The following is a 115343-nucleotide window of genomic DNA, read 5'->3' as shown; positions in this document are numbered from 1 at the left end:
AATTTGCCATACTTCGATTTGGCGGTAGTTGCCTTCTTCAGCAGCACGGTCCATAATGTGGACGATAGGAACAGCGATTGTACGAACAATCATTGTTAAGAACAAACCAGCAACAGCTAAAGGAATAGCAATTGCAATCGCAGTACCGATACCATGTGTACCTTGGCCACCTTGAACTAAAATAATTGCAGATGCGACAGATGCTAAAGCAGCATCAGGAGCAACGGCAGCCCCGATATTTGCCCAACCTAAGGCGAGCATTTGTAATGAACCGCCTAACATAACACCAAGTGTGAGATTACCGGTTACTAAACCGATTAATGTACATGCCACTAGAGGTTGGTGGAATTCAAATTCATCAAGAATCCCTTCCATACCTGCTAGGAAGGCAACGATAACTACTAAAACCATTGATATAGCAGACATATCTTAATCCTCCTATTCTTAATATGAATGAAATTACATTTGCAACTCTTTACGAGCTTTGTCAACGATTTCATCCATGTTGTCTTTGGAATCTGATGGAACTTTACGTACATCAAATTTGATGCCTTTAGCTTTAAGCTTGTCGAAAGTTTCAACATCTTCTTTACCCAAGGAAAGCACCTTGTTAACCGCAACTTTGCCGACTGAGTGAGCCATAGAACCAATGTTAAGTTCCTTGATGTCAACGCCGCCTTCAATTGCCTTCAAAGCATCTTCTGGGGTTTCAAAAAGCAATAATGCTTTGGTAGCACCGAAACGAGGATCCTTTGCTACTTCAATCATCTTTTGAATTGGAATAACATTGGCCTTTACTCCAGGAGGAGCAGCTTCAGTGATTAAGTTCTTACGTAATTTGTCATGAGCAACGCCGTCTGAAACAACGATGATACGGTCTGGGCTTGTTGTCTTAGTCCAAGCTGTTGCAACTTGACCGTGAAGCAAACGTGAGTCAATGCGTGCTAAAACATACTTGATGTGGCCATCGCCAAGAACTGTACCCGGTGCAATTGCGCCGCCTGCTTGTTGTTTAGCAGCTGCTTTTTTAACAGACTTCTTAGGAGCCAAAGATTCTGGTTTGACACGAACACCGTCTTTACCAGCTTCAACAAGGTGACTGGCAATTTCGTGAGCTGTGTTCATGCTCAAACGTGATGCATAGGCTTCGATAACCATTGGCAAATTCATACCGGCAACGATTGCCCATTTATCTTTATGTTGTTCAACCAAATTGTTGGCTTGGTTGAACGGTGTACCACCCCAGAGGTCAACCAAGAATAACACTTCATCTTGGTTTTCAAAGCCGGCGATGGCTTGTTCCATCTTAGCTCTGATATCATCTGGGCCTTCACTTGGCATCAAAGTAACATGTGCGACGTTTTCTTGGTCACCAAAAATCATTTGACCTGATTGAAAGATACCGTCTGCAAAGCTACCATGACTTGCTAGGATAATACCTACCATTATTAATGCCTCCCATATATAGTATTTAAACTCCTCTTACACTCAATCTGTCTCTTGGACCAGCTTTTTTTCACATAGACACTTCCAAAAGTCGCGGTAAGGATCACTAGCAACTTTGCGGTAATCTATCGTAATATTGCGGTGATGCATCCATGTGATTACTGAAATATCTTCTTTACTCAAAGCAATTGTATCAGTAACCATCTGTCGGGAATTATCAAAACTGATTGAACCGATATTCACTGACGAAACTTTTAATCCGCCGGAAATCAACCGCATCGCATCCACTGGGTTCTCAACTAAAATCATAGCTTTAATAAAATCGAACCGTGAATCATAATAAATGCGCAGCATCTTTGAGATGGTTAAAACATGCGCCTTAACCCCCGGTGGTGCAGCCTGCATAATCAGCGTCTTCCTGAGATTGTCATGGGCAACGCGGTCCGAGACAACAAGAATGCGGTCAGCTTTCGTTATCTTAGCCCAACTCGTCGCCACTTGGCCATGAAGCAAACGACTATCAATTCTTAGAAGCCTCACATCAAAAGGCATCATAATCACCTGATTCATAATGATTGACACCATAACGACTGACTTCTTCTAAATAAGTGATAATCTCAGCCATTGTCTTATCTGATTTCCTTAACATATAAGCTTCTAAAAGCATTGCCAAATTGACGCCGCCGATTAGGCCAAAACGTTTAGGATTATCATCGACAAAGGTCTTCGCCGCATTAAAAGGTGAACCTCCAAACAAATCACACAAGAAAACAATTAGATCATCTTGTGGCATCCGTGCAAGAATTGTTTGATATCTCTCTTTGATTGAGGTTGGATTTTCGTTTAAACCAAAAGTTGCAACCTCAATGCCTTCTTGGCGGCCAAAAATCATAAATGATGATTCCACCAATTCTTGGGCCATCCTTCCATGGCTTGCAACAATTAACCTAAGCATAAAATCTATGCCTCCTACAAAGAATTATCCTTACACTATACATATAGCAACTTGCGTGCCAACTTTTGTGTATCATTAAGCACAGCCTCCCAAAAATTCATTAAAATATTTCATATATCAGCTAAACAGGTAGCTTAAAACGTTCTTATAACAATGTTTTTGAAAACGCTTCATAAAATTTTAAATTTTATTTTATAACAGCGTTTTTTCTTAAAAAAATTTCAAAAAATACACTAATACACTACATTTAGTGTATCACTACACTAGTGTATCATTTTTCTACCTTTTCTGTATCAACCATTTTGACAATGTAGTACACTTCAGCCGGGGCAAATTCAATATTAAGCCGCTCTTTAAGCATCATATCAGCTTTTTTTACCGCAGCAAAGTTTTCTTCGTGCTCCAGTTCGGCCATTTCTTCCGGCGTAGCTGTAATCGGTGTTTTAAGTAGATAACGCTCAATAGCCCCCGCCAAATGTGTCACCAAGCCCATGCGCCCGGCTTGGCTGAACTTAACGGTGCCAAAACGCTCAATCAGGTCACAATACTGCCATAAAATACCAATAATCTTTTTAGGATTGATAAAAGTATAATATTTTTCCAAATATTGGCACACCGTCTCTTGGCTCATACTGAGCGAATCATCATCCCGGTTGAAACTTTCCTGTTCATAATACGTATCCGAATCATCCAGCAGCGTAATAAAATCGGCGCCGCCGCCTTTGAAGAGGTTGTCTAAAGAGATAAAAGGCACGCCAATATTAGGGTTGGTAATACCTGTAGCTGCAATAATCCGGTAATTTTGTTCAATTTCTTCAATCCGGCCTTTCATCCCCACGACCGATAAAGGAATAACCACCACATCATCAATCAGCTGATTGATTAAAATTTCATCCAGCATTGCTTTAATTTTCTTGGCTGTGCCTTCACCGGTTGAACAAATCGCAATGATTGCGCGGGGTTTGCCGTTTTCCTGTCTGCTAAGCAGCGGCTGGCTATCATTTTTGCGCGAATAGTAGCCGTTAAAATCACGTAATTCACTATAAACCGTATTCAAGTCACTCTCAATCAGCGCGGTTTTACGAGCCGCTTCCAGCACCATCGCTGTCGTTACCATGTCGATTGTTTTAACCTCAATTCCGGTTTCGTTAGTTATCTGTTCGCCAAAACTGCCCAGCGATCCCATGTCAACCAGCAGTAAAACGCCATTGCCGTTATTAACTTGCTTGACTTTTTCAATAATTTTTTCTCTAGCAGCTTTAGGGCTCATTTCCAGCGACATATCAAACGAAGCCAAATTTTGGGCACCTAACAGCTTTTCAACGACTTGTACCATGGACGTCGCCGTACTATTGCCATGAGCCGCCACAACAATCCCAACGCTGCCGTTTTTAGGTGCTTGCTTTAAGGAAATCAGCAAAACAGCTAAATAATAAATCTCTGATTCCGGCACCATCATTTGATAATGATGCTCCAACACCGTCTTGATATATTCAGCCTGCTCTAAGGCTAAAGGATAGCTTTTTACCATCGTTACCAAATCACCAGAAACAGCTCTGATGGGCTTATGTTCATGAATTCTTTTAATGAAAGAACTGATATGCAAGCTCATGGCATAGATGAAGTTATCGCCCAGGTCATATTGATATTTTTCAGTTAAAGCTTGTTTGAGCTCTTCTGTAAGTTGAATTAACTCTTGATCGACAATCTCATGCAGACTATTTTCTTGGCGGGTCACCTTAGCTTCTTTATAGAAGGATTTCAAGTGAACATTGATATCTGTCAAAATAAAGTTATTGATTTTTTCCTGGTCTAAACCTTCATCTTTGAGCATAGCAGCTTTAGAATCAATGATTTCATAAAGGTTATAAGGCAGCTCATACCCATCGTTTTGAGAAATTATCTTGTTATTGTCAGCGGGATGTATCGTCAACAGCGGTTCCAGGATGCGGGACAATTGGTTTAATTTCTGCCGGTTACCAGCTAACTGCTGCAGGCCTAATTTGATGTTTTCCGGCAATTTATCAAATTCAATCGTCATCGTCGCATCATTTTGCATGCTATTTAAGAATGATTGTGCACATACTAATTGCACATTTGATTTCAATTGACCAACATTTCCAAAAGTGACACTGCCGATTAATGCTTTAACGACGTCTTCACTCAAATTGATGTCTTTGTTCGTCCGTCCCGCTTCAATTGCCAGTAGCTGTTTTAAGAGCTGGACTTGCTCGCGCGCACTTCTTTGGTTGAAAGCCGGCATTTTAATCGCAATCGGAATCCGGCGGACAAAAGTCTTCAAAAGACTGCTTTCAGGGTCTTCTGTTGTCGCACAAATCAAGCGCACATCACAATGGTGCGTTTTAGCCGTTTCGCCCAATTTGCTGTAAGTGCCATGGTCCATAAAATAAAAAATCATTTCTTGACCTTCCGGCGGCAGGCGGTGCACTTCATCCAAAAAGAGCATCCCGCCGTCAGCCTCTTGGATTAATCCATCATGATCTTCGTTGGCACCCGTAAAAGCGCCTTTAACATAACCAAATAAGTGCGACATCAATAATTGCGGGTTATGGGCGTAATCAGCGCAGTTAAACGTGGTAAAGCTCGGCTTTTTTAAAACACCCTGGTTGACTGCATAACGGTACATCGCATTGGCAAAATACGTTTTACCTGAACCAGTTGGGCCTGTGATCAGCACATTAAGCCCATGCGGTGGATACAAAATTGCCGCTTTAGCCTGTCCAACTTGGTTTTTTAAGCTGTCATTTCTGCCAATCATATTTTCAAAAACATCTTGCTTAATATCCTGCGTATATTGATCAACTGCTTGTGCCTGAAAAATGCCGGTAATCTGCTGCTTTCTTTTAGCATATTCAGCATTGACTGCAGGCTTTTTTACCGGCAGCGTGGAAGGATGCCCTAACACATAACGAACAGGTCTTCCATTACTTTTACTTAATTTACCCTCACGCACGAGCACATTTAATTCTTTGCTGACATTTGTTCTGACAATATCTAAAGCCTCGGAAATTTCTTTAGTGGTATACCCGGCTTTGTTTTGGCTTTGGTTTTGTTCAATGTAGGCTAAAATCGTCTCTTTACGCGTCAAATTTCCCACCCCTTTGACTTTTTTTCTACTATATTAGTGTATCACATTCGTTTAAAAAAACATTTAGATAAAAAACAAAACCGCAGCCCTGAACTGCGGTTTTGTCTAACTGTGTATAAAAGGCATTTCAAAAGCATCATTAAAGAGGCTTATGAACAAATGTAAATTGAAAACGTTGAGGAATAACCCTTACTTAGACAGGTAAGCTTCTTTCCAGTTATAGGAAACACCAGCAGTGTTGTGGATAACACCCTTGACGTTTGTTCTTAACAAGGATGGTGTATTAAGCTGGAACAAAGGTACAACACCTTGTTCATTGCTTAAAATCTTAGATGCTTTAACCATATCATTCCAACGAGCAGAACGATTGCCGGCATCAGTAGTCTTCGATGCTGTGACTAACTTGTCATATTGAGCATTGCTCCACTTACCGTTGTTGTAAGAATTATCAGAAGTAAACAAATCAAGGAAGCTGATTGGATCAGAGAAGTCAGCTGACCAAGCAGAGGCAACGACGTCAAATTGGCCGTTTTCGGACCGGCTTAAACGGGTCTTGAATGGCACATTTGAAACATTGACTGTCAAGCCGGGCAAATTAGATTCAAGCTGACTTTGCAAGTATGCGGTAATCTTCTTAGCAGTATCGGTATCGTCACCTAACAAGGTGAAGGATAAGCTGCTTTGGCCCAATTCCTTTAAGCCTTCCTTAAAAAGCTGAGCTGCTTTGGCTTTATCATAGCTAACGCCGGCTGTGGTCTTAGCTGCATCGGCAAAGTCGACGCCATTTCTCTTAGCTAAGCCGGAAGAAACAATGCCTTTGGATGGCAAAGTACCAGCACCCATAATCTTGGTTGCCAATTCCTTGCGGTTGATAGCATAAGAAATAGCTTGTCTAATCTTCTTGTTTTGGAATTCTTTTTTCATTTGGTTGAATTCCAAGTAATTAGTCCGGGCTTCTTTAATGACTGTATAAGCTGAATCATTAGAAAGCTGCTTAGCTTGTTCAGTACTCAAGATTGTCTGGTCAAGCTTCTTGGATTGATACAAGTTGTAAGAAGTTGTGGTACTCTTGTTAACCATGAAGTTGATTTTATCGAGCTTAACATGTTTTTTATCCCAATAGTTGGTATTTTTAACCAAAGACCACTTCAAGTTTGAACCCGTCCAGCCGGTCATCTTAAAGGGACCGTCATAAACCATATATTTAGCCGCTGTCCCGTACTTCTTGCCGTATTTTTCAACTGCTTTTTGATTTTGTGGGAAGAAACTTGGGAATCCCATCAAGAGTTTGAAATATGGCAGTTTCTTGGATAAAGTAACTGTCAATTTGTACTTGCCGTCGGCTTTAATACCTAAAGCTGATGTAGGCTTCTTGCCAGCTAAAACATCATCCACGTTTTTAATTCCGTCAAAAAGATAAGCATATTGTGAACCTGTCTTAGGATCAACAGTCCGGCGCCAAGAATAAACGAAATCTTGAGCTGTAACAGCATCACCGTTAGACCATTTAGCATTCTTGCGCAAATTAAAGGTATACTTTAAGCCGTCTTTCGATACTTTGTAAGATTTGGCAATCCCCGGTTCAACTTTAGAATCCTTCCCCACACGGAGCAAACCTTCCATTGAGTTGTTCAACATATCAAATGAAATCGTATCTGTAGCGGTTGATAAATCCATCGTAGGAAGTTCTGAAGCTTCGTTCCAATTCAAAACTTGCTTAACAGAGCTTGAAGATGATTTTGAACCACAACCTGTTAGTGCTAGCCCTGCAATGGCTAAAGTTGCACTAGCAGCCATTAACTTGTTAAGATTCTTCATACTCATAATCTCCTATCTATATACTTACCTTTCTCTAATGTACAATTAAATTATATTTCCTTTAGTCATCTTTTGCAAGTCTTTTCTTAATTTTTATCTAATTTTATGCTAATTTGATTTTAAATACCTTATCTAACCAGCTTGGCTATTTGCTAGACTGTGCTACAATAAATGTGAAAATAACTTAGGCAGGTGACTTTTATGAGCAATGAACACAACTCCCGTATCAATGAAATTACCGCAAAAGACCGGCGTTCGCGCTTGCTAGAAATTGTCCGCATCATGCGCAGCCATGATTTTATCCATAATTTTTCCAAGCAAACCAACCCCAAAGAAGTCAGACTAGCCTTAGAAGAACTCGGCCCAACTTTCATTAAAGGAGGACAAATTCTTTCAACCAGACCTGATTTAATTTCACCTTCCTTTATCGCCGAATTTAGCAAACTCCAAGATGACGTTGAAATTGATTCATTTGCCAGCATGCAGCAAACCTTTAAAGAACAAACCGGCGAAGATTTAAGCGAGGCCTTCGCTTCTTTTGAAGAGCATCCCTTTGCTTCTGCTTCGATTGGTCAAACCCACCGTGCCGTTTTAAAAGATGGTACCCAAGTCGTGGTTAAAATCCAGCACCCTAAAGTCCAAGAACTGGTCGAAACCGATTTAGCTTTATTCCGGCAGGCACTGCGCTTTTTGAAATTCATACCTGATATTAGTGTCATCGACCCTAAGGAAATTTTAAATGAGCTGCAAACATCTTTGCTCAATGAAATTGATACTTCAGTTGAAATTAAAAACAGTCAAGCCTTTTACCGCTTAAACAATGACCACGATATCATTAAAGTACCTAAGGTTTACACCAAATATTCCACCCAAAAAATTCTCGTTACGTCGCAAATGAAGGGTCAAAGTATCAAAAAATTGGCTGACACCCCTTTAGATAAGGATGAAGCAACGCGCCAAGAACAGCTTAAAGTCCGCAAATATGTCGCCAAAATTTTGGTGCAAAACTTCATTAAACAGGTTTTTGTGGATAATTTCTTCCACGCTGACCCTCATCCGGGTAATATTTTATTTTATAACTTACCTAAAGACGACCACCACGTCCAATATGGCACATCAAAAGTTGTCAAAAAAACCTTGGGCAAAGTCGAAGTCAAAGCCACTAAGCAGCATGTCCTACCGCCATACCGGATTGTCTACTTGGATTTTGGCATGATGGGCCACTTGACGCCTATGCTGGCTGATGGCATTGCTAAAATTGTCATTGCTATTGTTGGGCGGGACATCCGCGCAATTGGCCAAGCCATTTTAGCCGTTTGCAACCGGACAGGAAAAGTGGATCCCGAAGATTTTTATGCCGAATTAGGCATCTTTTTAGAGCCTTATTTAAAAGAGGGCTTAGGCCAAATCGATTTTCCATCTATGCTTTATCAAATAATCGAGTTGTGTCGCAAAAACCACCTTCAGGTTAAACCTGAAGTCACGCTTTTGGTCAAAGCTTTCGGTTCATTGGAAGGGTTAGTAGCCCAATTAGATCCTGATATGTCTTTGATGGATGTAGCGCGTCCCTTTACTAAAGACTACTTGAAACGCAAGCTAAACTTGAAAACCGAAGCTGAAAACACCCTTTTAACTTTGGCTCAAATTGCTAAAGCTACCCCGCAGCTGCCGATTAAACTAAATCAAATGCTGGATATCTTAACCCAGGGTCAAGGGCGGCTCACCTTAAAATTAAAGGGGCAAGACCGCCTCTTAGACCGCATAGAAGTCATTGTCAACCGGATTATCATTACCATTATTTTAGCAGCAATCATTATGAGTTCTTCGCTTTTAGTCCAGGGAAGTGCCGGGCATCCTGCAATTTATAACATTGGGGTGGGCGGATATCTGATCTCATTTATGCTGATTTTATTTTTAGCCATCACATCCTTCCATGACCATTTCAAAAAAAGATAAAAATAAAGAAGCCTTAAGTTTAAGGCTTTTTTTCTTACATTTTTCTTTAAAGCATATTCAGTAATTCTTAGGCTTCGACCAAGCTTTTCTTGATTTTTAATTGCTAAAATGAAGCACAATTAAATTTTAAGAAAGGAAGTGTCCCCTCATGAATCTCAAGGACAGCTTCAAAAAAATAAATCCTAAGCTGGCTTTAATCATGCTTTTAGCCTTATTCCTTTACGGATGGAATATCTGGAACGCAAGCAGCGCTAATAACTACTACACTGCTGCTATCGTCAGCATGACCAAAAGCTGGCATAATTTTTGGTATGCCAGCTTCGATCCGGCCGGTTTTATTACCGTTGACAAACCGCCGGTCGCTCTTTGGTTCATGGCTATTTCGGCTAAAATCTTTGGGGTTCACGGCTGGAGTATCGTTTTACCCTCAGTAATTTTTGGCGTCTTATCCGTTTACCTCATTTATGCCATGGTCAAACCTTATTTTGGCAAAACAGTCGCCGAAATCAGTGCTTTAGTCATGGCATTGACACCAATCGCTGCTGCCAATGCCCGCACAAATAACATGGATACCACTTTGGTCTTCTTCTTGTTATTGGCTGGTTTGCTCTTGCAAAAAGCCGTCAAAAAACAGAAGCTTTCACTATTGTTAATCTCATTTGCTTTGGTTGGCATTTCATTTAACATTAAGATGCTGCAGGCCTTTATGATTTTACCAGCGATGTATCTTTTTTACCTCATCGCTTCCAAGGTATCCTTTAAAAAGCGTTTAGCCCATATGGGGTTAGCAACCGTTGTTTTAGCTATTTTTACGTTAATTTGGCCCTTATCGGTTGACCTTACCTCTGCTTCGAAAAGACCTTACGTCGGCAGCTCTTCTCATAATTCCGTCTTAGAATTAGCCTTTTCTTACAATGGCGCCCAACGTTTATTAGGACAGTCAACTGGGATTGGCGGCCGCTTCTCAGGGATGGGCAATAAAAAGTCGACTACAAAGAAACCATCATCTAATTCAAATGCTCCAGCAATGCCTAACCAAGGCAAGTCGACCACTAAAGCAAAAGCTCCAACCGGCCAAATGGGTGGCCAAGGCGGCCCAGGCCAAGTGGGCGGGAAAGGTGGCAGCACCGGCACGCAAAACAATCCATTTAACATTGGTACTATTGGACCTTTCCGTCTCTTCGGACGTGCTTTAGGCGGACAAATCGGCTGGCTTTTGGCCTTCGGTATCGCCGGCTTAATTGCCAGCTTCTATGCTCTGATGGATCGTAAAAAGAAATTCTGGCAGTTAAATGTCCGTCAAAAGCAATTAGTCTTTTGGGCCGCTTGGCTGATTCCGGTAGCTGGTTTCTTCTCCGTCGCCAGCTTCTTCCACCCATACTACACCGTCATGTTGGCGCCGCCGATTGCCGTCTTAGCAGGGATTGGTTTTAGCCAGCTCTTCAAAGAAAAAAATCGCAAATTGCGTTACTTCTTAGCGGGTGCTTTAGCTATCACCGGTTTACTGCAAGCTTGGTACGTGGCCGAATACAGTATGCTTTTTGCGGGACTGCTGGCGGGCTTATCCTTAGTTGCCGTCGCCTGCTACCTGTATTTCAGTCAAAAAAACAACAAAAAACAGGCTCTTTTCGCTAAAGTATCAATATTTATCTTACTGTTAGCACCCGGCTTTTGGGCTTTGACTCCGGCTTTGGCTTCTGAATCAGCAGCCGTTCCAAGTGCCGGTCCAAGTCTTTTGACCTCCGGAAATAATTCCGGCGGCCTAGGCTCTGAAAATGTCGACCAAAAGATGCTCAAATATCTCAATAAACATGCTAAAAATACCAAATATCTCTTTGCTACCATGGATTCTAATACAGCTGCCCCTTACATCATCAAAACCGGCAAAGCCGTGATGACCATCGGTGGCTACAATGGTACCGATAATGCCATCTCACTCAAAGAATTCAAAAAATTAGTTAAGCAAGGCAAGGTTAAATACTTCTACTTGTCAGGCAAAACCACCAATTCAGCAATTGTGAAGTGGGTCAAAAAGCACGGCACTGTCGTCTATGGCAAGAGCTCAAGTTCAATTTCAAAAGTTAAAACCTTATCATTCAAAAAGCCAAGCGCTAAATCAGGCATGACTCCAGGTCAAGGCGGCCCTGGCGGTCAAATGGGCGGTACCCAAGGTCAAGGCGGTCCTGGCCAAATGGGCGGAGCTCCTAGCAAGAAAGCTAAATCAAACCAAAAGACAAAAGCCTCAAGCAAAGCGGGCGCACAAGGCGGCCCTGGCGGTCAAAGTCAAGGTGTCTTGTACAAACTAAATTAATTGACAGAAAGGATGACAGATATGCAAAATACGCTGACCATCGTTGTGCCATGCTACAACGAAGAAGAAATGTTGCCCGAATCAGCAAAAGTCTTTGCTAAAATTACGCGCCAATTGATTTTGAATCAAAAAATTTCACCCAAAAGCAAAATTTTATTTGTAGACGATGGTTCTACCGACCAAACATGGCACATTATTAAAGAGCTCGAACAACAAGATGCGCTTTTTTCAGGCTTGAAATTTTCCCGCAACTTCGGGCACCAAAACGCTCTCTTAGCCGGCATGCAAACAGCCGTAAAATTCTCTGATTGGATTGTTACCATTGATTGCGACCTGCAAGATGATCCCCAAAAGATTTTCAACATGGTCAATGAAACGCTCAAAGGCAATCAAATTGTCTATGGCGTCCGTAAAGCACGCACCAAAGACAGCTGGTTCAAACTTAATTCGGCTGAACTATTCTACACCTTAATGCAGAAAATGGGAGTTAACCTCATTAAAGATCACGCTGATTTCCGCTTGATGTCCAAAAAAGCCGTCACCAGTCTCTTAACCTACACCGAAGAAGACCTATTCTTACGTGGTATTGTCCCTAAGCTCGGTTACCAAAGCAGCATTGTCTACTACGACCGAGCTCCACGGATGTTGGGCGAAAGCAAATATCCGCTCAAAAAAATGCTGCAGCTGGCTTTTAGCGGTCTAACTTCTTTGACGGATTTCCCATTAAAATTCATCACCGGTACCGGCTTGGTAATTTTCAGCATCGGCATGTTAAGCCTCATCATTACGGCCTTTGCCAATGTCTCAGCTTTAACCTTGTTAAATCTTTCTTTATGGACGGTTGGCGGAATGGTGCTCTTTGCCATCGGCTTAGTGGGCATTTACACCTACAAGGCGCTCTTAGAAAGTAAAAGACGCCCGCATTTCCTCGTTGAAGTTGATGATTACACACCTATGTTTCAATCACACCTTAATTTAAAAAAAAATATCGTTAAACAAGCATAAAAAAAGCCGCCTTTAAAGGCGGCTTTTTTATGTGAAATTTTAGTTATTTAGCAATGTAGACATTCTTCCAGTTATTAACTGAACCAGCAGTATTTTGGATTAAGCCTTTAACACTGGTACGAACAAGTTGTGGTTGGTTCAATTGGAACAATGGTGCGATACCTTGTTCTTCGTTAATCAACTTAGCAGCTTTAACCATATCATCCCAACGTGCAGAAGCATTGCCGGCATCAGTGGTCTTAGACTTAGCAATCAACTTGTCGTATTCGGTATTCTTCCACTTACCCATATTGTAAGAGTTATCGGAAGTGTACAAATCAAGGAAGCTGATTGGGTCGGAGAAGTCAGCGCCCCAGCTGGAAACAACGACATCAAAGCTGCCTTCTTCGGACTTAGCAATTCTGTTCTTAAATGGAACATTTTGCACTTCAACCTTTGTACCTGGCAGGTTAGCTTCGATTTGACTTTGCAAGAAGGCGGTAATCTTCTTGGAGTTATCAGTATCATCGCCCAAAATTGAGAAGCTTAAGCTCGATTGGCCGATTTCTTTCAAGCCTTCCTTCAAAAGCTGTTGAGCCTTCTTCTTGTTGTATTGAACCCCGGTTGAAGTCTTAGCGGCATCCGCAAAGTCTACGCCGTTACGCGAAACAAGTCCCTTAGAAACAGGGCCTAAGCATGGCAATGTACCAGAGCCTAAGATTTTGTTGGCCAATTGCTTACGATCGATAGCATAAGAAATTGCTTGACGAATCTTCTTATTTTGGAAGGCTTTTTGGGTTTGGTTGTATTCCAAGTAAGTTGTCCGTGCTTGCTTCAAAACGCTGTAATCAGAGTTTGAACTAAGTTGTTTTGCTTGTTCAGTACTCAAGATGGTTTCATCCAATTTCTTTGATTGGTACAAGTTGTAAGAAGTAGTCGTACTCTTGTTGACACTGAAGTTGATAGCTGTCAGCTTAACATTCTTCTTATCCCAGTAATTCTTGTTCTTCTTCAAAGACCACTTGAGGTTCGTACCTGTCCAGCCTGTCATTGTAAATGGTCCGTCATAAACCATGTACTTAGAAGCTGTACCATACTTAGAACCATATTTTTCAACTGCCTTTTGGTTTTGTGGAGCAAAGACCACAAAGCCCATTAAAAGCTTGAAGTATGGCAACTTTTTATCCAAAGTAACAACCAACTTGTACTTGCCGACTGCTTTAACCCCTAAAGTGCTGGCGTCTTTCTTGCCGGCGATAATATCATCAGCGTTCTTAATGCCTGAGAACAAGTAAGCATAGGAAGCTGCGGTCTTAGGGTTAACGGTTCTGCGCCAGCCATAAACGAAGTCTTTAGCTGTCACTTGGTCGCCGTTAGACCACTTGGCATTTTTACGCAAGGTGAATGTATAAGTCATCTTGTCTGAAGATACTTTAGTCTTCGTAGCAATCCCTGGTTCAACCTTGCTATTCTTACCTAAGCGGTAAAGACCTTCCATCGTGTTGTTTAACATGTCACCGCCAATAGTATCTTGGATTAAAGAAGGATCAATAGTTGAAAGTTCTGAGGCTTCATTCCAATTTAAAACTTGTTTATCTGCTAATTTACCATTACTTGAACTTGATGAGCTCTTACCGCAAGCCGTCAAAGCCAATGCAACGGATGCAACTGCCATCCCAGCTGCGACTGTTTTTTTGACATCCATATGCGTGCTTCCCTTCACTTTTTATTAACTCGTTTAAGATTGTTTTAAATTATATACTCGCTTTATTAAAAAGGCAATATAAAATTAATAAAAAAATATTTTTTCTAATTTTCTTAACAAGAGATGCTTCTTTTAAGCAATTAATCGCAGAGTAATCACAATTCAACCATTAATTTTAGCTATCAAAACATTAAAAAAAGGCTGAATCCCGCTCGTGGAATTCAGCCTTTTTGGCTTTTAATCAGCCTAATTAATCAATTTGAATGTGACTTGTATTAGAAATTTCTTCTTCAGTCTTAGGCAAAGTAATCGTCAAAACGCCATTTTCTGACTTAGCACTAATCTTATCCTTGTCGACATTTGGGAAGCTGTATTGACGTGAGAAACGTCCATAGCTGCGTTCGCTTGATAAGATATTTCCTTGAGAATCACTCTTGTCGCTGAAGGAATCACGCTTAGCATTAACGGTCAAAACGCCATCCTTAAAATCAATGGTAATGTCTTTTTTGTCAATACCAGGCACATCAATAGCAACTGTATAGTCCGTATCGGTTTCCTTAATATCCGACTTCAGGCTCTTAAAACTGTCATCAAAGTTGAACAAGGAACGTCCTACATTAGAAAAGAATTCATCCCCGCTGTTCATTAAATCATTAAAACGATTAGTTAATTCATTAGCCATAATAAGACTTCCTTTCTGATATCTTCACCTTTAATTGTAGTCATTTTAAAATTAATTGCAAATAAAAAGCATCAAGATAAATCATTGCTATATCAGCTGTTAAATCGCTATCTTTTTTCGTTATTTCACATCTGTGTTATTGACAAAAACCAAACTGCATGCTATGCTTAAGTTTCTAGATTATACGGTGCAGGTGCTTGTGTGGAAAAACAAGCACCATTTTTTATTTACAGACAAAATACCCCAAAAAAGGATGCTAAAAAGGCATCCTTTTTTTGAGATATTGTATGTTAGGGTTTTTTCTTTACACCTTTATTATAAATGCTCGCTATTTTTTGCACAAATATTTGCTCTTAACGCCGATACATTTTTAATTCCAAATATAAATCATTATATTTTTCAATATATTTTTGGCCTAAATCTTCATAGACTTCCATTTGCGCCATCTGCTTTTGGCTAGGATAAAACTGGCGATCATTAGTAATCGACTTAGGCAGGTAAGCGAGCGCTTTTTTATTTGGGGTTGCATATCCAATATATTCCGCATTTTGGGCTGCATTTTTGGGATCAAGCATAAAATTGATAAAAGCATAGGCTCCTTTGGTGTTCTTAGACGTCTTGGGAATAACGATATTGTCAAACCACAAATTCGTCCCGCCATTAGGCACCACATAATGCAGGTGACTATTTTCAGACAACATTTCGCTGGCTTCCCCCGAATAGGTCACAGCTACTTTACTTTCTTCATTTTCCATATACATCTTGATTTCATCCGAAACAATCGCTTTAGCGTTAAAAGTCAAACTTTTGAGCTTATTATAGGCTTGGTTGAGCTGCGCATCATTTTTACTGTTCAAAGAATAACCTAAACTAGCCAGTCCAATTCCCATAAATTCACGCGCACCATCAACAAACATAATCTGTCCTTTAAATTTAGGATTCCACAGTTTATTCCAACTATTAACATCACTTGCTTGATAATACTTGTCGTTATAAACAACCCCTAAAGTCCCCCAAAAATAAGGGACAGAATAGCGATTATGCCGGTCAAACGGCTGGTCTAAAAAGTCTTTAGAAATATACTTCAAATTAGGTAGTTTGCTTTGATCCAGCGGTTTTAATAAGTGAGCTTTTTTCATTTTTTGAATCATATAATCGCTGGGTACCGCTAAATCATATGACGTGCCGCCTTGCTTAATCTTTGTCAGCATCGCTTCATTGGAATCAAACGTTTCATAATTAATCTTGTAGCCAGTTTGCTTTTCAAATTTCGTTATTAATTTAGGATCAATATAATCGCCCCAATTATACATATTGATGATTTTTGACCCCTTAGCACCGTCAGATTGGTTCAAAAACCAGGCTCCGCCAGTTAACAGCAGGATAATTGCTACAATTCCCAGCAAGAGTGCTTGCAATCTTCTCATTTCACACCACCGCCTTTAGAATTGTTTTTGCCAGTATCTTGGCTGATATAGTAATAGCCAATAACCAGGATTAACGCCATCAAAAAGACCAGTGTACTTAAAGCATTAATTTCCAAGCTGACACCCCGGCGTGCCCGGGAATAAATCTCGACAGCCAACGTTGTAAAACCATTGCCGGTGACAAAAAAGGTTACCGCAAAATCATCCAACGAATACGTAAAAGCCATAAAATATCCCGCAATAATTCCCGGCGACAATACTGGCAGCACAATGTCTTTTAATACCTGAAAATTAGAAGCGCCCAGGTCTCTGGCAGCATCCACCATCGAATCATTCATTTCCTGCATCTTAGGCAAAACCATCAAAACGACAATTGGAATACTAAAAGCAATATGGGATAACAGCACCGTAATAAAACCTAAATTCAAACTGCCTACAGCTGTCCCCAAAGTCGTAAATAAAATCAAGAAGCTAGCCCCGATAATAACATCCGGCGACACCATCAAAATATTATTCAACGACAAAAGCAAGGTTTTAGAGCGGTTTTGTTTGACGTAGTAAATAAACAAAGCCCCGAAAGTTCCGATTAAAGTCGCAATCAAAGCAGATAAAAAAGCCAAGATAAAGGTATTTAACAAGATAATAATCAGCCGCGTATCAGCAAATAATTCACCAAAATGTGCTAGCGAAAAACCGGTAAATTTATTCATGGTACTGCCGGCATTAAAAGCATAAAACATCAAATAAAAAATAGGGATGTATAAAAAGCAAAAGACTAAAATCAAATAGAGATTAGACCATTTAAAACGGCTTTTTTTCATTATCTTTTCCCTCCTTTTTTACGTTCGGATGTGAGGGCCATCACAATAAACATCGCGATAATCAGTACCACCCCGATGGTCGACCCCATCCCCCAGTTTTGCGTCACTAAAAAATGCTCTTCAATGGCTGTCCCCAAAGTAATGACCCGGTTTCCGCCAATTAAGCGGGTAATCATAAAGAAGGACAGCGATGGAATAAAGACCGCTTGAACACCTGACTTAACCCCTTCTAAAGACAAGGGAAAAATCACCTTGGTAAAAGTCTGCCACGCATTGGCTCCTAAATCCCGCGAAGCTCTGATTAAAGAGTTATCGAGCTCTTCTAGGCCGTTAAAAATCGGGATAATCATAAATGGCAATTGAATGTACATAGCTACCACCATAAAACCGACATCCGTAAATAAAAATTGATGCGGCGCTAAGCCAAAGAACTGCAAAAAGTGGTTAATACTGCCATGCAAACCAAAAATCCCGATAAAAGCATAGGCCTTCAGCAGCATATTAATCCAAGTCGGCAAAATAATCAGCAAAAGCCATAAATCACGATGCTTTAATTTCGTTAAAAAATATGCCGTCGGATAACTGACAATCAGCGTAACCAAAGTAATCAAAAAAGCATACCAAACAGAGTTAAAGGTCATCATCAAATATTTGCCGGAAGCAAAATACGTCGCATAATTGGCTAAGGTAAAGTGGCCCTGACTATCTAAAAAAGAGTAGCCAAAAATCAAAATTACCGGTGCAATCACAAATAAAACCAGCCAAATAAAGTAAGGAATCGCAAATAAGGTATTATATTTCTTCAAAATAACACCGCCTAACCTTCATAGCTGTCCAAACGCGCATCAAATTCAGCTTCAGATTCATTAAAGCGCATAACATGGATATCTTCAGGATCAAAATAAAGGCCAATCAAACTTCCAGGTTCGGCTTTTTTAGTGGTATGCACCATCCATTCATTTTGTACTTCATCATGACAGATAATTTCATAATGCACTCCACGGAATAAAACAGTGTCCACTGTTACCTTTAATTTACCATGATCAACATCGGTCAAATCCAAATCTTCCGGACGCAAAACCACTTCAACCGGTTCATTTTCCCGTATGCCTTCATCTACACATTCGAATTCCTTGCCGGCAAATTTAACCAGATTATCCCGCAGCATAATTCCTTCAATAATATTGCTTTCGCCAATAAAATCAGCCACATAGTGGTTAATTGGTTCATCGTAAATATCCACCGGACTGCCGGTTTGCACAATATTGCCATTATCCAGCACAAAAATTTCATCACTCATCGCCAAAGCTTCTTCTTGATCGTGCGTAACAAAAATAAAGGTTATCCCCAATCGTTGCTGTAATTCCCGCAATTCGTACTGCATTGCCAGCCGTAATTTATGGTCTAAAGCTGACAAGGGTTCATCTAAAAGCAAGACTTTAGGTTCATTGACAATCGCCCTAGCAATGGCAACCCGCTGCCTTTGTCCCCCAGACATTTCATTAATTCCACGTTTTTCATAACCGGCCAATTGGACCATTTTCAGCGCTTCTTTGACTTTTTGATCAATCACGTCCCGAGGCATTTTCTTAATCTTTAACCCAAAAGCAATATTGTCATAAACATTCATATGTGGGAATAAAGCATAGTCTTGGAACACGGTATTAACTTGACGCTTGTTAGCCGGCACTTCATTAATGCGCTGACCTTCAAAGAAAATATCGCCTTTTGTCGGCTCTGAAAAGCCTGCAATCATCCGCAAAATTGTTGTCTTGCCACAACCCGACGGCCCCAGCAAGGTGTAAAACTTTCCTTCCTCAATGTCAAAAGTAATATCCTTCAAAACCGGTACATCATCGTCGTAGCATTTGACAACATGCTTAAATGAAATAATTGGTTGCTTCAACTTTAACCACCCCTTGTTAGCAATAATTTAAACGTTTTTACGTTCACTTGCCATTATACATGATTATCAGCTTTTTTAGGCTAAAAGATTCTGTCTTTGCATAAAAAATAATAAATAAAAAAGGACAATTAACTCCGCAAAAGAAACCGCTTATTTAAACATAAAAAAACAGCAAACGCTTAAATTTTGTTTAATACTTCACAATTATTAATAAAAAATTTAACATTACCGTGTTATAAAAGGATTGTGAATGCAATTATATCTTATTTTTGGAGGTTAACTTTGTGAAGAATAAAAACTTCTCGCTTAAGGCTAAATTGCTTTTAACTGCCCTGCCCATCACCCTGCTGATGATTATCATCCTAGTCGTCATCTCCTATTTTTTCTCAGCACGGATTATTCGGCAGGAATCGCAAAGCCTTTTAGAAACATCAATTTCAAAGCAGCAAGACGGCATTGAAAATTGGATTGCCCAAAATCTGGATATCTTTGGTTCAGCTAAAAAAGCCATCGAAGCAACTAATCCTAACGATGCGCAATTGCAGCAGCTAATCAATGGCTATTACAACTTTAATTCCAACTCCCCTAACGGAATTTATGTTGCTGATAGTCAAGGTCATTATCTGCAGGCAGCCAAATCTGACCAAAAGATTCCGCAAAATCCTGCCAAAGAGACGTGGTATAAACAAGCTTTAACGCATGTTAACTTGAAATTCGGCGCTTCTTATACGAATAACAGCGGTAAAAGAGTTATTTCAGCTACTGGTATTATTGCCAACAAAGGAAGTAATCTTCAGGTTATTGGGGCTGATTTTAATTTAGACCGCGTTTCCACTATTGTTAACTCGAATATTTCCATGGAAGGAGCTAAAGCTTTTTTAGTCAATTCTAAGGATTACACCGTAATGGCTGACCGCAATTCAAATTATGTCGGCCAAAAATTAACCGCTGCTAAAATGCCTAGTGTCTACCGTAAAGTTTCAAAAATGATTAAGCGCAGTGATTTTGCAACTAAAACAAAGGGACAAAATTTCATTGCCATAACCAAAATTAGCGGTACTGATTGGATTTTAGTCTCCTATATTCCAACCAGTGTTATTTTGGCTAATTTATACAAATTGCGGCTGATTATGATTGGTGTCAGCATCATTACCCTGCTGGTAGTCGCTTTGGCTATCGCCCGCATTACGAGCCGCAGTCTTAAACCAGTCACCCAAATGACACAGGTCATCACTCAAATGTCAAACGGCGACTTTACCGTTGATATTCACACCAAAGGCAGTGATGAAATTGCAGCTATGGCACAAAGCGTCAGCCAATTCATTCAAAATATGCGACAAATGCTGCTTAAAATCACCAATATTTCAGGCAGCTTGGAAAAACAGGCTGTAAATAGCGAAAATGTCGCTAATAAACTGCATCAAGCTTCCGAAACACAAACCACATCGATGAATGAATTAAATACCACTGTAGACCAATTGTCGCTTTCTGTCACTGACATCGCTGAAAATGCCAGCCAATTGGCTGAAGTTGTGACTGACACCAAAGATAACAGTGACCAGGCCCGTGCCAAAATGGATGAGACCGTCGATGTCACCGAACAAGGTCGGCAAGATATGCAACAAGTCGCAGTTGCCTTAAATAATATTCAGACAGCCGTCACTACTTTGCAGGCTTCCATTAACAAGGTGGGCCAAGCTTCTGGTGAAATCGTCAATATCGTCCAAATTATCGGTGAAATTGCCCATCAAACCAACCTCTTGTCGCTCAATGCTTCCCTTGAAGCTGCCAGAGCTGGCGACGCCGGCAAGGGATTTGCTGTAGTAGCTTCTGAAATCAATAATTTAGCTAAAAGCAGTGCTGCTTCTGTAGCGCAAATCGATGATTTAATTAAAGAAGTGAATACTTTAGTAGCTGATACCGTCAACCAAGCTGATACCAGTGTCAAAAATATCACTGATAGTGCTGGCCTTATCAACACAGCGATTAACAGCTTCAATCAAATTTACACGAACATTCAAGAAACCAGCAGTATGATTTCCCAAGTGGTCGCTAAAATTGATGGCGTTGATCAAGTTGCTACCAATGTCGCTGCTATCTCGCAAGAACAGGCTGCCAGCTCCGACGAAATCAGTGCTACTTCTGAAACAACCTTATCCCAAGCTGCCTCAATCGCTGAAAACAGCAGCCAAGTTGCGACAGAAGCCAAGCACCTGGCAGATACTTCCGAAGATTTGGCTCACGAAGTCAACCGCTTCAAGATTTAAAGGAGGATTTTATGTTCAAAAAAGTATTTACCGTATACTGCTTAGCTTTTGCCTGTCTCCTGCTTTTGAGTGGCTGCAGCAGCCAAAAAAACTCGGAAACCGGTAAAAGATTTGCGATTTTAACTTATACTAACAGCGATACATTCAACCGTAATCTGATTAAAGCCATGCAGCAGACCGCTTCACAAAATGGAGCTTCAACCACTGTCTTCAACGCCAATAACTCCAGCGATAAGCAGATTGCGCAGCTAAAAAAGGCCGTTAAGGCTAAATATGACGCTATCCTGATCCGTCCCGTCGAAGCCAATAATGCCCAGGAAATGATTGCTCTAGCCGGCAAAACACCTGTAATTTTTTATAACTCGGAACCGGATGAAGATGTCTTAGTGGCTAATAAAGACATTTATGTCGGACCTGATGAAAAGCAAGCCGGCCAATTGCAGGCTAAATACATCCTGCAAAAATTTGCCCAAAAGCAAACAATCAATGTCGCTATCCTGCAAGGTGCTAGTTCGATTTCATCTAATAAACGGACCAACGCCTTAAAAGACGGCCTTGAAGCTTCTAATAAAAAAATTAATTACGTCTTTGAAGATGACGGCCAATGGGATGAACAAACCGCACAGGATTTAATGTCTGTCTTTTTAAAAACCAAGCAAAAAGTCGACGTTTTAGCCGCTAATAATGATGACATGGCTAATGGCGCCATCAAGGCTTTTCAAAAAGCTAATCATAAATTGCCCATCATTTGCGGCATTGATGCTTCGGCTGTCGGTAAAAAAGATATCAAACAAGGCGTCATGCAGTTTTCAGCCTTGCAAAATGTCAATCGGCAAGGCAAATTGTGCATTAAAGCTGCCACCTTGCTGAGCAATAAACAAAAGGTTGACTCTTTAAAGGGTGCTTCAGCTAGTCAAATATATGTTTTGGACACCTTTACGCCCGTCACAGCGCAAAATGTTGATAATTATTAGTAAAAAAGAAACTTAGTTTAAACTAAGTTTCTTTTTTTAAATTAAATTTCTTAAATAATACTTAAATTTATGCTATAATCCTATCTTAATATTAGATAAATAAGGAGAAGAGATATTTTATCATGAAGGCTAGACGTAAAAAGACTGTTGGACGTCCGATTATGATTATCTTATTGTTGATTGCTTTCATTCCCAGTATTACTTTAGGGATTGCTTCTTTTATGAGCGATACGAATTTGCTGCTGCAAAGAAACCAGCTTTCAAAACAATCCGCTACGGCCAGCATTCAAGCGGCCCGCAATACGCTCAATAAAACGACTACCATGAAATTGGTGACCCTGTCATATGAGCCTTTCTTGCAAACTAAATTTAATTTGTCACAAATTAAACAGGGCATGCAAATTTCTATTTCAGGTAATGACGCGTATACAAATGCAATCTTTGTCCAAAAAGACGGTAAATTTGTATCAACTTCCAAGGTCCGCAACCCTAAAACACTGCGTCAGCAAGAATGGTACAAGCAGGCTTTAAAAAACAACGGCTTAGTCTACTACACCACTCCACATAAGGTTCCAGGCACTAATGACTGGGAAACCACCGCTTCAACCTTGATTAAAAGCGATCAAGGAGAAGTCGGTGTCCTTTGCTACAACGTTTCCTATAAAAATATCGTCCGCGAATTTTCCAAAACCAAGGTCGGCCGGACCGGTAGTTTAACCTTGGTTTCTAATAACGGTTCTGTTATTGAATCCACCGGAGCCAAAGGCTCAACCTATAAAATCGGTCAAAATATTGCTACAAGTCCTGAATTCAAGGCTGTAGCCAAATCGAAACTTTTGCAAGGAACCATCCACTTAAAGGGCAAATCAAAGACCGAAGATATCTACTTTGATAAAGGCGACGATGCCAGTGTTACTTGGGCCATTGCCAAAGTTCAAAAGACTGACTTTAATGTTGAACGCAACTCCATCGCCCGCTTAACAGCGATTATTGGCGTCGTATTAATTATCTTGATTATTGCTACAACCATGATTACCATTGCTTGGATGACATCTGGTATTAACATGTTGAAGAACCGACTTAAAGAAGCTGCCCATGGTAATTTAGCTAAAATCGATACCAAAAAACACCTTAAAGATGCTAATTTCATCCAACGTTTGGCTTCAAACTTCATGCAGCCCGACAAGTATGGTCATGAATTTAACCAAATTTCGTATGAATATAACCAAATGATTACTTCGGTCTCCCAACTCATCGGAACCGTCCAAAATAACGCCGAACGCGTCGATTCCATGGCCGGCTCCCTTTTGGCTTTGTCAAAGCAAACGGATTTGGCTGTTGAAGATGTGGCTCAGACCGTTACCGGCATTGCCGAAGTAACCTCCTCCCAAGCGCAAGAAACGCAGGAAAGTGTTACTCAAGTACAGCACTTATCTGATGTTTTAACCAGTTTAGCTGATAACATGAAAGAAATTGCGCAACGCTCGCGTGAATCCGTTTCTATTAACCAACATAACATGGATACCATGGATAAGGTTAATATGAACTGGAATAGCGAACTTAATTCCATGCGGGATTTGATGCTTAGCGTCCAAAAGATGGCCAACGATCTAGGCGATATCAATAAGATTATCGAAGCTATCAACGGTATTTCCCGGCAAACCAACCTGTTAGCCTTAAATGCTTCGATTGAAGCTGCCAGCGCAGGCGAAGCCGGACGCGGCTTCTCCGTGGTCGCCCAAGAAATCAGGAAGTTAGCGGTCCAAACCAAAGATTCCACAGCTGACATAAAACAGATTATTAATAATATTCAGTCTCAATCAGATGAAATGGTTGAAAAGACCAAAGCTTCCGTTGAAGGCGGTCAAAAGCAGTCTGATTTAATCCGTGAAGCCATTACTTCAACCATTGAAGTTTACACCAAGACCAATGAATTAGAAAAAAATATTGCAGGTGTTAAGAAATCATCTGATGAAGTTGAAAAAATCCAAGCCAACGTTTTGGAAAGCTTGGAAAATATCTCAGCTTCAACCGAAGAAAATGCCGCTGGGACCCAAGAAGTTTCGGCTAATACCGAAGAAGTTTTGGCAACCATGGATGAATTCACGCAAAATATGGCTGACTTAAAAGATGTTTCTGATGAATTAGATAAACAGACAAAACTGTTCAACATTGAAAAATAGATAAACTAAAAGGCTAAAGGGAGAATCCCTTTAGCCTTTTTTGTGGTCTTTACTTTTTTTTAATCTCTTATTAACAATACAATTACATTTTCCTGATAAATTGTAAGTATGAAAAGATTTAAGTTTCCTCTTATTTTATTAGCTTTAAGCGTCATCTTGCCGCTGATTAGCAGCCTTGGTCCAGAAGTAGAATTCGCCAGCCATTTACGCTTTATCCTTATCGGTGAAATCTGCTTTATCGTTTCCCTTATTTGGGGCATAGCTGTGGCGCTGAAGTTTTTATATAACCATTTGCACTGAAAAAGGGCCCAGCTCCAGCCAAACCCTTTTTCAGTGTTTTTTATTTTTGTGCCATTAAAAACTCGTACAGCATTCCTTTTTCAAGGTCTTTAGTATCTATACCCAGGATTTGTGCCATGGCATAACCATAGGCCATCGCCGTGGCTGGTCCGCGACTGGTTAAGATGTGCTTTTGGTGATCAATAACCACGATATCTTCTTTGAAGTGTCCGGCATTAACCTCAGCTTCAATGTCAGCGTTCATCCCCGGATACATCGTATACTGGGTCCCGTCAAGCAACCCGTAGCGGGCAAAGGCTATTGGCGCTGCACACATCGCAGCGTTCCATTTGCCTTGACGCGCACGTTCCACCATCAAAGCTTTTAACTTGGCTGAATCTCTGAGGTTTTGCGCCCCTTTCAAACCTCCCGGAAAAGCAACTAAATCATAATCTAATAAGCTGTCATCCAGCGTTTTATCGGCTGTCAGCATAATCTGGTGTCCGCCTTCAACCTTGAGGTCAAATAACCCCACCATGTCACATTGAACACCTAAACGACGTAAAATATCAACCGGCGTCAAAGCTTCAATTTCTTCACAGCCGGGTGCTAAAACAACAGCAACTTTTTTTGGCATAAGCATCCCTCCAGTTTTATTTTACCCATTCACCTTTCGCTTAGCAAATACAAGCCTCTTTTTGCACTTCAATCAAAATACCGGCATGACTTGAAATACGCGGACCCAAAATACCATCAAAACAAACCCGGCTATATGAGACCTCAGCTTCATCGCTGGTCAAAATATAATCCACTCTTTGCGAAATACCGTGGTCATCCCAACCATTTAAAGACCCCCTTACTGTCATCCCATCCCCCTTGGAAATCGCAGTATGGTACGTATCAGTAAAACACTTACACATTTCGCTATAATGGTGTTCATCGGTTTCGGCATCCACATTAAAATCTCCCAAAACATAAATTGGATCATGCATCAGACGATATTGCTTCAGGGCTAGTTGAAAATTATCCCATTCTTGTTCAAAAATATATGGTGCCTGACCATTAAACGTGGCAGAACACACAACTGTATGGTCTTCATCATGCAGGCTGGCCAGCAAAATTTGACTGGTTTTAAGGTTGATTTTCTTGACTTGATCTAACGTCAAGCGTGAAAAAACAGCCGTGCCGACTTCTAAATCACCTGCTTCACGTACTTTTAACCAGGACCAATTAAACTTAAGTTTCACACGGCTTAAAGCCAGTGACAGCCGGTAAGCAAAGTTATCAGCTTTAACTACGGACAAGTCATCTTCTGCTCGGTTATAACCCTGTTTTACCAGCGTTTTTTTGCCTACTGAAAAATTTAAGCGGCTCTGGTTAACTTCTTGTAACGAAAACACGTCAATTTCTTCTCTGACAATTTGATCAACCAGTTCCTGAATCTGTCTTTCAGGGTTATAATCCAAAAGCGAATGACAGTTAAGTGTCATCATTTTCATAACTCCACCTCTTTTTATAAGCAGTCCCCTTCTATTATAAGTTTTTGTAAGCGTTATCTCAAGCTTTTTTGCTAATAAAAAAGCCAAGGTTCCCCTTGGCTTTAATTAATATTATTGATGCGCTTTTTCCCACGTGGTTTCAAAAAGGTCATAGGAAAAATCAGCTGTAGTCGGTACAACAGCATCAGCCTGGCTTAACTCTTCGGGAGAGCCAACAGCCACAGCCGTCATGCCAGCAGCTTTGATAGCAGCCACACCAGCAACTGCATCTTCAACTCCTACGCAGTCGCTGGGATTAAGTCCCACTGCTTGGGCACCTGCCAAGAAAATATCAGGTGCCGGCTTGCCGTGGGCAACTTTAGCCGGATCAGCGATTGCATCGAACTCAGCAAACAACCCCAGCTTCTTTAAAATAAACGGTGCATTTTTGGAAGCAGAAGCTACCGAAAGCTTCACTCCATGTGCTTTTAATTCTTCAATTAAACGCGTAATCCCTGGCAAGATGTCATCTTTAGTCAAAGTATCAATCGCCTTCAAGTAGTAGCCGTTTTTTTCTTGTGCCAAAGCTTCAACTTCTGCTGGCGTATATTTATCTTCCAAATGGCCAAAAGCTAAAATACGTTCCAAAGATTCAATTCGGCTGATACCTTTAAGCTCCGTTTCAAATGAAGCCGGCAAATCCAAACCCAATTTATCAGCTGCCAGCTGGCTCCAAGCTGCAAAGTGGAATTTAGCTGTATCGGTAATCACGCCGTCTAAATCAAAAATAGCCCCTTTCATCACAAATCCTCCTTTATTTTGCTGTCAGCAACATATCTTCGCCTTTAAGTTTGATGGTTAAATCGTCGCCTTTAAGTAAGGTAATCTTAGTTTCTTCTTGACTAACATCAATTTCTAATAAACGTCCTCGGAAGTTAATTCTGAACTTGTAGCCATCCCATTCCTTAGGTACAAATGGTGCAAAACATAATTTATCATCAATTACCCGCATGCCGGCAAAACCTTGTACGATAGCCAACCAAGAACCAGTCATCGAAGTAATGTGCAAACCATCAACCGTATCGTTGTTGTAGTTGTCAAGGTCAAGCCGTGCTGTACGTGAATACATTTCAAAGGCTTTTTCTTCCTTGTGCAAATCAGCTGCAATAATAGCATGAATTGATGGCGATAAACTTGATTCATGCACTGTCAATGGTTCGTAGAAGTCAAAGTTCTTTTCTTTTTGTTCAGCACTGAATTTATCGATAAAGTAATAGATACCTTGTAAAACATCCGCTTGCTTAATATATGGCGAACGCAAGATATGATCCCATGACCAGTGTTGGTTTAATGGCAGCTGATCTTGTGGCAAATCTTTGACTGGTGTCAAATCCTTATCCAAGAAAGTATCATGTTGGACAAAGATACCTAATTCTTCGTCGTATGGCAAATACATCTTATCTGCAATTTCATGCCATTTAGCTCTTTCAGCATCGGTTAAGTTTAAAGCGCCTAATTTTTCAGCTGAAACTTTAGCAGCAATTTCGTTGGTGTAATTTAAGCACCACTTAGCCAATAAGTTGGTATACCAGTTGTTATTAACGTTGTTTTCGTATTCATTAGGACCAGTAACGCCGTGAATCATATAGAGACCTTTACGCTTGGAGAAATGAACACGATCAGCCCAGAAGCGTGCAATACCAACTAAAACATCAAAACCGTCATTGAGGACATATTCTTGATCGCCCGTGTAGCGGGTATAGTTATAAATTGCATAAGCAATAGTCCCATTACGGTGAATTTCTTCAAAGGTGATTTCCCATTCATTATGGCATTCAATCCCATTGAAAGTTACCATTGGATACAAAGCTCCTGCTAATCCTTGCTGCTGAGCATTGTGGTAAGCTCCTTTTAGCTGTGCATGGCGATATTCCAGCAAGTTGCGTGTAACTTTTTTATCAGCCAAGGCCAGGTACAATGGTACCGCAAAGGCTTCGGTATCCCAGTAAGTAGCACCGCCGTATTTTTCACCCGTAAAGCCTTTTGGTCCGATATTCAAGCGGGCATCGTTGCCATAATAAGTTGAGAAAAGTTGGAACAAGTTGAAGCGAATCCCTTGTTGTGATTCATCATTGCCAAAGATTTTAACATCAGCTTTTTCCCACCGCTTCAGCCAAGCAGCACTTTGCGCTTCCGTTAATTCGGCAAAACTTTGGCCAGCCTGCTTTTTAGTCAAAGCCTCAGCAGCTTGATCCAAAGCTTCCAAGCTGTCATAATCACGGGAAGTTACAATAATAACCCGCTTTTCAAAGCTGACTTTTTGGCCGGCTGCTAGCACACCGCCAAAGTTATTGATAACTTGCTTGTCTGTTTCAACGGGTGCTTTAGCATCAAGGCTCGTGACATGACTAGCCAGCATTTCCGTCGTAAATTGTGGCGTACCGAAGTTGTTAGGAATCGTTTTAGCCACTAATCGACTGGTCTTAGCGTCAGCGGACTTAGCTAAAACATCCCAAAATTTTTCATCATAGTTAGAATCTTCATTGAAGACATCAGCGTCAATTAACGAAGCAATTTGGACATCCACTGATTCTGAACTTAAATTTTCAAGAGTGATTTGACTAGCATATAATTCTTTGATATCAGCACTGACAAAACGGGTGAAGTTCAACCGCACCTTCTTAGCACCACGCTTAACAACGTAAGAACGGTTCAAGAGGCCATGTTGCATATCCAAGGATAATTCAAAGTCTTCAAAACTGTCTTGAGCCATATCAACTGATTGACCATCTAATTTAATGTCGACACTGACAAAATCTACTGCATTGATTACCTTGCCAAAGTATGCTGGATAGCCGTTTTTCCACCAGCCAACCCGTGTCTTGTCTGGGAACCAAACACCACCTAAATAAATACCTTTATGTGTATCGCCGGAATATTTTTCTTCAAACATTCCCCGCATCCCCATATATTCGTTACCGATACTGGTCATACTTTCTTGAAGACGCTTGTCTTCGGGTTTAAATGTATGTGTGATTACTTTCCAAGGATCAATTTCAAAAATCCGCTTCATATCTTTCTTTCCCTTCGTTTATCTTTTTTCTATATCTCGCTTATTATTATAGTTGCAATCGGTTGCATTTGCAAGTGCTTTCTTTTAAAAAAATAACCTTTTTTAAAAGTTTAAAGCCAATTTTTCACCCGGTATCACCGCTACTAGTGCAATCGGTTGAATAAAAGTGCTATTAATAGGCTGAAGGTTTACTTCAGCCTATTTAGTTGATTCACGTTCAACCACCTTATGCGGCACAATTACATAATTGCTATCCAATTTCAATTTATCATCATCCGCATTGATTGCTAACGCCGCTGCTTCTGAACCTAAAAAGCGTGGGAAGATTTCCACCGACGTCAGTGTTGGGTGCATCACTCTGCCTAAAGCCGAATTATTAAATCCCATTAAAGCAATGCTGTCATCAAGGCAGGCACTTTCGCAGGAATAACGAACCTGCAAAGCCAAAATATCATCGCAAGCAATAATAGCATCGATTTCAGGATAAGCCTTGAAATAGTCTTTGATAGCTTTATCGCGCTGTACCTCATTGTTAAAAGCCAAACTCAAGGCAAACGTCTGTCCTTTGTGTGCTTTGACAGCCTTTTTGTAACCTAAGAAACGGTCATTTTGCACGTTTTCATCTAAATCTGTGTAGACATACAAAATATTCTTGCAGCCCTTTTCAAAGAGGTATCCTGCCGCATCATAGCCCGCCTTTTGATTATCATTATCCACATAAAGCATTTCATCTTTATCTTCGTACGGCGTCCCGATAATCACAACTTGCACCTGCTTTTGGGCTTTAACATAGTGCAAAACAGGGTCATTGGCCTTGGAATAAACAAAAACAAAGCGGCTAATATTGCCCCGTTTAATCATCGTTTCAATATTTTTAATCAGTTCTTGGTTGTTTTGCCCTGAGGCGACTGAAACCATATAGTCATGCGCATTACAAATCGCTGCCAAGCCTTGAATAATCTGGATGAAAAAAGGGTTATCCCCAACCGAATCTTCATTGGCGGGTAAAATGACCCCGATAGTATTGGATGACTTATTAGCTAAATTCTGTGCGGCAAAATTTGGTGAATAATCCAATTCAGCCATTGCTGCCCGCACTTTCTTTTTAGTACTTTCGCTAATCAGCGAACTATTGTGCATGGCTCTTGAAGCAGTTGATGGTGAAACCCCTGCTAAACGTGCAACATCTTTAATCGTTGCCATATTCTTACCTCCATCGATTTAGTAAAGCGGTTGCATTGATTTTATGATAAAAGTATATACCTGTTTTTCGCTAAAAATCAAGCCTTTCTAGCTGATTTATCTTTTTTATTGTGTATTTGCACAAAAAAACATTTATATTTTATGCAATTTTTATGCATAACAAAAAAAGGCCAGCTAAAAAACCGGTCTTCAATCTTAATAATCTTATTTATTCTTGATGTAGTTAGTTCCATCAGCCGCTGGTGCCACAGCTTTGCCCAAGAAGATAACCAAAACAATAATGGTAATCAAGTATGGTGCAATTTGGAACCATACTGAATCAACATGGCTGAGCAATGGAATATAAGCACTGGTGATAGATAAACTTTGCGCCAAGCCAAAGAAAACCGCTGCCCCCATGGCACCAATTGGATGCCATTTACCAAAAATCATCGCTGCCAAGGCCATGAAGCCTTGACCTGAAATAGTATTAGTTGAGAAGTTAAGCGTGATTGTCAAAGCCATCACGGCACCACCCATACCGCCTAAGAAGCCTGAAATCAAAACACCCATGTAGCGATACTTGTAAACATTAATCCCTAAAGTATCAGCTGCCACCGGATTTTCACCAACTGATCTTAACCGCAAACCAATGTTGGTCCGGTATAAGAAATACCAGCTGACGATTGAAATTAAAATAGCCAAGTAAGCAATTAAAGAAGTTCTGGTGAATAAAACTTCACCAAAAAACGGAATTTTAGACAAGCCTGGGAAAGTCACTTTATCTAAGCCTTGGCTGATTACAGGTGTTTGTCCTTTGCCGCTATAAAAAATCCGCGTTAAGAACACACACAAACCAGGTGCTAATAAGTTAAGCACTGTCCCGGAAATGATGTGGTCAGCTCTAAAATTAATCGTAGCGACCGCATGCAATAAAGAAAAGAGCAAGCCAAACGCCCCGCCAACTAAAATGGCCAACCAAGGTGTAGCATTTCCGAGGGTTTTATCAAAATCCAAAGTGAAAACAATACTGCTGAAAGCACCGACAACCATCATGCCTTCCAAACCAACGTTAACAATCCCACTGCGTTCAGAGAAAGTTCCGCCTAAAGCTGTAAAAATCAACGGAGCCGCATAAACCAAAGTGGACGAGACAAGTGTCATTAAAAGTGTCGTGAAACTCATTAGTTATTTTCCTCCTTTGATTTATTACTTTTCTTAATAATTCCTTTAGCCAATAAAATTTCAAAGGCATAACGAATGGCTACAAAAAAGATAATTGAAGCCATCACGACATTGACGATTTCGGACGGTGTGGTGGAGAATACTGAAATACTTAAACCACCAATTTGCAAAGCTGAGAATAATAAAGCCGAGAACATCATCCCGATTGGGTTTTCACTTGCCAGCAAAGCCACAGCCATCCCATCAAAACCAACACTTGGCGTTGAATTTGACACCGAAATATTTTGGTAGTTACCAATACCGTCAAGGGCACCGGCAACCCCTGCCAAAAGGCCGGAAATCAGCATCGCTACAATGATTGTCTTCTTAACATCCATCCCAGCATAACGCGAAGCTGAAGGATTTAACCCAACACCGCGGATTTCAAAACCTGATTTGGTCTTATTGAAGTAGAACCAAACGGCAAAAGCGCAGAAAAGCGCAATGAAAAAACCCCAGTGGAAGGTTGAGTTATTGGTTAAATGTTGCAAGAACGCAGTATTTAAGCTGGCTTTGCTTGGAATACTTGGCGAAGAATCAGAACCCTTAGGTGCCAGCCACGCTTTAATCGCATAGTTGACATAGTATAAGGAAATGTAGTTCAGCATAATTGTCGTAATAACTTCGCTCGTACCAAAATAAGCTCTTAAATAGCCGGCAATTCCAGACCAAATTGAACCGCACAAACCGCCCACTAAGATAGCGCCGATAATCAGCACAATCCCTGGCAAAGCTTTAAAGTGGAGCACAAAGACAATGGCACCAAACCAGCCCATTAAATATTGCCCTGGACCGCCAATGTTAAAGAAGCCAGCCTTATCAGCTACCGCAAAGCCTAACCCTGTCAACAACAGTGGGGTCATATTCCGCAATGTTTCACCAATGGAGAAGATATCACCAAAGGCACCTGTAAATAAACTACCATAGTTTTGAATTGGATTATATCCAAAAATAAGCATCAAAATCGCACCCACGATAAAACCGGATAAAACGGCTAAAAGTGGAATGATTATGGCATTTTTATTCTTACCTGTTTCCATTTGTCCTCCTATTTAGCAGCGGTCTTTTTTTGACCGGCCATCATCAAACCTAATTCTTCTGCTGACGTATGGTTTGGATCAATTTCGCCGACAATTTCACCGGCGTGCATTACAACCACACGATCAGACAATTTCAAAATTTCATCTAATTCAAAACTAATCAGCAACACGGCCTTGCCAGCATTGCGTTCGGCGTTAATCTTTTCATGAATATATTCAATCGCACCGACATCGACCCCGCGAGTTGGATTAGCAGCAATCAATAAATCCGGCTGACTGGCAATTTCACGTGCCACAATAACCTTTTGCTGGTTACCGCCTGAAAGTGATCCGACAGCTTCTTTTTCGCTTTGCGAGCGGATATCGAAGTCTTTAACCAATTGCCGGCCATCAGCGTTAATCTTGTTATAGTTCAAAATACCCTGCTTATTATAAGGAGCATGGTAGTAATTCTTCAAAACCAAATTTTCCGCAATGGTCATCGGCAAAATCAAACCTACTGTTTGCCGATCTTCAGGAATATAAGCTACTTTAGCTTCCGTGATTTCCCGCACGCTGTGGTTAGCATATTCCTTACCATTAACTTTTACAGAACCTGACTTAATTTTGCGCAAGCCCGTTAAAGCATCGATCAATTCGCTTTGTCCGTTGCCATCAACCCCGGCTACACCGACAATTTCACCGGTGTGCACCGTTAAATTAAGGTTCTTAACAGCAGCTAAACCGTCCTTTTCAACATTCAAACCACTGACCTCTAAGACAGTCTTGGTTTGATCAACCGGCTCTTTATCGACCGTTGTCCGCACCTTGCGTCCCACCATCATTTCAGCCATTTTTTCTTCGGCAACATCTGCTACCATCACGTCATCAATCACCTTGCCGGCCCGGATAATAATGCAGCGGTCAGCAGCTTCTTTGATTTCTTTTAACTTGTGCGTAATGAAAATAATTGATTTATTTTCAGCAGCTAAAGTACGGAAAATTTTCATCAATTGTTCAATTTCTTGCGGGGTCAAAGCAGCTGTAGGTTCATCAAAAATGAAGACATTGGCCTTACGGTATAAAGCTTTCATGATTTCAACACGCTGTTGCATCCCCACTGTGATATCAGCAACTTTAGCTTTCAAGTTGATATCCAAATGATATTTTTCAGCCAAAGCTGTAATGTCTTTTTCAGCTTGCTTGTAATCAATGCGGCCTTGTTTCAAAGGTTCGTCACCTAAAATGATATTTTCAAGCACACTGAAAGCTGGGATTAACATGAAGTGCTGGTGCACCATCCCAATCCCCAGATTCTTAGCATCACGGGGACTATCCATTTCAACTTCTTTGCCATCAATTAAAATTTGACCGGCAGTTGGCTTCAGCAAGCCCGAAAGCATGCCCATCAAAGTTGATTTACCGGCACCATTTTCACCTAAAAGTGCCAAAATTTCACCTTGGTGCAAAGTTAATGAGATATCATCGTTAGCCTTAAAATTACCAAATTGCTTGGTGATATGTCTCATTTCAACGACATCTTTAGCCATATTATCCTCCTAAAATATATAACTGCATATTTATAAAAAAGGTGAAGCATTAGCTCTGGCTAACACTTCACCTGACCGTCCTGATTAAGAAACGGTGTGGGCTTACTTTGCTTTAACAGTAATTTCGCCCTTGATAATCTTTTGTTGATATTGTTGAACTGCTTTAGCAGCTTCTGAAGACATGTTATCGTTTACCAAACTTACACCCTTGCTCTTAAGATCATAAGTAACCGTCTTGCCGCCTGGGAACTTGTTCTTCATAGCCTTGTTGGCAATATCTTGAACTGCGTTGCCGACTTCCTTAACAGCGGATGCTAAAGTGACGTTACCACCCTTATATGCACCATCAGCCTTTTGGTCTTGGTCAACACCGATAACCCATACTTTCTTGCCATTCTTAGCTAAACTCTTAGCAGCTGTGAAAGCACCGGCACCGGAACCACCAGCAGCGTGGAAGATAACATCTTCGCCATTGTTGTACATAGCTGAAGCCATTGATTGGCCAAGGTCAGCTTTACTGAAGGAACCAACATATTTAATGTCAACTTTGATGTTAGGGTTTACGGCATGCACACCTTGAACGAAACCTTTTTCAAAGGATGTAATAACTTCACTCTTAACCCCGCCTAAGAAACCAACTTTATTAGTCTTAGTAGTCTTAGCAGCTGCAACACCTGCTAAGAATGATGATTGTTCAGCCTTGAAAGTTACTGAAGCAATGTTCTTACCCTTAACAACATCATCAATGATAACAAAGTTTGTCTTAGGGTTTTGCTTAGCCGCCTTCGTGATAGCCGGAGCAACCTTGTAACCTGTACCAATGATTGTCTTGTAATGAGCCTTAATCAACTTGTTGATGTTTGGTGTAAAGTCAGCATCTGAATTTGATTGAGCGTAATTGTAACCATTAACACCCTTCTTCAAATTGTGTTCTTTACCCCAAGCTTTAAGACCTTCCCATGAAGATTGGTTAAATGACTTATCATCAATACTACCACCGTCAGTAACCATCGCAACTGTATGCGTAGTACCTTTGGAGCTAGAACTGTTGCCATTGCCACAACCTACAAGGACAGTACCGACCATCAATGTTGCTGCGATTGTTGCAGCGATTTTTTTGCTAGTGTGCATTTTTAATACATCCTCCAGAACAGTATAATCAATTTACATTTCAAGTATACATTATTTTCAGCCAAAATCAATATGTTTTGCAAATATTTTTCACTTAACGTTCGCATTTAATAGGCTTTAAATCCAGCCATTTTCATGATAAAATGCCAATATAATGCGGAAAAACGGCAAGTAAAAGGTTTTACTAAAACGTAAACATTCTTAAACATTCCTTAATCGTTCGTTTTTTATCTATTTTAGGAGGTTTTTATTTTGTCAAAAAAAATCTATTTCAGTCACGATGGTGGTGTCGATGATTTAATTTCATTATTTTTACTTTTACAAATGAAAGAAATTTCACTAGCCGGTGTCAGCGTCATGGGAGCCGACAGCTATTTACAACCAGCCGGCGCGGCCAGCCGCAAAATTATCGACCGGTTCGGTGTGCCAAATCAGCTGACCGTTGCCTACTCAAATGCTAAAACCGCCCACCCCTTCCCTAAGGAATGGCGTCTTGATGCTTACAGCGAAAATGCTCTGCCTATTTTAAATGAGACCGGTAAAATCACCTGCCAAAAGGCTAGTCTGCCCGCTGATGAAGATTTAATCCAAAAATTAAGAGACGCCAAAGAACCGTTAACCCTCTTATTCACCGGTCCTTTGTCCGATCTTGCCAGCGCTTTGGTTAAAGCACCCGACATCGAACCAAAGATTAAGGAGTTGTATTGGATGGGCGGCACCTTCCTTAAAAGAGGCAACGTGATGGAACCTGATAGTGACGGCAGTCAGGAATGGAATGCCTTTTGGGATCCTGAAGCTGTCAAAACCGTCTTTGATTCGCAGCTTAAAATAACGATGGTGGCCTTGGAAAGTACTAATAAAGTTCCTTTGACCAATGAAGTACGCTTAACTTGGGCGCAAAATAGACGCTATCCGGGACTTGATTTTATCGGCAACAGCTACGCCTTTGTGCCGGAATTATCCCTTTTTGAAACCAATTCGACCTATTTTCTGTGGGACGTTTTAACAACCTGCCTCTTAGCAGATCCAAGCTTAGGCCAGACCAAGGAAGTTTTTTGCGACGTATCAACGGCTTACCCTAGTGCAGGCAAAACTTATTTAACGCCTGAAGGACGCCCCGTATCCTTAGTTTATGATGTCAACCGGGAGCAATTCTTTGATCTGATTTTAAAATTAGGCAAAAAAGCCAAATAAAAAAGCAGGAGTCACTCCTGCTTTTTTTATTTACGCAAAATTCTTAAACTGTTCAGCACGGCTAAACAGGTAACCCCCACGTCGGCAAAAACTGCCTGCCACATATCAGCTAAACCCAAAGCTCCTAAAATTAAGCAAATAACTTTAACACCTAAAGCGAAACTGATATTTTCCCAAACAATCTGCTTAGTTTTCTGCGAAATTTTAAAGGCCTTGACAATGCTTAAGGGGTCATCCGACATCAGCACAATATCAGCTGCTTCTACCGCCGCATCTGAACCTAACGCTCCCATCGCAATGCCTACATCACTTTGCGCCAACACCGGCGTATCATTTAAGCCATCGCCGACAAAGGCCAGCTTTTCTTTTTGACCCAATTTCGCTTTTAACTTTTGGACTTCTTTGACTTTATCTTGCGGTAAAAGTTCTGCCTTAACTTCATCCATGCCCAATTCATCCGCTACAGCTAAGCCTACTTGGCGGTTATCACCCGTCAGCATTATCAAATTAGCGCCGGCTTCTTTTAAAGCATGCATGGTCTGTTTGGTCGTTGGTTTAAGGACGTCAGCTACTTCAAGGCTGCCCAAATACCGCTCTTTGGTTGCTAAATGAACCAAAGTTTCCGTTTGAGGTTTAGGCAATAAGACATCTGCTCCCATAACCTCTTCGATGAGCCGCTGACTACCGCAGTAAAGCTTTTGGCCCTGATAAACAGCGCTAACCCCTTTGCCGACTAACTCTTCAATCTCGGCGGTTTCAATATTTCCTGGGTAATATTGGCAAATTGATTTGGCAATCGGATGAGGCGACTTTTGTTCGCAAATGGCCGCTAATTTAACCAGTTCAGCGGCTGTCATCCCACCTTGCGGCATAACTTTAACCACTTCAAATTCACCCTTGGTTAAAGTCCCCGTCTTATCAAAGACAAATGTTTTCACTTGATTTAAAGCTTCCAAGTAATCGCCGCCCTTGACCAAAACACCAGCTTTTGACGCTGCCCCGATACCGCTAAAGAAACTCAAAGGAATCGACAGCACCAAAGCACAAGGACAAGAAATAACTAAAAAGACTAAAGCACGATAAAGCCAGGTTTGAAAATCAAACTGGAATAATAAAGGCGGCAAAACGGCTAGCAAAACGGCCGCAGCTACCACCAACGGTGTATATATCTGGGCGAATTTAGTAATAAATTTTTCTGTCGGTGCTTTTTTATCCCCAGCATCTTCTACCATCTGTAAAATTTTAACGACAGTTGATTCATGGAAGCTTTTTTCGACCTTGATATCTAAAGGCGCATTTTGACAAATCATACCGCTCAAAACCTGGTCGCCGCTGGTTACTGCCAAAGGCTTGCTTTCGCCCGTTAAAGCTGCGGTGTTTAAATAAGCCTTCCCCGAAACGACCACCCCGTCCAAAGGAATCTTTTCACCAGGTGCAACTTCGATGATGTCGCCCACTTTGACTTCTTGGGGCGCAACTGCCGGTCCATTTTTTAACTTAGCCGTATCCGGTCTGATATCTAACAGACTTTTTATTGATTGTCTGGAATCACTGACCGCCATGTCTTCGAAAAAGTCGCCTATTTGATAAAATAACATCACAAAAACGGCTTCGGGATATTGTTTGATACTGATGGCACCAAGGGTAGCGATAATCATCAGCGTGTGCTCATCAAAAAATGAACCTTTTTTGATATTTTCATAAGCTTCTTTAAAGACATCCTGACTTGCAATGACATAGGCTGCTAAATAAAAATATAAAACTAAACTATCTACACCAAAGCCGGTCAATAATTTTGCCCCTAACAGCAGGAGCGCTACCAAAGCTAAAAGCGCTACTTTTTGTTTATCTTCTGCTGTTCGTTTATTCCACCAATTTTTCATCTTTAGCGCCACCTTAGTTAACTATATTGATATATGAACATATGCTCATATTTTTCACAGTATATTATAGCATGCTGCCCTTTTTTTAACAAGCTCCCCGTTAAAAATACCCATTACTTTATAAAACATGCTAAAATAACACTTAAGGTGAAAATTATGTCAGAAAAAAAGAAACCAATACTCCCAACCCCAGCTGACACAGAAAAATGTGTCCAAATTTTTAAGGCTTTCGGCAATGAAACCCGGTACAAAATTCTCTATTTACTATCAGAACAAGGATTAGCCGTCAATGATATTGTCGAAGCTATCGGCATTTCCCAATCGGCGGTCTCCCACCAGCTCAAACTTTTGCGGCAAACCGGACTCGTTATCAGTAAAAGGGACGGTCAACGGGTCTTATATTATTTAGCCGATCAGCATGTCATGATGATTTTTGAAGCTGTCAAAGAACATATCAATGAAGACTAAAAAACGCAAAGCTCTCAAAGCTTTGCGTTTTTTTTAGGCGTCTTCCCAAACTTTTTTAGCAGTATCTCTGACCAAAGTTAATTTAGCCCATTGTTCTTCTTCGGAAATCAAGTTGCCTTCTTCGGTTGAAGCAAACCCGCACTGCGTGGATAAAGCTAAATTTTCCAAAGGCACATAGGTGCTGGCTTCCTTAATCCGCTCAATTAACACCTTTTGGTCTTCTAATTCTGGTGTCTTTGAAGTAACTAAGCCTAAAATAATCCGGACTTGCGGGCGGTTATTGAAAATATCCTTCAAGGGTGCAAAACCACCGGAACGTTCATTATCATATTCCAAGAAAAAGCCGTCATAGTTTAATTGTCCTAAATATGAAGCCACAGCTTCATAACCGCCGGAGAAAAGATAAGTCGACTTAAAATTACCCCGGCAAACATGGGTCGTCACCGTTAAATCGGCTGGTTTATCCTGTAAAACCATATTGATGACTTTAACACAATCTTGCGCCATTTTTTCGTATTCGGCGTGAGCCTTAGGATCGTCTTTGGTTTCGTTGAGCTTGCTGATTAAAAATCCCCAAGTAGTGTCATCCATTTGCAAATAACGACAGCCTAAATCATAAAAATGCCGGATTGTCTGCTGGTAAGCTTTAGCTAAATCAAGCAGGTATTCATCCCAACTATTATAAAAATCCAAGGCTAAATCGCTGCGGTTGTCCCGAAAAAGCATGGATGGTGAAGGAATGGTCTGCTTTGCCAAAACACCTTCTGGGACAATGGACTGTAGATATTTAAAAAAGCCAAAGAAGGGATGGTCAGGATTATAGGCAATTTTACCGGCTAAACTAACGTTATCGGTCCGCGTCTTAGAGCCATGAAATTTATAGCTCTCGTGATAATCATATTTTTTGGTGCCTTTCAGTCCCCACAAAAAATCTAAATGCCACCAGCTGCGGGAAAATTCACCATCGGTAACGTCATGAAAACCTAGGTTTACCTGCTGGTTGACAATCCGCTTAATTTCTTGTTGGGAAATGTCCAAAGCCTCCGTGCGGTCTTTGGTGCCGGCTTGAACTTCATGCCAAATCTTTTTCAAAGCATCAGGTCTTTTCAAAGAACCAACCATATCATATCTAAAAGGTGCTTTTGTCATTCCAATTCCCCCAATCAAAAAAGCCCGTCCCAGCCTAAGGACGGGTCTTTTAGTGTAATTATTTATTTGTGCGTAAAATAGCTTGGTAGAGAGTCACAAGTGCTTTACGGTTGCCGGCATGGCCGAATTGTGCCACTTTATTGTCGCTGGAATTGTCCCATTTAATAAAGTCATGTTCATCTTCCCAGCAGTTAACAAGTACAAATTCATAATCATGCTTTTCAGATTGCAAAAAGGCAAACTGCTTTAAGCCTAAAGGACGAACATCATCACTGTCCCAAGAATCAAGGATAGACTGCATGACCTTTTGCTGGTCTGTATCTAACGTTAAATAGCGTAATTCCAACCAAGGACATTGTTCAAAATCTTTAAAGCTAAAGGTGCGCATCACCTTGTAATCCAAACCTGATTGGAAAACAGCGGCTTCATCGGAAGCATCAACCAACAAAAATTTGTGGTGATCCGCAGCTGCTTGAAATTTAGCAAAATGCTTAGCTGGATATTTTTCACATATCATATCTAAGGTCTTTTCCGGTCCCAAGGCGAGACGAACTTCATGTAAAGCCATAAAAACTCCTCCTTTGTCATTATAAGTTCACTATAGCACTTAAAAATAACCTTTCCTAGCGAAAAAAAATGACCTTTTTTTGACTTCAAACAAAAACCAGCGAAGAAGGCTGAGTATCCCGCTACCCGGACAATCAAATCCCGGTGCTTTTCAGGGTGTTTTTGAGCATCAATCAGGGTTTCGCGGTCCACAATGTTGTATTGAACATGATACCCATGCAGCCGGTTAAAGAAGGTTCTGAGCAAGGCCACTAACTTGAGGCAGTTTTCATCAGTTCTAAGCACTTGCGGCGACATCTTTTGATTAAGCAAAACCCCTCCCGTAATATCTTTGGTCTTAAGCTTCGAGACACTCTTGAAGACGGCAGTCGGACCATTAACATCCATCGAATGTTCCGGTGAACAGCCTTCAGCCAAGGTGTTGTGGCCTTGACCAACATTAGCTGAAATCGATGATGTTCCCGCATATCGCAAGCCGCCAATTGGTCCGCGACCGTAACGTGTGTTTTTATATTTGGCAATTTCATCAATATATGGCTGATAAGCATCCACCAACAATTGATCGACATAATCATCATCGTTACCGTATTTCGGTGCTTCATTTAACAAAAGCTCGCGAATCGCTTGGCCTTTTTGACCGGCAAAATTATTTTGCAAAGCATCCCACAATTCCTTAGTGGTCAATTTCTTTTCTTCAAAGACTAATTTCTTAATTGCCGCCAATGAATCGGCCAAGTTGGCAATTCCGACCTGCAAGCCGCTGATAAAGTCATAAATAGCGCCACCTTCTTTGATGGTCTTGCCACGCCCAATACAATCATCAGTCAACGTTGAGCATAAAATATCAGGATATCCTTGTTCCAAAGCCAAGTCGCAGCTATTTTCAATAATGACACTTTGTCTGGTCATCTCCCGCAAAGACTTATCCCAAGCATCAAAGAGTTGCTGGTAAGAAGTCATTTCAGTAAATTTACCATAATTTGGCAGCAATTTCTTGCCTGATTCAGGATCAACCCCGCCATTCATCACAATCAGCAGTGTTCGTGGGAAGTTAATAAAGCTCATCCCAGTGCAACGGTACCCCCACTTTCCGGGAATGGCTGTTTCCACACAGCCAATAGCACTGTAATTATAGGCATCTTCTTTTTTAACACCCCGGGCAATAAATGAAGGAATAATAATCTCATCATTATTGAAAGCCGGCATCCCTAAGCCTTGCTTAATGACCCTAATACATTCCAGCATAAAGTCATCGCTGATATTTTTATGGTATCTCACCGTCAAATTAGGCTGTGGCAAGTGAGCTTGGACGATAGCCCGCAAAACATTGTAGGAGGTCGCATTGACAGCATCCTTGCCCTCAGGGGTTTGGCCGCCGATGGTGATATTTTGATATAAAGGACTTCCAGCGGAAAATTCCGTATGGGCCCAAGAACGAATCTTATTGATAGTCAAGGTCTTCATGCACAGGTTGGTCAAAAGTTCTACCGCACCATCACGCGTAATCCGTCCTTCCTTAAGATCACGTTCATAATAAGGGTTCAAATATTGGTCTAAACGGCCATAGGAAACAGAGTGCCCATTGGATTCAATTTGTAAAATCAAGTGGGTAAACCACACTGCCTGCACAGCTTCTCTGAAAGTTTCCGCTGGTTCGTAAGGCACCTTACGCATAATCCGCGCAATTTCAAGCAGGTTTTCCTTTTGGGCACCGGTTGCGCGCGCTGCTTTTTGAGCAGCTAAATCAGCATACCGTAAAGCAAAATTTTTCACCGCCTGAATTACAATTAAACTAGCCCGGTAGAAATAGGATTTCTTTTGCTGGTCAATATCCGTTAAGTCAAGCTGCGATAGCTTTTCTTCAACTCGCTTTTCAAAAGACTTCAAGCCATATTTAATCACTTTTTCATAGTTGACGGCAATATGACCATCGCCGGAGGTAATGTTGCCGTCAGCGCCGATAATGCCTAAATCGTAAAAAACACGACTTTCCGGCGGGAAGGCTGCATAGCCACGATCTTCCAGCGTATTATTTTTCCAAAATGGCGCAATTTCGCGCAATTTTTGCTTAGTTTCTTCCGTAATGTAGAAGACATCGCCAGGGCGTTTTTCGAATTCATCTAATTCATCAATTACCCAGTTCATGGAATATTCCGGATAAATAGGGGCCCAGCGGTTTTGTTGGGCTTGGTTGCCGACAATTAACGTATCATCTTCAATATAAATCGACATGTTGGCCAAAATATGCTCTAAAACATGGGCTCTTAGCAAGTCAAGCTGTTCAGCCTGATATTTTTTGTATGCTTCCGTCGTTAACACGGCTCTCTCAGGATCAACGTATGGTTTGGCAACAATAATACTATCACGGTACCGTTCCATCCGTGGAGTTAATTTACCGAAGTGTTGTTGTGTTTTGGTTAAAATTTCCGTTGCCATGAAAAACGCCCTTTCTTTGTTTCGAAATATCTTACGTTTTCGTTTGAAATCAAAATAACACCGCTTTCATTTTAATGCAAGCTTTTTTGTACAAAAAAAGAAGCTGGTTTGCACTAGCTTCTGCTTAAATAATGGTCAAAGTGACCGGACTTTGCCGTAAATATTCTTCAATGTCGGCCGGAATCTGATCGTCGGTAACCACCTGACTAACTTGGGATAATTCCAATTGCTTCACGGTGCTGGCTTTCATAAATTTGGTCGCATCAGTAAGAATAATCACTTCTGCGGCCTGACGTGCCATCGCCTGCACCATTTCAGCCCGTTCAATGTTGTTGCAAAAAAAGCCCTGCTGCGGCAAAAAGCCGTCCGTGCCCGCAAATAAATGTTTCACGTGAAACTGGCTAATCATCTGCTTGGCTAAGGCCCCGACAACTACTTCAGAAGCGGCTTGATATTTACCGCCCGTTACAAAAACTTCCAAGTTGGAATATTGTCCAACGTAATCAGCAATAAAATAAGAAACAGTGATAATCGTCACGTGCTTGCCTGATTTGCCCAGAAATTCCGCTAGCAAGGCACAGGTCGAACCTGATTCCAGCATAATTGTTTCGCCATCTTGAATGAATGCGGCTGCTTTTTGCGCAATTTTAACCTTGAGGTCATAATTTACCGCAAGCCGAGCCCGCAAATTTTCCGGATCAGCCATGACAGCATAACCATGCTGCCTTTTTAACAATCCTAATTCTTCCAACTGTGTTAAATCTTTTCTGATTGTCACCTTGGAAACCTGTAACTTATCCGCTAACACAGCGACATCGACTTTTTGCTTTTGATTAACAATTTTGATAATCTCTTTTTGCCTAGTTAACATGGTCATCAACCCTTTTGTTTTTTTCTCTATTTTACCATTTAGCGCGCTAAGATGCTACTTTTGAAAAAAAATCATTTTCGTATGAAATGCAATTTGCATTCTTTCGAAATAAAGCGTACACTAAAGGTGAAATAATCAGGAGAAGGTGAGTTTATGCCAGCTACAGCCACACCCCCTCAAAAAGGGTTAATTTTTAATATCCAAAAATTCAGTCTCAACGATGGCCCCGGTATCCGTACCGTAGTCTTTTTCAAAGGTTGTCCTCTGCGTTGCGCCTGGTGTGCAAATCCGGAATCACAGCAAAAAAAGCCTGAAATGATGTATGATGAACGCTTAAAAAAAGAAGTTACCGTAGGCAAATATATGACAGTTGATGAAATTATGCGGGTCATCTTGCAAGATAAAGACTTTTACGAAGAATCAGGCGGCGGCGTGACTTTTTCAGGCGGTGAAGTCCTTTTTCAAGCTGATTTTGCGATTGAATTAGCCAAACGGATTAAAGCCGAGCATATTAATTTAGCCTGCGAAACCACGGGTTATGCTAAACCCGAAGTCTTTGAAGAATTCATGTCTTACATTGATTTCATGTATTATGATTGCAAGCAATGGGACCGCCTGCGCCACCAAAAAGGGACCGGCGTCGGCAATGAATTAATTTTAAAAAACCTTGCTTTGGCCCTAAAAAAACAAGACCAGCTGTGCATCCGCATTCCGGTCATTCCCGGTTTTAATTACACCGACGATGATGCTAAGCACTTTGGCGAACTTTTCAAGCAGTTAGGCGTCACTGAAGTTGAACTGCTGCCTTTCCACCAATTTGGCCTGAAAAAATATGCTGATTTAAACCGAACCTACCAGCTTAAAGATGTCAAGCAATTGCAAAAAGACGACCTTTTATCCTTTCAAAAAATTTTAAAAGACTATCACGTCACCGCTAAGATTAACGGCTGGTAAAAAAAAGAGCAGCTTGAAAGCTGCCCTTTTTTTATTTTTTCTCCTTAAATTCACCCTCGATAACATTTTCATCGATATCGTCTGGTTCATCCAGCGGCAAAGGCATTACTACCATCGCAATTGCATACAGGATGATTCCGCCAACTACATGCCCTAAAACAATACTCAAAGCTACAAAAATCAACCTACCCCAAGTCTTGTCAAAACCAAAATATTCAGCAATACCGCCTAAAACACCGCCTAAAATTTTATCATTTGATCTGGTTAAATGCTTTTTTCTCTTTGCCATTCGAATCCCTTCTTATTGGATATTAATATCACCCATATCATCGGTTACATACAAAATATCGGCTAAATTTGCTTTTTTATTAAATTTGCGTGCTACCTTTTGGCCTTGGAACTGATTGTCGCCCACACCATTTTGCAAAACATAGCCTTGAATCTGACCGCTAACCACGGTAATGTCGCCTGTTTGCGAAGTTAAAGATGATTTGCCCTTGACATCGAGCTGGTTGGCGGTAATATCACCCTCATCTGCTTTCAAATTGCAGGCTGTTAACCCGCTGTTATTCAAGGTTAAATCACCTTCACTGGTCTTAATTGAAACCTGCTTTAGCTGGCTATTTATTGTCTTTAAATCGCCATCGCCTAAAATAATTGTACCATTTTCCAAAGTAGAATTTACCATTTTAAGATCGGATTCTGAGCTTTTGAGCGTCAATTGCTTAGCTGTCACCTTTTGAAAATCAGCATCAGCATCACAGGCCATCATCTCAAGCTTGGCTGTCGTTATCCCTTTAGCATTCAGATCGGCATTAATTCCTTCTAAATGCACCTTTTGATAGCTAGCCTTATCCGGAACGGTCACAATCAAACGATTTTCATCGACATGCATCTGACGGTCATTCCACGTAAAATTAACATTTGATTTCGGCTTATCACCTTGAGTTGCATAAACTGTTAAAACACCGTCTTTTTCCTTAATAACCGGAGCATCTTTACGGTCACCAACATATTTAACACTGAATTTAGCGCCTGTACGAATTTCAAGACTGATTTTAGCAAAACATTTCTTGCCCATATACGTTTGATTCAACAAAAAATTCAGTTGCTGTGGATTTTTAACCTGATAAGTTTTAGCATATCTCTTCTGCTCACTATTCAAGACCGGTTTTGCCCCCTCAAAATAAACACTTTGATTTCCATGACCTACTAAGCCAAATATCAGCAAAATCAAGCCGCCAAAGGCAAGAATCAGTCCCCATTTAAATATTTTTTTCATTATTAATTACTCCTCTTAACCAATCTCTGATATACTTTTTGGCTCAATTGTGCTGTAAATTGGACAACACCTTTAATAATCCAATAAAGCAAGACCAGTGCCATCATCAAACCACCAAGAACCAATAATCCGAGGCCTAAATAAAAAATGCCTGCCATCAAATTGGCCAAAAGGACGCTAAAGCCGATATACAAACAGACGATCCCTACCAAAACTAAAACGCAGATAAGACTGATAATCCCAATGCCGATAGAGCCAAAGAAAGTCAAGCCTACAAAGACAGTCGCCAAAACAACTAAGGCTGCCGGTGTGGCTAATAAAGCTAAAATGACTTTTAAAATCATATTGCTGTTAGCTTTTAACGAAGCCTTTTGATTAGCGTTATTTTCTTTTTGCATTTCAACTTCTTTAATGGAAAAATCAGCTAAAATTTTGCGGCTGAGCCGTTTAGGATTGCCTAAGCGCTGCTCTATCGCCTTTGTATCGTTTAAATTGGCATCATCAATAAATTCACGATAAAATTCTAAAACATCTGCCCTTTCTTCAGGGGTTAAAGCTGCTAAGTACTCTGCCAATTCCGTTAAATAATTTTCTTTATCCATGTTAACTTTCCTTGTCGATTACTTTATTTTCAAAAATTTGATCCAAACTTATTTTGAAATCATTCCACATTTTGTAAATTCTGGCTAAATGCTCAGTTCCTTGTGCCGTAATTTGATAATAGCGCCGGTTGCGCCCTTGGTAAGGCTGGTCATAAGTCGTCACAAACCCATTTTTCTTTAACCGCCGCAATACGGGATACATGGTAGACTCAGAAATAGTTAGTGCTTCTTGAATATCTTGGGTTAAAGCATAGCCATAATAATCTTTTTTAGATAATAAAGCTAATACCAAGCCATCGAGCAAATCTGCCGTGACTTTAATTTCCATTACATCCACCTCAACTTTATTCAATATTAATATTATATAAAGTATAATATTAAATGTCAATACAATATAAAAATTTGGCCCCTGCTAAGCAAGCGCCAAATTTTAAATTATCTTTCTTTGAGTGGCTTTAATTCAAAGCGAATGCCCTTTTCATCGACCACTCCATAAAGGTGGCCATCCCCGACACAGCCAAAATCTAGGCGGGCATATTTTTTTTCTTCATCAATCATTTCAATGCCTAAAACCATTTCTCTAATAAAACGGTGTAAAACAACCCCTTCTTTACCGCGACGTTCTGCTTTTTCAACCGACTTGGCTAGGGTAAAACCTTCATCTAAAAACTGCTTGATAGCAAAAATCTTATACATCGCACCTAACCCATATTTGCGGGCTGATCCTTCATTTTCATTAATCGGTTTAATATACCCCTTTTGTTCCCAATAGCGCAACTGTCTAGTGGAAACACCCGTCATCTTACTGACATCGCCAATCCCGATGCGCAGATTATCACCAAATTTTACTTTATCCAACTTATACTTCCTTTCTTTGCCGAGGCAACCCCTTCACATTCAATATTGTAACTTTTTTTCAAAATTGTCAATTTTTTTGACATTTATTTGATGGCGCTATCAATCTTCCTTTGAGTGCGCTACAATAAGCATAGCTTAATGTAAAGAGGGGCTTACTGTGGAAAAACATTTAATCTTATTTGACATCGATGGAACATTATTAACCGACCAAAGAACTATTTTGCCGGCAACTGTAAAAGTTGTCAACCAGCTCACTGATTTGGGCCATGCCGTCTATATTGCCTCAGGCCGCCTGTTGGTTTCCGCCAGCACCTATGCTGCCAAGTTAAACAACCAGGTTCAAACCATTGCATCAAATGGCAGTGTCTACACTTTAAATGGCACAATAGTTAAAAATCAGCTGGCTGATGCCGCCATCAAGGCTTGTTTTTTAGCCTGCCAAAAATATCCCAGTGTCAAAATGCGCCTTTTTTCAACCACAACAGCTTATTGCTTTGGCCATGTGGATGAGAAACTTAAAAAAATGGCCCCCGAAATTACCTTTATTGACATTGCTTCATATGGAGCGCTAAAGCAAAAAGGAGTCTATATTACTAATGGTATCTTGTTTTCTGAAAATTTGACCGATTTAAGCCATGTTAAAGCATATCTTTCTTCCTATCCTTTGGACCTGTCTTCATCCAATCTCTACAATATTGAACTAATTCCCAAAGGTCGGTCTAAAGCCCAGGCCTTGCTGGAAGTAGCTGAAAATTTGCAGATTCAAGTTAAAAATACCATTGCTTTTGGCAACGGCGAAAATGATATCGAAATGCTTCAAACCGCTGGTACCGGCGTGGCCATGCAGAATAGTCCGCAGCAGGTATTGGATCGGGCTGATGAAATTATTACTTCTAATAATGAAGATGGTATCGCCCAGTTTTTGCGTCATTATTTCGGCTTATAAAAAGCTTGAGATTTCTTATAAAATTTTTTGCCTTTGCTTACGTCTTTATTTATTTCTATCAGGTATCATAATGCCTGTAATCAAGTTAGTGAAGTCAAACCGAGAAAGGACGCTGCAGACCATGAATGATTTAAAAACTCCCCCTAGAACAGGTCAAACAGATCACATCGTTCCTGCCCAGGTCGTGAAGGTCACTGAACGTGTGATTACCCTAAAAACCCAAAATAATCAAGTTATTAAGATCAAGCACAAAAAAGACAAACTGCTTACCCAAACAATGCTTGACCTTCTTCGAACGAAGCTCTGGATTCCTGTCAACTTGACACTCCATAAACTCCTCAAGTATGACTGGATTCAAACTCCTTCGTTACAATATTCATAACTAACCTATCCCTAATAACAAAAAAGCACCTTTACAGGTGCTTTTTTTGTTATCTTCTGACAGGCTCAATCACAACATATCTTCTTGGATCAGAGCCGCGGGAATACGTTTTAAGTTTAGGATTATCCGCTAAAGCAGCATGAATAATCTTACGTTCATAAGCCGGCATCGAATCCAATTCCATTCTTTTTCTTTGTTCTAAAGCATCATAACCGACTTTTTTAGCCAAATAAGTTAAGGTTTCTTCGCGGCGTTTCCGGTAATCAGCGACATCTAAAACAATCGCCAAATGGCGTCTGCTAAGCTTATCAAAGTAATTTTGCGCCAGTAATTGCAGGGCATTCAGGGTTTTACCATGTTTGCCAATCAATAAACCTTCCTGCTGTGTCGCAAAGTTGTAGTAAACATCTCGCCGTTCAATCGTGACATCGATTTGGGCTTCAATCCCCATCTTTTTGGTAATTTCAGCCAAATATCCGCCAACTTCCCGCAAAGCTTGTTCCGTTTGCGCTTGCGTTTCAATTGGCTTTTTAACTGCTGCTGGTGCCGTTTTTTTCGCTTTAACTTCTGCTTGGACCGGCACCGGCTTAGAAGCGGGCACCTTTTTTACCTCTTCTTTTACAGCCATTTCAATGACAGCGTCTTTTTTGCCGAAGCCTAAAAAGCCTTTTTTCCCTTCATCTAATACATTAACTTCTACTTCTTCACGAGTTTTGCCTAGTGTGTTTAAGCCTTGCTCAATGGCTTTTGTGACTGTTGGTGCGGAAATTTTCATGATAAATCCCCCTGTTGTTTATTTACATAGCTAGTATAACACAAGACGGCTTTTAACCTCAGCAATTTCATCCAAGCCCCATTAAAAAAATATCATTGCTTGATCAAGTCATATTGCTGTCTTTTTTGGAGCTTTTATGGTTAAATTAGAATTAATAGAACATTTCTAATTTAAATTTAAGGGGGATTTTTAATGTCTGCTCAAACAAAAATCAATGAAGCACTATTAAAAGACGATTTATATCAAGCTGTTAACGGCGCATGGCTCAAAACAGCGGTTATTCCTGCCGATAAAGCCGCAACTGGCGGATTTTATGAACTCGATCAAAATATCGAAAAAACTCTAATGCATGATTTTGATGCTTGGCTGGAAAATAAAAACCTGCCTGCTGATAGACCAACACAAGAATTTGTAAAATACTACCAATTAGCCGCTGATTTTGCCAAGCGCGACCAAGACGGCTTTGCGCCAGCCAAAAAGTATCTTGACCGCGTCCTTGATTTAAAAGACTTAGCTGATTGGCAAGCTCAATGGACAGATTTAAATTTGGAAAAATTTGATGCTCCGTTCGGCTTTTATGTCCAACCTGACATGAAAAATACCAGTCAATATGCCTTATATGCCTACCCTGCCGGCCTCTTTTTACCCGATAAGACCTACTATGAAGATGGCAATGAACAAGGGCAGGCTTTGCTTGCTGTTTTACAAAAAATGCTCCATGAACTCTTCCTTAAGGCTGGTTACGACGAAGAATTTACCCAAAAGACCATTACACAGGCTTTAGCTTATGATAAACTCATTGCACCTTTCCAAAAAGACAGTACGCAAAGAGCTGATTACGTTAAGTCTTACAATAAGTACAGCTTTGATGACTTTAAAGCTGTAGCTGAAAACTTTGACTTGGGTGCTGTGGTAACCGAACTGCTCAACGCTACGCCAGACCAGGTTATTGTGACAGAACCAAACTATTTTGCCAACCTTGATCAATTTGTCTCACCTGATCATTTTGAAGCTATGAAGAGTTGGATTTTCGTCAAAACCCTGATGAGCACCACTGCCTTTTTAAGTGATGACATTCGGATTTTAGGCGGAACTTTCTCCCGTGCTTTGTCTGGTTCTAAAGAAGCTATGAAAGCTAAAAAAGCTGCTTACCATCTTGCCTCCGATCAATTCAGCCAAGTTGTCGGTCTTTATTACGCCCACAAATATTTTGGTCCTACAGCCAAAGCTGATGTTAAGCAAATGGTGGAAAAGATGGTGGCTGTTTATAAGAAACGCTTAGCCAATAACGACTGGCTCAGTGAAGAAACAGCTAAAAAAGCCATCGTGAAATTGGATGCTTTAGGTATCAATGTCGGTTATCCCGATGAACTTGATCCTTTATACACCAAATTTGTTGTTGATGAACAGCTTAACCTGTTGGATAATGCCGTCAACTTCACCAAAGTAGCAACTAAAGATAACTTAGAACGCTTTGGCAAAGAAGTCGACCGGACCCGTTGGGAAATGCCGGCTCATATGGTTAATGCCTACTATGATCCATCATTTAACATCATCGTCTTCCCAGCTGCTATCTTACAAGCACCATTTTACAGTTTAGACCAAACCGCTAGTGAAAATTACGGCGGCATCGGCGCTGTCATGGCCCATGAAATCTCCCACGCCTTTGATAATAACGGGGCACAATTCGACGAATACGGCAATTTGAATAACTGGTGGACGGAAGCCGATTTGAAACACTTCCAAGAATTAGCTCAACAAATGATTGCTGAATTTGACGGCTTAAAGACCGAAGCTGGGACCGTTAACGGTAAGCTGGTCGTTTCCGAAAATATCGCTGATGCCGGTGGCCTTTCCTGCGCCTTAGAAGCAGCCAAGGGAGAAAAAGACTGTGACTTGCGCGCCTTCTTCATCAGCTGGGCCCGTATTTGGTGCATGAAATCTTCACTTGAAAGACAAAAGCTGCTCTTAGCCGTTGACGTCCACGCGCCCCACACCCTGCGTGCCAATGTTCAGCCCAAGAATCTCGATGACTTCTATACTGCCTTTGACGTCCACGAAAATGACGGCATGTGGCTACCAAAAGAAAAGCGCGTCCACATCTGGTAAGGGTGCTTTTCTTGGCGGTTAAGCTTCGTAAGCTAAGTGCCCTGAACCCGCCGTGGGCTGTAAAGCCCCAAGGATTAAGGGGCTTAGCTCTAGAAGCTTGCCAAGAAAAGCCCGACTACTTCAGGGTGCAAAACTGAGCGCTTATGAGCCGTAAGCTAAGCTTGGCCTGATGGCGACGCGAGGGGCTTGTCCCCTCCTAGCCTTCAGGTCCTTAGCGCTAGGCTCATGCGAAGTTTTGCCGTACTACTCCAGGGTGCAAAACCGAGCGCTTAGGCTTTGTATGACAAGTGGCCTGGCTCGCAGTGAGGCTGAAAGCCTCTAAGAGACAGGTTCTTGTCACTAGAAGCCTGCGAAGTTTTGCCGTACTACATCAGGGTGCTTTGGGGAGCGGTTATGGGCTGTATGACAAGTTGGACTACGACGAAGCGGGGCTGCTAAGCCCCCGAGGAGTAGTTCCTTGTCACTAAGCCCATGCGACCAAAAGCCGTACTACATCAGGGTGCTTTTGGGAGCCGGTTATGGGCTGTATGACAAGCTGGACTGCGACGAAGCGGGGCTGCAAAGGCTTCGCAGCAAATAAATTATACGAAAACCAGGCTTTTAGGCCTGGTTTTTGATTGCTTTTGAAAAAAATTTTTGCTATGGTTAAGAAGATTAGAGGGGGATTTTTATGACTTTACAACTTGTTGAAGCTAATAAAGATTGGGATAAAATTAAAAAGCTGTATCTTACTGCTTTCCCTGCGGTTGAGCGCTTGCCTTTTTGTTTTTTAAAGAGTAAAACCAAAAAGCAAACAGCTGAATTTTGCAGTCTTTACGACGATGATAAATGGATTGGCTTTATCTATACCTTAAAAGATGCCACGTTGGCCTATGTCTTCTTTTTGGCTATTGCACCAGAGTTCCGCTCCCAAGGTTATGGTTCACGGTTAATCAAGCTCATCGCTGCCCGCTACCAAAACCTGGTAATTGGTCTTAGTGCCGAAAGAATTGACGCTTCAAAGGAAAATAACGCCCAACGTATCCGCCGGCAAAAATTCTACCACCGCAATAACTTCTTGCCTTCCGGATATTATAGCCGTGAAAAAGGCGGAGAAGAATTTGATTTTTTAACCTATTCTCAAAAGAAAGTCGATCCGCAAGCTTATCCGCAACTGATGCGGCATGTGCTCGGCTTTTTACAGCCACTCATTTTGCCAGTTAAAATGTATCAAATTTAATTTTGCAGCCGCTTGTTGAAGCAAGCGATTTTTACTTGTTATTTTTAAAAAAATTAGTACAATGAAAGCGAAAGAAGGCGCTATTTTGGATAAATTTCAAGCTATTTTTCAACAAATCAAAAATGATCCGCAAAATGCCAAGTATACGTCGCAAGGAATTGAACCTTTATATAAAGCTTCGACCACAGCTAAAATCGCCATTATTGGGCAAGCTCCCGGCAAAAAAGCACAAGACACTGGCATTTTTTGGAATGATCCCTCAGGTGTCCGCTTGCGCCAATGGTTAGGTGTCAGCGCTGATACTTTTTATAATTCTGATTTATTCGCGATCATTCCGATGGATTTTTACTATCCCGGCAAAGGCAAATCAGGCGACCTTGCTCCCAGAAAAGACTTTAGTCAAAAATGGCATCCACTCTTATTTGACCTCATGCCGCAAATTCAATTAACGATTTTGGTAGGCAGTTATGCCGCTAAAAAGTACCTCAACTTAAAGAGTTCAGCTAAGTTGACGGATGTCGTCCGCGCTTATTCAAATTATTTGCCAGCCTATTTTCCTTTGATTCACCCATCACCGCGGAATCAAATTTGGCTGGCTAAAAATCCTTGGTTTGAACAAGAAGTCATTCCTGATTTACAAAAGCGGGTCGCAACGATTTTAAAGGGGTAAAAAATATTTATAAGTAGGAGCTTTGGCTAACTCTGCGGCGTTATGCTGGTATTATTAATTGAATTTTCAAAAAGTTTTAACCCCTCATCGCTAATACTTACCGTATCTTTTAACATATTCGCTGACGGCAGGGGGCAAGGCTTTTTTTACTATACCCCTTTTGCCGTAAATAATTTTCAATAATGGCTCTTAATTCAAATTGTTTTTCCCACAAAACCTTCATTTTTTCATCTCCCCAGATATTTTTATGGCGCCCCTTTGTCCATCCCTGAACATAATCTCCCTTAAATTACGCCATATTTCCTCCAAGAATAGTATAAAATTCGTTATCCTCTCATTTTAATTTAAACAGTTACCAAAAACTCCCACTAAAATAAATACAAAGCTTCACCCAGCTTTATACCTACTCTAGAAGGAGTAAATTCAGTCTGTTATTTAATAAAGCGAATAATTTGGGCAATGATCGCCAAAATAGCGACAATCATCCATAAAATAGTCCATGCATTATTCATCTTGCCCTTAATCTTGGCTGCGACACCATCAGCCTTTTTACCAGGTCCAAAATAGATTGTCCAAAGGCCTGTGGCTGTTAAACTAAATAAATCAAACATATAAACCTGACTGCTGATATGACTGGCATCTTTAAAAAGTTGAAAGATAATAATTGCCGTCAACAAGATAAAACTAAACCATAAAACAATTCCTAAAAAAAGGTTGGCATACTTACCGACAAAATTAGTTTCATTTTTACTATTCACGTTTTGACATCCTTTTTAATAAATTTGTTTTAATTTTATCATTGTAAAGCGCTTCATGCAATGAATTATTGCGCAACAACGGCCACGGTACTTCTGCCATTGCCCTCAGGCGTGATTTGTAATTGCATATTCAAAGCTTCTTTTAATTCATCCAAATGGCTGATAACCCCTACCATTTGATGAGCTTGACCCAAGTGTTGCAAAACTTCCACCGTATGTTCCACATGCTCCTTATCTAAAGTTCCAAAACCTTCATCAATAAAGAGCGCATCAATTTCAACGCCTCCAGCCTGTGCTTGAATAACCTTGCTGATTGCTAGTGCCAAAGCTAATGATACTTCAAAAGTTTCACCACCTGATAACCTGTCACTACTTCTTGTTTCATTCATGTAATTATCTAAAACGTCAATTTCAAAGCCTTGATTATTGTCATCTAGGCTGTGCATTTTAAGCTCATAGCGTCCATTAGTCATCTTCCTTAACTCAGGATTGGCTACCCGCAAAGCTTTTTTAAAATATTCCCGCAAAATATAACGCTCAAGTGATACTTTACTCCGGCTACCGCTGCCACTGGTCTTATTGCCTAAACCACTCATAATATCATTCAATTGTTTTAGCTCACCCAACTTTTGATAACGGTCGTTCAGTGCCTCATTTAAGGTCCCAATTTGGTTTTCAATTTGCTTATTTTGCTTCAGTAAAGCTTTCAAATTACTTTCTTTTCCCTGTAATTGATCAATTTCTGCTTTAAAAGCTGCAATCTTTTGTTCCAGTTCAGTTGTATTGACAAAATGTTCATCTTTTAGTTCACTCGCCAAAAGCGCTAACTGATTTTCGATTGTTTGCACATGTGACTGGTATTCTTTGAGACTGTCTAATAAAGTTTGTCTTTGATCTAAAGCTTGATATAACTGAGCTAACTCATCCCAAGTTAAAGCATTTTTTCTTAAAGCTTCCTGCAATAGTTCTTTGGATTTTTGCGCATTTTCTAAAGCGTTTTGAGCTAGCGTTTTAAGATTAGCTTGCTTACTTTTAGCAACTTCAATATCTGTTTGCAAGTCCTGCCATTGCTTTTGTTTAGCCTTGTGTTCACTTTCAAAAGACGCAATCTCCTGGTGTAGTTGTTTGATTTTAGCTTCTAACTGGGCTTTATTGGTAAATTCTTGCGGTATTCTAGCTGCAATTTCAGCTAACTGGGCTTCAGCTTGGGCTTTTTTAGTTTCAATTTGCATAAGTTTAGCCTGCATGGCACTTAAAGACTGTGTTAACTTGTCTTCTTTACCCATGGTTAAAGCTAATTGATCAAGTAAAACCTGCTTTTGTTTAGCGTTGGCCTGGTAGCTTTCTTCTAATGAAAGCAGCGTTTCTTGACCTAATTGTAAAGCTTCTTTAGCTTGTGCAAAACTGACATAACCCATTTGCTTGAGCTGGTCTTTAGCTAAGGCTAAATCAGCGCTTTTTTCCGTCTGTCTTTGCTTTGTTTCAAGAAAGTTGGCTTCAATTTCATTTTTATTTTTCCAAGCTTGATCAGCTCTTTGCTTGGCTTGATTGACATCATTTTTGCTGATTTTACCCGGTATTGCCTGTGCTAAATGCGGGTGCGTGGTGGACCCGCAAACCGGACAAGGGGTATTGTCGGCTAAATTTTGGGCTAGTTCAGCACTAATATTAGCTGTATATTGCTGTTCTAACTCGCGCCATAATTGCAGCGTCTTCTGCTCGTTTTCCTTGGCTGCTTGATATTCAGGAAACTTTTGCGCTAATAAATCATTTACCTGCTTTAAAGCCTGTCTTTGCCGACTAAAATTAGCAACACCGGTCCTTAGTGTCTGTTGCGCCAGCTCCTGCTTATTTTTTTTACGCAAAAGTTCGGCTTCGTCCAGTAAAGCAGCCTGCTTTTGCTCCAATTTTTCTCTAACCTGTTTGAGTTCCACCAACTTATTTTGAGTATCTTGATATTTTGCCTGCTCTTGTTTGGCGAGGTCCAGCAAATGCTTATTTTCAAGCTTGGCCTGCTCATAATGATCAAATTCATCTAATTTACTGTTTAAAAGCGTTAATTGCTGTTGCATTTGCTTTATTTGGGGGAGCTTATTAGCTAAGCTTTGGTTTTCAGCAGCTAAAATTTGGCTGGTTTGCTCCATTTGCGCCAATTGCTCTTTTAAAAGCTGGGCTTGTTTTTTAGCTTGCTCAGCTTGCCCGCTATTGTCATGGTATCTCTCCCATAAACTCTGATTTTCTTTAGCAAAATTAAGCTGATTTAATAACGCTTCTTTTTGCTGCATACTTGGTGCTTGTTCGCGTAAAGCAGCCTGTTCTTTTAGTAAAGCAGCTTGATTTTGCAAGCGCTGGTTGATGGATGTTTGCTTGCCGAGTTGGTTTTGCGCTAAATCACGCTCCTGTTCTTGGGCGCTTTTCTTTTTATTTAACTGCGCAATATCTGCCTGCCATAAGGCTGTTTGTTCCTCAATTAAGGCTAACAGTTGCAAAATATCTACAATATTAGTCTTATTTTTTTCAGCTGGCGTTAAAAGCTCCGCAGCTTTTTCTTGCAGGGAATCGTTAAATTGAAGCTGCTTAAACAGCTGATTTAACTGTACTTGCTGCTCTTTTAAAACCTGACTGTCTTCGTCGAAGCGTTGTTTGACCTTTTGTGTCCATAATTGATAAATATTAGTACCGAAAGCTTTCCGAAATAACTCCTCTTTATCATTACGATTTGCTTTTAAAAAAGCACTAAATTCCCCCTGCTGCAGCATCACAATCTGTCTAAATTGTGTTGCATCAATATTTAAAAGCCTTTTGATTTCATCATTAATGTTTTGCGTTTTATTGGCCAAAGTCGTGTTATCGACTAACCGTTTAAAATAACTGGTTTTATTATCATATGACAGGTCGCCTTTTTGAGTTAATTTATAGCTTCTTTGAACCTCATAAGCTTTACTTTGGTGTTCAAAACAAAAATTAACCTGCATTAGGCTGCCTTTGGGCGCAAAATTAGAGATAGTTTCTTTAATCGTTTTGCCCCGCGAGACCCCATATAAAGCAAATTCCATGGCTTCAAATAAAGTCGTCTTACCACTGCCTGTCGCTCCGGTAATCAAAAAAGGACTTTCAAGCTGGCTAAAATCGACTTGCGCTTTTTCATACGGGCCAAAATTTTTAAGACTTAATTTGAGAGGCTTCATTTTGTTTCCTCCTTTTTCGCTTCTTCAAGGCAATCTTTTGCTATTTCTAATTGGTAAGGCGTTAACTCATTTTGACCTTTAGCCATTTTGCCAAAAAAAGTCGTCAACAGTGTTAAAGGATCCTGTTTCAAATCTAATTTAACTTCATTTTCAGCCGTAGCTTCATTTTTATAAGCATATTTAAACTGCACTAAGCGGGGATATTTTGCTTTTAAGCGGTTATAAGCCTCAATGATTGGTACTTCATTAGTGAGTGTCAGATAAAAGAAAGCTTGTTCATCTTTAACTTCTTGCTGTAATAGGTCTTCAAAATCGCCTTTTAAAGCCACTAAATCATGCAGCGGTGTCAATGCTTTAAAAGTTACCGTATCTTTGTTTGTATCTACAATAAAACAGCCTTTCGTCTGCTTTTGTTCCGATAAAGAATATTTAACCGGTGAACCGCTATATTTGATGGTTGGATGCTTCGACGCCTGATATCCGTGTAAGTGGCCTAAAGCAACGTAATCAAAAACTTCCAGTAAATCAAGCGGCACTGCTGCTAAGCCGCCGACTTCACTTTGACTATCCGAGTCCGTTTTCGAGCTTCCGGCTGCAAAGAAATGAGCCACCAAGATGTGTTTTAAGTCCGGCTTAAACTGCTGTTTCATTTTCGCTACGATTTTTGCCATAGCTAAAGCTTCCGTCTTAAGCGTGTCATCTTGAAAATACTCACTAGCTTGATAGGGTGCAAAATAAGGCAGCAAAAAGAATTGGACATTCCCCATTTCTATGGGTTCAAAAGCCTGCTCTAATTTAGTATGCATGTAAAATTGCTTGTCCGCATACCAATCATCCCCTACGGCTAACTTGGCAGCTGAATCATGGTTCCCGCTAATCGCTAGCAAAGGAAAATGATCGTCCTTGTTAAATTTTTTAAACCAATGATTGACAAGTGTAATAGTTTGATCAGCTGGATTTTTTTGGTCATAAATATCGCCTGCCACCACAATTGCATCGACTTGTTCGGCTTTGGCGAGTTGTTCTAACTGGCTTAGAGCTGCATTTTGCTCTTCTTCTAAACTAAATCCTTCTAACTTTTTGCCCAAATGCCAGTCTGCTGTATGTAATATTTTCACCGCGTCACCCTTTCTTGAAATGTATCTTTATTGTACCATTGGATTTTTAATTTTGTTGGCGCGGCACTAAAGTCAAAGTGCCATCTTTGGCCTGTGATAAATAATATTCATCTGTCTTAGTCTTGAAACCTTTTGATAATACCAAAACCGTATATTTACCTAAGGTTTGAACTTTTGCTTTTTCCATTTAAATGCCCCCTATTTTCATTTTATGTCTCTATTATAACTGTCACTTGCGTCAAAAAATGTCGCTAAAAAAAGCTGCGCTTAAAAACGCAGCTTTTTATTTTATAGCTAATTTTTCTGTTTTTGATTGGCCTTATTTAAAGCGATAATGCAACTTAAAGCTAAAAAGGCATAAATGGCTGCCACAGGTCCCAAAGCATTTAAAGAAGCTTTAGCCATGACCCAAGAACCGGTTGCTGATCCAATCGAAATCCCTAAATTAGAAAAGATAGAATTAAACGAAGATGCAAAAACCATGGAATCAGGATAATCTTCTTCAGCTACCTTTAAAAAATGTAGTTGCAGCGGTGAATTGAATAAATACATAACCGACCCTGTACCTAAAAGTCCAATAAATCCGACCCATTGATTAAACATCAGCACCGGAAGGCATAAGAATAAAACGACTTCCAGCAGATAAATTTTAGGCATCGTTTTTAAACCGCCTTTTTCAGCCAAGCACCCTGATTACATTGACCGCAAGGCATTTAAAATAATCGCCAAGACATACCCTGCATAACAAAGTGCACAAACACCCACTAAACTTAACAGATAACCACTAATTTTCTTATCTTGTTTCACTAAATTAATGCCAAAACCTAAAGCGCAAATGCCAATTACAGCACCAAAAATAATCAACCAAATTCCCATAACCATTACACCTCTTTTAAATGACCTTTATCTAATTTCAATACGCGTGAAAATTTTTCGGAGAACGATATATCATGTGTTACGGTTATCACCGTACTTCCCGCCTGAGCGCGCTGTTTCAGCAAATCATATACTAAATCGACGTTGTGTTTATCCAAAGCTGCTGTTGGTTCATCAGCCAAAATAATTGGGGGCTTTTTTATCAAAGCACGCGCTATCATTAAGCGCTGTTTTTGCCCCCCAGATAAAAATTTAATTGGCTTCTGAGCAAAACATTCAGAAATTTCTGCTACCGTATCTCCTAGAGTGATACGTAAATAAAATTCGGATTTGAATTGTTCATACATATGATAGTAATAAATCAATGATATAACCCCAGATAAAGTCACTACTATACACCTAACAGTCACTATAGAACCAGCAAAATTACCCAGTCTGTTTCCAAACACAATCGACATCATTAGTGCCAAAAAAAAACTCAACAATACTGTTTTAAACAAATTGCCTTTTGTCCAATACCTTGTGATTATTTTCATATTACTTAATTAAATCCATAATGAAAGACGGTTCGCTGCTTGCGTCCTGAAACAAGGCTGTCTGTACAACTTCCTGTCGCACTAACCTTAACTGTTTTCTTTTGCTTATAAGGTTTTCTATAATATCCTGTAGTAACATATTTTACGGTTCTACCGTTTCTAACATATTTAAACCACCCTTTGCGAACACCAGTTCTTGCAGGATAAAACCAAACGCGACCCGTATAAATAAATTGCCCTTTTTCTGTAGTAGATGCTCCTTTAAGATTATTACCAAAAGAAGTCGTTTTATTCAAATAACTAGCGTGAACATTTATCTCAGACATATTAAAAGTAGTTCCCGCTACAAACAACAACCCCATGATTAGCATAATTTTTTTCATATCTGCTCCTCCTTTTACCTTTCATTGTAGCACCGTTTCCTTTTTACCGCTTTTTTTGTTTTAAACGTCCATTTTTTTGTCTTAAACGTCACCACTTTTACTCATAGACAAAAAAACGCGCTGCTAAATACAACGCGGTTTACAATTTTAAGAATGCCTTTTAAGGACGATAATCCTTATCAATAATCAGTACTGGTTTAATTGTCTTGCCCGAAACAGAATCCTGGTTAGCTTGATTGATATCTTCAAAATCATAGAATTTTTCAGTCTTATCGAAGTCAAACCAGCCTAACTTGTAGAATTCAATCAAGCGTGGAATATCTACTTGAGGAATAGAATCACCCATGTTGACACCGACAACTTTCTTATCGCCAACGCAAAGGTCGTTCCAGGTTGAAAGTTCAACTAAATGTGGGGTCACCGCAATCGCTGCGCAAGTCCCGCCTTGAGCTAAAGCATCAACCCCGTTCTTGATAACAGCTGGCAAACCAGTGGTATCAACGGTCCAATCAACCCCATAGCCGCCTGTTAATTCGCGAATCTTAGCTACTGGATCTTCTTTACTGTTGATTGTATCAGTTGCGCCTAATTCTTTAGCAAGTTCCAACCGTTCTGGCACAATGTCCACAGCAATAACCTTAATGCAGCCTGAAATGCGTCCTGCCATCATAGCAGCCAAGCCCACGGCACCAGTCCCAAAGACGGCAATCGTGTCGCCTGGACGTGGCTTCAAAGTATTGAAGACTGTACCTGAACCGGTAACATAGCCGCAGCCCAAAGGTCCTAATTTACGCAAATCAAGATTGTTATCAACCTTAACCGCATTACGTTGGTCAACAACGGTTGTGGTGGTAAATGATGATTGGTTAAACATATTAGCTACATTATGCCCATCTTCAGTAAATTGATAATCACCATCTGGTCTAATACCTGACAAATTATAATCAGCATAATTGCGACATTGAGTTGGCACACCTTTCAAGCAATTATCACAAGAGCCGTCAGCATAAAATGACAAGATAACGTGATCGCCTGGTTTAAAACGGGTAACAGCACTCCCGACTTTTTCAACAATTCCGGCACCTTCATGTCCTAAAACAATTGGCCAGGAAATTGCCGCATCGCCCTTTCTGAGGGCTTCGTCAGAGTGACAAATACCTGATGCTACCATGTGGATTTGCAAATCAGTTGGTCCGACATCATGAAGCTCGATGTCGTCTTTAATAGTAAATGGTTGACCTTTTTCTTCTACAACAGCTGCTTTAATCTTCATAATAATCCGCCTCTCTTGTTAACGCTTTCATTTAATTACATGATTATCTTAATCGACTAATTTCTATTTGTCAAATATTTATCTTCAGCTTTTTTAGTTAATTTATAAGTTATAATTAAGTAAGCTTTAGTATTATGTAAACTTTTGGCAAAAATTTCACACCTGAAGCTCAAATTGACAACATAAATTTGTCATACTAATAATTAGACTTAGAAAGGGCGATTTTTATGCAAAAAAAGCATTTTGCTTGGCTTTTAGCGGTTATCGCACTCTTGTTTTGCTTCACCAGGCAAACAACTGCACAAGCTAAAACCACGAATTATCAAATTAATAATAACCAAATTAATGTCTACCTTAAAAAAAATGGCAATGCCAAAGTGGTTCAAACCGTCAGCTACCAGTTAAATGCCAATCGGCTTTACCTCGCTTTACCGCTAAATATTACGGGTGCTTCCAGCATGCCTAAAATAAGCGTTAGCCAAAATAATAAAAAATTAAAACAGTCTGATTCGCATCAGCGCAGAACATTTACCAAAACACAGACCAAAAATATGGTCAATATTGTTAGTTACGGTAACTACAAAAAGGGTACTGTCACCCTCAAATATACTTATACCCTGAATCATTTAGCGATAAATTACAAAGATTGCGCTAGTATCAATTGGTCTTTAATAACTAAAAAGATGGGGATTCAGCCCAAAAAAGTCAGTGTAAAATTCATCTTGCCGCAAAAAAATGTCAAGTTTTTGCGTCTTTGGCACCATGGTAATGTCGGCGATACCAATACCATCGTCAATAACACCAAAGGTACAGCTCAAATTACTTCGACCAATAATCCAGCCAAATTCAGCTTACGCTTGCGCTTACTGATGCCAGTCAAGGTCACAAGTACAAACACCAATGTCATTAAGCGCGATACCCGCGAGTTGATTGAACGCTATGAAGATGAGCAGGCTGCAAAAATTAAAGCTCAAAATGAACAAAAGAAGACCACTCTAAACTTAATTAGTTATGGTTTATTAATTTTAACGACATTTTCGTTTGTAGGCTGGTTCATCCATCTTTTGCGCCATCCTTTAAAGGGCAAAGCTGTCATGCCTGATGTAATTGCTACTTTTGCAATTCCAAAATTACCGGCTGAATTTGCTGAAGTCATCATGACCGATAAAAAGCCTACCCCACGCGCATTTGCTGCCTACCTGCTTGAACTGGCAGCAAATAAAAAAGTGACGATTGAAACGGTGCCTAACACCCGAAATGATTTTTCTATCAAATTGGCTGACAAGAGTATCTTAAACAATAATAATCTGCTTAAAATGCTCTTTGGCAGTGTCGGATCTAAGGGAAAATTCAATCTCAAAGATTTGGAAAATTTCTCCAAAGATGAAAAACGCCGTAAGTTATTAGCCGAAAACTTTGATCAGTGGGCTAAAGTTACCTTTGACCGCGCTCGTAAAACAAACTACTTTGATGTTAAAGCCAACCGCAGCGCCCATTTGACCGCTATTTGGTGTCTAGCCAATATTCCTTTAACGGCAGCATGTGTCTGCTTATTCTTAAACCAGCTTTATATTGCAATTCCGGTTGTCTTAGTTATGCTTTTAAGCGGCATCTTACTATCTAAACTTTACAGCAAGCGGGAAACCTATACGCAAAAAGGGATTGCGATGCGTTACCGGTTATTATGTTTAAATCAAGGATTTGCCACCATTAAACAAACCGTCTTGGCACCTTTAAAAGAGCAGGTTTTACATGAGGAATTGGTGCCTTATTCCATTGTTTTCGGCTCATCGCGCAACACCATCCAAGCTTTAAAGATTAATTTTCCAGCTAAAAGACTGCAGCTGGTCTTTGAAGCCTACTACTTCCCAGTCTTTATCTTTTCTGACGGTGAATATGCGGCCGCTTTATCTGAAGGATTAGTGAACGCTATTGCCCCTAAAAAAGCAGCTGAATTAAACACTGAAGATGATAAAGCTGTAAAATTCAAAAAGAAGCTGTTCAATAAATTACGTGAACAAAACCAGCAAAAATAAAAAAGAGTTCCTTAATAGGAACTCTTTTTTTGACTCCAAAGGTGTACTGCGTAGTCGGGCTTGGGCTCATAGGCTTTTAGCGCTAAGACTGGCTAAAGCCATACTGCGACGTTAGGGCAAGCTTAGCTTACGAAGCTTAACCGCCAAGAAAAGCGCCCTTGTTTCACGTGAAACAAAAAGCGATTTATTTGAATCGCTTTTGCTTTTAATCATTAACCTTAGCAATCTTTCCTTGTTCAATATAAACAGCCAAAATAGCTAAATCGGCTGGATTGACCCCACTGATACGGCTGGCTTGTGCCATGGTTTCTGGTTGAATCTTGGTCAGTTTTTGCACAGCTTCAGTAGCCAGACCTTCAATCGCACTGTAATCAATCCGATCAGGAATCTTCTTGGCTTCCATCCGCTTCAATTTATCAATTTGTGCATATTCCTTCTTGATATAGCCGGAATATTTATATTGAATTTCAATTTGTTCAATGACGTGCCGATCCAATTCTTTGGCTGGTGCCGGAATGAATTGCAGCAAGTCTTGATAGCTGACATATGGGCGACGTAAGAAATCACTAGCCAAAACACCGTCTTTTAAAGGACGGTCGCCGTGAGCTTCAATATAAGCATCAATTTCTTTGCCCGGCTTAATCCGAATGGATTCTAAGCGGGCTTCTTCATCTTTAATAGCCTGCTTTTTAGCTAAGAATTTTTCGTAACGTTCATCTGAAATCAAACCAATTTCATGTCCCAATTCAGTCAACCGCAAGTCAGCATTATCGTGACGCAAAATTAACCGGTATTCGGCCCGACTCGTAAGCAAACGGTAAGGTTCGTTGGTTCCTTTAGTAACTAAATCGTCAACCATAACCCCAATGTAAGCATCGCTGCGTTTGAGGACAATTTCTTTCTTACCTAAAGCATGGCGGCCTGCATTAATACCGGCAAGCATCCCTTGACCAGCGGCTTCTTCATAACCAGAAGTACCGTTCGTTTGTCCTGCGGTATATAAGCCTTTAACCAGTTTAGTTTCCAAGGTTGGACGTAATTGATAAGGATCAACGACATCATATTCAATGGCATAACCGGGGCGCATCATTTGGGCATGTTCCAAACCGGCAATTGAATGTACCATCTTCAATTGGATTTCTTCTGGCATTGATGTCGATAAACCTTGAATATAATATTCATCGGTATTGCGCCCTTCCGGTTCAACAAAAAGCTGGTGGCGCGGCTTATCGGCAAAACGCACAATCTTGGTTTCAATTGATGGGCAGTAACGGGGGCCAACCCCTTCAATTGCCCCAGTGTACATTGGAGCCCGATCCAAATTATCCGTGATGAACTTGTGGGTAACTTCATTGGTATAAGTCAGCCAGCATGATAATTGCTTTTTAACATCCAAGTAATCCTCATCATTACTCTCATAGCTAAATAAGTGTGGTTCCTTATCTCCAGGCTGTTCTTCTGTCTTATCATAGTCAATGGTATTGCCGTCAACCCGAGGCGGTGTCCCGGTCTTGAACCGTTTCAGCTTAAAGCCTAATCGCTCCAAATTTTCAGATAATTTGATAGCTGGTTGAGTATTATTAGGGCCAGAAGAATACATCAATTCCCCAATAATAATCTTGCCTCTAGCAGCCGTCCCTGTTGTCAAAACAACAGCTTTAGCACCATAGCAAGCACCGGTATTGGTTACGACCCCTTTAATTACACCGTCTTCAACCAGCAAATCGTCAACAATCCCTTGACGCAAAGTCAAATTTTTTTCTTTTTCCAACGTATGCTTCATTTCAATGGAGTATAAGCGCTTATCGGCTTGCGCCCGTAAAGCTCTCACAGCTGGACCTTTACCCGTATTTAACATCCGCATTTGAATGTAGGTTTTATCGGTATTGCGACCCATTTCACCGCCTAAAGCGTCTACTTCACGCACAACAATTCCTTTAGCCGGTCCACCTACCGCTGGGTTACATGGCATAAAGGCCACCATTTCCAAATTAATAGTAATCAGTAAGGTCTTGTTACCCATCCGGCTAGCAGCTAAAGCGGCTTCACAACCCGCATGTCCGGCACCAACAACAATAACATCATAATCTTCTGCTTGATAACGATTTCCGAATTGCAAAATCTTTCCTCCTATTTGCCTAAACAGAATTGACTGAATAATTGATCTAATAATTCGTCTTCGTAACTGTCACCTGTAATTTCGCCCAGTAAATTCCAGGCTTGGGTCATATCAATTTGCACCAAATCAACCGGCATTCCCAAAGCAATCCCATCTAAAACGGCTTCCAGGGATGCTTGCGCCTTTTTCAACAAGGCAATATGCCGGGCATTAGTTACCATGACCGTACCTTGTGAATTTTCAATGCCGCCAAAGAACAAGTCCGCAATTTGCGCTTCTAACAAATCGAGACCATCTTGCTTCAACACCGATGTTTCGCAGACTGGCGTGTCTTTTAACAACTCTTTTAAGCTTGCCTTGGAAATTTTGGCTGGAAGGTCAGTCTTATTTAAAATAACAATGCGTTTTTTATCCTTGGTCAAATCTAGCAATTGCTGATCTTCTGCGGTCAACTCTTCGGCTGCATTCAGCACTAATAAAACCAAATCGGCTTGTTCAATTGCTTGGCGGGACCGTTCAACCCCAATTTTTTCGACTTTATCCTCTGTTTGGCGAATTCCTGCCGTATCAATTAACTTCAACGGCACGCCTCTGACATTGACATATTCTTCAATGACATCACGCGTCGTCCCAGCTACATCAGTAACAATGGCCTTTTCTTCGTGTAAGAGATGGTTTAATAAACTTGATTTACCCACATTCGGTCGCCCAACCAAAGCGGTTGCCAAGCCTTCACGCAAAATTTTGCCCTGCGAAGCCGTCGTTAACAGTTGCTCAATTTGTTTTAAGAGACTTTGAGCTTTTTCCTTTAAAAGTTTAGTGGTCATCGTTTCAACATCATCATATTCAGGATAATCAATGTTAACTTCCACTTGTGCTAAAACGTCCAAAATATCTTGTCTTAAAGCATTAATTAAGTGGGATAAATTACCATCAAGCTGGTTCAAAGCAACTTTCATCGACTTATCCGTTTTGGCCCTAATTAAATCCATCACCGATTCAGCCTGTGTTAAATCAATCCGGCCATGTAAAAAGGCCCGCTTGGTAAATTCGCCCGGTTCTGCCAAGCGCGCACCATTAACTAATAGCAGCTGCAAAATTTGATTAGTCGGCACAATTCCGCCATGACAGTTGATTTCAATGACATCTTCTTTGGTAAAGGTCTTTGGTGCCAGCATTACCGAAACCATCACTTCATCAATTTCTTCACCCGTTTTAGGATCAAGGATATGCCCATAATTAATGGTATGGCTGGAAACCTTGGTCAAATCTTTTCCTTTAAATACTTTATTAGCAATCGCAACAGCTTCTTCACCACTCATTCTGACAATCGAAATTGCCCCCTCGCCAGGCGGTGTGGAAATAGCTGCAATTGTATCAAACTCAGTCACTTGAGCCATCTCAATGTTCTTCCTTTCGTAATTTATCTCATAAAAAAAAGCGCCCCCACGCTGCCGAGACTACGCCTCAAGTCAAACGCGGATAAAGCACTTTCACTACTTCATCGATTAAGATAAGAATGATTAACTATAATATAGAATGATTTATAGAAATTGTCAATCATATTAAATTCACTTGAACACTTTTGCCACAAAAACTGGCAATCTGAATTAAGTCTGCCATAGTTGGCAGCACCTTCCCGGCTTCAATCTGATACAGCTTCTGCAAAGTTATCCCCAATTGCTGTGCCAGTACTTGTTGATTAACATCAAGTTCAGCTTGCAGCCTGTGAATTATCTGTTGATAAGTTATCTTTAAATTAGCTTCCTGCAATTTTTGCCGCTCGCTATAGGTTAACTGTATGCTTTCAATTGGAAAATATTGCGAATAAAGCGGCTTTTTTTCCTGGTCTAGCCTCTTTTTAAGCGCTGCTTCTTTAGCTTCAGCGATTTGCAGATAACTTTTTTCTTGAGCTAAGCGCTGCAAAAACAGCTTGTGGGAAGGAATTGTTTGAGCTGGAGGATATAATAGCGGCTTCTTCATCGTAATTCCTTTCACTTTTTTCTTTTAGCTTAGCAAATTTTATCCACAAAAAAAAGAACCCTTTGTGGATTCTTTCAATTAATCTTATTTGCTTAATTCAGCCATTTTTTTATAAACATCAACCAAATCTTTGGCCAAGTCAATAAAGGTGATGGCATTCATTAAGTGATCTTGTGAATGAACTGTCAGCAAGGTTACCTTAATGTGATTACCCTGTGCTTCTTGCGTTAACATCCCAGTTTGTGTATTGTGGGATTCAACTAATTCTTGATCAGCTTGGTGTAATTTTTCATCTGCTTCAGCAAATTTCCCATCTTTGGCACAGGCCACAGCTTCAACCGCAAAGGCTTTGGCATTGCCGGCATGGATAATTAAACCCATGGTTGTCTGAAGTTGTTCTTCTTCAGTCAAAGTTTTTTCTTCAGCCATTAAAAATCACCCCTATTAAGCGTTTTGCTTCATCAAGTCAATTGCCTGAGCCAAAACTTTTTCACCGTTCATCATGCCGTAAGCAGTCATATCGATGATAGCCATTGGAATATTTGTACCGGCAAGTTTTTGCTTGAATTGAGCTTCCATGTAACGAACTTGAGGTCCTAGCAAAACAACGTTGATGTCTTTTTGAGCTAATTGGTTGTCTGCATCAGAAGCTGATGTTGCAAAGATTTCATAGTCTAAGCCTTGCTTCTTAGCAGCTTCCTGCATCTTGGAAACTAACAAACTTGTACTCATCCCTGCAGCACAGCATAACATAATTGTTTTTTCAGCCATAATAATTACCTCCGTGAAGCCGAATATCGGCTCTTTAATTTATCTACGTTTTTAACCGCTTTCAACAATTAAGTTATAACATATTGGTACAACTTTTGCAAGCGCTATTATTCATTTTTTAGAATATATATTAAAAAGCACAGGTTTCCCTGTGCTTTTCGCTAGTCTAAATCTTCACCATTAGACTTGATAACCTTTTGATACCAGTAGAAGGAGTCCTTCTTCGAGCGTTTCAAAGTACCATTGCCTTCATCATCTTTGTCTACATAAATAAAGCCGTAGCGCTTGGACATTTGACCAGTACCGGCAGAAACAAGGTCAATGCATCCCCATGGGGTATAACCCATTAAATCAACGCCATCCAAGTCAACTGCCTTCTTGACTTCCTGCAAATGAGCGCGCAAGTATGCAATCCGGTAATCATCATGGATGCTGCCATCACTTTCAACTTTATCCACTGCCCCCAAGCCATTTTCCACAATAAAGAGCGGCAAATGATACCGGTCAGTCATCAAATTCATGGCATAGCGCAAGCCGACGGGATCAATTGGCCAATCCCATTCACTGACTTTGACAAATGGATTCTTCACTTCAGCCAATCTTGGATCGGTAAGATCATCTGGAGCCACCTTCTTGGCTGAAACTGTCATCGTGTGATAATAGCTAAAGCCGATATAATCAACTGTGCCTTCTTTTAAAACAACCCGATCTTCGGCTGTAATATCGGGACGGAAGCCCTCGCGTTCAATATAGCTTTCAACATTGCGCGGATATTCTCCCCATACTTGTACATCAGAGAACCAGTTACGCCGTTGATCAGCACGTTGCGCTAACAAAATGTCCTCCGGATCAGAGCTGGCAGGATAAATTGGGGTGAAATTAATCATCGTCCCAATCTTAAAATCAGGGTTAATTTTGTGGCCTTCTTTAACCGCTAAAGCACTGGCTACAACTTCATAATGTGCCGCTTGATACATCTTGGCTTCATTTTCCTTAGGATCATCACCTAATAAAATTCCCGAGTTGGTGCACATCAAAAAATCATTATTAAAAGACGATTGATTATCAATTTCATTGAAAGTCATCCAATACTTAACCTTATCTTTGTAGCGCTTAAAGCACGTTACCGCAAATTTAAGGAAGAAATCAATTACTTTACGGTTGCCAAAACCGCCATAAGCTTCGACTAAGTGGTATGGCATTTCAAAGTGGGCCAAGGTTACCACTGGTTCAATCCCGTATTTGTGGCATTCATCGAACAAATCATCATAGAATTTCAAACCAGCTTCATTTGGTTCTGCTTCATCCCCATTAGGAAAAATACGCGTCCACCCAATCGAGGTTCTAAAACACTTGAAGCCCATTTCAGCAAATAATTTAATATCTTCTTTATAGTGATCATAAAAATCAATTGCTTCATGGTTAGGATAATTCTTGCCGGCAATGACACCTTTGGTAATCTCACGTGGAACCCCATTAGCTCCAGCTGTCATAACATCGGCCACTGAAACGCCTTTGCCATCACGGTCCCAACCGCCTTCTAATTGGTGTGCTGCCACAGCTCCGCCCCATAAAAATCCATCTTTAAATCCCATAAGATAGCCTCCTTTTAGTTGTTAACGTTTACATTTCATCGTAAGTATAATTTGTTGGAACAAATTTGTCAAACATCACTCCATATTTTTTAACCACTTTCTTGAAACTAAATCTCCTAAATTATGTCATTGTTACAAAATAGTTTACTTTCAAAAACTAGATTACAACTTAAAGTGTAAATAAATCCAAAAATATGTATAGTTTTTTTCAATTTTTAACAAAAATGCAAAAAATATATTGTTTGGTACTTTACAAATTTGTACCAACGTTTTAAAATAAAAATGTTAAGAAAAGGAAAACGTTTTCAATTTTGTGCACATTTTTTTCTTAACTTTTTCTATTTTCACACCAAATAAACTAGCTGCATGTCAACTTTGCAATTATTTTTTTATGACACTTACTTATGAAGTTTAACCGCCTTCATCCAGCTGGCATATTTGGCATCAACCTTTAGGGGGTTAATATTATGGCTGAAAAAAATAGTAAGTTTACAGACTTTTTAAATGCAAAAATTTTACCTATCATTGGTAAATTCGCCAATACACGTTTTGTCCGTTCCGTTATGGGCGCCGGCTACAGTGTTATTGCCTTTACTATTGTCGGGTCAATGTTTCTTATCTTGAGTGTTTTGACTCAAGTTATCACTTTCCCAGGTTTTGTTTCATTCTATAACAATACTTTGGGTCGTTTTAATAACTTATATACTGTTGTTTACAACTCAACTTTGGGGATTATTGCCCTCTTCTTCACAGGATCATTTGCCTATAACTTTACGAAGATTTACCGTGATGAAGAAAAATTAGACTTGTCACCTTTGACTGGTGCTTTCTTATCATTCTTTGCTTTGTTCATCACTGTTCCCCAATTAACTTGGAGCAAAGGTGCTGCTCAATTCATCACTGATGCTAAGAGTGGTATCTACGGCGGTTATGGTGTTGGTGGTACAGGTTTAACCAGAATTGGCGCCACTGGTATCTTTACTGGTTTAATCATGGCTACTTTAGCCGTTCAAATCTACCGTTTATGTGTCAAAAAGGGTTGGTCTGTTAAGATGCCAAACTCTGTGCCAAAGGGTGTCGCTGATTCCTTTACTTCTTTGATTCCAGGTTTCTTACTTGCCTTTGTTGTGGTGATTATTGATGCAATTTTAATCATGTGTCACACAGACATCTTCAACCTGCTCTACGTTCCATTCTCATTCGTATCTGGTTTGGTTGATACATGGTGGGGCATCTTGATTATTGTCTTCTTGATTCACTTCTTATGGTTCTTTGGTATTCACGGTGCTACCATCATCACCAGTTTTACTCAAGCCTTCGTTTTGTCAAACATGGCTTCCAACGTTGCTGGCGGTTTCCACATCTATGCCGGTGAATTCAACAATGCCTTCACAACTATTGGTGGTTCCGGCTGTACTTTAGGTGCTGCTTTGTATATGGCATTTATGGCTAAATCAAACCAATTGCATGAATTAGGTAAGGTTGCCATTGTTCCAGGTATCTTTAACATCAACGAACCATTAATCTTTGGTTTGCCAATTGTGTACAATATTGATCTTGTCGTTCCATTTATTTTAGCTCCTATGGCTTCTTCTATGGTCGGCTACTTCGCTATTGCAACCCACTTTGTACCAAAGATTACTGCTCAACAACCATGGCCAACACCTGTAGGCTTGAGTGGTTTCATTGCAACCCAAAGTTTCCAAGGTGCAATTGCCACTATCTTAGCTGCTATCGTTGGTGCCCTTGTTTGGTACCCATTCATTCGTCGCTATGATTTGAAGTTAGCTAAGAAAGAACAAGAAAATCCAGAAGGTTAAACTAAGAGATAAGAGAGGGAGGTCTTTTCAATGAATAAAAAAGACAGTATGAAATTTATGTTTTTCAATCGTTTTTGGGTTTTACGCTATAGCATTGCCATCTTCTTTTTCGCCAATTTCTATTGGATGGTAACAGCTTGGGCTTCTAAGAGTTTAAGTTTAATCATTCCTTTGGTGATGATGTTTTTTGCTTTAGCTGTAGCCATTGAACTGACTTCCAAACTCCACACTAATAAAAGTGAACTACCTCTTACTAAGGCTTTTTACCTGACACAATTGGGGCTTAACCTTTTATTGGTTATCACTTGTTTAACACCTTTATATGACAACGTCTTTCCCTTCTTGAAAAATTCAGGTCAGCTTTTTGTGGAACTAATTTGCGCTATCGGAGCTATCTTATGTCTCTTGTCTTTAGCCAAGATTAAGCAATTAGTTGCTGGGACCGACCGTCAATTGAAGATTATGAAGATGTTTGAAAAAAACAATTAGGGTGCTTTTGGGAGCGGTTATGGGCTGTATGACAAGCTGGACTGCGACGAAGCGGGGCTGTAAGCCCCCGAGGAGTAGTTCCTTGTCACTAAGCCCATGCGATCAAAAGCCCGACTAAATTAGGGTGCTTTTGGGAGCGGTTATGGGCTGTATGACAAGCTGGACTGCGACGAAGCGGGGCTGTAAGCCCCCGAGGAGTAGTTCCTTGTCACTAAGCCCATGCGATCAAAAGCCCGACTAAATTAGGGTGCAATCGTGAGCGCTTATACACCCGTAATAAAAAATGAAACATCTTATAATTGTTAGAAAACAACAATTATAAGATGTTTTTTGCATCGAAAAATCTATATTTGTACTGTTACTAAAATAGGATTTCCGCATCCAAACGGAAATCCTATTTTTGTCTAACTTTTAGCTTTATGTTGCACCCTGTATAGTACGGCAATCACTCACATGAGCCTATAAATAAGCACAACCACCTTGGGGGCTTAACAGCCCCACGGCGGTGTTCGCAGCTTATTTTACGGCTCATAACCGTTCGTGATTGCACCCTGGTGTAGTACGGCTTTGGCTCATAGGCTTTTAGCGCTAAGACTCCACCGCCTTGATGGCTACAGCCATACGGCGTTGGTGGAGCAAGCTTAGCGTACAAAGCCTAAGCATTCGCCAAAGCACCCTGTACATAATTGAAGACTTCTTGGCCGGCGATACCAGCATCACCGACAGCTGTCGTAATCTGACGCAAGAATTTTTGTCTCACATCGCCTACAGCAAAGATACCGGGAATCTTGGTTTGCATATGATCATCTGTGATAATCCAGCCTTGCTCATCTGTAATATCCAAATCTTTAAAGGGTTCAGTCATCGGCGTTGTACCAACATAAATGAACACCCCAGAAGCATCTAAAACTTCTTCTTTGCCGGTAATTTTATTTTTAATCTTAACGCCGGTAACCTTCATCTCATCGCCTAAAATTTCAACCGGCACACTATTCCATGTAAATTTCATCTTATCATTTGCAAAAGCACGGTCTTGCAAAATCTTTTGAGCCCGCAACTGATCACGGCGGTGAACCACGTTAACTTCTTCCACTAAGTTGGCCAAATATAAGCCTTCTTCAATCGCAGAATCCCCCCCGCCAATGACGACAACTTTCTTATTGCGGTAAAAAGCACCATCGCAGACAGCGCAATATGATACACCACGGCCGCTAAATTCTTGTTCCCCGGGAATACCTAATTTACGCGGTTCAGACCCCGTAGCAATCACAACGGCTTTAGCTTCAAAAATGCCATTGTCAGTTTCAACCTGTTTAGTTCCATCAGGCAAAACGTTAATTTTAGTGACACTGCCATATAAAAATTCCGCTCCAAATTGAGTTGAACTTTGATACATTTTTTCAGCTAATTCAGGCCCCATAATGGAGGTAAAACCTGGATAATTTTCAACTTCAGCCGTATTATTCATTTGGCCCCCATAAATTCCACGGTCTAACATCGCTACTTTCAGGTTAGCTCTTGATGCATATAAAGCAGTAGTCATGCCGCCAGGGCCGGCGCCAATGACTAACACATCATATTTTTTCTCTGTCATTTTAAATACCTCACAGACACTTATTAAATACGAACACTATATCATCTCGGCCTACTGGGGTCAACTTATCTGTTTAACGGCTGATAAAATCAAGAATATTAGCCATAATATCCTTATTTTGCGCCGGTACACCATGAGCTAAAATATCGCTTGGACTTTGTTTAAGCTCGCTTCCTTTTGTATAATCTCCATCGTTAACCACAATTTCGCGCAAATCATTAGCCAAAGGTTCAAAGTGAAATTGCAGACCAACAACCTTTTTGCCATAAATAAAGCCTTGATTTTCCAGCAAATCACTGGAAAAGAGCAGTTTTGCCCCCCGAGGAATGGAAAAACATTCTTCATGCCAATGCAAAGCATCTAATTGCTTAGGTAAGTTGGGAATCGTTGTATCCTTAAGATATACTGGCGCAAAGCCAACTTCTTTATGGTCGCTCTTTTGCACCGTACCGCCTAAAACTTTGGCAATTTGCTGAGCACCAAAGCAAGCGCCAAAAACCGGTTTATCAGCTTTAATGACGTCTAAAATCAATTTGCGTTCCAATTCAATCCAAGGTTCTTGGTCGTTAGGACTCATCGGTCCGCCTAAAACCACCAGCATATCGGTATCCTCAGCTAACGGTAATTTATTAAATTGGTAAAGATGATAAGTATAAACCTCATGTCCATGTTGGTTAGCCCACATTAAAATAGCCCCAGGGCCTTCATTAGGGGTGTGTTGTAAAATATTAATCCGCATAATATCCTCTTATTTGTCTTGACCGAATAAAGCCGCTAATTTCGCTGCCATTTCAGGATCTAAAGCATCACCTAAGCTGGAATTTGCTTCATCCTTTTTTTGCTGAGCCATTTTAGCATTAATCTTAGCCTGCTGTTTAACAAAATTAATTACTTCTTTTTCAGCCGCCTTGAGCGGTTCCACTTCAAGCCGACCACCGGCTGAGTCTGCATGACCTCCGCCGTTGAAGTAATCTTGAGCAAATTTAGCCACGTCTAAACGGCCGTTTGACCTCAGCGAAACACTGTGGCTATCAATAACCAAAGCCGCATCAACGTCGAAACGTTTCATCAATTCATGAGCAATCTCTGATTTATAATCACTGGCATAAACAACACCAAAAGTGCGACCATTAAGACTGAATTCTTCGACATCTTTGAGGTGTTTATCCAAGTAACGTTGTCTTCTGCCTTCCAAAGTTGATACCAAAAGTTCATGTTCTTGACGATAATCTTGCCAGCCGCTGGCAAAAACCGAGTCAACGAATTTTTTCGATTTACTCAATGGGAAGAACCAAAACAGCTGATTTAATTCATCGGCAGCTTTCTTAGCTTCAAAAGACATCAAGGGATCATTTTGGAAATCCCAGGTATCATAAGCCCGGATCATTTCAACCAGTTCTTTTAAATCAGCTTGACGATCCTGAGGCACCAGGTTGAAATTATTTTGCCGCTCCATCCAATCCCAAACGAGACTGCATGCGCTCGGATTGACCCCTTCATCTGTTGGACTAACACAATTTTGGCTATATTCTTGACGCAATTTAGCTTCGCTTTCATGGTGGTCAAAAATCAGCCAGTGATTAGCAAATTTTTGTTCCAATAATTTGAACGAATAGTCACTATCAGGGGTCATATCCATGATATAAACATCCGTATAGCGCGAAATATCGGGCTGTTTAAACCAATGTTCGAGCTCACGATCCAAGTTGCCCGCTGAACACGTAGTTAAATCAAACTCAACTCCTTTGAACATATATGGAGCCAAAGCATAAAAAAGGCAAGGTGCTCCAAAGCCATCCAAATCATTATGTGAAAAAAGTTTAATATGTTGTGTTCTCAATTTTAATAACCCCTTCTGTAAATTCCTCCTTTCATTATACCCGTCTTTAACGTCAAAATCATAGTTAAATCATGCTAACTTCTCATCCGATATGTTATTATGTTTGTTAGATTTGAAGCATATTGGAGGATAAAATGACCTTAACTGTATATATGGTCCGCCATGGCCAAACACTTTTAAACAGCTATAACCGCCTGCAGGGTTGGTGTGATTCCCCCCTGACACCTAAAGGAACAAATGATGCCTTAAGCGCTGGACGCCATCTCAAAGATTTAACCTTTGACGCAGCTTATAGTTCTGATACTACTAGAGCCATTAAAACTTTGCGCTTTATTTTAAAAGAAAACGAAGCTGAAAATAAGCCTGAACCTAAAACGCTGACTTATTTCAGAGAACAAAGCTTCGGATACTTTGAAGGCAACGACGCTTCCCAAACGTGGCTGATGGCTGGAGCTATTCACGGTTGCCGCACTTATAATGATCTTTTAGAAAAATATTCTTTAGGTTATACCAGAGACCTTCTGCATGAGCTTGACCCTTTCAAGGATGCCGAAAGCGATGCTCAATATTGGCAACGTCTTGACGCAGGTTTTGATTATTTATTGAAAAAACATCAGCCTGATGCCAAAATTCTCTTAGTCAGCCACAGTATCACCATTCGCTCCATTGTCGACCGTTACGACAAAACCCTCGGTGCCGATGTCCTCGGTCCGCGTAACGGTTCTGTCACTAAGTTATTAGTCGACCCCAACAACATCCAAGTAGCTTATTACAACCACCACCTTGACAACGAAAAATACTAAATCAGGGTGCAATCGTGAGCGGTCATAAGGCGTAATGCAAGTGGCAGATGCCGCTGTGGGTCTGACAAGACCCCAAGGCAGCTGTTATTGTCACTAGAAGCCTGCGAAGTTTTGCCGTACTAAATCAGGCTACAATCGTGAGCGCTTATACATTGGAAACATCAAGGTCTAAGAAAGTGTATCCTTATTTTAAGCTTTTTTAGGGTTGTTTTTTCTGATAAACTGATTTATACTTAAATCAGACGTCAGACTGTAACTATACCAAATGCAGTCTATCTTTCTTTGCTTTGAGTTTCTCCGCTCAAGTATACCAAGTAAATTTTATCTATATCTCAAGTATTAAAGGGCTGAATCATAATGATTCAGCCCTTTAATTTATGCTTTTATTTCTGTCTATACCAATTTATTTAATTAACTTCAAGCAAAAATAAGCATTCGTGCAGCCTAAGTAATGATTTTAACCAATAAATCCTTAATTGACAGGCCTTTTAAACTTTTTCTATAATGTAGCCAAGAAACTTTTACCTGTATCTTTTAGGAGGTTTTACCATGCATTTTATCGCTCTTGTCGGCACTAATGCCAGCAAATCTCACAACCGCAAGCTGCTGCAATTTATGCAACAGCATTTTTCAAAAGAAGCCTCAATTTCTCTTGCTGAAATTAAGGATTATCCGCTTTTTTGTGAAGACTATGCTAAAACGCCGGATGTTCTTTTAAGTTTGGCTAAACAAATTGAACAAGCTGATGGCGTCATTATTTCAACGGCCGAATACGATCATGATATTCCAGCTGCTTTAAAATCCGTCTTAGAATGGCTCTCGTGGCAGGTTCATCCTTTAACCGATTGTCCTGTCATGCTCGTAGGCGCTTCTTTGGGCAATTTGGGGTCTGTTTATGCGCAAGACAGCTTGACTAGGATTTTAAACGCGCCAGGACTCACCCCATATATCCTACCTGGCCACCAATTTTTATTAAGCAAAGCTGCTCAAGCTTTTGACGAACAAGGAAATCTAACCGATAAACGCACCCTTAGCTGGCTAGAAACCTGCTTTGACGCCTTTATCACGTATGCTGTCCATATCAACCAAGCCTACCGTAAAAGAAGTGTTGATGCTAAGACCAGCGCTTCATCCAAAGCTGATTTAACTGATGCTTATGAAATCAACGGTCAAACCTTTGGATTGATTAACGATGTTCCCGACGCCTTGGCCAGTGCTTCTAAAAAAGTTGCCGACCCAGTTATCGTTGATTTACGGTCAAAAACAGATGCTTTAACTAGCAGCTCGCTTGCTTCAAAACAAACCGATGCTGATACAGGAGCATCGCAAAATGACTAATAATTTAAGTACCTTAACTCTTACTAAAAAATTTCATGCTTTAGGAACCAATATCAGCTTATCTGTCTTCGGTCAAACTGATACCTCCGTCTTAGATGCCAGCGAACAGTTGGTCAACCGTTATGAAGACTTACTGACAGTCAACCGCCCCCAGTCGCAAATGATGGATGTCAATCACCAGGCCGGCTTAGCTCCCGTTCCGGTAACCAGTTCCGTTTATCAGCTGGCTAAATTAGCTATTTTAACCAGCCGGCAAAATTTCGGCTTCAACGCCGCTATCGGTCCTTTAGTTAAATTATGGCACATCGGTTTTGACGATGCTTCCGTCCCAAATGATACTGATATCAAAGCCAAGCTGCAATTGATTGATCCTTATAAGATTCACTTAGATGACCAAAAACAAACGATCTTTTTAACCCAAAAAGGGATGGAACTTGACTTAGGCGCTATTGCTAAGGGCTATATTGCTGACCGCATCCAAGATTTGTGGAAAGCTTATGGCGTCCAAGCTGGGATTATCAACCTCGGCGGCAACCTTTTAATGGTTGGCAACCCACCCCACCACCAAGATCAAAAATGGCGGATTGGTTTGCGCAATCCCTTTGGCGACGATGAAAATCCCATTGCGATTATCACCGTTAAAGCCTGTTCTGCTGTCACCAGCGGCATTTATGAACGACACCTTGAAACTCAAGGCCACAGTTTCCATCATATCCTCGATCCTAAAACCGGCTATCCGCATGAAAATAATTTAGCTGCGGTCACTGTTTTTACCCAAAAATCAGTAACAGCTGAAATTGAGACAACCCGGCTTTTCTTTGCAGACCAGCCTTTACCAAATTATCCTGATCAAGAAGATATTTTGGGGGCGGTTTTTATCACAAAAGATAGGAAGCTGCTCTTATCAGGCCTTGCCCCAACTCAAATTACAATAATTAATCCAGCTTTCCAGCTGCAGAATATTTTTTAGTTGATGCTGCCTTTTTTCAACAATCAAAAAGCTTATTTTATCAAGTTTTCTGACCGTTCAATGTGTATTTATGTAAAAAATCACTATTTTATCCCCAAGTTCTTTAAAAGACTTGGGGATATTTTTTATTTTACATATCAAATAGTGGTTTTATGAACTTAAATAAAATGAATTTAATTTTATATATTGTCAATTAGATGTAGATTGATATGCAAAAATGCTTATTTGCGTTTGTTAAAACCTTTTAATTACTAAAATTATTATTATTTCTCTTTATTTATCCTTTTAAATAGTTGTGATAAAGTCTTTTTTGCATCTATTTTTAATATTATTAATTAAAGTTCATCAAATAAAATATATATTTTATAACTATAAATATTCTCTTTTTGTTTTAAAAACCCTACATTTAATAGCAATATATATTCAGTTTTTTTGTAAAAAAAGAACGGTGTCTGGGAGAACCCAGACGCCGTTCATAATACAATGTTTATTTCTTTTTCTTCTTATTCAAGGCTTTATCACGCGCTTTTTGCAATTGACGTGCTTTTCTCTTTTCAGCTCGTGCTTTTTCTTCTCTTTCCCGTTGAATCTTGAACGGATTGTTAATCAAAAGCGTTTGTCCTACTGAAAAGGCATTTGTAACCACCCAATATAAAGACAAAGCTGCAGGAACATTGATCGCTGTGACTAAAATCATCAGTGGCATAAAAATCATCATGCCTGATGTCATAGCATTTTGCTCCGGCTGTGACTTCATGCTCAGCCAAGAAGTTAGGAAGGTAAATAAAGCCGCTAAAATCGGCAAAATGTAGTATGGATCTTTATCTCCAAGTTCCATCCACATAAATTTACCCGCCTTCAACGTTTCTGAGCGGAAAATAGCTTGATACAAGGCCAGCAAAATCGGCATTTGAACCAAAAGTGGCAAACAGCCAGCCACTGGATTTACCCCAGCTTCAGCATATAATTTGCGTTGTTCTTCAGTAAACTGCTGCATTTGTTCTGGATCCCTGCGATCAGGATATTTTGCTTGCAAGGCCTTTAATTGCGGCTGCAGTTCAGTGGTTTTACGCATTGAACGCATTTGATAAATCATTAATGGCAAAATAACGATTCTGACAATGATTGTAAAAAAGACAATCCCCCAGCCGTAATTGTGACCGAAAAAGCTACTAAGCCCTTGGATGGCGCGAATGAAGTTCCAGATAATGTAGTGATCCCAAAAGCCCGTGCTGGAAGCATTGACCGGTGTGTTACTACATCCACTGAGAACAAGCATCAAGGATAAAATTCCCAAAAGAGCACTAGTATGTTTAACTCTTCTCACTTGATCTACCTCACTTTTCAATTTGGTCGTCATTCAAGACTTTAGCCAATTGCAGGACATGAATCAGGTGCTGCTTAACTTCTTTAGTAGACATCCAAGAAACACTTGGACGCGCAATCACCAAAAAGTCACAGTCTTGTTTCAACTGTGGCTTTAATTCTGTTAAGCTTTGACGAATTCGACGTTTAACCCAATTACGTGCTACCGAATTGCCGATTTTTTTACCTACTGAAATTCCCACTCTAAAATGCGGTTGTTTCGGCTTTTCTAACATATAAACGACAAATTGGCGGTTGGCACATGATTTGCCTTGGGTAAAGACTTCTTGAAATTCCGCTTCTTTTTTGACGCGGTATGACTTTCTCATAAGATATCTCCAAATTCATGCTTGGCCAACAAACTTAAAAAAAAGACCACTGACGGTCCAGTGGCCTATGCAGACAATACTTTTCTGCCTTTACGACGACGACGTGCTAAGACGTTACGGCCGTTGGCTGTGCTCATACGTTTACGGAAGCCGTGTACGCGTTGGCGATGACGCTTCTTTGGTTGGAATGTTCTCTTCATTACATTCACCTCCTAGTATTTAATAAAAAAACGTGTCTTTTTAGACAGTCTAAGTCAAATTAAGACTTACCATGTAATAGTATCATACTTCAGTCTAAAATTAAAGCAATTTTTTCAAAAAGCGCAATTATTCAGCTGAACTCAGCTTCGTTTTTTTATCCACATTTCTGCCCAAGATATCCACTTTTTGACTGAGCTGCTTGTGTATTAGTTTGTGAAAAAACACAGGACTATACACAAATTTACGCACAATTAACACCCTGTTGGTAACTGCTTGTTATTTTTGTTTATTACTTGCCAAAAAATCGTTCTAGTTCCTGTCATATCAAGTTAAATGCGCATCAGCAAGTTTGTGCATAACTTGTTACAATTTTACTTAGCTTTGAAGTTATCCACAAATTGTTCAAAAAACAAATCACAGCTTGTGGATTTCTAAAAGTGACTTATCCACTCTCTGTGGAAAAATGCCCTGCTTTTTTAGCCTTTTTTTCTTAACTTGTGGAAAACTCCTTTGAGACATGTTACAATATGGTTTAGTCAAATAAATCAAAAAAGGAGGTTTTTTTTTGCTAAATCTTGACTCAATTTGGCAGCTTTTGGTCGAATATTTTCAAACGAAAATTTCACCTGTCTCCTTTCGTTCTTGGATAAAAGCAGCTAATCCTGTTCAATTTACTGACGATACTCTGCTCTTAGATGTACCCTCAGTCGTCCACCGCGATTATTGGACAAGAAATTTGGTTACCCAAGCTGAACAAATGCTAGAAGCTACGCTGGGACATAAAATTACCGTCTTGGTTAAACTGCCTGATGAACCTAATCCGCTGATAACAAATGAGGATCCGTCACAGATTGACAGCTCACAAAGCCCGGTAATTAGGCCTTTATCAACGGCTAATGATACTCAGCTTAATGAAAAATATACCTTCGAAACTTTTGTCGACGGCAACGGGACGCGGATGGCTTACGCAGCTGCCTTAGCTGTAGCTGAAGAACCGGCGACCTACTATAATCCGCTCTTTATTTATGGAGGCGTTGGCTTGGGCAAAACGCACCTGATGCATGCTATCGGCAATAAGATGCTCAAAGAAAATCCGGATGCCCGTGTGAAGTATGTCACCAGTGAAGTTTTCGCCAATGATTTCATCAATTCCATCAAAAATAAGAACAATGAAGCATTTCGGCAAAAATATCGCAATTTAGACTTGCTTTTAGTTGATGATATCCAATTTTTTGCCGACAAAGATGGAACACAAGAAGAATTCTTCCATACTTTCAACGCTCTATATGATGATAAAAAGCAAATCGTTTTAACTTCAGATCGGCTGCCAAACGAAATTCCTAAGCTGCAAAACCGCTTAGTTTCACGTTTTCGCTGGGGGCTTTCAGTGGACATCACCCCGCCTGACCTTGAAACCAGAACTGCTATTTTGAAGCAAAAAGCAGCCAGTGATCATCTGCAAATTCCTGATGATACTTTAAATTATATTGCCGGCAAAATCGCTTCAAATATCCGTGAATTAGAAGGAGCCTTACAAAGAGTTTCGGCTTTTTCCCATTTAAGCGGACAACCGATTTCAACCAGTTTAGCTGCGGAAGCTTTGAATAGTTTAGACCAGGAAGGCATCGAACATGAATTAACCATTCCCGAGATTCAAGCTAAAGTTGCTAAATATTTCCATGTAACAGTTTCCGAATTGCGAGGCAAAAAACGGGTTAAATCAATTGTTATCCCGCGCCAAATTGCCATGTATCTCGCACGCGAACTGACCGACGCTTCTTTACCCAAGATCGGTCATGACTTTGGTGGTAAAGACCATACAACTGTCATTCATGCGCATGACAAAATTGCTAAAGCTGTGGAAACTGATGTTGATATCAAAAAAGATATTGATGAATTAACCAAAGAGCTTAAACGTTAATTTTCCACCTGTGTATTAAGCAAGAACTTACCCACATTTTTGTCCACAAGTTATGCACAGGCTCTTTTCCTTAATATGATAGGCTTACTCGTGTTTTCCACAATATCCACAAGGCCTACTATTACTACTATTTTTTTATAATAATATATATATTCCCAAGGAGGATTACTATGAAATTTTCTGTTCAGCGCACTGCTTTTTTACAATACTTAAACACAGCCTTATCTGCAATTTCTGGTAAGACAACTTTAGAAATTTTATCAGGACTTAAACTGAACTTATCAGAAGATGCTCTAACCTTAACCGGCAGCAACTCAGATATCTCAATTGAGACCATCTTATCAATTGCTGATGAGCATGCGGCTTTAAATATTGAAGAACCTGGCAGCATTGTTTTACCAGCCCGTTTCTTCTCGGAAATTGTTAAAAAGCTGCCAGCTGATCAAATGCAGGTTACGGTCAATGACCGCTTGCAAACAACGATTATTTCGGGACCAGCTGAATTCAGTATTAATGGGATTGATGCTCAAGCTTATCCACACTTGCCTGAAATCGATTCCCGTGAACAAATTAAATTGCCAAGTGATCTTTTAAAACAGGTCATTGATCAAACCGTTATTGCAACCTCAAAACAAGAAACACGTCCAATGTTAACCGGGGTTCATTTGACTATTGCAGCTAATGAATTAAAAGCGGTAGCTACAGACTCCCACCGGTTAAGCCAAAGAAAAGCTAATTTGGAATCAACCATTACCGGTAAATATGATATTTTAGTTCCTGGTGAATCTTTAAATAAATTGTCACGGATGTTAAGCGATGTGAATGAAGACGTTGAGTTGCAAATTTCGGAAAATCAAGTCTTATTCTTACTTGACCATACATCATTTTATTCACGTCTGCTTGAAGGCCAATATCCAAACACAGATCAGCTGATTCCAACAAGCCACGATACGATGCTGGAAATTGATGCACCACAATTGCTGCATTCAATTGAACGGGCTTCGCTGTTATCACATGAAGGACATAACAACGTCATCAAATTAACGCTTGATGCGGATAATCAAAAAGCAATCTTATTTGGTAACACACCTGAAGTCGGCAATGTTGAAGAAGAACTGCAATTTGCCAAATTAGAAGGCAGCGGTATTGAAATCTTCTTTAACCCAGATTATATGAAGGATGCTTTGAAGTCATTTGGTCAAAGCGATGTAAAATTAAACTTCACCATGCCATTGCGGCCATTCACAATTGTACCTGCGGAAGACGATGGCAGTTTTGTACAATTAATCACACCGGTTAGAACAGCTTAAAGCGGTGGATAACTTAAAGGGCAGCTTTCCGGCTGCCTTTTTTACATATATTTTTGTGGATAAGATTTCATTTTTTGATAATGATATTAAAAAATTTCCATATAGGCAGCATAAAGCTTATACAAGAGGGTAAAATTTGGCTATTGTGCTTTTTAATGTCCATATTTTCTGATATAAAGGATTTTGCTATGTTAAAGACAATTCCTACTGGATAAAAATAAAAGGCCTTAAAGCGCCTGAAAATTTGTTTTTTGCCGGTAAAAAAGGTATAATTTATAGTGGATTCTTAGCTATGAAAGGAAGAAAAAACATGGCAGAAGAGCTAAAACTGAAAACTCCTTACATTACTTTGGGGCAGTTGTTGAAAATTGCTGACGTTATTTCATCAGGCGGTCAAGCTAAATGGTTTTTAGCTGAACATGCTGATCAAATCCTCGTGAATGGGGAACATGAAAATCGGCGGGGCCGTAAGCTTTATCCAGGTGATTTAATCACAATTGCGCAATATGGCGAGTATCACCTGCAAGCTGGAGTTTAGAATGTATCTTGAAAAGCTTAAATTGCGGCATTTCCGCAATTATCATGAGCAAGAATTAGAATTTTCTCCACATATCAACATTTTGATTGGGGAAAACGCTCAGGGCAAAACGAATTTGCTTGAAGCAATTTATGTTTTAGCGATGGCTCGCAGCCATCGGACGGCTAATGACCGGGAATTGATTGAATTTGAAGGCAAAGAAGGCGCCTTTATTGAAGGTAGGGTCCAAAAGCACTTAGGTTCAGTCAGATTATCCTTGGCTTTGACTAAACAAGGCAAAAAGGCGCGGGTCAACCAGCTGGAACAAACGCGTTTATCACAATATATCGGTAATTTAAATGTTATTTTATTTGCACCGGAGGATTTGGCTTTGGTTAAAGGCAGCCCCGCGGTGCGCCGGCGGTTTGTCGATATGGAGTTTGGTCAAATTGATGCAGCCTACCTGCATGAATTAACTAAATATCGCACTATTTTAAAGAACCGCAACAGCTATTTGAAACAGTTGCAGCAAAAAAAAGCAGATGACCGCATTTATTTAGAAGTACTAACGGCCCAGCTCGTGAAGGCTGGGGCTTTTATTTTGGAGAAAAGATGCTATTTTTTGGCGCAATTAGAGCAGTACGCAGCCAAGATTCAAACACAGATTTCGCAAGATAAAGAACAGCTCAAAATCGAATATAAAACGAGCATTCATGACCAGATCCAGAAGTTATCGCGAACAGAAATTGAAGCATGTTATACACAGACATTTCAAAAATATGTGGATAAAGAGATTTTTCAGGGAACGACCCTGATTGGTCCACACCGCGATGATGTTTTATTTAAGGTTAATGGTAAGAATGTGCAGATTTATGGGTCTCAGGGTCAAAAAAGGACTACGGCGCTAGCGGTCAAATTGGCTGAAATCGATTTGATGCATGACCAAACCGGTGAATACCCGGTGCTTTTATTAGATGATGTTTTGTCAGAGCTTGACGGCAAGCGGCAAACACACTTGTTAAAGGCCATCCAAGACAAGGTTCAGACTTTTTTGACCACACCGGCACTCAACGATGTTGCCAAAAAACTCATTAAGGAACCCAAGATGTTTTATATCCACAAGGGACAAATTGAAACTGGGGATAAAACCAAGACGCAGATTTTTTATCCTCATCAGAAGTAATCAACAAAAGAAAGGAAGACTATGTGAATAACATAGCGGGTAGCAGACGTGACTGATAAAGAAAAGCTTGAAAAGATTAAAGAAGAAAAAGCTAAAGAATATGATGCCAGCCAAATTCAAGTGCTTGAAGGCCTGGAAGCTGTGCGTAAGCGCCCAGGGATGTACATTGGTTCGACCAGTTCCCAAGGTTTGCACCATTTAGTATGGGAAATCATCGATAACGGTATTGATGAAGCTTTAGCTGGATTTTGTGATGAAATCAATGTCACAGTTGAAAAAGATAACAGTATTGTGGTGCAGGATAATGGGCGTGGGATTCCGGTTGATATTCAAGAAAAAACGGGACGTCCAGCCCTTGAAACCGTCTATACGGTGCTCCATGCCGGCGGTAAATTCGGCGGTGGCGGTTATAAGGTATCCGGCGGGCTGCACGGGGTTGGTGCTTCCGTCGTTAACGCCTTGTCAACCAAGCTGGATGTACAAGTTAAGCGGGAAGGCGATACTAATGTTTATGGGATTGATTTTACTTTAGGCAAAGTCAACCATCCGATGACGGTGATTGGTCACTGCGAAGAACACGAACATGGGACCAGAGTTCATTTCTGGCCTGATCCAGATATTTTTAGAGAAACCACGGTTTACGACATTAAAGTCTTGACGACTAGAATTCGAGAACTGGCTTTCTTAAATAAAGGTTTGAAAATTACAATTGCAGACCAGCGGCCTGAGGAACCTACTTATCAAGAATTCCACTATGCTGGCGGGATTAAGCACTACGTTGAATATTTAAATAAGGGTAAGACAGTTCTGTTTGACGAACCAATCTATGTGGAAGGCGAACAAAAGGGTATTACGGTTGAAGTTGCTTTGCAATACACAGAAGATTTCCACAGCAACCTGCTGACGTTTACCAATAATATCCACACCTATGAAGGTGGGACACACGAAGCTGGATTTAAGACAGCTTTGACCCGGGTGATTAACGATTATGCTCGCAAGACAGGTATTTTAAAGGAAAATGATGCTAATCTGAGCGGGGAAGATGTCAGAGAAGGGTTGACAGCAGTTGTTTCTATCAAACACCCAGATCCGCAGTTTGAAGGGCAGACCAAGACCAAATTGGGTAATTCTGATGCACGGACGGTTACGGATAAGATGTTCTCCGAAACGTTCAACAAGTTTATGCTGGAAAATCCTAGTGTGGCCAAGAAGATTGTGGAAAAAGGGATGCTGGCAGAAAAAGCGCGGGTCGCAGCTAAGCGGGCGCGTGAGGTTACCCGCAAGAAGAATGGGTTGGAAATTTCCAATTTACCGGGTAAATTAGCCGATAACACCAGCAAAGATCCTGAAATTTCAGAATTATTCATTGTCGAAGGGGATTCCGCCGGCGGTTCAGCTAAGCAGGGACGTTCACGGTTGACCCAAGCTATTTTGCCCATTCGAGGCAAGATTTTAAATGTGGAAAAAGCGGGACTTGACCGAATTTTGGCCAATGAAGAAATCCGATCGTTATTCACAGCTTTAGGTACTGGCTTTGGGGATGATTTTGATGTGGAAAAAGCTAATTACCACAAATTGATTATCATGACGGATGCCGATGTTGACGGGGCACATATCAGAACCTTGCTGTTGACTCTGTTCTATCGTTTCATGAAGCCGATGATTGAAAAAGGCTATGTCTATATTGCTCAACCGCCTTTGTATCAAGTTCGTCAAGGCAAGATGATTAAGTATATTGATTCAGATGAAGAATTAAAAGAAGTTATGGGACAGCTGCCGCCAAGTCCTAAGCCGGTTGTGCAACGGTATAAAGGTTTAGGCGAAATGGACGCTGAACAATTGTGGGAGACCACGATGGATCCTGAAAATCGGCGCTTACTTCGGGTTAACTTGTCAGATGCTGAAGAGGCCAACGAAGTCTTCCAAATGCTGATGGGCGATCAAGTCGGTCCGCGGCGCCAATTTATTGAAGATAATGCCGTCTTTGTGAATAACTTGGATGTTTAATATGGATGTTTTTCAAATTTAGAAGTGGAGTGAATGTGACTTGGTAGAATTACCTGATCGTATTAAAAATGTCGATCTTTCCAAAGTGATGCGGACATCATTTTTGGATTATGCCATGAGTGTTATTGTGGCCCGGGCCCTGCCTGATGTGCGCGATGGGTTAAAGCCGGTTCACCGTCGTATTTTATATGGGATGAATGAATTAGGCGTGACCCCTGATAAGCCTTATAAGAAGTCAGCGCGTATTGTCGGTGATGTTATGGGTAAATATCACCCCCACGGCGACTCAGCCATTTATGAATCAATGGTGCGGATGGCGCAAGATTTCAGCTACCGCTATATGTTAGTTGACGGCCATGGTAACTTTGGTTCGGTTGACGGTGATAGTGCTGCGGCTATGCGTTATACGGAAGCCAGAATGTCAAAAATTACCTTGGAAATGCTGCGGGATATCAATAAGGATACCGTTGATTTTCAGCCTAACTATGATGAAACCGAAAGAGAACCGGTTGTTTTGCCGGCCCGGTTCCCTAATCTTTTGGTCAACGGGGCCACTGGGATTGCGGTTGGGATGACCACCAATATTCCGCCGCATAATTTGGGCGAAGTTATTTCCGGTTTGCATTTATTGATGGAAAATCCAGATGTGACTACAGCAGAATTAATGGATAAAATCCCCGGACCCGATTTTCCAACCGGCGGGATTGTCATGGGCAAATCAGGGATTAGAAAAGCCTATGAAACAGGGCATGGAACGGTAACTTTGCGGGCTAAAGTTGATATCGAAGAACAAAGCAATGGCAAGTCGCAAATTATCGTGCATGAAATTCCATATATGGTTAACAAGGCTAACTTGATTACCAGGATTGCTGATTTGGCACGTGAAAAGAAGATTGACGGTATTACCGATATTAAAGATGAATCTGACCGTGAAGGCATGCGGATTACGATTGATATTAGACGTGATGTCAGTCCTTCAGTGGTTTTGAACAACCTTTACAAGTTAACCTTGATGCAGACTTCTTTTACCTTCAATATGCTGGCAATTGTTGACGGGGCACCAAAAGTTCTCAGTTTAAAGCAGATTTTGCAGTATTATTTGAAGCACCAAGAAGAAGTTATCAGACGAAGAACCGCTTTTGATCTTAAGAAAGCCAAGGCTAGGGCCCACATTTTAGAAGGTTTGAAGATTGCCTTGGATCATATCGATGCGATTATTGATATTATCCGTAATTCACAAAGCGGTGAAGTTGCTAAAGACCGCTTAATGAACGAATATCACCTGTCTGATAAACAAGCTCAAGCTATCCTGGATATGCGGTTAGTCCGTTTGACCGGTTTGGAAAGACAAAAAGTTGAAGCTGAATATGACAAGACGATGGCAGCTATTGCCGACTATCAAGACATTTTGGCTAATGCTGACCGAGTACACAATATCATTTATCAAGAATTACTTGAAATTCAAGAAAAATTCGGTGATGAACGTCGGACTGAATTGATGGTAGGCGAAGTCTTGAGTATCGAAGATGAAGACTTGATTGAAGAAGAAAATGTCGTTATTTCTTTGACCCATAACGGCTACATCAAGCGGCTTCCAACCAGTGATTTTAAGACTCAAAATCGCGGTGGCCGTGGTATCCAAGGAATGGGTGTGCATGATGATGACTTTATCGAACAGATGCTGACGACTTCAACCCATGATGAATTGTTATTCTTCACCAATACAGGTAAAGTTTATAAACTCAAAGGATATGAAGTGCCCGAATATGGCCGGGCCGCTAAAGGTATTCCGGTTATTAACCTACTCAACTTAGATGATGGTGAAAAGATTCAGACGGTTATTAATGTTGAAAATAAGCAGAAAAATGATGATTACTTCTTATTCTTCACAACCGTCCACGGGGTGGTTAAACGGACTTCGGTGAAGGAATTTGCCAATATCAGAAAGAACGGGCTTAAGGCGATTACTTTACGGGATAATGATGAGTTGTTGAATGTTGCTATCACAGACGGCAACCAAAACTTAATCATTGGAACGCATGATGGTTATGCAGTCAGCTTCAACGAAAGCAAGGTGCGTCAGATGGGACGGACGGCTTCAGGTGTGATGGGTGTTCGTTTGCGCGAAGGTGATTACGCTGTCGGGGCTGCTTTACTTAAAGAAGACAGTAAAGTTTTTGTTATTTCAGAAAAAGGATACGGCAAGCAAACTTTAGCCGCCGAATATCCAATTAAAGGTCGCGGTGGCAAAGGAATTAAGACCTTGAATGTCGCAGCTAAGAATGGTAAATTAGCTGGTTTGACGACGGTTCAAGGTGATGAAGATATTATGGTTATCACCGATAAAGGTGTGATGATCCGCTTCAATATTCAAAATGTCTCCACGACAGGACGTGCAACCATGGGGGTTCATTTGATTAACCTTGATGAAGGAGCACAAGTTTCAACGATGGCCAAAGTTGCGCCTGAAAAAGAACCAGCTATTGATGATAGCGAAGCTTAATTAAGAAAAAAGAAGTCAAGCAATTGATTTCTTTTTTTATTTTGGCAGGATAATTTCAGCTAAAAAAGCGTCTTTTAATAATGTAAGTAATTAAAGAAAACAATGAAAATTGTTGCAAAATACGGCTAACAATGCTATAATTTAAATTCGTGAGTATCTAATCGCAAAAATGCTTTAGATTCTCCTTGTTCTGAAAATAAGAACCAAATGTCCATAAGGAGGTGCAAACAGTCATGACAAATTACGAAATTACTTACATCATCAACCCATCTTTAGATGAAGCAGCTAAGAGTGCTTTGGTAGAACGTTTCGACAACGTTTTAAAGAACGATGGTGCTGAAATCGTAGATTCAAAAGACTGGTCTAAGCGTCGTTTTGCTTACGAAATTGGTGGTTTCACAGAAGGTATCTACCACATCGTAAACATCAAAGCTGAAAACGCAGACGCTATCAACGAATTTGACCGTCTTGCTAAGATCAATGAAGGCATTTTGCGTCATATGATCGTTAAGCGCGAAGCATAATTAAGAATTTTATCTTATATAATAAAGGGAGGAGCAAGCGATGATTAACAATGTCGTTTTAGTTGGTCGTTTGACCAGAGACCCTGAATTACGCTATACACCGGCTGGTGCTGCTGTAGCTAATTTTACAGTAGCTGTTGATCGGAATTTTACGAACCAAAATGGTCAGCGTGAAGCCGATTTTATCAGTTGTGTTATGTGGCGCAAGTCAGCTGAAAATTTCGCTAACTTTACACATAAGGGTTCACTTGTTGGAATCGAAGGACGTATTCAAACACGTAATTATGAAAATCAGCAAGGCAACCGTGTTTATGTGACTGAAGTTGTAGCTGAGAATTTTTCCTTACTTGAATCAAGGTCAGAATCTGAGCGGTATCGTGCACAAAATGGCAATCAAGCTCAAGCTCCTCAAAGCCCAAGTCAATCAACTTACAACCAAAACCCATACGGCGAACCAAGTGGAGCTACACAAAGTTTTACGCAGGGTCAACCGGAAGTTAATCCCTTTGATCAAGTTCAAGGTGGCTCAAACTCCGGTGTTAATGTAGCAGATGATGACTTGCCATTCTAATAATTAGAGGAGGGAAAACTATGCCACAACAACGTAGAGGCGGACGTCGTCGCCGTAAGGTAGACTTCATCGCAGCTAACCACATCGAATACATCGATTACAAAGATACAGACTTGCTCAAGCGTTTTATCTCTGAACGAGGCAAGATTTTGCCACGTCGTGTTACAGGCACAAGCGCTAAGAACCAACGTAAGTTAACTGTTGCTATCAAGCGTGCTCGTATCATGGGCTTGCTTCCATTCGTAGCAGAAGACTAAAAAGAAGTCAAAAAGAAGTTGGAATTTTTGCCAGCTTCTTTTTTTGCGCTTTTGTGGATAATGCCAAAGAAATAAAATTTTTTTTGACAAGAGGGCTAAAAGATGGGATTTTTTCAAGTATAATTCTAAAATCTATCATGATATTAGCGAAAGTGAAATAAAAAGATAATGGAATACTTACTAAAAATACAAGGAAAGTTAAAATGTCGTTGCTATTATATAAGCATAGATTGAAATGAAATTCAGTCTATCACTCCCCCTTATAAGCAGAAAGAAAAGCTGTCATGCCCCAATGGCAGCAAGTATACTCCCTATAACATACCTTTTTCTCCGCGGCGCCCCAACCGCGGAGTTTTTTTAGCTTAAAACTACTTATCCACAGAAATTGTGGATAACTCTGTGGATAAACCAGGGTGCTTTTGGGAGCGGTTAGGCTTCGTATGACAAGTAGCCTGGCTCGCAGTGGAGCTGAAAGCTCCCAAGAGACAGGTTCTTGTCACTAGCAGCCTGCGAAGTTTTGCCCGACTAAAATCAGGGTGCTTTGGCGAATTGTCATGAGTCGTAAGCCAAGTTTTTCCTAATTAAACCAGGCTTGAAAGCAGGGCATCTTTGCCTGAAATAACCGCTCTTACGTATTAATGATTTTCCAAGTCTTTTTAATGAAAAATAAAAAAAATCACTACTCTTCCTTAAACTATCTCGTGTATTATTTTAGCCATAGGTTGAGATAAGAAATCAACCTTCTCCCCTTTTTTTATGTAAGTAAAGGTCCGCCACCTCCAAGGCGGTAATTTCCCCAATAACATAACCTTTTTCCCGTAAGTTTCCCCGCTTACGGGTTTTTTATTCAGGGTGCTTTGGCGAATGCTTAGGCTTTGTACGCTAAGCTTGCTCCACCAACGCCGTATGGCTTTAGCCATCAAGGCGGTGGAGCCTTAGCGCTAAAAGCCTATGCGACCAAAAGCCGTACTACACCAGGGTGCTTTTGGGAGCGGTTATGGGATGTAAAATAAGCGGGGAACATTTTGTGGATAAAAAAAGAGGCCTAAAAGCCTCTTTTTTTTACGATATTATTGAACGGTATTTCTGAACCAGCCACGAGCGCTGAAGAAAGCATACATATCATTTAAGAAGAAGATGCTGTAGCTGAAAATTAAGGCAAAGTTGCCATCGCCTTGCAGCATAGTTTGCGTCCAAAGGGCAATAGTGAAGATAGAAGAAATAGTCCAAACATAGTATTGTTCACGTTTACGGTTCAATTCAAGCAGGGATCCTGTAATAGCCATAGCTAAGTTCAAACTGTCTAAGAAGACACGTGGATCACTGGTTAAGCTAAAGATAAAGTAGATAATTACCCAGGCAAAACCAAAGAAAATGCCGTATTTAATCCATTCAACCCAAGAAGAAAACTTTTCAGCTTGGATATTATCGTTCCACTTAGGATCAAGGATGCAAAAGAGATCCAAGAAGAAGAGGTAGCCGATTTGTTCCCAGGCAGTGGCAAAGTTTCCAGCCATAAAACCTGTAGTAGCAATGCAGATAGCTGAAATAGCTCCGGCCCAGCCTTGGATGCCGGAACGGTTAGAGATACCGATAACACAAGCGACAGAAAGGTTACCACCGATAAAAGCAATGATTGATTGCAGAGGTGTTTGGCCAAATGATTGCACTAAAGAAATAATTTGTAAAACAAAGTTAAAGGCCAAAAGTAAGTAGCTTAAAGCGCCCCAGCCCTTACATTGGTTAAGCAGCCAAGTAAAGTATCCCTTTCTAAAGACGTTATGTGAATATTCGGGCAGATGTGTCAAGACATCTTTGTAACGATCAAACATGAATAATTCCTCCCAAGATTTTTTAACAACAGAAAATATTATATCGGGTCAGCGGACTGATTTCAAGGGGGAAATACAATATATTGTGTTTATCTGTAGACATGGTCACTATATTTTGTGTTTTGAGACCACTTACACCGGCGAGCTTAAGCTTAATTTAAGAATTTTTTGGATTTAAAAAAAAGTGTCCATGTTATAATGATGGTCGGATAAATGTTATAGAAAAGAGGACGCAAAATGAATTTCAAAAAAGGCGTTTTAAGTTTTTTAGCTGTAATACTCGTGCTTTTTAGCGCAGCTACGGCTTTAGCTGATACTACTGATAGCAGCACCAGTGCTTCTAGTTCCAGTTCAACCACACATACTTTATCTTCTTCATATATTGTTTACGGCGCCGGAACCAGTTCGGATGTTCGTTCTAAATTAGATGATATTTTCAATGCTGATTCGACTTTTAAAAAATTAACAGCTACTGCAGCTGATTATAGTCAATATATTGAAGCGAACACCAATACAACTGATGCAGCCATGATTAGTTCTGTTTCGATTACACCAGGCGATCCTGGATCAGGCGTGAAAGTTAACATCAAAAATTATGATGGATCCAACAATATTACTGAGGTAACGGCACAACAGTACGCGATGGTAGCCCAAATGGCCGGGGTAACTGATGTGACAATTACAGTAACAGCCAATCGTGCTGTTTCTGGTTCATCAGCGTTAACAGGGGTGTATAAGGCTTTAGCAGCTGACGGAGCTAATTTAAATACGCAAAATACAACAACTGCCAACCAAATGCTGAGTGCAACCCAAAGCGCCATTGATGATAATAAAGATGATTCATCTTATCCAGGTAAATTAATGGCAGCTATCGGTAATGTTTCTAAGGAATTGGCCCAAATGAAGCAGGATAATGAGCAATTGGCAACCAAGCAAGACATCCAGGATATGTTGAACAAAGCTTTGGAAAAACAAGGGATTAAGGACCAGACATCATCTACCAGCATTGGTCAGATTACGAATGCCTTGGTAAGTTTCCAAAATTCACCGATTTCATCCAGCAAGAGCTATGTCAAAAACGTCGGCAACACGATTTCAAATGTGAAAAATTCTGTTGGCAATTTGATGTCCAAGGCCAAAAGTCTGGCTAGTTCCAAAGAAGGAAAAGAAGCTGCTAGCCAAGCAAAGAGTTTGTGGCAGCAATTTGTTTCCTGGGTGCAAAGTTTATTTGAATAAGAATAAGATTAAGGAGGCTGCATAAGCGTAGCCTCTTTTTTTTAATAAATTACTTAAAGATGTGGTAAAATTGTACGGTAAGAGCATAATTTAAAAGCAACTTTTTTGGGGTTGATATTTTGAAAAATGATAATAAAAAAGGTTTGATGCCTGATTTCATTGAAAATGCACATTTACGGCAATTGGCACTGATTTTGGTTGCCTTAGCCTTCATTAGTGTTTTGTATGCTTTATTTTTAAATCCATTATTTGGGTTAATTATGCTGGTTTTGGTGATTATTGTGCTAATTTTAGCTTACCGGCGCCTAGAACAAGTTAATACGGATACTAATGAATATATTTCTAACCTCTCATATCGGATGAAGCGTGGTGAAGAAGATGCGATGCTTAAAATGCCGATTGGGATTTTATTTTATGATGATAATGCCAAAATTGAATGGTACAATCCGCGCATGAAGCAATATTTTGAGCGCAAAGATTCGCTGGGACATACACTAAACGAGATTGATCCTGATTTGTCAGATGCTGTAGCTAACTGCCGCAATCAAAAGAAGGCGACAGAAGTTGTTTTGCATGGCAAAACATATAGTTTGCTGGTTCAAAAAGATATTAAGGCGCTATTTATGATGGATGTGTCTTATTATGCTGCTATTCAAAAACATTATGAAGATTCACGGATTGTTTTAGGACAAATTTTCCTAGATAATTACGATGAAGTTACGAAGGTAATGAATGATAAAGATTTATCGAATTTGAATAGTTTTATTACCAATACGTTGGACGATTGGGCGCGTGATTTTGAAATGTTCATCAAGCGGGTTGATGATGATCACTTCTTCATTTTGACGTATACAGGATCGTTAGCACGGCTGGAAAAAGAAAAATTTAAAATTTTGGATGTAATTCGCGAGCGGACGTCCAATCGCAATTCGCCGTTAACCTTGAGTGTGGGAATTGCCTATGGCGGCGATGATTTAGCTGAATTAGCCCGCTTGTCGCAAAATAATTTGGATTTGGCTTTAGGACGCGGTGGAGATCAAGCTGTTGTACGGGAAATTTCTGGGCAGGCGCGTTTTTATGGCGGCAAGACCAATCCGATGGAGAAGCGTACAAGGGTAAGAGCGCGGATGATTTCGCAAGCGTTAAATGAACTTATGGCGCAAGCTGACCAGGTTTTTGTCATGGGACATGCTTATCCTGATATGGATTCATTGGGAGCTTGCCTAGGGTTAAGGCGGATTGCGGCGATGAATAATAAGTCCTGTTGGATAGTGTTGGATGATACGAATCTGCATTCTGATGTAAAAAGGCTCATTAAGGAATTGAATCAGTATCCAGCAATTAAGGGGGCGATTATTTCGCCAAAGGATGCTTTGGAAAAGGCGCAAAAAAATAGCCTGCTGATTATGTGCGACCATTCGAAGCCATCGATTTCGGTGGCGCCGGAGTTGTATCAAAAGCTGCAGAATCGGGTCATGGTTATCGACCATCACCGGCGGGGAGAAGAATTTCCCGACAATCCGATTTTGGTTTACATCGAGCCTTATGCCAGCTCAACTTGTGAATTAATTACGGAAATGTTTGAATACCAGGCTAAGGACAATAATGAGCCAGTCAATAAGATTGAAGCTACAGCGATGTTGACGGGGATTATTATTGATACTAAATCATTTTCACTGCGGACAGGGACGCGGACGTTTGATGCTGCTAGCTACCTGCGATCTGTAGGGGCTGATTTGGGAATGGCGCGGCATTTTATGAAGGAAAGTGTTTCAAGTTATATGCAGCGCAGCCACTTGGTAGCTCGAACCGAATTTGATGATCACGGAAATGCCATTTGCTGTGGCGAAGAGGGAAGGCTGTATGATCCCGTCTTGGCGGCGCAAGTTGCTGATTCCTTGTTAGGTGTTTCCGGGGTTAAGGCTTCTTATGTAATTACGCAAAGAAAAGAAGAACTGGTTGGCATTTCCGCACGGAGTAATGGTGACGTTAATGTCCAAGTTATTATGGAACAGATGGGTGGCGGCGGACACTTGTCTAATGCTGCTACGCAGATTAAAAATCAAACGATTGCTGCTATCCATGATGACCTGATGGAAAAAATCAGGGTGCAAAACTGAGCGCTTAGGCTTCGTATGACAAGCTGGACTGCGACGAAGCGGGGCTGTCAAGCCCCCGAGGAGTAGTTCCTTGTCACTAGAAGCCTGCGAAGTTTTGCCCGACTAAAATCAGGGTGCTTTTCTTGGTGGTTAAGCTTCGTAAGCTAAGTGCCCTGAACCCGCCGTGGGCTGTAAAGCCCCAAGGGTTAAGGGTCTTAGCTCTAGGAGCTTGCCAAGAAAAGCCTGACTAAACCAGGGTGCTTTGGCGATTGGTCATACGCCGGTATTCCAAACGGATACAGCTTAGGTCTAGATTTATGCGAACGGATTTAGAATAAATAATAAATTTAACGGGAGGATTTACAATGAAAGTTATTTTTACACAAGATGTTAGAGGAAAAGGTAAGCGCGGTGAAGTTAAAGATATGGCAGACGGCTATGCCAATTTTTTAATTAAGGCTGGCAAAGCTAAACAAGCCAATGCTCAAGCTATGAGCGAACTTAAGGGACAAAAACGGGCTGAGGCTAAGAAAGAAGCAGAAGAATTAGCTGAAGCAAAAGTTTTGAAGGAAAAATTGGAATCAGGCGATTATGTGGTTGAATTAAAGGCTAAAGCTGGTAGTGATGGCCGTTTATTCGGTTCAATTACATCAAAACAAATTTCACAAGCTATGAAAGCTCAATTTGGCCTTAAAATTGATAAGCGCAAGATGGAATTAGCCGGACCAATCCGTTCAATGGGTTATGTTAATGTACCGGTTAAATTGCATAATGATGTGACAGCTAAGATTAGGGTACATATCTCAGAACAATAAAAGCAAGAAAGGATGAACGCTTTGGATAACGAAATGTTGGCTGGCACCATGCCACCCAATGATCAAAATGCCGAGCGCGCAGTACTAGGGGCCGTTTTTTTGAACGGCAATGCCTTGGCAGATGCGATGGAATATGTTGAAGCTGGTGATTTTTATTTAAGACAGCATCAAATACTTTTCCAGGCCATGCTTGATTTGTACGAAGATGATAAGCCGGTCGATGTTTTGACCATGAAGTCCATCCTGGAGACGAAAAATCAGCTGGATGATGCGGGTGGAATTGCCTATTTGGCTGAATTGGCTGCGGCAGTTCCGTCAGCGCGCAATGCCGGATATTACGCTAAAATTGTTTCGGAAAAAGCGCAATTGCGGCGTTTGATTCAAACGGCGTCCAATATCATCAATAAGGCGCAAAACCCTGATGATGAAGTTGATAATATCCTAGATGAAGCCGAACGCCAGATTATGGATGTTTCGGAACATCAAAATCAGGCCGGTTTCAAAGAAATTCGGGATGTTGTTAATGAAGCGTATAATCATGTCTTTGAGCTCCAGGGGCGCAAAGAAGAGATTACGGGTCTGCCGACGGGATTTAATACCTTGGATAAAATGACTTCAGGCTTGCAGCCGGATAATTTGATTATTTTAGCAGCGCGGCCAGCGGTTGGTAAAACGGCTTTTGCCTTGAATATTGCGGCTAATGTGGCCATTACGCAAAATGTTTCGGTGGCGATTTTTTCTTTGGAAATGAGTGCTGAATCGCTGGTTAACCGGATGATTTGTGCGCGGGGGGGCATTCGTGCAGACCATCTGCGGGATGGCAACCTTGACGACAACGAATGGGATCGGTTGTACGAAGCCGTTGAAGCTTTATCAAAAACGCAGATTTATATTGACGATACGCCGGGGATTAAAATGTCTGAAATCAGAGCCAAATGCCGGCGGTTGGCCAAGGAAAATAAAAATTTAGGCCTCGTCGTAGTTGATTACCTGCAGTTGATTGAAGGCTCTAATAAGGAAAGTCGCCAACAAGAAGTGTCGGATATTTCACGGCAGTTAAAGAAATTATCAAAAGAATTGTCGATTCCTGTAATTGCTTTATCCCAGCTGTCACGTGGAGTGGAACAAAGACAGGATAAAAGACCGATGCTGTCAGATATTCGTGAATCAGGTTCGATTGAACAGGATGCCGATATTGTTGCTTTCTTGTATCGGGATGACTATTATGAGCATGATACCGATTCTGATGATGATAATGCTGAAGCAAAACAGGCCGAAGAAGATCACAGTGAAGTTGAACTTATTTTAGAAAAGAACCGTGCGGGTGCGCGGGGAACAGTTCACTTGATGTTTATTAAATCGCACAATAAATTTACCAGTATTGCACCAGAAGCGTTTCAAGGAGGCTAAAACATGAAATTTACCAAAGTAGAATTGATGATCCATGCCATCGCCTTGGTGGCTTTACTGATTACATTAACTGTTATTTCAATCTTACAAGGTAATAGTTTTTCGATTAAATTATTGTTGATGGGGATTGTTTATTACATTGTCTGTGTTTTGCTGTATAAATGGTATTTGATGTGGCGGAGTAATCATCGCTAATATGACAAAAAATTAAAAAAAAGCTTGAAAAATAAGAGCGGATGGCTTAAAATTTATCACAAGATAATAAAACGATGAGAGAGACGAGTAGGTAAAGATATTCGTACAGTGAATCGGTGCCAGTGCAAATCCGGTCGACCCTGCTTTATTGAATAACACTCTCCCTGTTGCTAACCCAAATGGCTTTTGCCAGAGTAGACTTAGACGTGTCCGGCACGTTACAGCCGGTGGAATATTGCACTTGTGCAGCATCCCATAAGCTGATCCGCTGATAAACGCGGGTAATTAGGGTGGTACCGCGGAAAAAGCCTTTCGTCCCTTGCATTAAGCAAGGGCGGAAGGCTTTTTTTGTCCGAAAGGAGATAATTTATATGTGTGGATTTGTCGTCGTCGCCAAAGAAGATTTTGAAGTTAAAGTTTTTGATGAAGCTTTGGAAAAAACGGTTGATCGTGGACCGGATATGCAAGCGACTTTGGCGGTCAAAAAGGCTGTATTCGGCTTTAACCGCTTAGCTATCATGGATTTAAGCGCCAAGGGCATGCAACCTTTTTCAGCCTTAGACTGTACTTTGGTTTGCAATGGGGAAATTTATAATTATCGCCAACTAGAACAAAACTTAGCTGGCTACTCTTTTAAGAGCGGCAGTGATTGTGAATGTTTGATTCCTTTGTACCGCAAGTATGGTTTAGATACCATGTGCAAGTTACTGGATGCTGAATTTGCTTTTGTTTTGTATGATGAACAAAGTCAAAAAGTAGTGGCTGGACGTGATCCAATTGGGATTAGACCAATGTTTTACGGCTATAATGAAGCAGGACACTTATCTTTTGCTTCTACAGCCAAAGCCTTGATGGAGACATGCAAACACATTTATCCTTTCCCGCCGGGACATTACTATGATGGTGAAAAATTTGTCTGCTATGATGATCCGGCCATGGTAGCGCGGATGAAATTGCCGACGCCACAAGAAGCTGAAACTAAGATTAGAGAGTTATTGATTGCCGGGGTGAAAAAAAGGCTGCATGCGGATGCTCCGGTCGGATATTTGTTGTCAGGCGGACTTGATTCGTCCTTAGTTTGCTCCATTGCTGCCAAATTGATGCCGCAAAAAAAGCTCAAGACCTTTGCGATTGGGATGGATCAAAATCCGATTGATTTAAAATATGCTAGGGAAGTAGCAGAATATTTAGGAACAGACCACACGGAATTCATTATGACCAGGGCAGAGGTTTTAGCTGCTTTGCGCCAGGTCATCTATACGCTTGAAACCTGGGACATTACAACCATCAGAGCGTCTGTCGGGATGTATCTTTTATGCCAAAAAATTCATGAAAATACTGATTTAAAGGTAATTTTAACCGGTGAATGTTCAGATGAACTTTTTGGTTATAAATATACTGACTTTGCCCCTAACGCGGAAGAATTTCAAAAAGAATCAATGAAGCGGGTGCGGGAACTTTATATGTATGATGTTTTAAGAGCTGACCGCTGTATTTCAGCTAATTCTTTAGAAGGCCGGGTACCTTTTGCCGACCTTGATTTTGTCAAATATGTGATGTCTATTGATCCTGAATTGAAAATGAACAAATGGGGTAAAGGCAAATACTTATTGCGGCAAGCTTTTGCCAATCAAGGCTATCTGCCGGAAGATATTTTAATGCGGGAAAAGGCTGCCTTCAGTGATGCCGTGGGTCATTCGCTGGTTGATGATTTGAAAGCTTATGCTGAAACAAAGTATACGGATGCTGATTTGGCTAAAGCTCAGGACAAATATGGCTACCACCATGCTCCTTTTACCAAGGAATCTTTGCTATATCGGGAAATCTTTGAAGAATTTTACCCGGGCAAGGCCAAGTGGATTAAAGATTATTGGATGCCAAACAAGACGTGGGAAAATTGTGATGTTGATGACCCTAGTGCCAGAGTATTAAAAAACTACGGTGACAGTGGAAAATAAGGGTGCAAAACCGAGCGGTTAGGCTTCGTATGACAAGTAGCCTGGCTCGCAGTGGAGCTGAAAGCTCCCAAGAGACAGGTTATTGTCACTAGAAGCCTGCGAAGATTTGCCCGACTAAGAACAGGGTGCTCTTCTTGGCGGTTAGACTTCGTAAGCTAAGTGCCCTGAACCCGCCGTGGGCTGCAAAGCCCCAAGGGGTAAGGGTCTTAGCTCTAGAAGTCTGCCAAGAAAAGCCCGACTAAAACCAGGTTGCTTTGGCGAATGCTTAGGCTTTGCCCAACTACACAGCCTTCAAAGAAAGTAAGCAGTAATTACTGCTTATTTTTTTGTAGACAAAACGAACATTTGTTTGTATAATGGGTGTGAAATAAAATAAAGAAGGTTTTGAGATGAATACCCATGAATTAGCAGCTTATTTAGATGAAAATTCCACTATTTTAGCCAATTTTAAGACAAAAGTGATTGCCTACTTGGAAGATAAAAATGAGCAAAGACAGCCGGCTAAACGGTATAACGATGCGCAGATTAGGCGGCAAAGTGAGAAATATGTGGCACAATTTATCGACAATATTCAAGCACAAATAGAGCGGGCTATTCCGAGTCAGCATCACACGCCTGAAGCTTGGATGACTTATTTTGACAATCATAATCTGCTGGAAGAATTAGAATTGGCTGTTGCTGAAACAGAATTCGGCGCCGAAGAGTGATGCTAAATATTTCCAGGGAAATATGCAGAATGAGGCTAAATACGTTATAATAAAAGGGCTTACTTACCTGGTTGAAAGGAGGAATTAAAATGAAATCACGCAAAGAAGTAGCCCGTTTGGCTAACGAATATGTAGCAGCTTTTGAGATGACCTATCAGCCTAAAAATAAAAAAATGGCGCAAATAATTGCTTATGGCAAAAAAGAGTTGGAAGACCGGCAGATAGCACCGCAAATTATTATGGAAAAAATGGTGACGGCGATTTATCGGCTAATTGTAGAACAAAAATGCACCATTGGTGATGATGCTGCCCAGATTCTAAAACAGATGGAAATTTTATCACGGACGAAAACACTTTTGCCTTTCAAGCGCTACGACCCTTGGATTATTGAATAAAATCCGTACGAAAAGTTTTTGTATGGGCGGGTAGAAGGCTGATTTAGCCTAAATGTTCGCCTAAAAAAACAAAAAGTGTATCAAAACTAAATAACATTCGGAATTTACTTGAAAAAGCAAATGTTTATTGTTACAATTATCACGGTTAATTAAGCAAAAAGACTTGCTTAAAACATCTAAGAAAATATGAGGTGGATAATATGTCATCAGTTGTAGTTGTAGGCAGCCAATGGGGCGATGAAGGCAAAGGAAAGATTACTGACTTTTTAAGCCAAAACGCAGAAGTGATTGCACGTTACCAAGGTGGTGATAACGCAGGCCACACCATCGTTTTTAATGATCAAACATTCAAATTACGGTTGATTCCTTCAGGTATTTTTTACTCTGATAAGATTTGTGTCATCGGTAACGGCGTGGTGCTTAACCCTAAGTCATTGGTTGAAGAATTGCGCTATTTACATGAAAATGGGGTTACAACTGATAATTTGCGGATTTCTGATCGGGCGCATGTTATTTTGCCATACCATATTATTTTGGATGGTTTGCAAGAAAAAGCTAAAAAAGACAATAAGATTGGGACGACAAACAAGGGTATCGGGCCTTGCTACATGGATAAGGCCGGTCGTGTCGGAATTCGTGTGGCTGACTTGCTTGAAAAAGATACCTTTGCTGAAAAATTAAAGAGCAACGTTGAAGCTAAGAACCGTTTATTCAAAAAAATGTACGATTACGAAGGTCCTGAACTTAAGTTTGAAGATATTTTTGATGAATATTATGAATACGGGCAAGAAATCAAAAAATATGTGACGGATACTTCAGTAGTATTAAACGATGCTTTGGATGCCGGCAAACGGGTGTTATTCGAAGGTGCGCAAGGCAATATGCTTGATATTGACCAAGGTACCTATCCATTTGTGACGTCATCTAACCCGGTTGCTGGTGGGGTAACCATTGGTTCAGGGGTTGGTCCAGCTAAAATTAATAAGGTTGTTGGTGCTTGCAAGGCTTATACTTCTCGTGTCGGCGATGGGCCTTTCCCAACTGAACTTGATAATGAAATTGGTGATTTTATTCGCGAAGCCGGTCATGAATACGGGACAGTTACGAAGCGTCCGCGCCGTATCGGCTGGTTTGATTCCGTGGTTATGCGCCACTCCAAGCGGGTTTCTGGCTTGACTAACCTGTGCTTGAACTGTGTGGACGTTTTGACAGGGTTAGATGAAATTAAAATTTGCACTGCCTACGAACTCAATGGTGAAAAAATCTATCATTATCCTGCTAGTTTGAAAGAATTAGAAGCTTGCAAGCCGATTTACGAAACGATGCCAGGCTGGAAAGAAGATATTACTTCTTGCAAGACATTGGAAGATTTGCCAGAAAATGCTCGAAATTATATCCACCGCATTCAAGATTTGGTTGGCGTGAAAGTTTCAACATTCTCAGTCGGCCCTGACCGCAAACAAACAAATGTCTTGGAAAATGTGTGGTCTCAAATCTAGCTAAGCAGAGATAATAGCTGTTTTTGCCTAAGTAAAATCTTAAAAAGTATCAAAATTAAATACAATTAAAAGAGGATTTTGCGAAAACATCCTCTTTTTTTATATTCAATATTATATTGAATATAATATTACTGTGAGCTATAATCATAATGTAGAAAAATTTAACTAGGGAATGGAGTTTGTTAAAGTGAATCAAATAAAGGGAAAACTACAGAAAATAGGGAAGAAAAGGCTGATTATTTTAGGGCTTGCGGTTGTAGTAATTATTGTGGCGATTGCAGGGATCATTGGTAAACAGCAGCAAAAAAAGGCGCAGGCCAAGGAAAATCAATATAGGACGATGATGGTTAGAAAGCGGACGCCATTAACGATGAGTGGTAAAGTAACGGCGGCCAGTAAGCAGATTGTAGCTTTACCCAGCGGTACGGTGCAAAGTATTGCTGTTAAAACAGGAAGCCATGTCAGTCAAGGACAAGTTGTAGCGACTGTTTACAATGAAAGTGCGGCCGATGAAGTATCCGAATTAAAAGATACGTTAGCTAAAGCGCAAAAGCAGGTTTCAACGGCCAGCAGCACTTTGAGTCAAGCGCAAAGTGCGCTTAGTCAAGCTGACAGCGACGACGATGATTATAGTGAGCTGAAAAGCCAGGTTACTGAAGCCAAGAGCAGCTATAACGAGGCTGTTGATGACGTCTCTGAAGCACAAAATAAGCTTAATACAGCTCAAAATAAAGTTTATCAATCAGCTAAAGCCCCTTATGCCGGAATTGTGGTTGTTAATAATGAACATGCTGACAGTCCGGCGATTACGGTTTATTCCGATAATTTACAGCTTAACATGGAAATTTCTGAATATGACTATAACAAGGTGCCAGTGGGGACAAAATTGACAGTTACGGCGATTGCTACTAAAAATAAGCAGGAAACATCCGTTTCTTATTTATCCAAAGTTCCTGACAGTACTAATGGTAATACGACCAAATATACCCTCAATGCTAACCTTAATTCCAGCCAGTTCATTAATGGCCAAACGGTCAAAGTCGAAATCAGTCAAGCTGGCGTGGCAATTCCCAAGGCAGCTGTGCGCTCATCTTACGTTTATGTTGTTAAAGATGGCAAAGCCAAAAAGCGCGCTGTTTTTGGACGCTTTGAAGATGGATTTTGCATTGTAACCGATGGCCTCAAAGCTGGTGAAACGATTGTCACTAATCCTGACGGCAACTTGAAGAGCGGTGATCACATTGAATAATTTGATTGAACTAAAAAAGCTGAATAAAAGCTATGGTCAAGGTGACACTGCGTATCATGTGCTGCATGACATTGATTTAGAAGTAAAAATGGGCGAATTGACTGCTATCATTGGCGAATCGGGTTCAGGAAAGTCGACATTGATTAATATTATCGGCTTTTTAGACACTGATTTTAGCGGTGAATACTTATTTAAAGAGCAGCCGATTCAAGATTTGAAGGCTAAGGATTTGGCTTTTTTGCGCAATCAAGATGTTGGTTTTGTCTTTCAAAATTTTAAACTGATTCGCGGGCTGTCAGTTTATGCTAACGTAGCTTTACCACTGCTATATGCTGGTAAAAAACGCAACGAAATCGAATCGGCGATTTTAGCAGCTTTAAAGAAGGTAGGACTGGCCGGTTATGAAAAAGCACTACCGCAAAATATGTCCGGCGGCCAGCAGCAAAGGGTGGCGATTGCGCGGGCTATTGTCAGCCATCCCAGCTTTTTGATTGCGGATGAGCCGACAGGGGCTTTAGATAGTCAAAATAGCCGCGATATCATGGAATTATTTAAAAAATTAAATGCAGAAGGAACGACGATTTTAATGGTGACCCATGATCCGCGGATTGCCAAGGCTTGCAAACGCACCATTGAAATTTTAGACGGCCGGATTATCGCGGATAGTAAAGGCAGGGTGGCTAAATGAGAGTTGAAGAATTACTAATTACCGCCTTTGAATCTTTAAAAATTAACCGTAAGCGCAGCTTTTTGACCATTATCGGGATTGCTATTGGGATTGCTTCAGTGGTGACCATTTTGGGGATTGGCGATGGTGTCAAAAAGACGATGTATGATAAATTTGCACATGACTCCACTGAAAAATATCAAACAGCAAAAATTTATTATACAACAGGTGAAGAAAGTGCGATGGACGGCTTTACGCAAGAAGATGTGGCCAAAGTCGAAACCATGTTTCCTCAGGTCAAAAAAGCTTATTTAGCGCATGAAACGGACGATTTAAATCTAAGTGGAACTGTTGGCGAAAAACAAGGGACATATGCGGTTTCTTTAATTAATAAAAATAGCGCTCAAGCTAAGCTGGTGTGCGGCAAAAAATTTGATCGGACGGTCTTGTTAGGTGGTGATCACCAGGCGCTAATCAGTGAAGCGTTGGCTAAAAGACAATACCACAGCGCCTACAAAGCTTTAGGCACTGCGGTGAATATTGACCACCGTAATTATCAAGTTGTCGGTGTTTATCGGCAGCATGACTTTTATGATGAAAGCGGCAGTATTGATAAATACGGAGCCGATATCATTTTGGCTAAAGCAGTTTACTATGGTGGCAAAGAAATGACTAGCGGCAATAGCTTAAAAGTCAAAATGGACGTTAGTGCCAAACAAGCAGCCAAGCTGGCCACTAAAATTAAAAAATATTTGAATAAGCATGGTTCTGCTAAAAATAACGGCAGCTATGAATATGATAATATGGAGCAGATGTTGAAACAATTTAACGCCACGATTGATATCTTTACGGGTGTAATTGCCTTTGTAGCGGGGATTTCTTTATTTATCGCCGGTATTGGCGTTATGAATATGATGTATATCTCGGTATCGGAACGGACGCAAGAAATCGGGATTCGTTTAGCTGTGGGGGCCAGCCAGCAAAATATCATGTGGCAATTCCTGATTGAAGCAATGATGCTGACCGTCTTTGGCGGGATGATAGGTTTTATTTTCGGAGGCTTGTTGTCACACTTGATTACACCATTGCTTTCGCAGGCGATGGTTACAGGAATTACGATTAAAGCGCATATTTCTTTGAAGGCCTTTATGATCTCCTTTGGCGTTTCGGCTGGTGTAGGCTTGATTTTTGGCATTTTGCCAGCCCGGCAGGCTGCCAAGAAGAACTTGGTTGATATTTTAAAATAAAAGCTGAACGTATGGTGCCAACCATACGTTTTTTGTTTGGATTAAATTTTTATAAAAATGCGTTTTTTCATAAGAATTTGTATATTTTATAAAAAGATTGCTAAAGCTGAGACTTGATTGTAGATTAATTTTTATAAATGTAATAAGATAAAGGCATCCTTAACTGGGGATGATTGTTGTTCTAGTAATGAAAATTAATATTTGCCTAAAGTTTGGAAAAAAATAGGCAAAGTACTTGTATTTAACGCAAATTTTTTATATTATATTCATGAAAGCGATAACATTGTTTAAACGAAAGCAATGTAAGCGCTAAAACGTTATAACGTTGTTTTAGTCAATTCAATAAAGATTTAACATCTAGGGAGGAATTTAAATATGCTTCAGACAGATAGTGTTAAAGAAGCTGTGACAACAGCTTGGGACGGCTTTAAGGGCGGCGAATGGCAAGAAGAAATTGACGTTCGCGATTTTATCCAACAAAACTTTACTCCTTACGACGGTGATGCTTCTTTCTTGGAAGGACCTACCGAAGCAACAACGAAATTGAACGACAAGCTTGTGGACTTGAAGCTCAAAGAACGTGAAGCTGGTGGCGTTTTGGATGCTGATACAAAGGTTGTATCAACAATTACTTCACATGCTCCTGGCTACTTAGACAAAGACTTAGAAAAAATCGTCGGTTTACAAACTGACAAGCCATTGAAGAAAGCTTTGATGCCATATGGTGGTATCCGCATGGCTAAGGATGCTTTGGAATCTAATGGCTTTAAGCTTGATCCTGAAACAGAACGAATCTTTACTGAACTTCACAAGACCCACAACCAAGGTGTCTTTGATGTTTATACTGATGAAATTCGCCGGGCACGCCACAACAAGATTATTACCGGTTTGCCAGATGCTTATGGTCGTGGCCGGATTGTGGCTGACTTCCCACGTATTGCTCTTTATGGGATTGACCGTTTGATTGCAGCCAAGCAAGCAGACTTCAAGAACTGCGGTGATGGAGAAATGACTGATGAAGTTATCCGCACCCGTGAAGAAATTTCCGACCAAATTCGTGCTTTGAAGGATATGAAGAAGATGGCTGCTTCATACGGCTATGATATTTCTTATCCTGCAACTAATGCTCAAGAAGCTATTCAATGGCTCTACTTTGGTTATTTAGCAGCTATTAAGCAACAAAACGGGGCTGCAATGTCCATTGGCCGGATTGACAGCTTCATTGATATTTATGTTGAACGTGACTTGGAACGTGGTATCTTGACTGAAAAAGAAGCTCAAGAATTAATCGACCAATTCACAATGAAACTTCGCATGGTAACCTTCATCCGGACACCAGAATACAACTCTTTATTCTCCGGTAACCCAATTTGGGCTACACTTTCCTTAGCTGGTATGGGTATGGATGGCCGTCACCACGTGACAAAGACTTCATATCGTTTCTTGAATACTTTGCACAACATGGGGGCTGCTCCAGAACCAAATATCACTGTGCTTTGGTCTGACAACTTGCCAGAATCATTCAAGACCTATGCTGCCAGTGTTTCTATCAAGAGTTCAACTATTCAATATGAAAATGACGAATTAATGATGAAGACATGGGGCACAGATTACTATGGCATTGCCTGCTGTGTATCTGCACAGCCGATTGCTGACGGGGTACAATTCTTCGGTGCTCGTGCTAACTTAGCCAAGACGGTTTTGTATGCTATCAACGGTGGTGTTGATGAAATGACGAAGCTGCAATGCGGCCCAGCTTATGCACCAATTACTTCAGAATACATTGACTACGATGAATTTATGAAGAAATTCGATGACATGTTGGAATGGGTAGCTGATGTTTATGTCAACGCTTTGAATGCTATCCATTACATGCATGACAAGTACTACTATGAATCAGCCCAGCTTGCCCTTAAGAACACCATGCTCAACCGTACTTTTGCAACAGGCATTTCAGGTTTATCCGTTGCTGCTGATTCTATTTCAGCTATCAAGTATGGCCATGTTAAGGTTATCCGCGATGAAAACGGCTTGGCCGTAGATTTCAAAGCTGACAACGACTTCCCACGTTACGGCAACAATGATGACCGTGCTGATGAAATTGCTGTTTGGTTGGTAAAACAACTCTACACCAAAATGAATAAGCACCACCTCTACAGAGGATCCAAGCTTTCCACATCTGTTTTGACCATTACTTCAAATGTTGTTTATGGTAAGAATACAGGTACAACACCAAATGGTCGTCAAAAGGGCCAACCATTCTCACCAGGTGCTAACCCAGCATACGGTGCTGAAGAAAATGGTGCTTTAGCTTCACTTCTTTCTGTTGCCAAGATTCCTTATAAGTATGCTACTGATGGTATTTCTAATACCTTTGCGGTAACACCAACGACTTTGGGACATGATGAAGTAACCAGTGAAAATACGCTTGTTCACATGATAAGCGGCTATATGAAGAATAAAGGTCACCACTTGAACATTAACGTCTTCAACCGTGATACATTACTTGATGCTCAAAAGCATCCTGAAAAGTACCCAACTTTGACGATTCGTGTTTCCGGCTACTGCGTATACTTCGCAGATTTGACTAAGGAACAACAAGATGACGTTATCTCAAGAACTTTCCATGAACGTATGTAAAAAGTAATTAGATTTTGTTAGTAAAGGCGGCGGGAGACGATGATGGAAAATACCTATTTAAAACCAGTACCAACCAATGAAAAAGGCGAGGTTTTGGGCTATGTGCACTCAATTGAAACATTTGGTGCCGTTGATGGCCCCGGCATTAGATTCGTCGTCTTTATGCAAGGGTGCAATATGCGTTGCAAGTTCTGTCATAATCCAGACACTTGGAAGAAGAATGTTGGCACGAAGATGACTGCTGATGAAGTTTTGAAACAGGCTTTGCCTTATAAAGCCTTTTGGGGTGAGCAAGGCGGGATTACGCTATCCGGAGGCGAAATTCTCCTGCAGCCAGAATTTGCACTTGATTTATTTACCAAATGCAAGAAATTAGGCATCAGTACTTGCCTGGATACTTGCGGGCAGCCTTTTACCCGCCAAGAACCATGGTTTAGTTTATTCAACAAATTGCTTGAAGTAACTGATATTTTGCTGGTTGATATTAAGCATATCAATTCGATTGAGCATAAGAAGCTAACCGGTTTTAGCAACGACAATATTTTAGACTTGTGTCAGTATTTGTCTGATATTGGAAAACCAGTTTGGATTCGGCATGTTTTAATTCCGACTCAGACTGATTTTGACAATTACTTGACGGAATTAGGTGATTTTGTCAAAACACATTTGACAAATGTCATGAAATTTGAGGTACTTCCATACCACACAATGGGGGTTCACAAATATCGTGAAATGGGAATTCCTTACCGCTTGGAAGGGGTTGAACCGCCAACACCGGAGCGGGTCGCAAATGCTGAAAAACTGTTGCATTGCGCTGATTATCAAGGATATTTAACCTGGAAACCAGGCATGAAAACTAACTAAAAAAATGATCGCATCGGAGACGTCCGGTGCGATTTTTGTATATTTTTTTAGGTAAAAAATTTTTTAATTGCTCTCAAACCTTTGGCTAAGGCAATTGGTGTTATATGCATAAAAAGTATGCAAAATTAGGGCTTTTATTTTTATAGATGACGCGCTAAAATATAAAAGTGATAGAAATATTGGAACATAAGTTCGTATTTCGGATATGATCGTTATATAGGGAAGGGGCAATTTTTTATGACAATTTCGGCTAAGACATCAACTAATGATTTAATTCAACATGTGATGAAAGAACAGAACTGTTCTTATGAAGATGCTATCCGCTTATTGATGAAAGTCGCCCAAAAAGATGCTAAATAAAAAATAACCGAGCTTAGGCTCGGTTATTTTTTTAGATATCTAACTGTGTTAACAGTTCTTTTTGAAGTTCAAGTTTTTGTTTATTTTGCAGGCGACGCTGAGCAAAACCTTGACAAACGGCCTTTTCTTCGGCGGTTTGCGGAGTAACAGCTGGTAAGATTCGCTCATGGTCTAAGACGACAAAGGTCAAAAAGGCGGTTGCCCCTAAGAAACGTTGGCCAGTCAGCAAATGTTCGCCAATGACTTTGGCAAAGACCTCGATTGACCGGTTGCCCACTCCAGAAACATAGCATTCGATTTTTAAAGCATCGTTTAAGGCAAAGGGTTGTAAAAAATTGACGCGGTCGACACTAGCCGTGACAACTTGGCACCGGGCCAGTTTCGTGGCGGGAATAGATGCGACTCCGTCTAAGATTGCTAAAAGCCGCCCGCCATAAAAGGTTTCATGTTCATTTAAGTCACCATTAATGACACGGTGTTCACTAATAGTTTTGGTTTGTTGGCATGTTATCAAATTATCCCTCTTTTCAAAGGCTATTGTAGCATGTTTTTAGTAAATAAAAAACGAAGCTAGGAGTACAATCCTAGCTTCGCCTTGAAAAACAATTAATGCAGCTGGTCTTACATTACCACGGTAATTATTTTCACGATCTTCTTTTACATTATGGGCAATACCCCAACTGAATTAATTGGATATAGTAATTGAAAGGAGTCCACAATCCTCTAAAAAAATTAACCTTCAAGCTATCCCTATCTTGCTGTGCTTAGGAATAGTCGTTTCACTACTAGCGCAAGCGCAACTCGTATCATTTAAAGCCGTCTTGCTTTTGGAATCACGTTCCATGCTAGGATTTCTCAACCCCTTTGACACCTTTAGTATAACACTTTCAGTTTAAAAAAAGCAAGCGCTTACAAGAATAAAAATAACTTTTTGGCAATTTTCGTATTTATTCCCGCTTAAGCCGGCAAGCTAAAGGATAATGTTCGTTTTATTGCGAAAATTAAAAGTTAATAGCACTTTAAATCGACACTAGTTGATGAATAAACGCATTTTTAAAACCTTTTATTTTTTGCTAAGATAGCTTTTTTTAGATATACTATCAAAAGTTTAGCCTGTTGAAAGCAGACACGAAAGGAGACCACTGTTGTGTATTTAACAGTTAATGTCGTTGGAATTATTGTTTTCTTAGCTCTAGGATGGCTTTTATCTAAAGATCGCAAAGCTATTGACTGGCGTGCGATTGGAATTATGACGTTTTTGAACCTTTTTTTAGCTTGGTTCTTAACTTCTTTTTCAGTTGGACGGATGCTAGTTGAAGCAGCTGCGGCCGGCTTTAATGCTTTGGTTCAAGTGTCATATCAAGGGATTGCTTTTGCACTTCCCAGCATGGTCAATGTTAAATCAATGGACTTTTTTGTCAGTGTCTTGCTGCCTATTTTAATGATTGTGCCCTTATTTGATATTTTGACTTACATTGGTATTTTGCCGTGGATTATTAAATGGATTGGACGCGGGTTGTCATTTATTACCCGCCAGCCTAAATTTGAATCTTTTTTTGCGGTAGAAATGATGTTTCTTGGTAATACTGAAGCTTTAGCGGTTTCCTCTTTACAGTTAAAACAAATCAGCGCCAAGCGGGATTTGACTTTAGCGATGATGTCAATGAGCTGTGTCACAGCTTCCATTATCGGCTCTTATACGCAAATGATGCCAAGCCAATATATTTTGACTGCGGTACCGGTCAATGTGATTAATGCTTTGATTGTCACCGCAATGTTAAACCCTAATAAGGTTGCACCAGAAGAAGATGTAATTGCTACGATTGGCAGTTCAGCCCAAAGCGAACCTGAATTAGTGGAAGCTGATGGCAAAAAAGAACCTTTCTTTTCATTTTTAGGCGATTCCATTTTGGGTGCGGGACGTTTGATTTTGATCATTGCAGCTAATGTCATTGCCTTTGTCGCTTTAGCAGCCTTAGTGGATAAATGCTTAGGTTTAATCCATCCTTGGCTTTCTTTGGAACATTTGCTAGGGATTGTCATGTTCCCCTTTGCATGGTTAATGGGCTTAAATGTGCATGATGCCTTCCAATTTGCGCAATATATGGGTGAAAAATTGGTAACAAATGAATTTGTTGTCATGGGCAAAGTAACGGGCAAAATTGCCACTAAAGCGTTCAATGAGCATTACCGCGCGGTTTTAACCGTGTTTGTGACCTCCTTTGCCAATTTCTCAACAATTGGGATGATTATTGGCTGCTTTAAAGGGATTGTTACCAAAGAAAAGACGGACTTGATTTCAGCAAATGTAGTATACCTATTATTATCAGGAATTTTGGTATCCTTGCTTTCAGCAGCGATGGTCGGCGTTTTTTCTTGGTAGTTAAAAGACTTGGCTTGTCCAAGTCTTTTTTTAATGTAAGGGATTAATTGAAAATCACTACTGAAAAAGAGGGGCTTAACATGGTATAATACTTACAAGCTCTTAGCTCTGAGCTTGTTAATAATAGTGGAATTTTTGCAAGTAGGAGGGTCGTTTGCAGATGCGAGCTGATGTTTTAATTAGTCAGGACTTGTCTTGTGCGGGTCAAGTTTCAATGAGCTGTGCTTTGCCCTTGTTTGGTGCAGTGAATCTTAAGCCTACTGTGCTGCCGACAGCGGTTTTGTCGACACACACGGGCGGCTTTGGAAACAACACGTATTTAGATTTGGCTGACGAAATGATTCGCATTCTCCAGCATTGGCAAACGCTTGATTTGAAGTTTTCGGCAGTCTATCTGGGATATTTGGGCGCGAATGCTTTAGATGTTTTGCAAACGGACCTTAACCTGGTAACAGATGCGAAAACACGGCTATTAGTGGATCCTGTTATGGGAGATCATGGCCGCTTGTATCGTGGTTTTGACATGGAATATGTCGCTAAAATGCAGGCCTTGTTAGCCAAAGCAAACATTGCAACTCCAAATTTAACAGAGGCTAAACTTTTACTTGGTGAGCCTTTGACTACTTCTCCACGAGATGCAGCAGAACTGTTAGCTTTGGCCGCTAAAATACAAGATAGATTTGAACTGGAAACTGTTGTTTTGACTGGCGTTGAAATTGAACCACAAAAAATTTCAATTGCCTGCTGCGACCAAAATGGCAGACTCTGGCTCGATCATAAACCAAAATTAGCTGGGACTTATTTTGGAACAGGAGATATCTTTGCATCGGTGCTTTTTGCCGCTTTGATTTTAGGGCATGACTTGGCGTTTGCTGAGCAAACAGCGATGGATTTTGTCTCAACTGCGATTTTAAAGACCAAACAGCCGCATGATCAAAGGCTGGGACCAGACTACGGGGCAGCAATTCCTGCTTTATTACAAAAATTGAAGCTTGTTTAAGGGGGAAGCATCATGAGAGAACAACAAAATTCCTTGCGAGCTGTTATTTTAACAGGTCTATTTGCGGCGATTATTTATCTTGGCATTTGGGTTTTAAGGATTCCGGTCCCTGCGCTGGTCGGAAAACCTTTTATCCACTTTGGCAACACATTAACCGCCGTTGCGATTCTTTTTTTAGGCTGTCGCAATGGCATGTTAGCGGGGATGATTGGCTTAGGCGGATTTGATATTTTAAATGGATATGCAAGTGTCAGTTGGTTGACAATGCTCGAAGTCGTGGTTGTCGCTTTGATAATTTCCGGACTTTTCAAAGCATTCAAGTATAACGACAGCAAAAGAAATATCGTTATCTTGTCTATTGCTGCAGGGGTTACGAAGATTTTTACATCTTACGCCACGTCGATTGTGGAAGCTTTAATGGCTGGAACGGCAATAAAAACAGCGCTGGTTGCCTCTTTTTTCAGCTTGCCGGCTACAGCAATCAACTCCTGCTCAACAGCAATTTGTACTCCCATTTTGTATTTCTTTGTTAAATCAATTTTCAATTTGGCTCAAAAGCAGAAGCGATAAACAACTAAATCTTTTCGATATTGCGATTATTGTGTGGTAGTCGCAATATTTTTTTATAAAAAAAGCTTGCAAAGTAAATTGAGATTCGCTATAATTACTTATGTTGCTTAGGTAACATATGGGTGGTTAGCTCAGCTGGCAGAGCAACGGACTCTTAATCCGTGGGTCCAGGGTTCGATCCCCTGACCACCCAT

Annotated in this window: 102 protein-coding genes and 1 tRNA gene (1 of these 103 only partly in view); 48 read left to right on the top strand and 55 right to left on the bottom strand. The window is 40.5% G+C overall.

What is annotated here, in order from left to right; genetic code table 11:
• The 6 genes from BMX26_RS01075 to BMX26_RS01050 form a co-directional block, all read right to left on the bottom strand.
• Positions 1 to 426: the 5' portion of a PTS mannose/fructose/sorbose transporter subunit IIC gene (locus tag BMX26_RS01075; protein WP_075529627.1), read on the bottom strand. It extends 381 nt beyond the left edge of the window; 426 of the gene's 807 nt are visible here — the first part of the coding sequence; it begins with the start codon at positions 424 to 426; its stop codon lies off the left edge, out of view.
• A gap of 33 nt (positions 427 to 459) precedes the next feature.
• Complete coding sequence (locus BMX26_RS01070) at positions 460 to 1446, bottom strand: mannose/fructose/sorbose PTS transporter subunit IIA (protein ID WP_075529626.1); 987 nt, start codon at positions 1444 to 1446, stop codon at positions 460 to 462.
• Positions 1447 to 1488: 42 nt separating this feature from the next.
• Positions 1489 to 2031 (bottom strand): PTS system mannose/fructose/N-acetylgalactosamine-transporter subunit IIB, encoded by a 543-nt coding sequence (locus BMX26_RS01065; protein ID WP_225355173.1) that lies wholly within the window; start codon positions 2029 to 2031, stop codon positions 1489 to 1491.
• Positions 1988 to 2401 (bottom strand): PTS sugar transporter subunit IIA, encoded by a 414-nt coding sequence (locus BMX26_RS01060; RefSeq protein ID WP_075529624.1) that lies wholly within the window; start codon positions 2399 to 2401, stop codon positions 1988 to 1990. The genes BMX26_RS01065 and BMX26_RS01060 overlap by 44 nt, the downstream gene beginning before the upstream one ends.
• A 271-nt stretch (positions 2402 to 2672) precedes the next feature.
• The gene (locus BMX26_RS01055; protein WP_075529623.1) at positions 2673 to 5510 is read right to left on the bottom strand and encodes a sigma 54-interacting transcriptional regulator; all 2838 of its coding nucleotides are present in this window, start codon (positions 5508 to 5510) and stop codon (positions 2673 to 2675) included.
• Positions 5511 to 5699: 189 nt separating this feature from the next.
• On the bottom strand, positions 5700 to 7328 hold the full coding sequence (locus BMX26_RS01050; RefSeq protein ID WP_075529622.1) for a peptide ABC transporter substrate-binding protein: 1629 nt from the start codon (positions 7326 to 7328) through the stop codon (positions 5700 to 5702).
• Between the two features lie 201 nt (positions 7329 to 7529).
• Between BMX26_RS01050 and BMX26_RS01045 the strand changes: the two genes are divergently transcribed.
• The 3 genes from BMX26_RS01045 (at position 7530) to BMX26_RS01035 (ending at position 12600) form a co-directional block, all read left to right on the top strand.
• Positions 7530 to 9284, top strand: a complete 1755-nt coding sequence (locus BMX26_RS01045; RefSeq protein WP_075529621.1) for an ABC1 kinase family protein — start codon at positions 7530 to 7532, stop codon at positions 9282 to 9284.
• 148 nt (positions 9285 to 9432) lie between these two features.
• On the top strand, positions 9433 to 11595 hold the full coding sequence (locus tag BMX26_RS01040) for a glycosyltransferase family 39 protein (RefSeq protein ID WP_075529620.1): 2163 nt from the start codon (positions 9433 to 9435) through the stop codon (positions 11593 to 11595).
• Between the two features lie 21 nt (positions 11596 to 11616).
• Positions 11617 to 12600 (top strand): glycosyltransferase family 2 protein, encoded by a 984-nt coding sequence (locus BMX26_RS01035; protein ID WP_075529619.1) that lies wholly within the window; start codon positions 11617 to 11619, stop codon positions 12598 to 12600.
• A gap of 43 nt (positions 12601 to 12643) precedes the next feature.
• Here BMX26_RS01035 and BMX26_RS01030 read toward each other — a convergent pair whose 3' ends face one another.
• The 6 genes from BMX26_RS01030 to BMX26_RS01005 form a co-directional block, all read right to left on the bottom strand.
• Positions 12644 to 14284, bottom strand: a complete 1641-nt coding sequence (locus BMX26_RS01030) for a peptide ABC transporter substrate-binding protein (protein ID WP_075529618.1) — start codon at positions 14282 to 14284, stop codon at positions 12644 to 12646.
• Between the two features lie 250 nt (positions 14285 to 14534).
• Entirely contained in the window at positions 14535 to 14966 is a 432-nt protein-coding gene (locus tag BMX26_RS01025) for an Hsp20/alpha crystallin family protein (protein WP_075529617.1), read from the bottom strand.
• 353 nt (positions 14967 to 15319) lie between these two features.
• On the bottom strand, positions 15320 to 16393 hold the full coding sequence (locus BMX26_RS01020; protein WP_075529616.1) for an ABC transporter substrate-binding protein: 1074 nt from the start codon (positions 16391 to 16393) through the stop codon (positions 15320 to 15322).
• Positions 16390 to 17214, bottom strand: a complete 825-nt coding sequence (locus tag BMX26_RS01015) for an ABC transporter permease (RefSeq protein WP_075529615.1) — start codon at positions 17212 to 17214, stop codon at positions 16390 to 16392. Before BMX26_RS01015 ends, BMX26_RS01020 begins: the two co-directional genes overlap by 4 nt.
• Positions 17214 to 18020 (bottom strand): ABC transporter permease, encoded by an 807-nt coding sequence (locus BMX26_RS01010; protein WP_075529614.1) that lies wholly within the window; start codon positions 18018 to 18020, stop codon positions 17214 to 17216. Before BMX26_RS01010 ends, BMX26_RS01015 begins: the two co-directional genes overlap by 1 nt.
• A gap of 11 nt (positions 18021 to 18031) precedes the next feature.
• Entirely contained in the window at positions 18032 to 19120 is a 1089-nt protein-coding gene (locus BMX26_RS01005; protein WP_075529613.1) for an ABC transporter ATP-binding protein, read from the bottom strand.
• 284 nt (positions 19121 to 19404) lie between these two features.
• On the opposite strand from BMX26_RS01005, the gene BMX26_RS01000 reads away from it, so the two are divergent.
• The 3 genes from BMX26_RS01000 (at position 19405) to BMX26_RS00990 (ending at position 24544) form a co-directional block, all read left to right on the top strand.
• Positions 19405 to 21387, top strand: a complete 1983-nt coding sequence (locus BMX26_RS01000) for a methyl-accepting chemotaxis protein (RefSeq protein ID WP_225355172.1) — start codon at positions 19405 to 19407, stop codon at positions 21385 to 21387.
• 11 nt (positions 21388 to 21398) lie between these two features.
• Positions 21399 to 22361 (top strand): sugar ABC transporter substrate-binding protein, encoded by a 963-nt coding sequence (locus BMX26_RS00995; protein ID WP_075529611.1) that lies wholly within the window; start codon positions 21399 to 21401, stop codon positions 22359 to 22361.
• Between the two features lie 122 nt (positions 22362 to 22483).
• On the top strand, positions 22484 to 24544 hold the full coding sequence (locus BMX26_RS00990) for a methyl-accepting chemotaxis protein (protein WP_075529610.1): 2061 nt from the start codon (positions 22484 to 22486) through the stop codon (positions 24542 to 24544).
• Between the two features lie 340 nt (positions 24545 to 24884).
• Here BMX26_RS00990 and BMX26_RS00980 read toward each other — a convergent pair whose 3' ends face one another.
• The 9 genes from BMX26_RS00980 to BMX26_RS00940 form a co-directional block, all read right to left on the bottom strand.
• Positions 24885 to 25460: a DJ-1 family glyoxalase III gene (locus BMX26_RS00980; RefSeq protein WP_075529608.1), complete on the bottom strand. Its 576-nt coding sequence runs from the start codon at positions 25458 to 25460 to the stop codon at positions 24885 to 24887.
• A gap of 40 nt (positions 25461 to 25500) precedes the next feature.
• A complete protein-coding gene (locus BMX26_RS00975) occupies positions 25501 to 26322 on the bottom strand; it encodes an endonuclease/exonuclease/phosphatase family protein (protein ID WP_075529607.1) in 822 nt (273 codons plus the stop codon).
• Positions 26323 to 26433: 111 nt separating this feature from the next.
• Positions 26434 to 27102 carry a beta-phosphoglucomutase gene (gene pgmB / locus BMX26_RS00970; protein ID WP_075529606.1) on the bottom strand — a complete coding sequence of 223 codons (669 nt, stop codon included), beginning with the start codon at positions 27100 to 27102 and terminating at the stop codon, positions 26434 to 26436.
• Positions 27103 to 27115: 13 nt separating this feature from the next.
• Positions 27116 to 29374, bottom strand: a complete 2259-nt coding sequence (locus BMX26_RS00965; RefSeq protein ID WP_075529605.1) for a glycoside hydrolase family 65 protein — start codon at positions 29372 to 29374, stop codon at positions 27116 to 27118.
• Between the two features lie 198 nt (positions 29375 to 29572).
• On the bottom strand, positions 29573 to 30577 hold the full coding sequence (locus BMX26_RS00960; protein ID WP_075529604.1) for a LacI family DNA-binding transcriptional regulator: 1005 nt from the start codon (positions 30575 to 30577) through the stop codon (positions 29573 to 29575).
• Positions 30578 to 30781: 204 nt separating this feature from the next.
• Complete coding sequence (locus BMX26_RS00955) at positions 30782 to 31741, bottom strand: ABC transporter permease (RefSeq protein ID WP_075529603.1); 960 nt, start codon at positions 31739 to 31741, stop codon at positions 30782 to 30784.
• Positions 31741 to 32820 carry an ABC transporter permease gene (locus tag BMX26_RS00950; RefSeq protein WP_075529602.1) on the bottom strand — a complete coding sequence of 360 codons (1080 nt, stop codon included), beginning with the start codon at positions 32818 to 32820 and terminating at the stop codon, positions 31741 to 31743. Before BMX26_RS00950 ends, BMX26_RS00955 begins: the two co-directional genes overlap by 1 nt.
• 8 nt (positions 32821 to 32828) lie before the next feature.
• Positions 32829 to 34349, bottom strand: coding sequence for an ABC transporter ATP-binding protein (locus tag BMX26_RS00945; RefSeq protein ID WP_075529601.1), 1521 nt, complete (start codon positions 34347 to 34349; stop codon positions 32829 to 32831).
• A 102-nt stretch (positions 34350 to 34451) separates the two neighbouring features.
• Entirely contained in the window at positions 34452 to 35480 is a 1029-nt protein-coding gene (locus tag BMX26_RS00940; RefSeq protein WP_075529600.1) for a BMP family lipoprotein, read from the bottom strand.
• Positions 35481 to 35732: 252 nt separating this feature from the next.
• On the opposite strand from BMX26_RS00940, the gene BMX26_RS00935 reads away from it, so the two are divergent.
• Positions 35733 to 36674: a nucleoside hydrolase gene (locus tag BMX26_RS00935; protein WP_075529599.1), complete on the top strand. Its 942-nt coding sequence runs from the start codon at positions 35733 to 35735 to the stop codon at positions 36672 to 36674.
• 26 nt (positions 36675 to 36700) lie between these two features.
• Here the strand turns inward: BMX26_RS00935 and BMX26_RS00930 are convergent, their stop codons facing one another.
• The gene (locus tag BMX26_RS00930; RefSeq protein ID WP_075529598.1) at positions 36701 to 38557 is read right to left on the bottom strand and encodes a heavy metal translocating P-type ATPase; all 1857 of its coding nucleotides are present in this window, start codon (positions 38555 to 38557) and stop codon (positions 36701 to 36703) included.
• 156 nt (positions 38558 to 38713) lie between these two features.
• On the opposite strand from BMX26_RS00930, the gene BMX26_RS00925 reads away from it, so the two are divergent.
• Complete coding sequence (locus BMX26_RS00925; RefSeq protein WP_075529597.1) at positions 38714 to 39025, top strand: ArsR/SmtB family transcription factor; 312 nt, start codon at positions 38714 to 38716, stop codon at positions 39023 to 39025.
• Positions 39026 to 39058: 33 nt separating this feature from the next.
• Here BMX26_RS00925 and BMX26_RS00920 read toward each other — a convergent pair whose 3' ends face one another.
• The 4 genes from BMX26_RS00920 to BMX26_RS00905 all read right to left on the bottom strand — a co-directional run bounded on the left by BMX26_RS00920 (position 39059) and on the right by BMX26_RS00905 (position 44048).
• Positions 39059 to 40174 (bottom strand): vitamin B12 independent methionine synthase, encoded by a 1116-nt coding sequence (locus BMX26_RS00920; RefSeq protein WP_075529596.1) that lies wholly within the window; start codon positions 40172 to 40174, stop codon positions 39059 to 39061.
• 58 nt (positions 40175 to 40232) lie between these two features.
• Entirely contained in the window at positions 40233 to 40742 is a 510-nt protein-coding gene (locus BMX26_RS00915) for a hypothetical protein (protein WP_075529595.1), read from the bottom strand.
• Positions 40694 to 43177, bottom strand: coding sequence for a glycyl radical protein (locus BMX26_RS00910; RefSeq protein WP_082272415.1), 2484 nt, complete (start codon positions 43175 to 43177; stop codon positions 40694 to 40696). The genes BMX26_RS00915 and BMX26_RS00910 overlap by 49 nt, the downstream gene beginning before the upstream one ends.
• A gap of 124 nt (positions 43178 to 43301) precedes the next feature.
• A complete protein-coding gene (locus tag BMX26_RS00905; protein ID WP_075529594.1) occupies positions 43302 to 44048 on the bottom strand; it encodes a DeoR/GlpR family DNA-binding transcription regulator in 747 nt (248 codons plus the stop codon).
• Between the two features lie 153 nt (positions 44049 to 44201).
• Here BMX26_RS00905 and BMX26_RS00900 point away from each other — a divergent pair, with 153 nt between their 5' ends.
• Positions 44202 to 45002 carry a glycyl-radical enzyme activating protein gene (locus BMX26_RS00900; protein WP_075529593.1) on the top strand — a complete coding sequence of 267 codons (801 nt, stop codon included), beginning with the start codon at positions 44202 to 44204 and terminating at the stop codon, positions 45000 to 45002.
• A gap of 31 nt (positions 45003 to 45033) precedes the next feature.
• On the opposite strand, the gene BMX26_RS00895 is transcribed toward BMX26_RS00900, so the two are convergent.
• The 5 genes from BMX26_RS00895 to BMX26_RS00875 form a co-directional block, all read right to left on the bottom strand.
• Positions 45034 to 45291, bottom strand: a complete 258-nt coding sequence (locus BMX26_RS00895) for a PspC domain-containing protein (protein ID WP_075529592.1) — start codon at positions 45289 to 45291, stop codon at positions 45034 to 45036.
• A gap of 12 nt (positions 45292 to 45303) precedes the next feature.
• Positions 45304 to 46284, bottom strand: coding sequence for a DUF4097 family beta strand repeat-containing protein (locus tag BMX26_RS00890; protein WP_075529591.1), 981 nt, complete (start codon positions 46282 to 46284; stop codon positions 45304 to 45306).
• Between the two features lie 2 nt (positions 46285 to 46286).
• Entirely contained in the window at positions 46287 to 46886 is a 600-nt protein-coding gene (locus tag BMX26_RS00885) for a DUF1700 domain-containing protein (RefSeq protein ID WP_075529590.1), read from the bottom strand.
• A gap of 1 nt (position 46887) precedes the next feature.
• Positions 46888 to 47214, bottom strand: coding sequence for a PadR family transcriptional regulator (locus tag BMX26_RS00880; protein WP_075529589.1), 327 nt, complete (start codon positions 47212 to 47214; stop codon positions 46888 to 46890).
• A gap of 107 nt (positions 47215 to 47321) precedes the next feature.
• Positions 47322 to 47744, bottom strand: a complete 423-nt coding sequence (locus tag BMX26_RS00875) for a MerR family transcriptional regulator (RefSeq protein WP_075529588.1) — start codon at positions 47742 to 47744, stop codon at positions 47322 to 47324.
• A 157-nt stretch (positions 47745 to 47901) separates the two neighbouring features.
• Here BMX26_RS00875 and BMX26_RS00870 point away from each other — a divergent pair, with 157 nt between their 5' ends.
• Positions 47902 to 48690, top strand: a complete 789-nt coding sequence (locus tag BMX26_RS00870) for a Cof-type HAD-IIB family hydrolase (protein ID WP_075529587.1) — start codon at positions 47902 to 47904, stop codon at positions 48688 to 48690.
• A 121-nt stretch (positions 48691 to 48811) separates the two neighbouring features.
• Complete coding sequence (locus BMX26_RS00865; protein ID WP_075529586.1) at positions 48812 to 49072, top strand: hypothetical protein; 261 nt, start codon at positions 48812 to 48814, stop codon at positions 49070 to 49072.
• A gap of 49 nt (positions 49073 to 49121) precedes the next feature.
• Here BMX26_RS00865 and jag read toward each other — a convergent pair whose 3' ends face one another.
• Complete coding sequence (gene jag / locus BMX26_RS00860) at positions 49122 to 49847, bottom strand: RNA-binding cell elongation regulator Jag/EloR (RefSeq protein ID WP_075529585.1); 726 nt, start codon at positions 49845 to 49847, stop codon at positions 49122 to 49124.
• A 192-nt stretch (positions 49848 to 50039) separates the two neighbouring features.
• Here jag and BMX26_RS00855 point away from each other — a divergent pair, with 192 nt between their 5' ends.
• From BMX26_RS00855 to BMX26_RS00845, 3 genes are all read left to right on the top strand, one after another.
• A complete protein-coding gene (locus BMX26_RS00855; RefSeq protein WP_075529584.1) occupies positions 50040 to 51956 on the top strand; it encodes a M13 family metallopeptidase in 1917 nt (638 codons plus the stop codon).
• Between the two features lie 670 nt (positions 51957 to 52626).
• Positions 52627 to 53175, top strand: a complete 549-nt coding sequence (locus BMX26_RS00850) for a GNAT family N-acetyltransferase (protein ID WP_075529583.1) — start codon at positions 52627 to 52629, stop codon at positions 53173 to 53175.
• An 85-nt stretch (positions 53176 to 53260) separates the two neighbouring features.
• Entirely contained in the window at positions 53261 to 53845 is a 585-nt protein-coding gene (locus BMX26_RS00845; RefSeq protein ID WP_412771380.1) for a uracil-DNA glycosylase family protein, read from the top strand.
• 431 nt (positions 53846 to 54276) lie between these two features.
• On the opposite strand, the gene BMX26_RS00840 is transcribed toward BMX26_RS00845, so the two are convergent.
• From BMX26_RS00840 to BMX26_RS00805, 9 genes are all read right to left on the bottom strand, one after another.
• Positions 54277 to 54603 (bottom strand): hypothetical protein, encoded by a 327-nt coding sequence (locus BMX26_RS00840; protein ID WP_075529581.1) that lies wholly within the window; start codon positions 54601 to 54603, stop codon positions 54277 to 54279.
• Between the two features lie 65 nt (positions 54604 to 54668).
• Positions 54669 to 57791 (bottom strand): AAA family ATPase, encoded by a 3123-nt coding sequence (locus tag BMX26_RS00835; protein ID WP_075529580.1) that lies wholly within the window; start codon positions 57789 to 57791, stop codon positions 54669 to 54671.
• Positions 57788 to 58909: an exonuclease SbcCD subunit D gene (locus BMX26_RS00830; protein WP_075529579.1), complete on the bottom strand. Its 1122-nt coding sequence runs from the start codon at positions 58907 to 58909 to the stop codon at positions 57788 to 57790. The genes BMX26_RS00835 and BMX26_RS00830 overlap by 4 nt, the downstream gene beginning before the upstream one ends.
• A gap of 46 nt (positions 58910 to 58955) precedes the next feature.
• A complete protein-coding gene (locus BMX26_RS09565) occupies positions 58956 to 59096 on the bottom strand; it encodes a hypothetical protein (protein WP_173647590.1) in 141 nt (46 codons plus the stop codon).
• 107 nt (positions 59097 to 59203) lie between these two features.
• Positions 59204 to 59566 carry an MFS transporter gene (locus BMX26_RS00825; protein WP_143454832.1) on the bottom strand — a complete coding sequence of 121 codons (363 nt, stop codon included), beginning with the start codon at positions 59564 to 59566 and terminating at the stop codon, positions 59204 to 59206.
• 36 nt (positions 59567 to 59602) lie between these two features.
• A complete protein-coding gene (locus tag BMX26_RS00820; RefSeq protein WP_143454831.1) occupies positions 59603 to 59785 on the bottom strand; it encodes a hypothetical protein in 183 nt (60 codons plus the stop codon).
• A 5-nt stretch (positions 59786 to 59790) separates the two neighbouring features.
• Entirely contained in the window at positions 59791 to 60285 is a 495-nt protein-coding gene (locus tag BMX26_RS09850; protein ID WP_412771379.1) for an ATP-binding cassette domain-containing protein, read from the bottom strand.
• A 41-nt stretch (positions 60286 to 60326) separates the two neighbouring features.
• On the bottom strand, positions 60327 to 60704 hold the full coding sequence (locus BMX26_RS00810; RefSeq protein WP_075529576.1) for a hypothetical protein: 378 nt from the start codon (positions 60702 to 60704) through the stop codon (positions 60327 to 60329).
• Between the two features lie 160 nt (positions 60705 to 60864).
• Entirely contained in the window at positions 60865 to 61977 is a 1113-nt protein-coding gene (locus tag BMX26_RS00805) for an NAD(P)-dependent alcohol dehydrogenase (protein ID WP_075529575.1), read from the bottom strand.
• Between the two features lie 227 nt (positions 61978 to 62204).
• Here BMX26_RS00805 and BMX26_RS00800 point away from each other — a divergent pair, with 227 nt between their 5' ends.
• A complete protein-coding gene (locus tag BMX26_RS00800; RefSeq protein WP_082272412.1) occupies positions 62205 to 64013 on the top strand; it encodes a DUF2207 domain-containing protein in 1809 nt (602 codons plus the stop codon).
• 205 nt (positions 64014 to 64218) lie between these two features.
• On the opposite strand, the gene mnmG is transcribed toward BMX26_RS00800, so the two are convergent.
• The 6 genes from mnmG to BMX26_RS00770 all read right to left on the bottom strand — a co-directional run bounded on the left by mnmG (position 64219) and on the right by BMX26_RS00770 (position 70481).
• A complete protein-coding gene (gene mnmG, locus BMX26_RS00795; RefSeq protein WP_075529574.1) occupies positions 64219 to 66132 on the bottom strand; it encodes a tRNA uridine-5-carboxymethylaminomethyl(34) synthesis enzyme MnmG in 1914 nt (637 codons plus the stop codon).
• An 11-nt stretch (positions 66133 to 66143) separates the two neighbouring features.
• Positions 66144 to 67532 carry a tRNA uridine-5-carboxymethylaminomethyl(34) synthesis GTPase MnmE gene (gene mnmE / locus BMX26_RS00790; protein WP_075529573.1) on the bottom strand — a complete coding sequence of 463 codons (1389 nt, stop codon included), beginning with the start codon at positions 67530 to 67532 and terminating at the stop codon, positions 66144 to 66146.
• Positions 67533 to 67692: 160 nt separating this feature from the next.
• On the bottom strand, positions 67693 to 68115 hold the full coding sequence (locus tag BMX26_RS00785) for a helix-turn-helix transcriptional regulator (protein ID WP_075529572.1): 423 nt from the start codon (positions 68113 to 68115) through the stop codon (positions 67693 to 67695).
• An 84-nt stretch (positions 68116 to 68199) separates the two neighbouring features.
• Positions 68200 to 68544 carry a PTS lactose/cellobiose transporter subunit IIA gene (locus tag BMX26_RS00780; RefSeq protein ID WP_180366043.1) on the bottom strand — a complete coding sequence of 115 codons (345 nt, stop codon included), beginning with the start codon at positions 68542 to 68544 and terminating at the stop codon, positions 68200 to 68202.
• 15 nt (positions 68545 to 68559) lie between these two features.
• Positions 68560 to 68886, bottom strand: coding sequence for a PTS sugar transporter subunit IIB (locus tag BMX26_RS00775; protein ID WP_075529571.1), 327 nt, complete (start codon positions 68884 to 68886; stop codon positions 68560 to 68562).
• Between the two features lie 161 nt (positions 68887 to 69047).
• A complete protein-coding gene (locus tag BMX26_RS00770) occupies positions 69048 to 70481 on the bottom strand; it encodes a 6-phospho-beta-glucosidase (protein ID WP_075529570.1) in 1434 nt (477 codons plus the stop codon).
• Positions 70482 to 70948: 467 nt separating this feature from the next.
• Here BMX26_RS00770 and celB point away from each other — a divergent pair, with 467 nt between their 5' ends.
• Together celB and BMX26_RS00760 are read left to right on the top strand one after the other, a co-directional pair.
• Entirely contained in the window at positions 70949 to 72301 is a 1353-nt protein-coding gene (celB, locus tag BMX26_RS00765) for a PTS cellobiose transporter subunit IIC (RefSeq protein WP_075529569.1), read from the top strand.
• 30 nt (positions 72302 to 72331) lie between these two features.
• The gene (locus BMX26_RS00760; protein WP_075529568.1) at positions 72332 to 72790 is read left to right on the top strand and encodes a hypothetical protein; all 459 of its coding nucleotides are present in this window, start codon (positions 72332 to 72334) and stop codon (positions 72788 to 72790) included.
• A 655-nt stretch (positions 72791 to 73445) separates the two neighbouring features.
• On the opposite strand, the gene trxB is transcribed toward BMX26_RS00760, so the two are convergent.
• From trxB to BMX26_RS00745, 3 genes are all read right to left on the bottom strand, one after another.
• Positions 73446 to 74384, bottom strand: a complete 939-nt coding sequence (trxB, locus tag BMX26_RS00755; RefSeq protein WP_075529567.1) for a thioredoxin-disulfide reductase — start codon at positions 74382 to 74384, stop codon at positions 73446 to 73448.
• 73 nt (positions 74385 to 74457) lie between these two features.
• Positions 74458 to 75123: a type 1 glutamine amidotransferase gene (locus BMX26_RS00750; RefSeq protein WP_075529566.1), complete on the bottom strand. Its 666-nt coding sequence runs from the start codon at positions 75121 to 75123 to the stop codon at positions 74458 to 74460.
• A 9-nt stretch (positions 75124 to 75132) separates the two neighbouring features.
• Complete coding sequence (locus BMX26_RS00745) at positions 75133 to 76137, bottom strand: phosphoesterase (RefSeq protein ID WP_143454835.1); 1005 nt, start codon at positions 76135 to 76137, stop codon at positions 75133 to 75135.
• A 221-nt stretch (positions 76138 to 76358) separates the two neighbouring features.
• Between BMX26_RS00745 and BMX26_RS00740 the strand changes: the two genes are divergently transcribed.
• From BMX26_RS00740 to BMX26_RS00730, 3 genes are all read left to right on the top strand, one after another.
• Positions 76359 to 77027 carry a histidine phosphatase family protein gene (locus tag BMX26_RS00740; RefSeq protein ID WP_075529564.1) on the top strand — a complete coding sequence of 223 codons (669 nt, stop codon included), beginning with the start codon at positions 76359 to 76361 and terminating at the stop codon, positions 77025 to 77027.
• 549 nt (positions 77028 to 77576) lie between these two features.
• Positions 77577 to 78365: an NADPH-dependent FMN reductase gene (locus BMX26_RS00735; protein WP_075529563.1), complete on the top strand. Its 789-nt coding sequence runs from the start codon at positions 77577 to 77579 to the stop codon at positions 78363 to 78365.
• Positions 78358 to 79335 (top strand): FAD:protein FMN transferase, encoded by a 978-nt coding sequence (locus tag BMX26_RS00730; RefSeq protein WP_075529562.1) that lies wholly within the window; start codon positions 78358 to 78360, stop codon positions 79333 to 79335. The genes BMX26_RS00735 and BMX26_RS00730 overlap by 8 nt, the downstream gene beginning before the upstream one ends.
• Positions 79336 to 79822: 487 nt before the next feature.
• On the opposite strand, the gene BMX26_RS00725 is transcribed toward BMX26_RS00730, so the two are convergent.
• The 3 genes from BMX26_RS00725 to rpmH form a co-directional block, all read right to left on the bottom strand.
• On the bottom strand, positions 79823 to 80662 hold the full coding sequence (locus BMX26_RS00725; RefSeq protein WP_075529561.1) for a YidC/Oxa1 family membrane protein insertase: 840 nt from the start codon (positions 80660 to 80662) through the stop codon (positions 79823 to 79825).
• A 10-nt stretch (positions 80663 to 80672) separates the two neighbouring features.
• The gene (gene rnpA, locus BMX26_RS00720) at positions 80673 to 81029 is read right to left on the bottom strand and encodes a ribonuclease P protein component (RefSeq protein WP_075529560.1); all 357 of its coding nucleotides are present in this window, start codon (positions 81027 to 81029) and stop codon (positions 80673 to 80675) included.
• A 65-nt stretch (positions 81030 to 81094) separates the two neighbouring features.
• Positions 81095 to 81229: a 50S ribosomal protein L34 gene (gene rpmH, locus BMX26_RS00715; RefSeq protein ID WP_003697606.1), complete on the bottom strand. Its 135-nt coding sequence runs from the start codon at positions 81227 to 81229 to the stop codon at positions 81095 to 81097.
• A 566-nt stretch (positions 81230 to 81795) separates the two neighbouring features.
• Between rpmH and dnaA the strand changes: the two genes are divergently transcribed.
• From dnaA to rpsR, 9 genes are all read left to right on the top strand, one after another.
• Positions 81796 to 83151 carry a chromosomal replication initiator protein DnaA gene (gene dnaA / locus BMX26_RS00710; protein WP_075529559.1) on the top strand — a complete coding sequence of 452 codons (1356 nt, stop codon included), beginning with the start codon at positions 81796 to 81798 and terminating at the stop codon, positions 83149 to 83151.
• A gap of 170 nt (positions 83152 to 83321) precedes the next feature.
• Entirely contained in the window at positions 83322 to 84461 is a 1140-nt protein-coding gene (dnaN, locus tag BMX26_RS00705; RefSeq protein WP_075529558.1) for a DNA polymerase III subunit beta, read from the top strand.
• A gap of 310 nt (positions 84462 to 84771) precedes the next feature.
• The gene (gene yaaA / locus BMX26_RS00700; protein WP_075529557.1) at positions 84772 to 84999 is read left to right on the top strand and encodes a S4 domain-containing protein YaaA; all 228 of its coding nucleotides are present in this window, start codon (positions 84772 to 84774) and stop codon (positions 84997 to 84999) included.
• Between the two features lies 1 nt (position 85000).
• On the top strand, positions 85001 to 86161 hold the full coding sequence (recF, locus tag BMX26_RS00695) for a DNA replication/repair protein RecF (RefSeq protein ID WP_075529556.1): 1161 nt from the start codon (positions 85001 to 85003) through the stop codon (positions 86159 to 86161).
• Positions 86162 to 86209: 48 nt separating this feature from the next.
• Entirely contained in the window at positions 86210 to 88168 is a 1959-nt protein-coding gene (gyrB, locus tag BMX26_RS00690) for a DNA topoisomerase (ATP-hydrolyzing) subunit B (protein WP_075529555.1), read from the top strand.
• Between the two features lie 40 nt (positions 88169 to 88208).
• The gene (gyrA, locus tag BMX26_RS00685; RefSeq protein WP_075529554.1) at positions 88209 to 90671 is read left to right on the top strand and encodes a DNA gyrase subunit A; all 2463 of its coding nucleotides are present in this window, start codon (positions 88209 to 88211) and stop codon (positions 90669 to 90671) included.
• A 233-nt stretch (positions 90672 to 90904) separates the two neighbouring features.
• Positions 90905 to 91195: a 30S ribosomal protein S6 gene (rpsF, locus tag BMX26_RS00680; protein WP_075529553.1), complete on the top strand. Its 291-nt coding sequence runs from the start codon at positions 90905 to 90907 to the stop codon at positions 91193 to 91195.
• A 40-nt stretch (positions 91196 to 91235) separates the two neighbouring features.
• The gene (gene ssb, locus BMX26_RS00675) at positions 91236 to 91766 is read left to right on the top strand and encodes a single-stranded DNA-binding protein (protein ID WP_075529552.1); all 531 of its coding nucleotides are present in this window, start codon (positions 91236 to 91238) and stop codon (positions 91764 to 91766) included.
• A 20-nt stretch (positions 91767 to 91786) separates the two neighbouring features.
• Positions 91787 to 92023 (top strand): 30S ribosomal protein S18, encoded by a 237-nt coding sequence (gene rpsR / locus BMX26_RS00670; protein ID WP_003695889.1) that lies wholly within the window; start codon positions 91787 to 91789, stop codon positions 92021 to 92023.
• A 1070-nt stretch (positions 92024 to 93093) separates the two neighbouring features.
• Here the strand turns inward: rpsR and pnuC are convergent.
• Complete coding sequence (gene pnuC, locus BMX26_RS00660) at positions 93094 to 93855, bottom strand: nicotinamide riboside transporter PnuC (protein ID WP_075529550.1); 762 nt, start codon at positions 93853 to 93855, stop codon at positions 93094 to 93096.
• 237 nt (positions 93856 to 94092) lie between these two features.
• Between pnuC and BMX26_RS00655 the strand changes: the two genes are divergently transcribed.
• The 15 genes from BMX26_RS00655 (at position 94093) to BMX26_RS09845 (ending at position 111196) form a co-directional block, all read left to right on the top strand.
• Positions 94093 to 95091, top strand: coding sequence for a DUF1002 domain-containing protein (locus BMX26_RS00655; RefSeq protein WP_075529549.1), 999 nt, complete (start codon positions 94093 to 94095; stop codon positions 95089 to 95091).
• Between the two features lie 146 nt (positions 95092 to 95237).
• Positions 95238 to 97211 (top strand): DHH family phosphoesterase, encoded by a 1974-nt coding sequence (locus tag BMX26_RS00650; protein WP_143454834.1) that lies wholly within the window; start codon positions 95238 to 95240, stop codon positions 97209 to 97211.
• 344 nt (positions 97212 to 97555) lie between these two features.
• A complete protein-coding gene (gene rplI, locus BMX26_RS00645; RefSeq protein ID WP_075529547.1) occupies positions 97556 to 98005 on the top strand; it encodes a 50S ribosomal protein L9 in 450 nt (149 codons plus the stop codon).
• 21 nt (positions 98006 to 98026) lie between these two features.
• Positions 98027 to 99415, top strand: a complete 1389-nt coding sequence (gene dnaB, locus BMX26_RS00640; RefSeq protein ID WP_075529546.1) for a replicative DNA helicase — start codon at positions 98027 to 98029, stop codon at positions 99413 to 99415.
• A gap of 3 nt (positions 99416 to 99418) precedes the next feature.
• A complete protein-coding gene (locus BMX26_RS00635) occupies positions 99419 to 99610 on the top strand; it encodes a hypothetical protein (RefSeq protein ID WP_075529545.1) in 192 nt (63 codons plus the stop codon).
• A 371-nt stretch (positions 99611 to 99981) separates the two neighbouring features.
• Positions 99982 to 101568, top strand: coding sequence for an asparagine synthase B (gene asnB, locus BMX26_RS00630; RefSeq protein ID WP_075529544.1), 1587 nt, complete (start codon positions 99982 to 99984; stop codon positions 101566 to 101568).
• 389 nt (positions 101569 to 101957) lie between these two features.
• On the top strand, positions 101958 to 102275 hold the full coding sequence (locus BMX26_RS00625) for a hypothetical protein (RefSeq protein ID WP_075529543.1): 318 nt from the start codon (positions 101958 to 101960) through the stop codon (positions 102273 to 102275).
• Between the two features lie 89 nt (positions 102276 to 102364).
• Positions 102365 to 102670: a hypothetical protein gene (locus BMX26_RS00620; RefSeq protein WP_075529542.1), complete on the top strand. Its 306-nt coding sequence runs from the start codon at positions 102365 to 102367 to the stop codon at positions 102668 to 102670.
• 200 nt (positions 102671 to 102870) lie between these two features.
• Complete coding sequence (locus BMX26_RS00615; RefSeq protein WP_075529541.1) at positions 102871 to 104169, top strand: adenylosuccinate synthase; 1299 nt, start codon at positions 102871 to 102873, stop codon at positions 104167 to 104169.
• 187 nt (positions 104170 to 104356) lie between these two features.
• Positions 104357 to 105418 carry an efflux RND transporter periplasmic adaptor subunit gene (locus BMX26_RS00610; protein WP_082272409.1) on the top strand — a complete coding sequence of 354 codons (1062 nt, stop codon included), beginning with the start codon at positions 104357 to 104359 and terminating at the stop codon, positions 105416 to 105418.
• Position 105419: 1 nt separating this feature from the next.
• Positions 105420 to 106106, top strand: a complete 687-nt coding sequence (locus BMX26_RS00605) for an ABC transporter ATP-binding protein (RefSeq protein ID WP_075529634.1) — start codon at positions 105420 to 105422, stop codon at positions 106104 to 106106.
• Positions 106103 to 107332 (top strand): ABC transporter permease, encoded by a 1230-nt coding sequence (locus tag BMX26_RS00600; RefSeq protein WP_075529540.1) that lies wholly within the window; start codon positions 106103 to 106105, stop codon positions 107330 to 107332. Before BMX26_RS00605 ends, BMX26_RS00600 begins: the two co-directional genes overlap by 4 nt.
• A 375-nt stretch (positions 107333 to 107707) precedes the next feature.
• A complete protein-coding gene (gene pflB / locus BMX26_RS00595) occupies positions 107708 to 109972 on the top strand; it encodes a formate C-acetyltransferase (protein ID WP_075529539.1) in 2265 nt (754 codons plus the stop codon).
• A gap of 39 nt (positions 109973 to 110011) precedes the next feature.
• Positions 110012 to 110836: a pyruvate formate-lyase-activating protein gene (gene pflA / locus BMX26_RS00590; RefSeq protein WP_075529538.1), complete on the top strand. Its 825-nt coding sequence runs from the start codon at positions 110012 to 110014 to the stop codon at positions 110834 to 110836.
• A 237-nt stretch (positions 110837 to 111073) separates the two neighbouring features.
• Positions 111074 to 111196, top strand: coding sequence for a hypothetical protein (locus tag BMX26_RS09845; protein WP_412771378.1), 123 nt, complete (start codon positions 111074 to 111076; stop codon positions 111194 to 111196).
• 31 nt (positions 111197 to 111227) lie between these two features.
• On the opposite strand, the gene BMX26_RS00585 is transcribed toward BMX26_RS09845, so the two are convergent.
• Positions 111228 to 111710, bottom strand: a complete 483-nt coding sequence (locus BMX26_RS00585) for an acyl-CoA thioesterase (protein WP_075529537.1) — start codon at positions 111708 to 111710, stop codon at positions 111228 to 111230.
• A gap of 633 nt (positions 111711 to 112343) precedes the next feature.
• Between BMX26_RS00585 and BMX26_RS00580 the strand changes: the two genes are divergently transcribed.
• The 4 genes from BMX26_RS00580 (at position 112344) to BMX26_RS00565 (ending at position 115342) form a co-directional block, all read left to right on the top strand.
• Positions 112344 to 113579 carry a NupC/NupG family nucleoside CNT transporter gene (locus tag BMX26_RS00580; RefSeq protein WP_075529536.1) on the top strand — a complete coding sequence of 412 codons (1236 nt, stop codon included), beginning with the start codon at positions 112344 to 112346 and terminating at the stop codon, positions 113577 to 113579.
• A gap of 160 nt (positions 113580 to 113739) precedes the next feature.
• Positions 113740 to 114579 (top strand): bifunctional hydroxymethylpyrimidine kinase/phosphomethylpyrimidine kinase, encoded by an 840-nt coding sequence (locus tag BMX26_RS00575; protein ID WP_075529535.1) that lies wholly within the window; start codon positions 113740 to 113742, stop codon positions 114577 to 114579.
• Positions 114580 to 114591: 12 nt separating this feature from the next.
• A complete protein-coding gene (locus BMX26_RS00570) occupies positions 114592 to 115149 on the top strand; it encodes an ECF transporter S component (RefSeq protein ID WP_075529534.1) in 558 nt (185 codons plus the stop codon).
• A 120-nt stretch (positions 115150 to 115269) separates the two neighbouring features.
• Positions 115270 to 115342 (top strand) — tRNA-Lys (locus BMX26_RS00565).
• Position 115343 lies beyond the last annotated feature (1 nt).

This window comes from Ligilactobacillus sp. WC1T17 (genome assembly GCA_900110005.1).
GTDB lineage: Bacteria > Bacillota > Bacilli > Lactobacillales > Lactobacillaceae > Ligilactobacillus > Ligilactobacillus ruminis_A.
This window is presented reverse-complemented; position numbering and strand designations above follow the sequence as displayed.

Bases quoted from the DNA above. Each gene is read 5' to 3' on its own strand.
- BMX26_RS00915 (WP_075529595.1), bottom strand. From the start codon at position 40,742: ATGGCTTTACATGAAGTTCGTCTCGCCTTGGGACCGGAAAAGACCTTA.
- mnmE (WP_075529573.1), bottom strand. From the start codon at position 67,532: ATGGCTCAAGTGACTGAGTTTGATACAATTGCAGCTATTTCCACACCG.
- BMX26_RS00950 (WP_075529602.1), bottom strand. From the start codon at position 32,820: ATGGAAACAGGTAAGAATAAAAATGCCATAATCATTCCACTTTTAGCC.
- BMX26_RS00910 (WP_082272415.1), bottom strand. From the start codon at position 43,177: ATGGCAACGGAAATTTTAACCAAAACACAACAACACTTCGGTAAATTA.
- BMX26_RS00890 (WP_075529591.1), bottom strand. From the start codon at position 46,284: ATGAAAAAAATATTTAAATGGGGACTGATTCTTGCCTTTGGCGGCTTG.
- BMX26_RS00940 (WP_075529600.1), bottom strand. From the start codon at position 35,480: ATGCACACTAGCAAAAAAATCGCTGCAACAATCGCAGCAACATTGATG.
- BMX26_RS00990 (WP_075529610.1), top strand. From the start codon at position 22,484: ATGAAGGCTAGACGTAAAAAGACTGTTGGACGTCCGATTATGATTATC.
- BMX26_RS00880 (WP_075529589.1), bottom strand. From the start codon at position 47,214: ATGGAAATTAAAGTCACGGCAGATTTGCTCGATGGCTTGGTATTAGCT.
- BMX26_RS00925 (WP_075529597.1), top strand. From the start codon at position 38,714: ATGTCAGAAAAAAAGAAACCAATACTCCCAACCCCAGCTGACACAGAA.
- rpsF (WP_075529553.1), top strand. From the start codon at position 90,905: ATGACAAATTACGAAATTACTTACATCATCAACCCATCTTTAGATGAA.
- BMX26_RS00835 (WP_075529580.1), bottom strand. From the start codon at position 57,791: ATGAAGCCTCTCAAATTAAGTCTTAAAAATTTTGGCCCGTATGAAAAA.
- pflB (WP_075529539.1), top strand. From the start codon at position 107,708: ATGCTTCAGACAGATAGTGTTAAAGAAGCTGTGACAACAGCTTGGGAC.
- BMX26_RS01035 (WP_075529619.1), top strand. From the start codon at position 11,617: ATGCAAAATACGCTGACCATCGTTGTGCCATGCTACAACGAAGAAGAA.
- BMX26_RS00655 (WP_075529549.1), top strand. From the start codon at position 94,093: ATGAATTTCAAAAAAGGCGTTTTAAGTTTTTTAGCTGTAATACTCGTG.
- BMX26_RS00945 (WP_075529601.1), bottom strand. From the start codon at position 34,349: ATGGCTAAAGATGTCGTTGAAATGAGACATATCACCAAGCAATTTGGT.
- BMX26_RS01045 (WP_075529621.1), top strand. From the start codon at position 7,530: ATGAGCAATGAACACAACTCCCGTATCAATGAAATTACCGCAAAAGAC.
- BMX26_RS00965 (WP_075529605.1), bottom strand. From the start codon at position 29,374: ATGAAGCGGATTTTTGAAATTGATCCTTGGAAAGTAATCACACATACA.
- BMX26_RS00770 (WP_075529570.1), bottom strand. From the start codon at position 70,481: ATGGGATTTAAAGATGGATTTTTATGGGGCGGAGCTGTGGCAGCACAC.
- pflA (WP_075529538.1), top strand. From the start codon at position 110,012: ATGATGGAAAATACCTATTTAAAACCAGTACCAACCAATGAAAAAGGC.
- BMX26_RS00760 (WP_075529568.1), top strand. From the start codon at position 72,332: ATGAATAAAAAAGACAGTATGAAATTTATGTTTTTCAATCGTTTTTGG.
- BMX26_RS00730 (WP_075529562.1), top strand. From the start codon at position 78,358: ATGACTAATAATTTAAGTACCTTAACTCTTACTAAAAAATTTCATGCT.
- trxB (WP_075529567.1), bottom strand. From the start codon at position 74,384: ATGACAGAGAAAAAATATGATGTGTTAGTCATTGGCGCCGGCCCTGGC.
- BMX26_RS00895 (WP_075529592.1), bottom strand. From the start codon at position 45,291: ATGGCAAAGAGAAAAAAGCATTTAACCAGATCAAATGATAAAATTTTA.
- BMX26_RS00625 (WP_075529543.1), top strand. From the start codon at position 101,958: ATGAATACCCATGAATTAGCAGCTTATTTAGATGAAAATTCCACTATT.
- rpsR (WP_003695889.1), top strand. From the start codon at position 91,787: ATGCCACAACAACGTAGAGGCGGACGTCGTCGCCGTAAGGTAGACTTC.
- BMX26_RS00955 (WP_075529603.1), bottom strand. From the start codon at position 31,741: ATGAGTTTCACGACACTTTTAATGACACTTGTCTCGTCCACTTTGGTT.
- rnpA (WP_075529560.1), bottom strand. From the start codon at position 81,029: ATGAGAAAGTCATACCGCGTCAAAAAAGAAGCGGAATTTCAAGAAGTC.
- BMX26_RS01060 (WP_075529624.1), bottom strand. From the start codon at position 2,401: ATGCTTAGGTTAATTGTTGCAAGCCATGGAAGGATGGCCCAAGAATTG.
- BMX26_RS01025 (WP_075529617.1), bottom strand. From the start codon at position 14,966: ATGGCTAATGAATTAACTAATCGTTTTAATGATTTAATGAACAGCGGG.
- BMX26_RS00615 (WP_075529541.1), top strand. From the start codon at position 102,871: ATGTCATCAGTTGTAGTTGTAGGCAGCCAATGGGGCGATGAAGGCAAA.
- BMX26_RS00960 (WP_075529604.1), bottom strand. From the start codon at position 30,577: ATGGCAACGATTAAAGATGTTGCACGTTTAGCAGGGGTTTCACCATCA.
- BMX26_RS00810 (WP_075529576.1), bottom strand. From the start codon at position 60,704: ATGAAAAAAATTATGCTAATCATGGGGTTGTTGTTTGTAGCGGGAACT.
- pgmB (WP_075529606.1), bottom strand. From the start codon at position 27,102: ATGAAAGGGGCTATTTTTGATTTAGACGGCGTGATTACCGATACAGCT.
- BMX26_RS00740 (WP_075529564.1), top strand. From the start codon at position 76,359: ATGACCTTAACTGTATATATGGTCCGCCATGGCCAAACACTTTTAAAC.
- BMX26_RS01050 (WP_075529622.1), bottom strand. From the start codon at position 7,328: ATGAAGAATCTTAACAAGTTAATGGCTGCTAGTGCAACTTTAGCCATT.
- BMX26_RS00800 (WP_082272412.1), top strand. From the start codon at position 62,205: ATGCAAAAAAAGCATTTTGCTTGGCTTTTAGCGGTTATCGCACTCTTG.
- BMX26_RS01030 (WP_075529618.1), bottom strand. From the start codon at position 14,284: ATGGATGTCAAAAAAACAGTCGCAGCTGGGATGGCAGTTGCATCCGTT.
- BMX26_RS00975 (WP_075529607.1), bottom strand. From the start codon at position 26,322: ATGAAAATGATGACACTTAACTGTCATTCGCTTTTGGATTATAACCCT.
- rplI (WP_075529547.1), top strand. From the start codon at position 97,556: ATGAAAGTTATTTTTACACAAGATGTTAGAGGAAAAGGTAAGCGCGGT.
- BMX26_RS01040 (WP_075529620.1), top strand. From the start codon at position 9,433: ATGAATCTCAAGGACAGCTTCAAAAAAATAAATCCTAAGCTGGCTTTA.
- BMX26_RS00850 (WP_075529583.1), top strand. From the start codon at position 52,627: ATGACTTTACAACTTGTTGAAGCTAATAAAGATTGGGATAAAATTAAA.
- BMX26_RS00905 (WP_075529594.1), bottom strand. From the start codon at position 44,048: ATGTTAACTAGGCAAAAAGAGATTATCAAAATTGTTAATCAAAAGCAA.
- BMX26_RS00785 (WP_075529572.1), bottom strand. From the start codon at position 68,115: ATGAAGAAGCCGCTATTATATCCTCCAGCTCAAACAATTCCTTCCCAC.
- pnuC (WP_075529550.1), bottom strand. From the start codon at position 93,855: ATGTTTGATCGTTACAAAGATGTCTTGACACATCTGCCCGAATATTCA.
- BMX26_RS00995 (WP_075529611.1), top strand. From the start codon at position 21,399: ATGTTCAAAAAAGTATTTACCGTATACTGCTTAGCTTTTGCCTGTCTC.
- BMX26_RS01015 (WP_075529615.1), bottom strand. From the start codon at position 17,214: ATGAAAAAAAGCCGTTTTAAATGGTCTAATCTCTATTTGATTTTAGTC.
- BMX26_RS00825 (WP_143454832.1), bottom strand. From the start codon at position 59,566: ATGCCTAAAATTTATCTGCTGGAAGTCGTTTTATTCTTATGCCTTCCG.
- BMX26_RS00820 (WP_143454831.1), bottom strand. From the start codon at position 59,785: ATGGGAATTTGGTTGATTATTTTTGGTGCTGTAATTGGCATTTGCGCT.
- BMX26_RS00650 (WP_143454834.1), top strand. From the start codon at position 95,238: ATGCCTGATTTCATTGAAAATGCACATTTACGGCAATTGGCACTGATT.
- recF (WP_075529556.1), top strand. From the start codon at position 85,001: ATGTATCTTGAAAAGCTTAAATTGCGGCATTTCCGCAATTATCATGAG.
- dnaN (WP_075529558.1), top strand. From the start codon at position 83,322: ATGAAATTTTCTGTTCAGCGCACTGCTTTTTTACAATACTTAAACACA.
- BMX26_RS00735 (WP_075529563.1), top strand. From the start codon at position 77,577: ATGCATTTTATCGCTCTTGTCGGCACTAATGCCAGCAAATCTCACAAC.
- BMX26_RS00885 (WP_075529590.1), bottom strand. From the start codon at position 46,886: ATGGATAAAGAAAATTATTTAACGGAATTGGCAGAGTACTTAGCAGCT.
- BMX26_RS00920 (WP_075529596.1), bottom strand. From the start codon at position 40,174: ATGACAAAAGCACCTTTTAGATATGATATGGTTGGTTCTTTGAAAAGA.
- BMX26_RS00805 (WP_075529575.1), bottom strand. From the start codon at position 61,977: ATGAAGATTAAAGCAGCTGTTGTAGAAGAAAAAGGTCAACCATTTACT.
- jag (WP_075529585.1), bottom strand. From the start codon at position 49,847: ATGAAAATTTCCGCACCAACAGTCACAAAAGCCATTGAGCAAGGCTTA.
- BMX26_RS01070 (WP_075529626.1), bottom strand. From the start codon at position 1,446: ATGGTAGGTATTATCCTAGCAAGTCATGGTAGCTTTGCAGACGGTATC.
- BMX26_RS09845 (WP_412771378.1), top strand. From the start codon at position 111,074: ATGACAATTTCGGCTAAGACATCAACTAATGATTTAATTCAACATGTG.
- BMX26_RS00780 (WP_180366043.1), bottom strand. From the start codon at position 68,544: ATGGCTGAAGAAAAAACTTTGACTGAAGAAGAACAACTTCAGACAACC.
- celB (WP_075529569.1), top strand. From the start codon at position 70,949: ATGGCTGAAAAAAATAGTAAGTTTACAGACTTTTTAAATGCAAAAATT.
- BMX26_RS01020 (WP_075529616.1), bottom strand. From the start codon at position 16,393: ATGAGAAGATTGCAAGCACTCTTGCTGGGAATTGTAGCAATTATCCTG.
- BMX26_RS00600 (WP_075529540.1), top strand. From the start codon at position 106,103: ATGAGAGTTGAAGAATTACTAATTACCGCCTTTGAATCTTTAAAAATT.
- rpmH (WP_003697606.1), bottom strand. From the start codon at position 81,229: ATGAAGAGAACATTCCAACCAAAGAAGCGTCATCGCCAACGCGTACAC.
- BMX26_RS00635 (WP_075529545.1), top strand. From the start codon at position 99,419: ATGAAATTTACCAAAGTAGAATTGATGATCCATGCCATCGCCTTGGTG.
- BMX26_RS00865 (WP_075529586.1), top strand. From the start codon at position 48,812: ATGAATGATTTAAAAACTCCCCCTAGAACAGGTCAAACAGATCACATC.
- BMX26_RS09565 (WP_173647590.1), bottom strand. From the start codon at position 59,096: ATGGAAAAAGCAAAAGTTCAAACCTTAGGTAAATATACGGTTTTGGTA.
- BMX26_RS00900 (WP_075529593.1), top strand. From the start codon at position 44,202: ATGCCAGCTACAGCCACACCCCCTCAAAAAGGGTTAATTTTTAATATC.
- BMX26_RS00980 (WP_075529608.1), bottom strand. From the start codon at position 25,460: ATGCCAAAAAAAGTTGCTGTTGTTTTAGCACCCGGCTGTGAAGAAATT.
- BMX26_RS00775 (WP_075529571.1), bottom strand. From the start codon at position 68,886: ATGGCTGAAAAAACAATTATGTTATGCTGTGCTGCAGGGATGAGTACA.
- BMX26_RS00745 (WP_143454835.1), bottom strand. From the start codon at position 76,137: ATGTTCAAAGGAGTTGAGTTTGATTTAACTACGTGTTCAGCGGGCAAC.
- BMX26_RS01065 (WP_225355173.1), bottom strand. From the start codon at position 2,031: ATGGTGTCAATCATTATGAATCAGGTGATTATGATGCCTTTTGATGTG.
- BMX26_RS00750 (WP_075529566.1), bottom strand. From the start codon at position 75,123: ATGCGGATTAATATTTTACAACACACCCCTAATGAAGGCCCTGGGGCT.
- BMX26_RS00620 (WP_075529542.1), top strand. From the start codon at position 102,365: ATGAAATCACGCAAAGAAGTAGCCCGTTTGGCTAACGAATATGTAGCA.
- BMX26_RS00575 (WP_075529535.1), top strand. From the start codon at position 113,740: ATGCGAGCTGATGTTTTAATTAGTCAGGACTTGTCTTGTGCGGGTCAA.
- ssb (WP_075529552.1), top strand. From the start codon at position 91,236: ATGATTAACAATGTCGTTTTAGTTGGTCGTTTGACCAGAGACCCTGAA.
- yaaA (WP_075529557.1), top strand. From the start codon at position 84,772: ATGGCAGAAGAGCTAAAACTGAAAACTCCTTACATTACTTTGGGGCAG.
- BMX26_RS00855 (WP_075529584.1), top strand. From the start codon at position 50,040: ATGTCTGCTCAAACAAAAATCAATGAAGCACTATTAAAAGACGATTTA.
- asnB (WP_075529544.1), top strand. From the start codon at position 99,982: ATGTGTGGATTTGTCGTCGTCGCCAAAGAAGATTTTGAAGTTAAAGTT.
- BMX26_RS00570 (WP_075529534.1), top strand. From the start codon at position 114,592: ATGAGAGAACAACAAAATTCCTTGCGAGCTGTTATTTTAACAGGTCTA.
- BMX26_RS00930 (WP_075529598.1), bottom strand. From the start codon at position 38,557: ATGAAAAATTGGTGGAATAAACGAACAGCAGAAGATAAACAAAAAGTA.